General features: G+C 45.0%; 96 protein-coding genes and 2 pseudogenes. 49 read left to right on the plus strand and 49 right to left on the minus strand.

Annotated features, from left to right (window positions below; all coding sequences use genetic code 11):
- Positions 1-39: 39 nt before the first annotated feature.
- The 6 genes from QUB68_RS11460 to QUB68_RS11485 all read right to left on the minus strand — a co-directional run bounded on the left by QUB68_RS11460 (position 40) and on the right by QUB68_RS11485 (position 6,869).
- Positions 40-837, minus strand: coding sequence for a Uma2 family endonuclease (locus tag QUB68_RS11460; RefSeq protein WP_332992345.1), 798 nt, complete (start codon positions 835-837; stop codon positions 40-42).
- 157 nt (positions 838-994) lie between these two features.
- Positions 995-2,095 carry a Rho termination factor (modular protein) gene (locus QUB68_RS11465; protein WP_332992347.1) on the minus strand — a complete coding sequence of 367 codons (1,101 nt, stop codon included), beginning with the start codon at positions 2,093-2,095 and terminating at the stop codon, positions 995-997.
- A 547-nt stretch (positions 2,096-2,642) separates the two neighbouring features.
- Positions 2,643-3,524, minus strand: a complete 882-nt coding sequence (locus tag QUB68_RS11470; protein WP_332992349.1) for a ParB N-terminal domain-containing protein — start codon at positions 3,522-3,524, stop codon at positions 2,643-2,645.
- Between the two features lie 6 nt (positions 3,525-3,530).
- Positions 3,531-4,997, minus strand: coding sequence for an AAA family ATPase (locus QUB68_RS11475; protein ID WP_332992351.1), 1,467 nt, complete (start codon positions 4,995-4,997; stop codon positions 3,531-3,533).
- 289 nt (positions 4,998-5,286) lie between these two features.
- The gene (locus tag QUB68_RS11480) at positions 5,287-6,339 is read right to left on the minus strand and encodes a fatty acid desaturase (protein WP_332992353.1); all 1,053 of its coding nucleotides are present in this window, start codon (positions 6,337-6,339) and stop codon (positions 5,287-5,289) included.
- Positions 6,340-6,581: 242 nt separating this feature from the next.
- The gene (locus tag QUB68_RS11485; protein ID WP_332992355.1) at positions 6,582-6,869 is read right to left on the minus strand and encodes a hypothetical protein; all 288 of its coding nucleotides are present in this window, start codon (positions 6,867-6,869) and stop codon (positions 6,582-6,584) included.
- 120 nt (positions 6,870-6,989) lie between these two features.
- On the opposite strand from QUB68_RS11485, the gene thrC reads away from it, so the two are divergent.
- Both thrC and QUB68_RS11495 read left to right on the plus strand, forming a co-directional pair.
- Positions 6,990-8,114: a threonine synthase gene (thrC, locus tag QUB68_RS11490; RefSeq protein ID WP_442923073.1), complete on the plus strand. Its 1,125-nt coding sequence runs from the start codon at positions 6,990-6,992 to the stop codon at positions 8,112-8,114.
- A gap of 155 nt (positions 8,115-8,269) precedes the next feature.
- Complete coding sequence (locus QUB68_RS11495; RefSeq protein WP_332992357.1) at positions 8,270-8,890, plus strand: Uma2 family endonuclease; 621 nt, start codon at positions 8,270-8,272, stop codon at positions 8,888-8,890.
- Here QUB68_RS11495 and QUB68_RS11500 read toward each other — a convergent pair.
- Entirely contained in the window at positions 8,887-9,522 is a 636-nt protein-coding gene (locus QUB68_RS11500) for a hypothetical protein (RefSeq protein ID WP_332992358.1), read from the minus strand. The two genes, QUB68_RS11495 and QUB68_RS11500, sit on opposite strands and share 4 nt — an antisense overlap.
- Before the next feature lie 256 nt (positions 9,523-9,778).
- Between QUB68_RS11500 and QUB68_RS11505 the strand changes: the two genes are divergently transcribed.
- On the plus strand, positions 9,779-10,816 hold the full coding sequence (locus QUB68_RS11505) for a YihY/virulence factor BrkB family protein (RefSeq protein WP_332992360.1): 1,038 nt from the start codon (positions 9,779-9,781) through the stop codon (positions 10,814-10,816).
- Positions 10,817-11,113: 297 nt separating this feature from the next.
- A complete protein-coding gene (locus tag QUB68_RS11510) occupies positions 11,114-11,776 on the plus strand; it encodes a hypothetical protein (protein ID WP_332992362.1) in 663 nt (220 codons plus the stop codon).
- Between the two features lie 259 nt (positions 11,777-12,035).
- Here the strand turns inward: QUB68_RS11510 and QUB68_RS11515 are convergent, their stop codons facing one another.
- The 3 genes from QUB68_RS11515 to clpB form a co-directional block, all read right to left on the minus strand.
- A complete protein-coding gene (locus tag QUB68_RS11515; RefSeq protein ID WP_332992364.1) occupies positions 12,036-12,728 on the minus strand; it encodes an MAE_28990/MAE_18760 family HEPN-like nuclease in 693 nt (230 codons plus the stop codon).
- Positions 12,729-12,730: 2 nt separating this feature from the next.
- Positions 12,731-13,813 carry a DUF262 domain-containing protein gene (locus QUB68_RS11520; protein WP_332992366.1) on the minus strand — a complete coding sequence of 361 codons (1,083 nt, stop codon included), beginning with the start codon at positions 13,811-13,813 and terminating at the stop codon, positions 12,731-12,733.
- 235 nt (positions 13,814-14,048) lie between these two features.
- Positions 14,049-16,664: an ATP-dependent chaperone ClpB gene (clpB, locus tag QUB68_RS11525; protein ID WP_332992368.1), complete on the minus strand. Its 2,616-nt coding sequence runs from the start codon at positions 16,662-16,664 to the stop codon at positions 14,049-14,051.
- A gap of 292 nt (positions 16,665-16,956) precedes the next feature.
- On the opposite strand from clpB, the gene QUB68_RS11530 reads away from it, so the two are divergent.
- Both QUB68_RS11530 and QUB68_RS11535 read left to right on the plus strand, forming a co-directional pair.
- Positions 16,957-17,109: a type II toxin-antitoxin system RelE family toxin gene (locus tag QUB68_RS11530; RefSeq protein WP_332992370.1), complete on the plus strand. Its 153-nt coding sequence runs from the start codon at positions 16,957-16,959 to the stop codon at positions 17,107-17,109.
- Between the two features lie 19 nt (positions 17,110-17,128).
- Positions 17,129-17,335: a type II toxin-antitoxin system Phd/YefM family antitoxin gene (locus tag QUB68_RS11535; RefSeq protein WP_332992373.1), complete on the plus strand. Its 207-nt coding sequence runs from the start codon at positions 17,129-17,131 to the stop codon at positions 17,333-17,335.
- Positions 17,336-17,468: 133 nt separating this feature from the next.
- Here the strand turns inward: QUB68_RS11535 and QUB68_RS11540 are convergent, their stop codons facing one another.
- Complete coding sequence (locus QUB68_RS11540; protein WP_332992375.1) at positions 17,469-19,184, minus strand: sensor histidine kinase; 1,716 nt, start codon at positions 19,182-19,184, stop codon at positions 17,469-17,471.
- Here QUB68_RS11540 and QUB68_RS11545 point away from each other — a divergent pair.
- The gene (locus QUB68_RS11545) at positions 19,183-19,356 is read left to right on the plus strand and encodes a hypothetical protein (protein WP_332992376.1); all 174 of its coding nucleotides are present in this window, start codon (positions 19,183-19,185) and stop codon (positions 19,354-19,356) included. The genes QUB68_RS11540 and QUB68_RS11545 overlap by 2 nt on opposite strands.
- Positions 19,357-19,671: 315 nt before the next feature.
- On the opposite strand, the gene QUB68_RS11550 is transcribed toward QUB68_RS11545, so the two are convergent.
- From QUB68_RS11550 to polA, 3 genes are all read right to left on the minus strand, one after another.
- The gene (locus tag QUB68_RS11550) at positions 19,672-20,193 is read right to left on the minus strand and encodes a hypothetical protein (protein ID WP_332992378.1); all 522 of its coding nucleotides are present in this window, start codon (positions 20,191-20,193) and stop codon (positions 19,672-19,674) included.
- Positions 20,194-20,422: 229 nt separating this feature from the next.
- Positions 20,423-20,995 (minus strand): thermonuclease family protein, encoded by a 573-nt coding sequence (locus QUB68_RS11555; protein ID WP_332992380.1) that lies wholly within the window; start codon positions 20,993-20,995, stop codon positions 20,423-20,425.
- A gap of 12 nt (positions 20,996-21,007) precedes the next feature.
- Positions 21,008-24,100 (minus strand): DNA polymerase I, encoded by a 3,093-nt coding sequence (gene polA, locus QUB68_RS11560; RefSeq protein ID WP_442923076.1) that lies wholly within the window; start codon positions 24,098-24,100, stop codon positions 21,008-21,010.
- A gap of 220 nt (positions 24,101-24,320) precedes the next feature.
- Here polA and QUB68_RS11565 point away from each other — a divergent pair, with 220 nt between their 5' ends.
- The gene (locus tag QUB68_RS11565) at positions 24,321-25,646 is read left to right on the plus strand and encodes a J domain-containing protein (RefSeq protein ID WP_332992384.1); all 1,326 of its coding nucleotides are present in this window, start codon (positions 24,321-24,323) and stop codon (positions 25,644-25,646) included.
- Positions 25,647-25,893: 247 nt separating this feature from the next.
- On the opposite strand, the gene QUB68_RS11570 is transcribed toward QUB68_RS11565, so the two are convergent.
- From QUB68_RS11570 to QUB68_RS11585, 4 genes are all read right to left on the minus strand, one after another.
- On the minus strand, positions 25,894-27,555 hold the full coding sequence (locus tag QUB68_RS11570; RefSeq protein WP_332992386.1) for a putative bifunctional diguanylate cyclase/phosphodiesterase: 1,662 nt from the start codon (positions 27,553-27,555) through the stop codon (positions 25,894-25,896).
- A complete protein-coding gene (locus QUB68_RS11575; RefSeq protein ID WP_332992388.1) occupies positions 27,527-29,920 on the minus strand; it encodes a PAS domain S-box protein in 2,394 nt (797 codons plus the stop codon). Before QUB68_RS11575 ends, QUB68_RS11570 begins: the two co-directional genes overlap by 29 nt.
- 388 nt (positions 29,921-30,308) lie before the next feature.
- Positions 30,309-30,434, minus strand: a complete 126-nt coding sequence (locus tag QUB68_RS11580; protein WP_332992390.1) for a hypothetical protein — start codon at positions 30,432-30,434, stop codon at positions 30,309-30,311.
- Positions 30,435-30,623: 189 nt separating this feature from the next.
- On the minus strand, positions 30,624-30,818 hold the full coding sequence (locus QUB68_RS11585; RefSeq protein ID WP_332992391.1) for a hypothetical protein: 195 nt from the start codon (positions 30,816-30,818) through the stop codon (positions 30,624-30,626).
- 144 nt (positions 30,819-30,962) lie between these two features.
- Here QUB68_RS11585 and QUB68_RS11590 point away from each other — a divergent pair, with 144 nt between their 5' ends.
- The 4 genes from QUB68_RS11590 (at position 30,963) to QUB68_RS11605 (ending at position 32,479) form a co-directional block, all read left to right on the plus strand.
- Positions 30,963-31,337: a DUF1257 domain-containing protein gene (locus QUB68_RS11590; protein ID WP_332992393.1), complete on the plus strand. Its 375-nt coding sequence runs from the start codon at positions 30,963-30,965 to the stop codon at positions 31,335-31,337.
- Positions 31,338-31,542: 205 nt separating this feature from the next.
- Positions 31,543-31,800, plus strand: coding sequence for a hypothetical protein (locus QUB68_RS11595; protein WP_332992396.1), 258 nt, complete (start codon positions 31,543-31,545; stop codon positions 31,798-31,800).
- Between the two features lie 113 nt (positions 31,801-31,913).
- Positions 31,914-32,180 carry a ribbon-helix-helix domain-containing protein gene (locus QUB68_RS11600; protein ID WP_332992398.1) on the plus strand — a complete coding sequence of 89 codons (267 nt, stop codon included), beginning with the start codon at positions 31,914-31,916 and terminating at the stop codon, positions 32,178-32,180.
- Positions 32,177-32,479 (plus strand): type II toxin-antitoxin system RelE/ParE family toxin, encoded by a 303-nt coding sequence (locus QUB68_RS11605; RefSeq protein ID WP_332992400.1) that lies wholly within the window; start codon positions 32,177-32,179, stop codon positions 32,477-32,479. The genes QUB68_RS11600 and QUB68_RS11605 overlap by 4 nt, the downstream gene beginning before the upstream one ends.
- Before the next feature lie 75 nt (positions 32,480-32,554).
- Here the strand turns inward: QUB68_RS11605 and QUB68_RS29955 are convergent.
- Together QUB68_RS29955 and QUB68_RS11615 are read right to left on the minus strand one after the other, a co-directional pair.
- Positions 32,555-32,759: pseudogene (locus tag QUB68_RS29955) on the minus strand (type II toxin-antitoxin system HicB family antitoxin).
- Between the two features lie 123 nt (positions 32,760-32,882).
- Positions 32,883-33,443 carry a hypothetical protein gene (locus QUB68_RS11615; RefSeq protein WP_332992404.1) on the minus strand — a complete coding sequence of 187 codons (561 nt, stop codon included), beginning with the start codon at positions 33,441-33,443 and terminating at the stop codon, positions 32,883-32,885.
- A gap of 121 nt (positions 33,444-33,564) precedes the next feature.
- On the opposite strand from QUB68_RS11615, the gene QUB68_RS11620 reads away from it, so the two are divergent.
- The 4 genes from QUB68_RS11620 (at position 33,565) to QUB68_RS11635 (ending at position 35,197) form a co-directional block, all read left to right on the plus strand.
- Entirely contained in the window at positions 33,565-33,852 is a 288-nt protein-coding gene (locus QUB68_RS11620; protein ID WP_332992406.1) for a hypothetical protein, read from the plus strand.
- Positions 33,853-33,945: 93 nt separating this feature from the next.
- The gene (locus QUB68_RS11625) at positions 33,946-34,446 is read left to right on the plus strand and encodes a hypothetical protein (protein WP_332992407.1); all 501 of its coding nucleotides are present in this window, start codon (positions 33,946-33,948) and stop codon (positions 34,444-34,446) included.
- Positions 34,447-34,571: 125 nt separating this feature from the next.
- Positions 34,572-34,787: a hypothetical protein gene (locus QUB68_RS11630; protein WP_332975182.1), complete on the plus strand. Its 216-nt coding sequence runs from the start codon at positions 34,572-34,574 to the stop codon at positions 34,785-34,787.
- Positions 34,788-34,792: 5 nt separating this feature from the next.
- Positions 34,793-35,197: a hypothetical protein gene (locus tag QUB68_RS11635; RefSeq protein WP_332992409.1), complete on the plus strand. Its 405-nt coding sequence runs from the start codon at positions 34,793-34,795 to the stop codon at positions 35,195-35,197.
- On the opposite strand, the gene QUB68_RS11640 is transcribed toward QUB68_RS11635, so the two are convergent.
- Positions 35,194-35,445, minus strand: coding sequence for a hypothetical protein (locus QUB68_RS11640; protein ID WP_332992411.1), 252 nt, complete (start codon positions 35,443-35,445; stop codon positions 35,194-35,196). The genes QUB68_RS11635 and QUB68_RS11640 overlap by 4 nt on opposite strands.
- Positions 35,446-35,460: 15 nt before the next feature.
- Between QUB68_RS11640 and QUB68_RS11645 the strand changes: the two genes are divergently transcribed.
- From QUB68_RS11645 to QUB68_RS11665, 5 genes are all read left to right on the plus strand, one after another.
- Positions 35,461-35,601 (plus strand): hypothetical protein, encoded by a 141-nt coding sequence (locus QUB68_RS11645; protein ID WP_332992414.1) that lies wholly within the window; start codon positions 35,461-35,463, stop codon positions 35,599-35,601.
- A 27-nt stretch (positions 35,602-35,628) separates the two neighbouring features.
- Complete coding sequence (locus QUB68_RS11650) at positions 35,629-35,844, plus strand: hypothetical protein (RefSeq protein WP_332975182.1); 216 nt, start codon at positions 35,629-35,631, stop codon at positions 35,842-35,844.
- 5 nt (positions 35,845-35,849) lie between these two features.
- Positions 35,850-36,254, plus strand: a complete 405-nt coding sequence (locus tag QUB68_RS11655; RefSeq protein WP_332992415.1) for a hypothetical protein — start codon at positions 35,850-35,852, stop codon at positions 36,252-36,254.
- Positions 36,255-36,447: 193 nt separating this feature from the next.
- Complete coding sequence (locus tag QUB68_RS11660) at positions 36,448-36,654, plus strand: hypothetical protein (protein ID WP_332992417.1); 207 nt, start codon at positions 36,448-36,450, stop codon at positions 36,652-36,654.
- 31 nt (positions 36,655-36,685) lie between these two features.
- Positions 36,686-37,525, plus strand: a complete 840-nt coding sequence (locus QUB68_RS11665) for an Rpn family recombination-promoting nuclease/putative transposase (RefSeq protein ID WP_332992419.1) — start codon at positions 36,686-36,688, stop codon at positions 37,523-37,525.
- A gap of 7 nt (positions 37,526-37,532) precedes the next feature.
- Here QUB68_RS11665 and QUB68_RS11670 read toward each other — a convergent pair whose 3' ends face one another.
- Together QUB68_RS11670 and ilvA are read right to left on the minus strand one after the other, a co-directional pair.
- Positions 37,533-38,096, minus strand: a complete 564-nt coding sequence (locus QUB68_RS11670; RefSeq protein WP_332992421.1) for a Uma2 family endonuclease — start codon at positions 38,094-38,096, stop codon at positions 37,533-37,535.
- 145 nt (positions 38,097-38,241) lie between these two features.
- Complete coding sequence (gene ilvA, locus QUB68_RS11675; RefSeq protein ID WP_332992660.1) at positions 38,242-39,774, minus strand: threonine ammonia-lyase, biosynthetic; 1,533 nt, start codon at positions 39,772-39,774, stop codon at positions 38,242-38,244.
- A 99-nt stretch (positions 39,775-39,873) separates the two neighbouring features.
- Between ilvA and QUB68_RS11680 the strand changes: the two genes are divergently transcribed.
- Genes QUB68_RS11680 through QUB68_RS11690 form a run of 3 tightly spaced genes read left to right on the plus strand, consistent with a single transcriptional unit; the run spans position 39,874 to position 40,644 of the window.
- A complete protein-coding gene (locus tag QUB68_RS11680) occupies positions 39,874-40,152 on the plus strand; it encodes a BrnT family toxin (RefSeq protein WP_332992423.1) in 279 nt (92 codons plus the stop codon).
- A complete protein-coding gene (locus QUB68_RS11685; RefSeq protein WP_332992424.1) occupies positions 40,133-40,375 on the plus strand; it encodes a hypothetical protein in 243 nt (80 codons plus the stop codon). Before QUB68_RS11680 ends, QUB68_RS11685 begins: the two co-directional genes overlap by 20 nt.
- A gap of 35 nt (positions 40,376-40,410) precedes the next feature.
- On the plus strand, positions 40,411-40,644 hold the full coding sequence (locus QUB68_RS11690; protein WP_332992426.1) for a DUF433 domain-containing protein: 234 nt from the start codon (positions 40,411-40,413) through the stop codon (positions 40,642-40,644).
- 99 nt (positions 40,645-40,743) lie between these two features.
- Here the strand turns inward: QUB68_RS11690 and QUB68_RS11695 are convergent, their stop codons facing one another.
- Both QUB68_RS11695 and QUB68_RS11700 read right to left on the minus strand, forming a co-directional pair.
- On the minus strand, positions 40,744-42,183 hold the full coding sequence (locus QUB68_RS11695; protein WP_332992428.1) for a tetratricopeptide repeat protein: 1,440 nt from the start codon (positions 42,181-42,183) through the stop codon (positions 40,744-40,746).
- Positions 42,180-43,535: an ATP-binding protein gene (locus QUB68_RS11700; protein WP_332992429.1), complete on the minus strand. Its 1,356-nt coding sequence runs from the start codon at positions 43,533-43,535 to the stop codon at positions 42,180-42,182. The genes QUB68_RS11695 and QUB68_RS11700 overlap by 4 nt, the downstream gene beginning before the upstream one ends.
- Positions 43,536-43,591: 56 nt before the next feature.
- Between QUB68_RS11700 and QUB68_RS11705 the strand changes: the two genes are divergently transcribed.
- The gene (locus QUB68_RS11705) at positions 43,592-43,729 is read left to right on the plus strand and encodes a hypothetical protein (protein WP_332992431.1); all 138 of its coding nucleotides are present in this window, start codon (positions 43,592-43,594) and stop codon (positions 43,727-43,729) included.
- A 141-nt stretch (positions 43,730-43,870) separates the two neighbouring features.
- Here the strand turns inward: QUB68_RS11705 and QUB68_RS11710 are convergent, their stop codons facing one another.
- The 6 genes from QUB68_RS11710 to QUB68_RS11735 all read right to left on the minus strand — a co-directional run bounded on the left by QUB68_RS11710 (position 43,871) and on the right by QUB68_RS11735 (position 48,921).
- Positions 43,871-44,440 carry a hypothetical protein gene (locus QUB68_RS11710; RefSeq protein ID WP_332992432.1) on the minus strand — a complete coding sequence of 190 codons (570 nt, stop codon included), beginning with the start codon at positions 44,438-44,440 and terminating at the stop codon, positions 43,871-43,873.
- A 176-nt stretch (positions 44,441-44,616) separates the two neighbouring features.
- Positions 44,617-45,468, minus strand: coding sequence for a bifunctional class I SAM-dependent methyltransferase/HIT family protein (locus QUB68_RS11715; RefSeq protein ID WP_332992433.1), 852 nt, complete (start codon positions 45,466-45,468; stop codon positions 44,617-44,619).
- Positions 45,469-45,597: 129 nt separating this feature from the next.
- A complete protein-coding gene (locus tag QUB68_RS11720; RefSeq protein ID WP_332992435.1) occupies positions 45,598-46,203 on the minus strand; it encodes a hypothetical protein in 606 nt (201 codons plus the stop codon).
- Between the two features lie 95 nt (positions 46,204-46,298).
- Positions 46,299-47,897, minus strand: a complete 1,599-nt coding sequence (locus QUB68_RS11725; RefSeq protein WP_332992437.1) for an Hsp70 family protein — start codon at positions 47,895-47,897, stop codon at positions 46,299-46,301.
- Between the two features lie 20 nt (positions 47,898-47,917).
- The gene (locus QUB68_RS11730; RefSeq protein WP_332992439.1) at positions 47,918-48,697 is read right to left on the minus strand and encodes a nucleotide exchange factor GrpE; all 780 of its coding nucleotides are present in this window, start codon (positions 48,695-48,697) and stop codon (positions 47,918-47,920) included.
- A gap of 11 nt (positions 48,698-48,708) precedes the next feature.
- Entirely contained in the window at positions 48,709-48,921 is a 213-nt protein-coding gene (locus QUB68_RS11735; RefSeq protein ID WP_332992441.1) for a DUF2997 domain-containing protein, read from the minus strand.
- 79 nt (positions 48,922-49,000) lie between these two features.
- Between QUB68_RS11735 and QUB68_RS11740 the strand changes: the two genes are divergently transcribed.
- The gene (locus QUB68_RS11740; protein WP_332992443.1) at positions 49,001-50,026 is read left to right on the plus strand and encodes a threonine aldolase family protein; all 1,026 of its coding nucleotides are present in this window, start codon (positions 49,001-49,003) and stop codon (positions 50,024-50,026) included.
- 276 nt (positions 50,027-50,302) lie between these two features.
- Here the strand turns inward: QUB68_RS11740 and QUB68_RS11745 are convergent, their stop codons facing one another.
- Positions 50,303-50,701, minus strand: coding sequence for a DUF4112 domain-containing protein (locus QUB68_RS11745; RefSeq protein ID WP_332992445.1), 399 nt, complete (start codon positions 50,699-50,701; stop codon positions 50,303-50,305).
- 204 nt (positions 50,702-50,905) lie between these two features.
- Positions 50,906-51,238 (minus strand): winged helix-turn-helix transcriptional regulator, encoded by a 333-nt coding sequence (locus QUB68_RS11750; protein WP_332992447.1) that lies wholly within the window; start codon positions 51,236-51,238, stop codon positions 50,906-50,908.
- Positions 51,239-51,354: 116 nt separating this feature from the next.
- Between QUB68_RS11750 and QUB68_RS11755 the strand changes: the two genes are divergently transcribed.
- A complete protein-coding gene (locus QUB68_RS11755) occupies positions 51,355-52,053 on the plus strand; it encodes a pirin family protein (RefSeq protein ID WP_332992449.1) in 699 nt (232 codons plus the stop codon).
- 327 nt (positions 52,054-52,380) lie between these two features.
- Positions 52,381-52,860 carry a hypothetical protein gene (locus QUB68_RS11760; protein WP_332992451.1) on the plus strand — a complete coding sequence of 160 codons (480 nt, stop codon included), beginning with the start codon at positions 52,381-52,383 and terminating at the stop codon, positions 52,858-52,860.
- 117 nt (positions 52,861-52,977) lie between these two features.
- On the opposite strand, the gene QUB68_RS11765 is transcribed toward QUB68_RS11760, so the two are convergent.
- From QUB68_RS11765 to QUB68_RS11780, 4 genes are all read right to left on the minus strand, one after another.
- On the minus strand, positions 52,978-58,035 hold the full coding sequence (locus QUB68_RS11765; RefSeq protein ID WP_332992453.1) for an nSTAND1 domain-containing NTPase: 5,058 nt from the start codon (positions 58,033-58,035) through the stop codon (positions 52,978-52,980).
- A gap of 148 nt (positions 58,036-58,183) precedes the next feature.
- Positions 58,184-60,295, minus strand: coding sequence for a caspase family protein (locus tag QUB68_RS11770; RefSeq protein ID WP_332992455.1), 2,112 nt, complete (start codon positions 60,293-60,295; stop codon positions 58,184-58,186).
- Between the two features lie 148 nt (positions 60,296-60,443).
- Positions 60,444-61,358: a peptidoglycan-binding protein gene (locus tag QUB68_RS11775; protein WP_332992457.1), complete on the minus strand. Its 915-nt coding sequence runs from the start codon at positions 61,356-61,358 to the stop codon at positions 60,444-60,446.
- 107 nt (positions 61,359-61,465) lie between these two features.
- Positions 61,466-62,317, minus strand: a complete 852-nt coding sequence (locus QUB68_RS11780) for a glycoside hydrolase family protein (RefSeq protein WP_332992459.1) — start codon at positions 62,315-62,317, stop codon at positions 61,466-61,468.
- 889 nt (positions 62,318-63,206) lie between these two features.
- Here QUB68_RS11780 and QUB68_RS11785 point away from each other — a divergent pair.
- The 5 genes and pseudogenes from QUB68_RS11785 to QUB68_RS11805 all read left to right on the plus strand — a co-directional run bounded on the left by QUB68_RS11785 (position 63,207) and on the right by QUB68_RS11805 (position 69,822).
- Positions 63,207-63,413 (plus strand): hypothetical protein, encoded by a 207-nt coding sequence (locus QUB68_RS11785; RefSeq protein WP_332992461.1) that lies wholly within the window; start codon positions 63,207-63,209, stop codon positions 63,411-63,413.
- A gap of 265 nt (positions 63,414-63,678) precedes the next feature.
- Positions 63,679-65,322 (plus strand): trypsin-like peptidase domain-containing protein, encoded by a 1,644-nt coding sequence (locus QUB68_RS11790; RefSeq protein ID WP_332992463.1) that lies wholly within the window; start codon positions 63,679-63,681, stop codon positions 65,320-65,322.
- 108 nt (positions 65,323-65,430) lie between these two features.
- Entirely contained in the window at positions 65,431-66,078 is a 648-nt protein-coding gene (locus QUB68_RS11795) for a Uma2 family endonuclease (RefSeq protein WP_332992464.1), read from the plus strand.
- 722 nt (positions 66,079-66,800) lie between these two features.
- A pseudogene (locus QUB68_RS11800) lies at positions 66,801-67,506 on the plus strand (ABC transporter ATP-binding protein); the annotation flags it as partial.
- A 1,515-nt stretch (positions 67,507-69,021) separates the two neighbouring features.
- Positions 69,022-69,822 (plus strand): ABC transporter permease, encoded by an 801-nt coding sequence (locus QUB68_RS11805; RefSeq protein ID WP_332992465.1) that lies wholly within the window; start codon positions 69,022-69,024, stop codon positions 69,820-69,822.
- Between the two features lie 11 nt (positions 69,823-69,833).
- Here the strand turns inward: QUB68_RS11805 and QUB68_RS11810 are convergent, their stop codons facing one another.
- On the minus strand, positions 69,834-69,977 hold the full coding sequence (locus QUB68_RS11810) for a hypothetical protein (protein WP_332992467.1): 144 nt from the start codon (positions 69,975-69,977) through the stop codon (positions 69,834-69,836).
- 149 nt (positions 69,978-70,126) lie between these two features.
- Between QUB68_RS11810 and QUB68_RS11815 the strand changes: the two genes are divergently transcribed.
- From QUB68_RS11815 to QUB68_RS11845, 7 genes are all read left to right on the plus strand, one after another.
- The gene (locus tag QUB68_RS11815) at positions 70,127-71,032 is read left to right on the plus strand and encodes an Rpn family recombination-promoting nuclease/putative transposase (protein WP_332992470.1); all 906 of its coding nucleotides are present in this window, start codon (positions 70,127-70,129) and stop codon (positions 71,030-71,032) included.
- 44 nt (positions 71,033-71,076) lie between these two features.
- Complete coding sequence (locus QUB68_RS11820; protein ID WP_332992473.1) at positions 71,077-73,185, plus strand: GldG family protein; 2,109 nt, start codon at positions 71,077-71,079, stop codon at positions 73,183-73,185.
- Between the two features lie 229 nt (positions 73,186-73,414).
- A complete protein-coding gene (locus tag QUB68_RS11825) occupies positions 73,415-74,053 on the plus strand; it encodes a DUF4340 domain-containing protein (protein WP_332992475.1) in 639 nt (212 codons plus the stop codon).
- A 255-nt stretch (positions 74,054-74,308) separates the two neighbouring features.
- Entirely contained in the window at positions 74,309-75,439 is a 1,131-nt protein-coding gene (locus QUB68_RS11830; RefSeq protein ID WP_332992476.1) for an ABC transporter ATP-binding protein, read from the plus strand.
- Positions 75,440-75,623: 184 nt separating this feature from the next.
- Positions 75,624-76,754: an ABC transporter substrate-binding protein gene (locus tag QUB68_RS11835; protein ID WP_332992478.1), complete on the plus strand. Its 1,131-nt coding sequence runs from the start codon at positions 75,624-75,626 to the stop codon at positions 76,752-76,754.
- Between the two features lie 152 nt (positions 76,755-76,906).
- Positions 76,907-77,818, plus strand: coding sequence for an ABC transporter permease (locus tag QUB68_RS11840; protein ID WP_332992479.1), 912 nt, complete (start codon positions 76,907-76,909; stop codon positions 77,816-77,818).
- 104 nt (positions 77,819-77,922) lie between these two features.
- Entirely contained in the window at positions 77,923-78,768 is an 846-nt protein-coding gene (locus QUB68_RS11845) for an ABC transporter permease (RefSeq protein WP_332992481.1), read from the plus strand.
- A gap of 264 nt (positions 78,769-79,032) precedes the next feature.
- Here QUB68_RS11845 and QUB68_RS11850 read toward each other — a convergent pair whose 3' ends face one another.
- Together QUB68_RS11850 and QUB68_RS11855 are read right to left on the minus strand one after the other, a co-directional pair.
- Complete coding sequence (locus tag QUB68_RS11850; protein ID WP_332992483.1) at positions 79,033-79,851, minus strand: acyl-CoA desaturase; 819 nt, start codon at positions 79,849-79,851, stop codon at positions 79,033-79,035.
- A gap of 472 nt (positions 79,852-80,323) precedes the next feature.
- The gene (locus QUB68_RS11855) at positions 80,324-81,136 is read right to left on the minus strand and encodes an acyl-CoA desaturase (protein ID WP_332992485.1); all 813 of its coding nucleotides are present in this window, start codon (positions 81,134-81,136) and stop codon (positions 80,324-80,326) included.
- Positions 81,137-81,216: 80 nt separating this feature from the next.
- Here QUB68_RS11855 and QUB68_RS11860 point away from each other — a divergent pair, with 80 nt between their 5' ends.
- A complete protein-coding gene (locus tag QUB68_RS11860; RefSeq protein ID WP_332992487.1) occupies positions 81,217-82,452 on the plus strand; it encodes a methionine gamma-lyase family protein in 1,236 nt (411 codons plus the stop codon).
- Between the two features lie 95 nt (positions 82,453-82,547).
- Here the strand turns inward: QUB68_RS11860 and QUB68_RS11865 are convergent, their stop codons facing one another.
- Both QUB68_RS11865 and devC read right to left on the minus strand, forming a co-directional pair.
- Positions 82,548-83,285 (minus strand): DevA family ABC transporter ATP-binding protein, encoded by a 738-nt coding sequence (locus tag QUB68_RS11865; RefSeq protein ID WP_442923074.1) that lies wholly within the window; start codon positions 83,283-83,285, stop codon positions 82,548-82,550.
- Between the two features lie 151 nt (positions 83,286-83,436).
- Positions 83,437-84,591 carry an ABC transporter permease DevC gene (gene devC, locus QUB68_RS11870; RefSeq protein WP_332992488.1) on the minus strand — a complete coding sequence of 385 codons (1,155 nt, stop codon included), beginning with the start codon at positions 84,589-84,591 and terminating at the stop codon, positions 83,437-83,439.
- Here devC and QUB68_RS11875 point away from each other — a divergent pair.
- Positions 84,581-84,745: a hypothetical protein gene (locus QUB68_RS11875; RefSeq protein ID WP_332992489.1), complete on the plus strand. Its 165-nt coding sequence runs from the start codon at positions 84,581-84,583 to the stop codon at positions 84,743-84,745. The two genes, devC and QUB68_RS11875, sit on opposite strands and share 11 nt — an antisense overlap.
- Before the next feature lie 17 nt (positions 84,746-84,762).
- Here the strand turns inward: QUB68_RS11875 and QUB68_RS11880 are convergent, their stop codons facing one another.
- The 4 genes from QUB68_RS11880 to QUB68_RS11895 all read right to left on the minus strand — a co-directional run bounded on the left by QUB68_RS11880 (position 84,763) and on the right by QUB68_RS11895 (position 87,888).
- Positions 84,763-85,086 (minus strand): DUF2834 domain-containing protein, encoded by a 324-nt coding sequence (locus QUB68_RS11880; protein WP_332992490.1) that lies wholly within the window; start codon positions 85,084-85,086, stop codon positions 84,763-84,765.
- Between the two features lie 61 nt (positions 85,087-85,147).
- Positions 85,148-85,780 carry a Vat family streptogramin A O-acetyltransferase gene (locus tag QUB68_RS11885; RefSeq protein ID WP_332992491.1) on the minus strand — a complete coding sequence of 211 codons (633 nt, stop codon included), beginning with the start codon at positions 85,778-85,780 and terminating at the stop codon, positions 85,148-85,150.
- A gap of 13 nt (positions 85,781-85,793) precedes the next feature.
- Positions 85,794-87,296, minus strand: a complete 1,503-nt coding sequence (locus QUB68_RS11890) for an efflux RND transporter periplasmic adaptor subunit (protein ID WP_332992493.1) — start codon at positions 87,294-87,296, stop codon at positions 85,794-85,796.
- Between the two features lie 7 nt (positions 87,297-87,303).
- Positions 87,304-87,888 carry a TetR/AcrR family transcriptional regulator gene (locus QUB68_RS11895; RefSeq protein ID WP_332992495.1) on the minus strand — a complete coding sequence of 195 codons (585 nt, stop codon included), beginning with the start codon at positions 87,886-87,888 and terminating at the stop codon, positions 87,304-87,306.
- A 323-nt stretch (positions 87,889-88,211) separates the two neighbouring features.
- On the opposite strand from QUB68_RS11895, the gene QUB68_RS11900 reads away from it, so the two are divergent.
- From QUB68_RS11900 to QUB68_RS11915, 4 genes are all read left to right on the plus strand, one after another.
- A complete protein-coding gene (locus QUB68_RS11900; protein WP_332992496.1) occupies positions 88,212-88,691 on the plus strand; it encodes a GNAT family N-acetyltransferase in 480 nt (159 codons plus the stop codon).
- Positions 88,692-88,724: 33 nt separating this feature from the next.
- Positions 88,725-89,096 carry a DUF2237 family protein gene (locus QUB68_RS11905; protein ID WP_332992498.1) on the plus strand — a complete coding sequence of 124 codons (372 nt, stop codon included), beginning with the start codon at positions 88,725-88,727 and terminating at the stop codon, positions 89,094-89,096.
- Positions 89,097-89,234: 138 nt separating this feature from the next.
- Positions 89,235-89,654 (plus strand): XisH family protein, encoded by a 420-nt coding sequence (locus tag QUB68_RS11910; protein WP_332992500.1) that lies wholly within the window; start codon positions 89,235-89,237, stop codon positions 89,652-89,654.
- Entirely contained in the window at positions 89,642-89,977 is a 336-nt protein-coding gene (locus QUB68_RS11915) for a XisI protein (RefSeq protein ID WP_332992502.1), read from the plus strand. The genes QUB68_RS11910 and QUB68_RS11915 overlap by 13 nt, the downstream gene beginning before the upstream one ends.
- Before the next feature lie 183 nt (positions 89,978-90,160).
- Here QUB68_RS11915 and QUB68_RS11920 read toward each other — a convergent pair whose 3' ends face one another.
- Positions 90,161-91,363, minus strand: a complete 1,203-nt coding sequence (locus QUB68_RS11920; RefSeq protein ID WP_332992504.1) for a Coenzyme F420 hydrogenase/dehydrogenase, beta subunit C-terminal domain — start codon at positions 91,361-91,363, stop codon at positions 90,161-90,163.
- Positions 91,364-91,684: 321 nt separating this feature from the next.
- Here QUB68_RS11920 and QUB68_RS11925 point away from each other — a divergent pair, with 321 nt between their 5' ends.
- From QUB68_RS11925 to QUB68_RS11935, 3 genes are all read left to right on the plus strand, one after another.
- A complete protein-coding gene (locus QUB68_RS11925; protein ID WP_332992506.1) occupies positions 91,685-92,245 on the plus strand; it encodes a hypothetical protein in 561 nt (186 codons plus the stop codon).
- A gap of 173 nt (positions 92,246-92,418) precedes the next feature.
- Positions 92,419-92,760 (plus strand): DUF4258 domain-containing protein, encoded by a 342-nt coding sequence (locus QUB68_RS11930; protein ID WP_332992507.1) that lies wholly within the window; start codon positions 92,419-92,421, stop codon positions 92,758-92,760.
- Complete coding sequence (locus QUB68_RS11935) at positions 92,757-92,996, plus strand: YgiT-type zinc finger protein (protein ID WP_332992509.1); 240 nt, start codon at positions 92,757-92,759, stop codon at positions 92,994-92,996. Before QUB68_RS11930 ends, QUB68_RS11935 begins: the two co-directional genes overlap by 4 nt.
- An 81-nt stretch (positions 92,997-93,077) precedes the next feature.
- On the opposite strand, the gene QUB68_RS11940 is transcribed toward QUB68_RS11935, so the two are convergent.
- Together QUB68_RS11940 and rimO are read right to left on the minus strand one after the other, a co-directional pair.
- The gene (locus tag QUB68_RS11940) at positions 93,078-94,550 is read right to left on the minus strand and encodes a DEAD/DEAH box helicase (RefSeq protein WP_332992511.1); all 1,473 of its coding nucleotides are present in this window, start codon (positions 94,548-94,550) and stop codon (positions 93,078-93,080) included.
- A 782-nt stretch (positions 94,551-95,332) separates the two neighbouring features.
- The gene (rimO, locus tag QUB68_RS11945; protein ID WP_332992513.1) at positions 95,333-96,643 is read right to left on the minus strand and encodes a 30S ribosomal protein S12 methylthiotransferase RimO; all 1,311 of its coding nucleotides are present in this window, start codon (positions 96,641-96,643) and stop codon (positions 95,333-95,335) included.
- Positions 96,644-96,973 lie beyond the last annotated feature (330 nt).

The following is a 96,973-nucleotide window of genomic DNA, read 5'->3' on the forward strand; positions in this document are numbered from 1 at the left end:
CACCGGGCAATCAACCGTGTTGTTGGGAGGATGGGGGCGCTAAATTGTCTCGGGATCGATATTTAATTCTCGCAGTTTCGCGGCCAGGCGATCGGCTCTTTGGGTCTCTTGTTCGGCTCGTTGAGCTTCTGCATCAGCTCGCCCTGTCTCCCTTTCTGCAACCTCTTCAGGAGTAGGAACCAGTTCATTTGCTGCCGTAAAAAAACGCAATTGTCCGCTACAAATTCCCAAACTCAAATCAAGCTGTTGACTCCGCAGATAGCCTAATTCATTTGGTGCAATTGGTTGATATTCCCCATCTACCAAATGAAACCCAGCTAATTCTAAAGTTTCTGGATCGAACCAAAAGTAATCCAGAGTGCGGAAAGTATCTTGATAGAGTTGTTTTTTAAAGTTTTTATCTATGTTCGCTGTTTTCGGCGACAGGATTTCAAGAATGATATTCGGGTACTTTCCGTCTTCATCCCAAACTACCCAGCTTTTCCTAGTTTTGCGTTCAGTTCCCAGTACCACAAAAAAGTCTGGGCCTCGGAAGTCTTTCGATTTAAGTTGCTTGGGGCTGTAATAAATAGTGAGGTTGCCAGCAGCATAGAAGTTATTTCTATCTCGCCACAACCATTCTAAACATTTGAACAGCAGCATTATTTGTCGGAGATGCAGTTCTGTTTCCACTTGAGGTTCATCACTATATAAATCGACTGGAGGAACGATAACATTTTCTGGTAGCTCTTGTTCTGGTAGCTCTTGTTCTGATAGCTCTTGCTCTGGTATTTCTTGTTCTGGTATTTCTTGTTCTGGTATTGCTTGGGGAGTAGCTAATTCTGCGGTTGCGGACATGGCTGCTTGGGGAGGAGTAAGAGGTGGTGTGTCTATTTTAGCAACGTTTTCATATGAATGCCCAGGACTATATATTCTGAAAGGGCGATCGCGCTTTTGGTCAAAAAGTGCGATCGAACACCAAACAATTAGTCTTTAAATATTACCACTTATCGATTTATTTGCCGTCAGCTTGTCTGAGAGCCGCCAGAATTTCCGGTCGTTTCATGCGCGCGTAGCCCCGCACTTTCCGGTCTTTGCCCATCGCCTTCAAGCGTCTCAGCGAAAGAGTGTCATAGTCTTCTTCTTGGGGCGGAAACGGTAACTCCAACTGCAACTGCGGTAGCTGAGGTTTCGACTGCGCCTTCGACTGCTTCTGACGCTGAGTTTTCGGCTGCGTCTTCGACTGCTTTTTGGGCTGTGTCTCAGGCTGTATGTCTGAGTGCGTCGCAGCGGCTCCCAGTTGGCGGCGGAGCGTGGCGATTTGATTTTTTAGGTCATTTTCAACATCTGCGATCGCATCGCCCACAAACTGATTAATTATTAGGACTGTGCGCTCTAATTTTATTGACAGCAGTTTTTCCAGTTCATCCAACTGTCTCAACGCACCTTCAAGATTCATCTCAGAAATCACCGCCGATTCCGGAGAACTATCGCTACCAGATTGTTCAACTTTTTTAGCCAATTTATCTACCTTTTCGTGAAATGTTTTTTCAACTTGTTCGATCAGACGCTTAATCTGTTCTATTTGATCGCGCTCAAAGTTCTGCTCAGTTAGAGCTTTTACTTGCTTTTTTAGCAGGTCTTCATTCTTTTTAACAGATTGTTCTATTTGTTTTGTTAGACTCTCTACTTTTTTTTGAAATGAGAGCTCAAATTGTTGCAGTAGAGTCTCAATTTGTGCAGTTTTCTGAGTCGGCTGCGGAGCTAAATGTTCCATTTCTGCTTGAGCCGCAACTACCTCCTCGTCGGTCATTTCAAAAACCCACGCCCACATTTGCTCGATGCCGAGTTCTTTCGCCACAATACACCAATCTGAGCCGCAGACAACTTCGTATTCTTCTTCGTTGCTGTAAGCTTCAGTAGGACGTACAATTAAAGGAATTAAGTTGCTGCCTTGCTCGATGAGACTTCTCCTGAGAGCTTCCCGGCGTTCGCGAGGGATTTCCCCCCCCTGAGTCTCTGGTACCGCAATTTGGGAAGTATAAATCTGACTGTGACTAATTGGCTTAATCCGCAAATATTCTACTATTCGGTTTTGATCTTGCGATCGATCCATCTTGTTACAAGTCCCCTTTTGTCATTAAAATCTGGTTTTTGGGTAATTATGTATATTTGCACTTTACAGCCTGCGTTTTAAGTGCGACAGGACTAACCCAAGAAATCTAATTATAGGGTGCGAGACAAACACCTTACTTACACTCTGCGATCTGGGGGAGATATCGCCCGGTGCTGTACCTGTGCGGCTGGCGGTGCGCACAGGGCCCGGGCGATCCTCTTCGTTGGCGCAGCCCCCGTAGGGGCGGGCTTTAAATCGAGGCGAACGCTAACGGCAAAACTGACTGCAATTCCTACAAAAAATCGACTGTGATGAGTTTAACTGGCTGTGGGACACAAATTATACACTGCTTAACTCATCTTTACTTTTTTTGGCGATCGGGCGATCGTCTTTGAGGGCTTCGCTAACGGGCTGGCGTGTTCAGGTGTGGCGGAAATGGCAAGTTGTGAGTATTTTGACTCCTAGTCAATTACCTTTCACAAATCAGGTTTCAACTCTTGTGGGGCGTTGCTCCGAGCATCGCCCCAAAAAATACAATTTAGAAGACTCACAACTTATGAGTGTTTTGCCAGTAATCAATAATTTTAATCATTGTTTTCTCAGTTAACCCTTTAATACGTTCCACCACATTAGCAAATGAGACAAACGGCCGCACATCTCGCTCTTTGAGTATTAGTTGTATAACGGGAGGCTTCAGCCCAGCATCTTTCAAATTCGCCCCCAGTTGAATTTTATCTTGAGTATTCAGTGCGGCCAACAGCGACATAGGTTGAGAAATTACCTGTTCAACTGATTGTACCGTCTCTACCAAAGTCGGTTTTTCCGATGCAGGCTCTGATTTCAACTCATTAATTCTGCTAGCCAACTGCGCTTCAATTAACAGAGGTAATTGTTGTGAAATTAGATTTTCAAATTCTTGTATTCTCTCCGCTAATACCTGTTTTTCGCGAACGTGTTCAGCTTTCAATTCATTAATTTGAGTTTCTAACCTGGCTTCAATATTTGTCAGCCGCTGCTCTAAACTAGATGATGGTTCGGGAGTTTCACTTTCAACTGAAACCTCAGTTATTGATGGCTCTTTGGGAGTTTCATTTTCACCTATATTCTCAGTGATTGCGGTTTTTCGGAGAATTTCCAGTTGTTCCAGCAGAATTTCTTCATTTTCTGGTTCCAGGATGAATGCTCCGATTGTCTCGCCCTTGAGCGGTTCAATTTCCTTTGCTCTCGCCGCCGCATAGTATTCAAAGTCTCCGTCTACTATTTCGTAAGCATCCATACTGGTACGACGGACAATGATCGGATTAATCAAGCCTCCTGCATCTAAAATCAGTCTAGCTAATTTATCCAAATCGCGATCGGCAAAATTGGAACGCGACACTGCGGATGTAATTCTTTTCACTGCCACCAGTGACGGAGATAATTTTTTCATGAATTTTTACTTACCTATTTTTGCCAAAACTTCTTCAGCTAGCATTTCAAATTCTTGGGATGAGGTGCAATCGGGTTTAAAATCGAGCACCGAAATCGGATCGGCGATTTCCATATTTCCCACGATTTTAAATAGTTCTGCACACTTTGCTAAATCCTCTCTCTCGTAAATTACGCTTTCCATGATTTCCAGGCCGTAGCGCTTGGGAATTGCTTCTCTTCGCTTGGGCAAACTGTACTGTACAAATTTACTATTACTGGATATTTTGCAAGGGAGTATGCCTAAAACTTCTAACGGTTTCTTGCCAATTTGTTTTTTAAATCCATTAACTTTTTTAATAAAATCCTTGACATTAATCAATCCTTGATTGGCAAAAGGCTTTAAGTCAGAAGGAATAATTAAATAATCAGCAGCAATTAAGGCAACTCTGGCGAAAAAATTCAAAGATGGTGGCGTATCAATCAGTACAATATCATACTTGTCTTCTACTTCTGCTAGTTTTTGAATTAAAATCATGCGGCTATAATCTAGTTGATTTAGTTCCGTTTCATAGTACATCAAATCAATATGGGAAGGAATTACATCAATTTCGGGATTGCAGAAGTTAGATTTGCGTGCTACTTCGCTGATGGAGTAAAAATCTTCTGATTGCAAAACTTGCAGGATATTGCAATCTTTCAAATCGTCTTGTTCTTCATCATCAAATTTGACTAAACCAGTCGCAAAAGTTGTATTTGCTTGACTGTCTAAGTCTATGACTAGGACTCTTTTACCTTGCTTGCTCAGGGCTGCGGCTAAATTGACTACAGTTGTAGTTTTGCCAACGCCGCCTTTGTTGTGGTAAACTGCAATGATTTTCATAGTGTTTTGTCTTGTTTGGGGAACGATTAAATCAGGTATTTGTTCCGGTTCTGAGATTTGACTTGGCTCAGGTTTTGCAGTGGCGGGATTGTTTTGTTGTACTGCTATTTCGCTAATTAACTCAGGACTAACTAAATTGATTTTACTATCTTCCAGTTCGAGAGCATCTGGATTGTTTACATATTTTAAACTATCTCTGCCAATTAAAGCGATAATTTCATCAATTCTAGTTTCAATATCTTGTCCGGCGCACTGAAAGACTAGCTGAATATCATCGCTGACTCTTTCGTAAATTCTAATTTCTTTACCGTTAGTTATGACTCCGTAGCGAATGCTTAAACTTGTTAAATAGCGATTGAGTTTTCGCAGATGGCGGTCTAGTTTTTGGTTGGGATGTTTTGCCTCAATGACTACACTCATCGACGAGTCTGTATCGAGCATTAGGGGCATATATTGGATGCGAAATGAGAGGAAGTCTAGGCGAATATTCCCAAAGGCGATTTCTTGGTGCCAAGTGTCGGGGGTATAGCCCAGTTTTGGCAACAAATAACTGACAATGAGTTTGCTTTCTACTTCGCTTTCGTTGCGACAGTTATTGGGATTGAAATTCATGTTTCATTGCGAATTGGGAATGGGAAATGGGGAATGGGTAATTGGTGTCAACAAATATGTCCAATGTAATTTACTGTTTGACTATTAGGCCCGCCGATCCCCCCTAGCCCCCCTTAAAAAGGGGGGGACAGGAAATGCTCTAAGTCCCCCTTTTTAAGGGGGATTTAGGGGGATCGAGACTCCGCTAAAAGCGATAGTTATCAATTATTTTCGCTACGGATTATGATATTGAAAAAACCCGGTTTGTTAAATAAAACCGGGTTTCTCAAGGATTTATCGCGTTTCAAACTTACTTGGTTTGAGCGTGAAATTCCTCTAATGTCTGATAGCCGCCAGCCGGATTGTACAGGTGACAGTTGTCGGCAATCCGCTTCATTAAAGACCAAGAAAACTTGGTTTCGTAGAGATGAGGTTGCCAGTTTTCCTTCAAGCTGCTGTGGGCGAGGCGCAAGTTGTACCAGGGTATAGCTGTTGAAAGGTGGTGGGGAACGTGCACGTTAATGTCGTGGCACAGAAACTCAACCCAGCGGGGATAGTCGCAGTGAACTGTTCCCGATAGTTGAGCTTGGGCTTCGTTCCATTCTTCTGGTGATTTAAATGAAATGTCTGGTGCTGTGTGGTGAACAATGGTGAAGGTGCTCATCCAGAAGTGGTAAACCATCCAGGGCATTAACCAAAATTTGACGAATCCCCAAATGCCTGTGGTGGCAATTAAGGTCGGAAATACGATCGCAGCACCGATTAAAACTACCAAAACCGAAAATCTGACTTGTTCGCGCTGTTGGCCTTCTTTGAAGCGCGACCAAATAAAGTGTACTTTTGCCCAGTGGGCGATCGAGCCAATCCACCACATCGGGCCGAAGATTAAACTATAAGCTATTTGTAATGCTTTGGGCGCGGCAGCGTAGTCGGCTGCTGTCATCGGCTGCCAAGCATTATCTTCACCAATTTTATTGGTATGCTTGTGGTGGTAGTTGTGTCCGTGCCGCCATGCGTGAAACGGAAAAATTAACGGCAGAAATACGAGATGTCCGACTAAATCGTTTACCCAGCGGCGGTTGGCAAATGACCGGTGTCCGCAGTCGTGGCCGATTACAAAAAAACCGGTTAATCCGGTGCCTGTGAAAATCCACATCAAGGGAAGTAGATACCAAGGCGATACTGCTAGGCCAAAATAACCGACAGCAACTAGAAGAACGTTGACGATGACTTTTGTCCAAGCTTTGCGGGGGTTTTTGACAAAAACTTCGCGCGGCAGGGTTTTGAGAATATCTTTGAGGCGCAGGTTGGAGGTGTCACTTGCGGATGTCAAATTTAGTGGTTTTTCGATCGATGCTGTCATAAATTGATTTCGATTCTCCGTGTGCCTTGTGGGTGGCTTAACAAAATTAGCGCAGTAAAATATCAGCTCGTTGCCGGCAATCAGCAGACGAGTTGAGCAGTAGGCAAGCGCGTTTTAGCAAATGCTAGCGATCGCTAGCCGCAGATGAGATGGCTAGCGCTTTTGGTTAAAAAAACACTGCGGTTAACAAAACTTTACTTTTTATACCACAGGGGCGGCACAATTAGCACGAGTTGTCACTGCTAATTGCCGTTGCTGACAGCAGAATTTTGGCCGATCGCAACTTGAGAGCCAGCAACAGAGCGTTGCTGTTTGAGGGTTTGCACTTGCAGGAGCAAGGAGTCGATTTCCGCTTGCAGGTGCAGGAACTTAACTTGCTGATCGGCTTGGTACGGACACTTAACCGAATCTAGTTTTCGGGCAAAACTGGTCGGTAGAGTAGCAGAACTAGCCATTTCGGGATTGCTAGCCGTGACTTGCGGCCGAGAAAGAGTGGATGAATTATTTGACATTAGTAATTGGGTAGACATTTCTACTTACTCACACCATTAAGTTACTTTAACCTGAACCGATCGTATTAAACATCAAATTAACCGATCGAGCTAAAATTAGTGTAAATTCCTTGGCCATTGCCTAAAACCATTGACATCGTGACCCTGATTCTACCTGCTACTCACTCTGCTCCTAACTCCGCAGCCCGCATAGCCTCGCCGAAACACTACGGCTGGCCGGGCTTGATCGAAGCTTATCGCCCCTACCTGCCGGTGACGGAAACCACGCCGGTAGTCACACTCCACGAGGGCAATACTCCCCTGATTCCAGCACCGGCGATCGCCTCTCTCATCGGTAGAGACGTGCGCGTGCTGGTCAAATACGACGGCCTCAACCCCACTGGTAGTTTCAAAGACCGGGGGATGACAATGGCGATTTCCAAGGCGAAGGAAGCTGGTGCCGAGGCAGTAATTTGCGCCAGTACCGGCAATACTTCGGCCTCCGCCGCCGCCTACGCCCGACGTGGGGGGATGCGGGCTTTCGTGTTGATTCCCGAAGGTTACGTGGCTTTGGGTAAGCTGGCGCAAGCCTTGCTTTACGGTGCGGAAGTGATTTCGATTGTCGGCAATTTCGATCGGGCCTTAGAAATTGTCCGCGAAATGGCTGTCAATTATCCGGTGACATTGGTCAACTCGGTGAATCCTTACCGCTTGGAAGGTCAAAAAACCGGCGCTTTTGAAGTCGTTGATGCTTTGGGCGACGCCCCAGACTGGCTGTGCATTCCCGTCGGAAATGCGGGAAATATCACAGCATACTGGATGGGTTTTTGTCAATACCACCAAGTAAACAAATGTTCGCGCCTGCCGCGGATGATGGGATTTCAAGCAGCCGGAGCAGCACCGTTGGTAACGGGCCTACCGGTGGCGCACCCAGAAACCTTGGCGACAGCAATTCGGATCGGCAACCCTGCTAGCTGGAAACAGGCGATCGCCGCCTCCGAAGCCAGCCGCGGTAGTTTTTCTGCTGTCACCGACGAAGAAATTCTCGACGCTTACCGCTTGTTAGCATCCGAGGAAGGCATTTTCTGCGAACCAGCAAGCGCCGCTTCTGTAGCCGGCTTGCTGAAGGTAAAAGACCAAGTTCCTACGGGAGCGACAGTGGTTTGCGTGCTCACCGGTAACGGTTTGAAAGACCCGGATACAGCAATTAATCACAGCAAAAACAACTTTAAACAAGGAATTGCTCCGAGTTTGGATGCAGTAGCTGGCGCGATGGGATTTTAAGCAGAAGGAAGAGGGAAGAAGGAAGAAGGAAGAAGGAAGAAATTTTCTTGTATAACTGAAAAGTCTTTGTGATATTCTCTCTCTTCTCTTCCTCTGCGTCCTCTGCGCCCTCTGCGGTTCATAAAAATCTTATTTAGGATTTAGGAACAAACATCATGGTTCAATCACCTCCAAAACTTCTAACTATTGATGAATTTATTGCTAACTACGGCGATAGCAATAGTTGCGAACTAATCGATGGTGAATTAACCGAAATGGAACCAACAGGGCCGCACGAACAAGTATCCGCGTTTCTCGGACGGAAATTAAATGTAGAAATTGACCGTCTGGATTTACCCTACTTTATTCCCCATCGCTGTCTCATCAAACTATTAGGAACCACAACAGCCTTTCGCCCGGATGTGCTGGTATTAGATCAAACTCGACTGATTAATGAGCCATTGTGGCAACAAGAACCTGTCATTACATCGGGAAACTCGATTAAACTAATCGCTGAAGTCGTGAGTACCAATTGGCAAAACGATTACGCCCGCAAAGTTGAAGATTATGCCTTGCTGGGAATTCCTGAGTATTGGATTGTTGATTATTTGGGCATGGGTGGGAGAGAATATATTGGCAAACCGAAACAGCCCACAATTACAATTTGTACGCTGCGAGAAGATGAATATCAAAGACAGTTGTTTCAAAAGGGCGATCGACTGATTTCGTCAATTTTGCCAGATTTGCAGCTAACCGCACAACTAATCTTCGCAGCAAGTGGCGTTTTCAATGCCTAATTTCCAAACGGTGGTAAATCTAGTAACTGATTTTTAGAAGCTGGAAGCTGGGCAGGATTTCGACCGGTTTGGGCGGGAGTTTGGCGGATTTCGAGCGCAGTTTCGCCGGGATTTGCGGTGCGAGTAGGTACTATTTCTAAAGAATATGCTGGTGCCATTTTGGTAGTAGGAACAGTTTGTGCTTTGGTGAGCAAGTCAACGGCGTCTCCGAGGGCGGTGGTTAAATTTGTGCTAGTCTCGGCGTGACGGGCTTCTTCTTGCTTGAGGGCTTGAGTCAGTTGTTTAATTTGTTCGATCGCGCGATCGCGCTCTTCGAGAACTTCTGCTAACTTAGTTTTAAGTTCGTCAACCGTTTGCAGTTGTGCGACTTCCTGCTGGCGAGCAACTCCAGCACCGTCACCTTCGGGCGCAATCGGGTAGAAATTCTGCAATTCCTCTATCTGCGCTGACAAAGCATCGATGCTTTGCTGAGTTAACTTAGCATCATTCCGGCGCTGCTCGGCTTCAGTATTGTAGAGTTGGCGCCACTGAGCGGCACTTTCACCTGCCTCATCGCGATCGCGCGAAACCTCTGTCAACTGCTGTTGCAGCCGCTTAATTTCATCTAACCACTGTCTGATATCTTGAGACATATTGTTGATTGAATAATTGAATAATTGAATAATTGGTAATTGCGAATGGGTAATAGCTTAATTAATTAACGCTCTTGATTTCCAGTTTGTCGATCGCCCTGCATCCATTTTGCATTTTCTCGTTCCCGTCTCCTGTCAACTAACTATAGCGCTTCTCCATTGAATTCAGTCAAGCGCGAGCGATTACCAATTACCAATTACCAATTACCAATTACCCATTGTCGGACATACATCACTGCTCAAGAGCAAGGACTATATGAACATTTATTACTGGTTGCGCTACGTAATTTTAGCTTTTTTGAAGGCACTTTTGAGGCTGCTGAGAGCTGTCACAAGCAAATTTGGTGATTTTTGGCAGTTTTGCCGGTGTTTAACTTGGAGCACGCTCAAGCAAGTCGCAGTGAAAGCGGGAGAGCAGCGGTTGCCGGGGCTGTCTGCCGAAATGGCCTACAATTCTATGTTGGCGCTGTTTCCGGGGCTGTTGGCTGTCTTGTCGGCGATCGCCCTGTTTGAACCTTTGCAGTCAACACTGTATCAAATCGCCGGTCTGTTGGGGGAAATTATACCCGATGACGTTCGCAATTTAGTTCGCGGCTTAATCAAAGAAATTCTCTTAACTCGCAATAAAGGGCTGTTTTCCGCGAGCTTTTTTGCATCGCTGTGGGCATTTTCTGGCGTCATGAGCGCGGCGATGGCTGCGCTCGATCGCATCCATGAAATCCAGGGCGATCGAACTCGCTCTTTTGTGAAAGCAAAACTTATTTCATTAGGGCTGAGTATCGGTACAATTGTGCTGTTAATTCTAGCATCGGGAGCTGTATTTGTCAGCGACTTAATTGTGCAAGCTATTGCCCGTCAGAGTTGCTTCTTGGAGTCCGTCGCCAATTGCAATTTAAAAGATGTCCAAAATTGCTTGCTACCGGCCGGAAATTGCCCTTTAGAATCGGAACTGTTAGCTGTTTGGCGGCTGTGGCGGTGGCCGAGTTCTTTAGGAATTATATCAGTTGCCTTTGCCTTTGTTTACCGCTACGGGCCGAGCCGCCACCAACGAGAAATTCCGATTTTTTCGGGAGCTGTTTTTGCTGCTATTTTGTGGGCGCTGCTTTCGGCTTTGTTTCGGTTTTATGTTTTGCATTTAAGCAATTTCAGTTGGACTTATGGCACGATCGGCACTTTTATTGTGTTGTTGTTGTGGCTCTATCTTTCTTGTTTGGCGATGCTGCTCGGAGCTCAGTTAAATGTGACTGTGGGAAAGGCAATTAAACAATCTAAAATAATGGGTAATAGGGCATAGGGCATAGGGCATAGGGCATAGGGCAGAAAAATTTTTGGCATTAGTTGGTGGTTATTTATTATTTCATAATAACCCATTCTTCCTTCTTTTATTATTTGCCGGATGCTGGCTTACCTACGGAGTAAAGTGCTGAGGATACCCGCAACAAAAGACAGAAAAATCAGTATCCAAATAACACCACCGGGAAGGAATGTTAAGAGGCCAACGCCTCTGAGAATCCAAACTAATAAAGTTATTCCCAGGACAGTCCAGAAGATGCGGGTTGATAGTCGAAATTGAAATCTCGGAGAATTAGTCATGTTGAATGTAAAAATATTATCTGGATCAATGATAGCTGCTTTGCTGGCGATCGCCAGTCACCTCACCTTAATCTCGACTCCCGGTGCTGCTGTCGCGCCTGTGGGTACAAATAAGCTGGGGGAAATAGCCAATGCTGCTGCAAAACCTTCCTCTGTAAGTGTAGCAATTGGCGATCGCACAATTGGCGAAGCAAAAGTCGGCATTACTTTCGGACAACTCAAGCAGGCTTTGGGTTCCACAGCACAGTTTAAGGTAGAGTCTCCTTTTATGGTAGACTTCGATGCAGTGGCGATTAGTCGATCGGGAAAAGTGCAGTATCGGATTATCTACCCTGCCCGTACAAAGCTGAAAGATACGGATGTCATTGAACTTTTGATGACAGACAATCCTAATTATAAAACACTTCAGGGCGTCGGGCCGGGAATGACTTTGAAACAAGCCGAAGCAATTTACGGCAAAGCTACTTTATCTTATAACGTGGACAATGAATCGAGAGAAAATGTGGTTTTTGCCAAACAACCGACTCGAAAAATTATGTTTGTTCCCAAGGCTGAGGGAAAGCAATTTACTGGGGTTTACGCTGCTGAAAAAGGTGGATTTTATCAGACTAACAAGTATCAGCAGAATGCTGTAATTAAGTCGGTGATGGTGCGGAAGTAGACTGTGACTCATTTCCAGAAACCGGGTTTCTTGCTAGATACCTCGCCACCCAACCAAGATTATCCGAGAAACCCGGTTTCTTAGCCTGTGCGTGATTAAGAGAAACTGGGTTTCTTCCGAGATACCTCGCCACTCAGCGAAGATTATCCGAGAAACCCGGTTTCTTAGCCTTAGCATCATCCCCAGAAACCGGGTTTCTTGCGAGATATCTCGCCACCCAACCTAAATTATCCGAGAAACCCGGTTTCTTAGCCTAAAATTAAGGATTATTTGTAGTTACGTCCAAATACTCTTGATTGTCAAGATAAGTTTTAATATGCTCCAGTATTTGACGTAGATACTCTATGACTTCATTTTTAATCTCTAAAAGTTCCTCAATAGTGTTATCTCGCCCCACTTCCTCAAAAGACTTAACTCCGTGGGCTAAGTCGTTCCTGTTGCTTTTAACAACTACAAGATTTTGCCCATTTTTTGTTCTGGTAAATTCTGTTTTGTATGAAAAACCATATTTTTCTGCTATTTCTTTAATCAACCTAGCATCCACATTCCCTGAAAAGAGTTCTTCGCGATCAAATGTAGCTGTGATGATGTCTGTAGATATTTGGTTGATTTGTAAATTAATTTTATTAGGAGAACAGTTTTTAAGATTTTGAAGAACAATTATTTTAATTTTTGGTTTGAGTTGATCGAAGGAAATTGTTTGATTTGTCAACTCATCAAATATGGCTTCAATGGCATTTCGCATCGTAGATTCTACTAAGTTATACAATAACAAAAAGCCATTGGCTTTTAGAGTTTTTTCCAACTCATAATTCAGACTATGTATTTTATATGTTCCGGCATCATCGGCTATAGATAACTTAGTGGTTTGTTTGATTAAGCCCTCTAAAAAGATGAAGTAATCATCTACCTCTTGGGCGCGTGTATTGAAGTCTAAAAGTACAGTATTCATCTTTAGCCTAGCAGTCGATCGCGGACATATTCAATACGTAAAACTACTTGATTTTTAGAACTGCTAGCATCAGATTTCGTGTAATCCTTAAACTCTTGTGAATTGAGCAATTCTGTTGACTTTGGATCAAGATTGCTGGTTTCTCTCAAAGCAAGAGCAACACCGACAGCTAGAGACTCGAATTTAATCCGAGTTGTTGTTCTCGCGCCATTTTTACCTTGACGAAATCCTTGAGAAAAATATTTTTCTACAAAGTTTAGCATTGACTCAAATTCTGCCCGCATTTTTTCTCGATCGAATTTCGGATCTGCATTTACTTGCTTCAGATAGTCATCAAGGAATATGTTGATCTTACCATTAAACTTCTGATAGTTATTTAATAATCCAAAAAAACGAAACACAAATTCTTGCGGTTCGTGGCTGTGAATAGCAGACTCAGAAAAAGCGCATAATTTGCGGAACTTGTCATTTTTAGATAGTTCCTCAATCAGTTCGAGAAACTGGCCTGGCAGTATGCGTCTGCGCTTTTCCATTTCGTTTAGATCGACGCTACCTGTATTAATACGTTCAAATATATCTCTTCGCACTTCCTCATTTGTACCTTCAGTTAGTAGAATCATCCGAAGTGTAGTGCGGTTGAAGCGCCTCTGACGGGCAAGGGGCAAATCAGCAAACTTAAATCCATTTAAACTCTGTATTTTTTTTAAAGCTGTCAAGGTTAATTCGTTATTGATAAATTTAGTTAGAGTCCGAATGCGTTGCGTACCATCTATGATTTCTAAACGGGATTCATCGTTTTCTTCATCATAGATCTCAGCAACAAAAATAGAAGGTATTGGCAGACCTAAAATTATAGACTCAATAAACTTTGACTGCCTTGCTTCATCCCAAGCCATGTCACTTTGGTAGTCGGGGATGAATAACTCATTGGTATCATCATCCTTTCCTTCCATATATTTGTGAACCAGTGTTTCGACTGGATGCTGTTGGGTATCGTAATTAATTAGCTGCTGCTTGTCGCGGATTTCGGCTTCAGCAGCATCAACCTTTTTGTGTTGCTCGGTAATTTCTAGTTTCGATCGCATATTGTTAAAGAATAATCGGATATTGCCGAGTGAATAGACTTATCGGTACTATGATTGTACCATAAAACTTTGGGATTTATCTCGTAGAAGCGATCGCACTTATCAACAAAAGTGCGATCGCCCGTGTTTAGTTAACTCAAAGCAGCGGGAAAATTACAGTTTATAACAGGCTGGTGAGGGAATTGCCCGATCCCCCAAAAAATAAGGTGCGCATTGCGCACCCTACGCCCGGAATCTATTTAGCAGTCACCAACTGCGCCGGTAGCCGCTTAAACGCCAACCTTTCATTCTCGATATCCACAAAAATGGTATCGCCGTCGGCAAAATCTCCCCGCAAAATTCCCTTCGCCATTTGCGTTTCCAACTCGCGCTGAATTCCCCGCTTCAATGGCCGCGCGCCGTACACCGGATCGTAACCGATTTCTGCTAAGAAGTCGATCGCCGATTCCGACAATTTCAGCGACATTTTGCGATCGGCTAACCGTTTTTCCAAGCGCTTGACTTGCAACAGCACAATTTGCCGCAATTCCGGCTTGCTCAAACCGTGGAAAATAATCGTTTCATCAATCCGGTTCAAGAATTCCGGGCGGAAAGTTCCCCGCATCGCCTCCATCACCAGACTCCGCATTTTTTCGTTATCTCCCGCCACATCTAAAATGTATTGAGAGCCGACATTCGATGTCATAATAATCACAGAATTCTTAAAGTCTACCGTGTGACCTTGAGCGTCGGTAACGCGGCCGTCATCCAGAATTTGCAGCATGATGTTGAAGACATCCGGGTGCGCTTTCTCGATTTCATCGAATAGAATTACCGAATACGGACGGCGGCGCACAGCCTCAGTTAATTGTCCGCCTTCGTCATAGCCGACGTATCCCGGAGGCGCACCAATTAAGCGCGAAACTGCGTGTTTCTCCATGTATTCCGACATATCAATTCGCACGATCGCCTCTTCGGTGTCAAACAGGTATGATGCTAATGCTTTCGCCAACTCGGTTTTACCTACGCCTGTGGGGCCGAGGAAGATAAAACTCGCAACCGGACGGTTGGGATCGGCCAATCCCGCGCGCGATCGCTGAATGGCATCTGCAACCGCCGTCACCGCTTCATCCTGTCCAATTACCCGCTTGTGAAGTTCGTCCTCCAATAGCAGAAGTTTCTGCATTTCCGATTCAACCAACTTGCTAATCGGAATTCCCGTCCACTTGGAAATAATCTCGGCAATGTCAGATTCCGTGACTTCTTCCCGCAGCAAAGTTTTACCTGTGGTTTGAGTTGCTGCTAGTTTATATTCTGCTTCTTGTAGTTGTTTTTGCAATTCGGTTAACTTGCTATATTTCAACTCAGCAGCGCGGTTAAGGTCATATTTTAATTCAGCTTGTTGAATCTCAATGTTAACCTTGTCAATCTGTTCTTTAATGTTTTGAATGCTGCCAATGACACCTTTTTCCGATTGCCACTGGGCATTCAAACCGCTTTGCTGTTCCTTGAGATTTCCCAAGTCTTTTTCCAGTCTTTCCAAACGGTCAATCGATGCAGCATTACTTTCTTTTTGCAGCGACAGTCTTTCCATTTCTAGCTGCAAAACCTTGCGATCGATTTCATCGAGTTCTTCCGGCTTGGAGGTAATCTCCATTTTCAGTTTAGCCGCAGCTTCGTCCATTAAGTCGATCGCTTTATCGGGAAGGAAGCGATCGCTAATATATCGAGTTGACAAAGTAGCCGCCGCCACTAACGCATTGTCAGAAATTTTCACACCGTGGTGAACTTCGTAGCGTTCTTTCAAACCCCGCAGAATCGAAATAGTATCTTCAACTGTCGGTTGATCGACATAAACTTGTTGAAAACGCCGTTCTAAGGCCGCATCTTTTTCGAGATATTTGCGATATTCGTCGAGCGTTGTAGCACCGATACAACGCAATTCGCCCCTCGCTAACATCGGTTTGAGCAAGTTACCGGCATCCATCGATCCTTGAGTTGCACCGGCGCCGACAACCGTGTGAATTTCATCTATAAATAGGATGACTTTGCCGTTGCTGTCCATCACTTCTTTGAGCACCGCTTTCAAGCGTTCTTCAAATTCTCCCCGGAATTTTGCACCTGCAATTAATGCGCCCATATCTAAGCTAATTAATTGTCTGTCTTTGAGAGATTGCGGCACATCTCCGGTGATAATTCGCTGGGCGAGTCCTTCGGCGATCGCAGTTTTGCCTACTCCCGGTTCCCCAATCAGTACGGGGTTGTTCTTGGTGCGGCGGCTGAGAATTTGAATCGTGCGGCGAATTTCGTCATCGCGTCCGATTACTGGATCGAGTTTGCCTTGACGCGCGGCTTCTGTCAAATCTCGGCCGTATTTTTCCAGCGCTTCGTATTTGCCTTCTGGATTTTGATCTGTCACTTTGTTGTTCCCCCGAACTTGGGCGATGATGTCTTTGAGCTTGGCTTCATCTAGTTTAAATTCTTGCAGTAGATTTTTGCCGAAGCGATCGTCCTTAACGTAACCTAGAATCAAATGCTCGATCGATATAAATTCATCACCGTACTCTTTACGATAAGCTTCAGCCCTGTCTAGCAGGGTATCCAGGGAACGGCCGAGATAAACGTTGCCGCCGCTTCCAGTGATTTTCGGCTGGCGGCTGATAAACTCATCAGTGCGATCGCGCAATTTGGCTACAGAAACTGCCGCTTTGTTAAATAAACTGCTCGCAAGTCCCGATTCTTGTTCCAGCAACGCTTTCATCAAATGTTCGCTTTCTAACTGCTGCTGCTGGGCTGCTTTGACAACTTCTGGAGTGCGGGCTAGAGCTTCCCAGGCTTTTTCCGTAAATTGGTTTGGATTATTCGGTTGCATAAATTTTGATTCCCTGAATTGAAGGCGATCTATACTTTAGAGGCAAATCATTGATTGCCCGTATAATGATGATTGTAGAGAGTTAATGGCAGGCGATCGGATCGGTGTTCCGGTATGTGTAGATAGGTATTTCCGTCCTTTGTCGCAGTCCCTCGCAGGCAAAAGGTAAACTGTCGCGCCTAAAAGTTGCACTTTAATGAATTACCAAGTTGAGTTTAAGCCGAAAGCGATCAAAGATTTACAATCTTTGCCAGCGGAGGTACAAAGCCGAATTTTGACTAAAATTTAGTTGATGCAAAATAATTTGACGGGGGATGTGAAACGTTTAACAAACTATACGCCAGAATATCGGCTGCGGGTAGGAGATTACCGAGTTTTATTTGAAATTGAGGAAGATATTTTGGTGATCTACCGCGTCAAACATCGCAAAGATGCTTACACTTAAACGCTTGGAGGAAATATCTATGATTCCATTACATCCTGAGTTTATCACCAAAAACGGCAAAAAAGAATTTGCAGTGATACCTTATGAAGAATTTGTAGCACTGCAAGAATTAATTGCTGATATAGAAGATTTGATTGATTTGAGGGCGGCCAAAGAAGAAGATGCAAATCAGCCTTCTCTGCCTTTAGCAGAAGTAAAGAGAATGTTAGGATTACTCAATGATTAATCCGTAGAATTCTTGCACTCATTCGCCAACTATCTTAAGTAACTGAGCGGACATGATATGACTCCTAACTACTGACAACTGCCAATTGCCAACTGTCAACTGTCAACTGTCAACTGTCAACTATCAACTGTTTTCATGCCTGCATCACCACCCGTTCCGGGAGACTGACAATAAAAGTTGAACCTTTACCGTCCTCGCTTTCGACGCTAATTTCCCCGCCGAGAATTTGACACAAACGCTGGCTAATTGTCAGTCCCAAACCCGTGCCTCCATACTTGCGGGTAGTCGAAGCATCAGCTTGAGTAAAAGGCTTGAATATCTGCTGCAATTGCTCGTCAGTCATCCCAATCCCAGTATCGCTGACTCGAAAAATTAAAAATTGAGAGATGTAGTTTGAACCCGAGTTAAAATCATTATTTTTATTTCTTTTCTTAGGTTTTGGCTTTTCATTCTTCACTTTTTCGATTTCGATCGTAATCACGCCTTTTTCTGTGAATTTAGCAGCGTTGCTGAGCAAATTGAGGAGAATTTGTCGGACTTTCGGTTGGTCGGCGTACATCATGCCAAGTTCGCCTTTTAATTGCAGCGCTAAAGCATTACCCTTTTTCTCTACTAGCGGTTGAGCAGTAGTCATCACTTCTTCAATCATCGTCGCCACGTCGAAGTGTTCCAAATAAAGCGTGACGTGTCCGGCTTCTATTTTGGAAATGTCGAGGATGTCGCTGATCATGTCGAGCAAATGTTTGCCAGCGGTTTGAATTTTTTCTAAGTCGGGGAGAAAGTCTTCGGAACCGGAATCTTGAGCATCTTCTTGCAGCATTTCGCTGTAGTTGATGATGGCGTTGAGGGGGGTGCGGAGTTCGTGGCTCATGTTGGCTAGAAATGCACTTTTCGAGCGGTTGGCAGCTTCGGCTGCTACTTTTGCTTCGTGCAAGTCTTCTGTATATTCCGCTACTCTTTGGATCAGTTCGTTGAGGGAAATTGCTAGCATTCCGACTTCGTCGGAGGTGGTGACGGGTACTTGCAGGTCAAAGTTCGATTCTTCTGTGACTCGCTGAGCGATCAGGGTGGTGGCTTCTAGCGGTCGGGCGATCGCCCCACTGGTGTATACTGCAAGTAAGGCTGCCATACCTGCCGAGATCAGGAGAGAGCAAGCAAGAATTAGAGTTCCGAGTTTTTCTGCTTTCTCGTAGGTTCTAAACGCCTCGTCTGCTTTGTCCCGAAAATTGCCCGCGAGTTTGGCTGAATCCTCCGAAAACTGTTCGAGTTTAAAAGCGTTGCTCCCAGTGGCAAAATTATTCAAGTTCCGCTGGAATACCTGCCGCTGCTGCGGATTCAAACCAGATAACTTCGCATTCCCTAGCAGTTGCTGGACTTGTTGGAAGTAAGCTTCTACTGTTTTGGTGTTGGCTTTGGCGAACTCTTGAATCTGTTGGTAATCTGTTGCAACATCGGAAGAAGTAGTCGGCGACTGGCTTTGCAGTTGTTCTAGCTGTCCGCTCATCTGAGCAACGCGAGTCAGGAATTCCGAGCGTTCGCGATCGAAAATTTGCGGTTTTGTCGTCAGATTCAGCAGCAATAGCTGGTGAATTCTGACTTCCTGGGCGGTATTATTGAGATTAGTCAGGATTTCCGCTTTATCTCGGTCGATCGCCAGTTTTTCTCTAACTTGCTGTTTGTGATAGGATTCTACTCCCCGTCCCGCCACAGCACCCAAAATGGCAATACCGATGACCAAGGCGTATCCGCAGCCAATTTTCTGCCTGATACCCAAGCGGCCCAACAGACTTTTCAACCCTATTTGAGAAGGGTTATGGAGTTGATTTTTCGAGGCTAAGGTTGAAGACATGGGCAATATACTCGTCACCCTGAGAGGCATTATCTATATTCTAATTGATGCCTGCCTGAGGGTAAATAAAGTTCTGGCTTCGGGCCTGATTTCGGTATTTATGGGGTCTTTGCAGGGTTCCACAGCTCGATCGGCTTGGCAGTTTGGGGGAGTTATGGTTAATAAATTATAGCAGATGTTGAAGTCAGAAGCCTTCAGTTGACAGTTGACAGTTGACAGTTGACAGCTCGCCCTGAGCGAAGCCGAAGGGTTGACAGTTGACAGATGAGTGCGACCTGTACCTAAAAGGAAGAGGATTGGAGTAATGAATAGCCTGATTTTAATTTCTCGCCTTTAGGGCTTGGGGCTTTAAACCAATTCTTTGGAGTAAAATTCTGGGTTTCAGCAATGAACATATAAGTAGCGAATTATTAAGCTGCAAGTTGCGAGTTAGATTTGTGATTCAAGGCTCAACTCTACTCGCAACCCACAACTTATCGGTGTTCCTCTACTGGCAAAGTCGAAATTGTGCTATCTCAGCGGGAAGTTTTGAAGCATTAGGTACGCTAGCAGAGGTAGGAACAAAGATTCCCATGCCGAAACTGCAACCCTCTGCCGTTGTGCATTCCCCAGGCTTGGCCGCGATTTGATATTCGCCTTGGGATGGCGGAGTAAAAGAGATTGAAGAAAGTTCGCCGGCTTTTTGACTCGCAGCAATTTGTTGACCGCTGGCATCTGTGAGAGTTAAGTTTAAATCTTTGCAGTTACCGTCGCAAGTAGCTACAAAAACATACTCAGTATCTGGCTGCAACGTGGCTCTAAAAGGAGATGAAACTTGCTTGCGAACAGTGCCTAGCAATGGTAAAAAAACTAATTTTTGACCGTTGCCTTTCCGCTGGTCAACTTCTGTTTTTAAGCGACAAGTCACAGTTTTTTGCTCGTTGGTCAGTTCTTGAGCAATAGCAGTTCCTACGATTGCAGTACCCAGCAGCAGTGCAATCCCGGAGATAGTCAGATGTTTGATATTCATTGATGTCCCCTCAAACTAATTTCTGGGTGATTGCAATAGACCGCTTTTGTCAGAAGTCTATTGATTATCTGGAGCCTATCACATTTGTTGACTTTTCTAAAAAAAGCTCCGATCGAACTGGATCGAACTCATGTCTTGCCGATGATGAATTGTGAACTGCTATATCCTAGACCAACAAATCTCCAAAGGCAAGAGTTCGTTCTTCCTGATTCCCTCTTTCTGATTCCCATCATTTATCGCTCTGCCGAAAATTCCAAGCAGGAACAAACTTAGAATCTCCCCAAACACCGCGGCGATTTTTCTTGGCTTCAGCTTCCGCTTCTTGGACAACAGTTGCACTCGGACAGTTTTTCAAGTAAGGACGGTAAACCATTGCCAATCCTTCGCGCAGCAAAACTTCTTGAGCAAATGTGCCGTTTGGTAAGCGAACTTCGCTAACTTGGCGGCCGTAGCGGTCGGTATCGGTGACGGTCAAAACGACGCGACCGCCCCCTTGTTTGACGAGCTGCTGCATTCTTTGCTCGGCTAAATTGCCCCACTTAAACTGATTTTTATCCGCTGCTTTTTTGCTGTTCTTTTCGGCGTTGGTGTGGGCAATTTCCGGTGCATCGATGCAGGCAAAACGCACTTTTATATCTTTGCCTGCGGCATCGCTGGCAACAAGTGTATCGCCGTCGCTGACTCGTTTCACAGCATAATTATTGGGCGGTAGTTTTTGCGGACAGCCGGAGAGTAGGAACAGCAGAACAACTGCACTCAAGCTGGTGATTTTAGGGGGAAGGGTAATTTTATTTTGGCTCATGTTTATCTCTGATTATTTAGTTTCCATCCAATTTTGCCCCGCGTGGATGTCAACTACCAGCGGTACGCTGAGTGGCAGAGCATTTTCCATCGCCGTTCTAATTTTGGGCTGCAATTCTTCCCATTCATCGGGAGGTACTTCAAAGATTAATTCATCGTGAACTTGCAGTAGCAGCCGCGCCTGATAGTTGGGCAAAATTTTGTGTACCTCAATCATGGCAAGTTTAATGATATCAGCACTGGAGCCTTGAATCGGAGCGTTGGCTGCTGCCCGCAGAGATTGGGCGTCATTTTTAGTCAGGGATTTAAGTAGGCTGGAGTGAATCTCTTCGGGGTTGCTGCCTTTTAAACGGCGGATGCTGTCGTTCTCGAAGTTTAGGTAGCGGCGGCGGCCTAGTATAGTGGAAACATAGCCCAGGGCGATCGCCTCTTTTTTTACTTTCTCCAAAAATTCAAAAACTTTACTGTAACGCTCGTTAAATCGTTCAATAAACTTTTTACCATCTGCCGAAGTTTTGCCCATCGATCGCCCAAACTTAATCGCCCCCATACCATAGATTACCCCAAAATTAATTGTTTTGCCAAACCGTCTTTCATCCGGCGTTATTTCCTCCTTTTCAAACAAAAGTTGAGCCGTCACGGTATGCACATCTCGGTTATTTTGGTAAGCTTCAATTAACACAGGTTCTTGACTCAAATGAGCCAAAATTCGCAATTCAATTTGAGAATAGTCAGCCGACACCATCAGCCAACCAGACTCCGGCAAAAAAGCCTTGCGAATTTGCCGCGAAAACTCGGTGCGGATGGGAATATTTTGTAAATTGGGATTGGAAGAAGAAAGCCTGCCCGTACCAGTTGCAGCTTGGTTGAAATCTGTATGCACTCGCCCGGTATCGGCACGCACCAACTGCGGCAAAGCATCGACATAGGTTGATTTCAATTTGGATAAGGTTCGGTGTTCCAATAAATCGTCTACAATCGGGTGGTCTCCTTGCAATTTATCCAAAACAGCGGCATCTGTAGAGTATCCCGTCTTTGTTTTGCGAGACTTTTTCTGAAATTGTTCGGGGATTTTTTCTAACAAGATTTCGCTGAGCTGTTTCGGCGAACCTAAATTAAACTTTCTCCCCGCTGCTTCATAGGTATTTGCTTCGAGTTGTGCTAATTTTATTTCGAGTTCTTGCGAGAGGGTATTGAGATAAGCTGAATCAATGCGAATCCCGCAGTATTCCATTTCGGCTAAAACTGGTTCGAGGGGCTGTTCTACTTCCCGCAGTAACCCGCCCAAAGTTTTTCCGGGAAAGCTAGCTTCATCAGCTTTATCCAATTCTGCTCTCAGTTTATTTACTAACAAAAATGTGGTGTGAACGTCCATGCCGCAGTAGTCAGCTACTTTGACAATGCTGATATCAGCAATTGTTTTGTTTTTCGGCACTAATTCTTTGTAACTTTCTGCGACGATGCCTAAGTATTTCTTTGACAATTCGCTGAGACTGTGGCTGGTTTCTGGGTTGAGTACGTAACTGGCTAGCATGGTGTCAAACACGACGGCGACGAGTTTGATTCCTTGACAGCGCAGGATCGATCGATCAAATTTAGCATTTTGCAGCGCCTTCGGATAATTTTCGCCTTCCAAAATCGGACGCAAAGCATTTAAAACCGTGGCTTTGTCCAAGTTTGTACCCGTTTTGTGTCCGGTGGGAATGTAAGCAACATCCTCTTCTCCGGTTCCCCAACAGCAGCCAATTCCGACTAATTCAGCGTCTCGCGGTTCGAGTGCGGTGGTTTCGGTATCCCACGCCACGGGCGAAGCTTTGTCGGTGTGGGTTTGCAGCAGTTGGACTAATTCGGTTAACTGTTCGGTTGTTTGAATAATCCGGGGTTTAATTGGCAGTTGGTTTTCCTGCTGGGCTGCTTTGGTTTCTGCTGCACTAAAAAACCACAATTCGTCTGCTTCTGAACTTTCAGAACTTGCAGCGGAAAAATCACTTGAATTATCAGCGTTAGGCAATTCAGAGACTGTAACTTCTCCCTTTTTCCGAACATCCGTTAAATCCGTTACAGAATCCGCTGCCGAACCTTCCCTCCGAACATCCGTTAAATCCGCTGCCGAACTGCCATCCGTGACATCCGTTAAATCCGTTACCGAATCCGTTGCCGAACTTTCTTTTTCCGCGCCGCCAAAACGCTTTTGAATTTGTTTGACTTTGGTTAAAAATGTTTTAAATTCCAATTTTTCCAGCATCGGAATCAAGGCTGCTTCATCAAAACCGATAAGCTGGCAATCTTCTAGGTTGATTTCTAAGGGAACTGATTGAACAATTGTCGCCATGCGCTGAGAATGATAGGCGGCTTCTTTGCCTTCTTCGAGCTTTTTCTTAGTTGCGCCTTTAATCTCGTCGATGGCTGCATAGATGCCGTCGAGGGAATGGTAAGCTTCTAGCAATTGCAGGGCGGTTTTGTCGCCGATGCCTTTGACTCCGGGGATGTTGTCGGATTTGTCGCCGCAGAGGGCTTTGTAATCTATTACTTGTGGGGGCAAAATGCCGAGTTTGGCTTTGACTTCTTCCGGGCCGTATTCTTGGGATTTGCCTTTGCCCGATCGCCTGAGTTCATCTGTGCTTAAATACAAGACGCTGATTTGTTTCTCAGTCTCTACTAATTGAAACAAATCTCGATCGCCCGTGAGGATTTTAACCGCATAACCCGCGGCGCTGGCTTTGTTCGCCAAGGTTCCCAAAACATCGTCGGCTTCGTAGCCGGGAGCGGTGACTGCTGGTAAATTGAGATAGCCCAGGAGTTCTTGCAGATTTTTGAGATCGGGGATAAAATCTTCGGGGGTTTCGGCACGACCGGCTTTGTAGGTTTCGTCTGCTTCGTGGCGAAAAGTGGGCGTGGCGAGGTCAAAGGCGATCGCCATGTACTGGGGATCGTGGGCGGCCATGACTTCCAGCAGCGACTTGAGAAAGCCAAAACAGACGCTGGTGGGAATGCCTGTGCTAGTTCGCAAGCCTCCGTCTCGACTTTTGGAAAAGGCGAAGTAGGAACGGAAGGCCAGGGAGTGGCCGTCAACTAAGATGAAGGTGGGAGCTTGATTTGCCGGCACTGACACAGATTGCACGAAAGTATTTTCTCATTGTACTCAGTTGTTAGTCTGCATCGATCGACCGCAAGGATGACTGGCAGACTTGAGAACGCTTGACGCTCGATCGGCATCGGTCTATTGTGCAGCTTGGCTGAGAATAGTAGAAAATATTAAGTACGATTCACGAAGAGGGATAACTTCGCTCGCGCGTAAATTTACCAACACCTGCCGATCGAAGCCTATGGCTGACATTAATCGATGCTACGAAATCCTCGAAATTGAGCCTGGAGCTTCCTTAGAAGAAATTAAACGCGCTTACAGGGATTTAGCGTTTGTTTGGCATCCCGATCGGTTTGCACACAACGATCGCTTGCAACAAAAAGCCCAACAAAGATTAACAGAAATCAATCAAGCTTACCAGGAGTTGGTGTTGTTTGTGACTCAGCCGGAACTGAAGTCGATCGACCAACAGTTCCAGCAGCAGCCCCCGCCCCCGCCGGACAAGCCGCTGAGAAGGCGTTCGGGAAAATCAGCCGCTAGGCCTGCTTTGGGGCGCAGTCAAACCCGCCCCAAAGCCGCCTCCCCAAAACATCAAACTAAAAGCAACTCCAAAAGCAAGAAACGATTGACAACTCCAAATCGCCAAGCGTGGCTGGGGAAAAAGCAATCTCGGCGCAGCGCTGTCAGGGAAGCGCGCCCATCTCCAAACTATCCAAACTTTACCTCGAACCGGAAAAAAGAGTTTCCCACTCAATACTCGCCAGCGCGACTATCTCAAAACTATTCCAGGTTCCCTTGGGGGCCGCTGACAATCGCCGTGGCGAGTTACGCTTTGACGGGTTGGATTTTGACGGTATCCGCCGCCCCGCTGTGGATGTGGAGTTTAATCTGCGGTGCGGATTGGCTGTGGGCCGCGATTTTGCTGGCGGAGGGCTCGGCAACGCCTAGGGTGTGGCTGGCGGCGTTAGTTTTGGCTGGGGCGGTGGGGGGGTCGATCGCAGGTTTTCAGGCGGGAGGAACGGTAACAGGGGCTGCTTGGGCGCTAGTTGGCGCCCTTTTGGGGGCGATCGCCAGTTCTGCTGCCGAGTCTCGGGCTGTAGCTGGAGTGGTGGCGGCGGCGTTTGTGCTGACAGTGGTGGGATTGATGGCTGGAACTGGTTCTGGGCATTGGGTGAAGGCGTTGGTGGCGGCGGTGTGTTGGGGGATTGTCGGCTTGACGTGCGGGCTGGTGGCGGAACTCGGCGTGAATTCTGGCGGCCCCGTCGGGCTCTGTGGTGCGATCGGGCTGGGGATGGGGGCGTGGGCGGGGGTTTTGGCTGGCGCGGGTTCGGGGGCTTTGGCTGGGGCCTTAGCCATTGCGGGGTCTAAGACTGTTTATGGGGCTTGGGCGGCGATCGGGATTATTGCGGGAGTTGTGGCGCGGATGGTAGCTGGCGAAAGGTCGATCGCCACCGGCCGCGGGCTCTACACATTTATCCTGTTAGTCGCTACTTCCAGTTTCGGGCTGTGGCTGGGCCACTGGTTGATCAAATCTTTTGACTTATTTATTCAAGGAATAAGCGGTTGAAATCGCGTCTATCCACTCGTTACCAGGCTCTGGCTGGTAATGCAGATCCGGAGGCTCTGCCTCCTAATACTGTGCCGAGGAAGAGCCTCTGAATATGGGTTCCAAGGCTCTTCCTCGGAACCAGTTAATCAGTCATCAGTCATTAGTTTAATCCTGTGCCGAGGCAGAGCCTCTGAATATGGGTTCCAAGGCTCTTCCTCGGAACCAGTTAAAATGACCAATTACCAATGACCAATTACCAATTACCCTATAATTTCCAGCACTTATCACTTTTTAGCAGCGCTGCAAACTCAGCGCTTGGCAAAGCCTGACTGAAAAAATAGCCTTGAATTTCATCGCAATCGTGCTTGCACAAAAAAGCAAGTTCCGCCTCATTTTCTACACCCTCAGCAATCACAGTCAGGTTCATGGAGTGTGCCATTTGAATAATCGCTACTGTAATCGCTGCATTTTGGCGATCGTCTGCAATATCGCGAATAAAACTCTTGTCAATTTTGAGCGCATCAAACGCAAAGCGCTTCGGATAACTCAAAGAAGAATATCCCGTGCCAAAATCATCAATTGCGATCCTAATACCCATCTCTCTCCACATCGTAAAAGCTTGAGTTGCTGCCGTTTCATCTTGCAAAATCAGACCTTCCGTCAATTCTAATTCCAGACATTTAGGATCGAGATTAGTTTCTCTCAATATCTGGCTGACTCTCTCCGTCAAATTTTTTTCTTCAAACTGGCGGGCTGACATATTTACCGCTACCCGCAGCGGAGGCAAACCCTCTGTTTGCCAAGCTTTAGTTTGCCTGCAAGCAGTCTCTAACACCCATTCGCCCAGTGGTGCAATCAAGCCCATTTCTTCAGCCATTGGAATAAATTCTCCAGGGGAAACTCTGCCCCTTTTTGGATGATTCCAGCGCACCAAAGCTTCAGCACCAATAATTTTTCCTGTTTTAATTTCAATTTGCGGCTCATAGTAAACTTCAAATTCCGAGCGTTTTAAAGCATTGCGTAGGCAAGTTTCTTGAGTGAATTTATTGATAGAATTATTAGCGGCTTTGGCAGTATAAAACTGATATTTGTTGCCGCCTTTTTCCTGGGAATTGTACATAGCTGTATAAGCATTTTTCAGGAGTTCGTCTCCATCGCTGCTGTCGTCTGGAGACAAAGAAATGCCGATACTTGCCGTGACGTAAACTTCCGAGCCTTTGACAATCATAGCTTGGGCTACAAGATCTAAAATGTTTCGAGCAATCTTGGCAGCATCTTGTTTTTTGGCAACTGGTTCGAGAACAATTGCAAATTCGGCAGCTTCCAAACGAGCCACCATATTAATGTTCTCCTGGCAGTTGCTCAGCCGCTCGGCAACTTTACAAAGTACGAAGTCGCCGATGTCGTGTCCCAAGGTACTATTAATCCGGTTAATTCTATCTAAACTAAGAGTGACAACCGAAATGATTGCTGGCAATTCTTTCTGCTTTTCCAATACCTGATTTAGCTGCTCTCGCAACAGCGAACGATTTGGCAAGTTTGTCAAGCTATCGTACTCATGCCGGTGCAGAGCTAATTGAATAGTTGTGTGCAAGTTTTTTTCCTCAAAGGGTTTGACAATATAGCCGAAGGGTTGGGTCGCATTGACGCGCCGCAGAGTGTTTTCGTCAGCATACGCTGTCAGATAAACTACCGGAATTTGAAATCGCGATCGAATTTCTTCTGCTGCTGTAATGCCGTCAATTTCTCCTTGCAGGTTGACATCCATTAAAACTAAATCCGGTCGAAATTCAGTTACCGATTGAATCGCTTCTTCTCCCGAATAGACAATACCAGTTATTCGATATCCTAGAGATATTAAACTGTCGGAAATGTCTTCGGCAATGATGCCTTCGTCTTCAACTATCAAGATTTTTCTGATTGACATTATTTTGGTCATAAAATGGCAGTTTTGGTTTGGAAAATGTGATCTGAAAAGTAGTGCCAGCAGTTTCTAATAGTTCTATTTTACCCCGAATTTGCTTGACCAAAGACCCCACCAGCCGCAAACCCAATGTTCGGGCATTGCGATAATCTAAATCTTGAGGAAAACCAATGCCGCTGTCGCTCACGGTTAACACGCAAACCTTGTTATTATCTAAAGTAAAATCTATTTTAATCTTACCTTTATTTTGTCCTTTAAAAGCATACTTAAGGGAATTTGTCACCAGTTCGTTTATAATTAATCCGCAAGGGACTGCCGTATCAATATTCAGAGAAAACGGTGCAATATTTGTTTGCAATTTGACGCCTTCGGCATGAATTTCATAAGCTTGTAATAAATTGTAAGCGAGATTTTGGATGTATTCAGCAAAGTCAATGTTTGACAAGTCTTTGGATTGATATAATTGTTCGTGAACCAAGGCCATGGATCTGACTCGGTTTTGACTGTCTTTTAACATTTCACTAACGCGGCTGTCTTGGATGTAGCGGGACTGAAGTTTGAGCAAACTGGAAATAACTTGGAGGTTGTTTTTGACGCGGTGGTGAATTTCTTTGAGGAGAACTTCTTTTTCGGCGAGGGATGCTTTAATCCGATCCTCGTCGTGCTTGCGGTCTGTAATGTCCCGCACTACTGCTTGAATTACTTTTCGGCCGTTAATTTCCATTGCATTTAACAGCACTTCTGCGGCAAATTCTGAACCGTCTAGCCGTTTGTGTACCCAGTCAAAGCGACAGCTACCTGTTTGCATTGCTGCGGATATTCTCTGTGTTGCTAGGCTGCACGAGTCTTGTCCGCTCGGCTGAATTTGCGGGGAAAATTCGCTCGGTTTTTTGCCGTAAAACTGTGCTTTATTGGTGCACCCAAAAATTGCTAAGGTGGCGGGGTTGCAGTCGAAAAATTGTTGTTCGTCGAGCAGCATTACTGCGTCGCTGGTGGCTTCGTAAAGGCTGCGGAATTTGCATTCAGACTCTTGCAAAGACGCAATTAATTTGGTTTTTTGAGCTTCGGCGCGCTTGCGGTCGCTAATATCTATCCCTACGGAAACTGCTGCGGTTCCCTGATTATATTTCTGACATACTATCAAATAATTGCGGACGCAGCCGTTAATTTCTATGTCTATCTCTTGCCAGGTTTGCTGAGATGAACTGTCAAAAAAGTTTCGGATTAGTTGTCCAAAATTCGAGCCTTTGTCGAGAAAGTTGATTTCTTGACCGACAAAGCTTTCGGGAGATTGTTTGAACGAGGTTGCTAAGTGCTGGTTGACTCCAATATACCGCAAATCTGAACTTACCCAAGAAATCAGTCCGGGCACGGCATCCAAGACGGCGCGAAGTTGGTCTGTAGCTTCTTGGAGTGCTTCTTCCGATCGCTTGCGATCGCTAATATCTGTTGCTGTTCCGCACAGGCCTAATATAGCGCCGTTTTCAGCTTGGTTGACGATGCTGTTGAGACGCAGGTGGACGGGTGTACCGTCTTTGCGGATGTGTACTGTTTCGTAAGCAGAATTAGCGGTTTGTGGCTGAATGCTTTTGGCTAAAATTTGCGCAAATATTTCTATTTGTCTGGTTTTTTGTTCGGGATACAAAAATTCGCTGAAGCGGCGGCCAATCATTTCTGGCGGTTCATAACCGTAGATGCGTTTGGCTGCGGAATTGACAAAAGTTAAGAGGCCTTCAATATCGATCGACCAAATCAACTCTTGCGACGTTTCTACGAGGTTGCGGTACTTTTTTTCGCTGTCAGCAAGTGCTGTATTCCAGGCTGCTGTTTGCAGAGTCAGTCTGTCTTCTAGTTCTTGATTTGCCGTTTCCAGAGTTGCGATCGACTTTTTGTACTCGGTAATGTCAGTAGAAACACCGACAGCCCCGACAACTTCGCCGTTGGTATCTCGCAGCGCTGTCGATCGAATTTCGTGTATAAAATGCCCCTCTTGGGCATTCCAAGTGCGATCGTTTCCTGCAAGTACCTGGGCAATATTTTCTAAGATATCTGGCTGGCTGTAAACTGCAAAAATTGAATCCCCGACAGTTGCATCTGGTTTGAGCACAAAATTTTCCAATCCTTTGCCTGCTGCAAGGGTTAACCTGCCGTCTTTGTCGGTTGCCCAGAGAAAACTCGGGGCACAACTTATGGCGGCGTGCAGGGTTTCATTGGCTTGTTGTAGCCGATCGATTTCTGCGTGCAGCCGATCGCGCGTGTTGTTTAATTGTAGCGTTAGTCGATCGGCTATGAGCTGCCAAGTGGCAGCAGTGTCGCACATTTTTCCAGCATTGCAGGAATGATAGATGGATGGGTTGTACTCTGGCATAGTTTTTCTGAGATACAATTTATCTTTAACCCCTACAGATCTTTTAAGCATAAACTTTTTCAGTGAAGTATTACAGTTCGCTGTGATACTCATCCGAGTCCGATGCGCTAGTTAAAAGTTAGTGTAAAGCATTCATAAATTGCGGCTTTTCCGGTTGTGTGGCGACCATTCAGAAGCTGAATAATGCCTGCCGATCGATACTTTTACAGTAAGTATATGTAGTAATGAAAAACGAAGTTACGTAATCATCCGCTGGCACAAGACCTAAAATTGTAAATTTATTATATTGGTTTGCGTAGATTCACGCACCCAGGAATCGGGAATCGGGAATTGGAAATTGGGAATTGGAAATTGAGAATTGGGAATTGAGAACTCTTTAACTCAAAACTCAAAACTCTCCTTGTTGCTTCGACGTTTTTCCCTTGAGTTTTCTGAGTTGTAAATTCCCAATTTTGAGCGTAGTATCTGCTGAACCGCTGGCGATATTTTCACCCCGCCCCAAAACGGATGTCACCCCCCACACTCCTTAGTATAGATGCCAAAATTTCCGATCGCAGTTCCAGCTCCCAAATCGATCTGTAGAGTAAATCTCAGATCTATAGCAGTGGACAGTTGACAGTGGACAGTTGACAGTTGCAGAATCAGGAAATCAAACCGTTTAGGCTATGGGTTAGGAGGCTCTATTCATGAGGTTATTTATGTCCTAACCGCTGTGGCGATTGCTATAAAATCTAAAATATAAATTCGACTGACTGTCGGGACTGATGCCAACTGTCCGAATTTCGGCTTCGTGTCCGATGGATGTGTGCCGCAGTTCACCTTCGTACCAAATTTCTCTCGCACGGTTAAAAGTTTGAGATTCTGCACTGATAGAACTTACGCACTCTTGAGCTAGCAACCCAGTTTCTGTAGCTGCCTCGTTGTCAAGCCCAATATTGATTGTAGAAAGCGGGTTTGTTTGCTGAGGTGTTGCATTGATTGACTGCTGCCATTTGTACTATTATAATCAAATCAGCGTTTCACACAAAAATCCGAAAGTGATATGTCACACTTCACAACGATCAAGGTTCAGATAAAAAACGGCGAACTGCTGCATCAAGTGTTGGAAGAGTTGGGTTATCAAGTAGAGTCCAATGTGCAGGTGCGGGGTTATCAAGGCGACCAAACTAATGCCGAGTACGTGATTCGGCAATCGAACGGTTATGATTTGGGTTTTCGCCGTAACGGAGAGGATTATGAATTGGTGGCGGATTTTTGGGGCGCTCGAATTAACCAGCAGGAATTTGTAAATTCAATTAGTCAGAAATACGCGCACAAAAGTTTGATGGCGGCGGTACAGTCTGAGGGTTTTCATGTGGAAGAAGAGGAGACTTTGGCCGATGGAACGGTGAGGGTTGTAGTTGGTCGATGGGTTTAATAATCGCGCTTGATTAACTCGCAAGCTATTTGGCATTTAAATTGAAGATGGATCGCGGGCATTCTGGCCCGCGCCACAAAAGTTTAATTATTTACTTGCTACGAAACAAGTATTCCGATGCAAACGGAAACGATATGATGAGAAGGTTTGGAGGATTGAGTAATGGGATTTGGTAGGGTATAAACAACTATTACCGCAGGAGTTCATGCTAAGAACTGTTGAAGGTGTTTATCAGAACGGACAAATTGAACTAACGGATGTCCCGTCTGATGTGAGCGATCGCGCGCAGGTGCTCGTTACCTTTCTCGATCCTGGTAAAATCGTTCCTGTAAAGTTGCGCCAGTCGATCGAACAACTGGAAACAATTGCAGGTATCCAGCAAGGTTTTGAAGAGCTCAACGCGGGACTTACTCGCCTTCTGAGTCAGTTTGCACGAGAAATGCAGCAAAAATATGAATTTTAAGGTTGAGATTGTGCCACTGGCTGAATCAGAGGGCGATCGCGCTTATCGGTGCTTGCGATCGCCCTGAAATTGATAAATGGGATAGAATTAGAGCAAACGGGTAAAGAACTAATATGAGTATTACTCTGACGAGCAGCCAAGAGCAATTCATCCAAACTAAGCTAGAAACTGGCAAATATCGATCGGCGCAAGAAGTGCTGGAAGTTGCCTTGCGATTGTTGGATGAATACGATCAGGGCGATCGGGAATGGAGCGAATCTGTACGAGTTAAAATAGATGCTGCTGTCGCCGTCTCCGAACATACTCCACCGATTGATGGCGAAACCTTTATTGTAGGGATTTTGGATCGCTTTCGGCAAGCACGCGAGAGTCAACAATGAAACGCTATCTGATCAACGTTCTCGCCACCCAGGATCTCACTGAAATTGCTGATTATTTCACTACCAATAATATCGAAGCAGGTGAGCGATTTTTTCAAGAGTTTTCGCGTCGCTGCCAACAATTAGTCAACTTCCCTAATTTAGGCAGGACTTATATAGAAATACGTCCTGATTTGCGAGGTTTGGCTTTGGATGGTTACGTCATATTCTACCGAATTTTAGACGATGGCATTGAGATTCTTCGTGTAGTTAGCGGTCGCCGAGATCTGTTATCCATATTTGAAGAACAAGAACCGTGACCCTGAGAAAGCTGACGGCATCATGGGATTTGAAAAATAAGTTTAATGAATTGCTGGTTGTAGGATAAGTGGAGTTCATATCGCAATCTCCATAATTCTGTCTCGCTCATTTGTCTCGATGGATTCAATATCTACACGCTTGGCAACCTTCGATTGCGACCTAGAGGTTTTGCAGCAGTTCCTCGAAGGTATCTCCCTGTGTTGCACAGCCAGGAATAGCAGGAACTTCTGCCCAGTATCCGCCTTCTTCTGCTTCGTGAATAATAATTTTGATTTTCACTTGATTCTCCAATTCGGTTTCTCTTAAGTATGCAAAGCGTCAGAAACCGGGTTTCTTACAAAATTTGGGTTGGGTGGCGAAATATCTCGGAAGAAACCCGGTTTCTGGGAATTATGCACAGACTTACTCCTCGAAATCCACCTGCTTAACCACATCCAAAGGTAGTTCTAGCACCTCTGCAATTTGCTCGTCGCTCAAGCCAAACTGCCGTAATTTACCAATTTTTTCAATATTAGCTTGATTATTGCCATGCAAGTCAGGATTTTCGGGCTGACTTTGATCTGGGGCAGGAGTAGAAGGTTCAGGATTATTGTTGATGCAACCAATACCTATAATATTTCTATTAATTTTGTTTTCATCACCAAAAGTTATAGTTAGATTTATTTGCCGTTCTAAAACAGATTCAAGATTACTTTTCTTAACTTGTTCGCCAAAAATATCAGATAACATTTGCAAAAGCTCGTGACTGACTTTTTTAACGTGCTTGTCGCTATAACCATGAGTTTCTGCAACGTCAGCATACTTTTGATTCTTCAGTATTCCCGCGATAATTCTGCGCTGCAAGTCATTTAGACGTTTGCCTGTCTTGGTGCAGACAGCTTCATCGACAAATTGCACAGTTTGAGGAATGTCCATAGGTGGGATGGTGAGATGGCTGTAGTTACTATAACCAACTTTTACCAACTTTTACCAACTTTTTTGCCTTACATCCCAATTTGAGGAAGATCCAACTTTTTCCAACTTTTTTTCCTTTACATTTTTTTGGCGATCGGTCTAGTATGGATAAAAAGTTAGGAAGTGTTTTATGGGAAAAGATCGAGTTTGGCCAGAAAAATGGCATACTTACTCTGAATTGCCTGGGTATCAAGTTAAGTTTAACGTTGATACATCATCAGGTCTTGTAATAGGCTTTCTTGTAGCACCTGCCAGTGAATCAGATCCAGATGACAACCATGTTCATTATTGGTATAACAACCAATCAAGGCAATCTGGCTACCAAATGAAGAGTGGAGGTAGGCATTTTGCTTCGAGTTTTTCTGATTATGTTATCCAGGATATAGGGCAAAAATTGCCTAATCTATTGATGAAATAAATTGCTATATCTTGTTGTAAATATAAGCTTGATAGTGATTTTTATTCCTAAATATTCCCTCCTAAAAATACATATCCAATGGAGAACTATTAAATGTCAATAAATGACTATGATTGGCAAAAAATTGAGACATTTGATGAAAAAATTAAATCGCAAGAAATGTTGGCACTTGAAGTTTATGAGATCGTTGGAGGCTTTGTTCGGCGTTTTGGAAAAAAAACAAGTGATTATGAAGTAGAATTTCATGATGGGCGAAAGAGAACTGTTGAAAGCCAATATAAGGATGATGTTGTTGATTGTTCATGTAGGTATAGTGAGGGTGATACCTATATTAATAATTCAATAACCATACGTCTAGTACCTAGTGGCAAGGAAGTTTTCTCAGTAATGTTCACCAGCAGGAAATACGCGAGAGACTCTGTCGTTCCACATCGTGATATCCATTGCTTTCGGCTAGGTTCTTGGCTCAATCATATAGAGTCTTTAAGGTTAAAACTTGAACCAATTGAGAAAGCAGAAGAGAAAGCAAAAGAAAAAACAAGGAAGGAAAAGGAAGCAAGGGAGCGAGAACAAAGATTCGGGAGGCTAGACTGAATTACTCAAAAGCCCGATCGCAACTAAAGTGCGATCGCCCCAATTTGTGTCAAACTCCCCTGGAAGTTGCCATTACTGCGTTGACCTGCTACCGTTAACATGAACGCATCGTAGGAAAACAACCGATGACACTAACAGAATTACTCCCTACCATTAGACAACTGTCTGCGATCGACAAACGAGAGTTAATCCGCATTCTCATGGCGGAAGAAGATATCAGTGAGGATATTTTTCCTTTGGAACCTTACAAGATTTACTACCTACCAACCCCCTACGATACCTTTGGTGCTGGTGCAGCTTTGATGCAGGCAATGAATCTGGCTAAACACAACGAAAACTGAGTATTATGCGATTCCAATACTCTACCAATGACCCCTCTCAAGATGAGTTTGACAGCCTACCGCGCATTCCCTTGATTCTGCGCCACAATAACCAGAGAGTCGAAGTTATTGGGTTAGTAGACAGCGGTGCAACCGTGAATGTATTGCCTTACCAAATAGGAATTCAGCTTGGCTTGGTTTGGGATGACAGCAAAGCCATCATTCGACTGGCAGGTAACATTGGTAATCAACCAGCGATGCCAGTATTTTTCATGGCTGAAATAGCGGAGTTTGCTCCGGTAAGATTAGTATTTGCTTGGGCCAAAAGTGACACCGTATCATTGATTCTGGGACAGACAAATTTCTTCTTAGAATTTGATGTTCACTTTTATCGTTCTCGGCTTGAGTTCGATATTGAGCCAAAACGTTAATATCCACCTACTCGCTCATCACTCAGAATCAAAGGCGCATCAAAATCATCAGCGATCGCCAGCGGGAGCCCGCGCAGAGGATAATGCTTTTGTACCGTCAATTGGGCACTCGAAATCTCAGCAGAGTCGATCGGCAAAAAAACCTCCGAGTTCGACAAACGCCTCTGACGCAAAAAACTCAATAGTACCTCAAGCACATCATCTGAGGCTTGCTCAATCTCGTTAATTAGTTCTTCCCGGACAGTCATAATCTGGCATTCTCCTTGCTAGACTTCTTTACCTATTGTATCGAGATGCGATCGTTTTGGGCGATCGCCCTTACGAACAAAACTAAGTGCGATCGCCCCGATCTTTGTCAAACTCCCCTGGAAGTTGCAATTACTGCGTTGACCTGCTACCGTTAACATAGACGCATCGTAGGAAAACAACCGATGACACTAACAGAATTACTCCCTACTATTAGACAACTGTCTGCGATCGACAAACGAGAGTTAATCCGCATTCTAATGGCGGAAGAGGATATCAGTGAGGATATTTTTCCTTTGGAACCTTACAAGATTTATTACCTACCAACCCCCTACGATACTTTTGGTGCTGGTGCAGCTTTGATGCAGGCAATGAATCTGGCTAAACACAACGAAAACTGAGTATTATGCGATTCCAATACTCTACCAATGACCCCTCTCAAGATGAGTTTGACAGCCTACCGCGCATTCCCTTGATTCTGCGCCACAATAACCAGAGAGTCGAAGTTATTGGGTTAGTAGACAGCGGTGCAACCGTGAATGTATTGCCTTACCAAATAGGAATTCAGCTTGGCTTGGTTTGGGATGACAGCAAAGCCATCATTCGACTAGCGGGCAACATTGGTAATCAACCAGGGATGCCAGTATTTTTCATGGCTGAAATAGGCGAGTTTACTCCGGTAAGATTAGTATTTGCTTGGGCCAAAAGTGACACCGTATCATTGATTCTGGGACAGACAAATTTTTTCTTAGAATTTGACGTTCACTTTTATCGTTCTCGGCTTGAGTTCGATATTGAGCCAAAGCGTTAGTCTCTACCATAATTTATTTGCAGTGTAGTATTGAGCTAGAGCGCGATCGCCCTTACGAACAAAACTAAGTACGCGCGAGCGAAGCTATCCCGTTCGCGAAGCGTTCCCGAAGGGTAGGGAATCGCCCGAAACACCAAAACCTGACAACTGGGCAAGCTATAATTAGCAGTATTTCTTATACAAAACGGCGACTATGACTGAATTACTCAAAAGCGCGTTAGCGAAGCCCTCGAAGAGGATCGCCCAATTGAAAACTTTATCAGCAGATGAGCAAGATGCGATCGCTGCTCGTCTCCTCACCGAATTAGAAGATGAACGAGCATGGAAAGCTCAATTTGAAGCTACAACAGATGCTCAGTGGGATAGTCTAGCTGAGATGGTACGTCAAGAAATCGCTTAAATTTTAGCCGTTACTGCACAGGATTTAAATTATGACATTCATCAACCCCAAAACCGACTACGCCTTCAAAAAAATCTTTGGTTCCCTAGATAGCAAAGGCATACTCATCAGCTTCCTCAACGCCATGATTTACGATGGCAATCCTACCATTCAAGACTTAGAAATTATTAATCCTAATTTACCCCCAAAAATCACAGGATTAAAAGATACTTACTTAGATGTGAAAGCCCGACTCGCCGATGATACCCTAGTCATTATTGAAATGCAGGTATTAAATGTAGAGTCTTTCGGAAAGAGAGTTTTGTACAACGCTGCAAAAACCTATGCCTCTCAATTACAGAAAGGACAAGGCTACCGAATGCTGCAACCTGTGATTGCACTGACACTGACTGATTTCGAGATGTTTGAAAATAGCGATCGGCTAATTTCTAGATTTGTTTACAAAGAAGTAAACACTAATCTTACATATCCCGATAACGACCTTGAGTTAGTGTTTATCGAACTTCCGAAATTTACCAAAGAATTGTCACAGCTAGAAACCCTCGCGGACAAATGGATTTATTTCATGAAATATGCTAATACGCTGACACAAATTCCGCAAACAATGGATATTGTTCCAGAGATTCATCAAGCCTTTGACATAGCAAATCAAGTTAATTTAAACCCTGATGAACTGGAAGAACTCGAACAACAAGAAATGTTTATTTACGATCAACAAGGAGTTATAATCAAAGCTGAGCGAGAAGCTCGGAAAGAAGAAAAAATGGCGATCGCACGACAGTTACTCGATCGCCTAGATGACGAAACCATCAGTCAAACAACCGGACTCAGCATCCAAGAAATCAGGAATTTGCGATCGGATAGAATTTAGAGCAAAGTTATCCACCTACTTTCAGCCACCCAAAAACCTGATCTACCGTCAAATCTAACGTTAAAAAACTTGGCATAGGCAGCCGATTTTTTCCAGTCAACTCAACTGGTTCCTGTCCAGGAATAAATACCAAAATAAACCGTTCCTCTGGATCAATTAACCATCCAAGCTGAGTGCCGTATTTCAGACAGTGTAAGATATTACTAATCACCTTAGTTGCTCTCTGATCTGGTGATAGAATTTCCACTGTCCAGTCAGGATGAATTTCAAAAGCATTCGGCACTTCACCATCCGCTTCAAAAGTGATTCTCTCCCAAGCAAACACCGTAGCATCAGGCACAATAGAACGCCCGCCAAAAGTACATCGCAATTCTGGAAAAGCCAGGGCAATTTGTGCCGTTTCCGCAACCTGATTGACAGCATTACAAAACTTGAGTTGCAAGCGAGAATGTTTGCCTTGGGGCATAAGCTTTTGATGAATGCGTCCGTTAATAAATTCACTCGCAGGTTGAGTTTCCGGCAGTTTGAGGAAAGCTTCGAGGCTGAGAGATGTTGGAAGTGCTGTTGTCATCGCTTTGGATTCGGTGTCATTGTCACTCTGCCATAATTTTATCGTTTTTCTGTCACTTCTCGCTTTATGACGAGTTGCAACAGTTTAATTGAGCTTTTCCGCCCCTTAAATTCGATCGCCCTTTCCCACAAACCTACCCCAAAACCTACGCCAAAAACAACTTATAAGCCGGATTCTGACTCTCATCCCCATACTGATAGCCCAGCGTATCCAAAAAAGCCTGCCACTCCTGCATCTCATCCGGCGGCACCTGTATCCCCACCACAATTCGCCCGTAATCAGCCCCATTATTCCGATAGTGAAAAACGCTGATATTCCAATTAGGACTCATCGAACCCACAAACTTCATCAACGCACCCGGACGTTCGGGAAATTCAAAGCGATAAAACAGTTCGTGATTTGCTAGCAGAGAACGGCCACCAACCATATGCCGCAAGTGCAATTTAGTTAATTCATCATCAGTTAAATCCAAAGTTTTAAAGCCACAATCTTCAAAACTTGCCGCAATCTTTACCGCATCAGCGCGGTTTTGAATTTGCACGCCGATAAAAATATGTGCTGCTGTTTCATCCGCAATTCGATAGCTAAATTCAGTCAAATTCCGCTTACCCAAACATTCGCAAAATCTGCGGAGACTTCCCGGCTGTTCGGGAATTGTCACTGCAAAAATTGCTTCCCGACGTTCGCCAAACTCGGCCCTTTCTGCTACAAAACGCAGGCGATCGAAATTCATGTTTGCACCGCAAGCAACCGCAATTAACGTTTGTGCTTCGATTTGTTCCCGTTCCACGTAAGCCTTCGCACCTGCGATCGCCAAAGCGCCAGCTGGTTCTAAGATCGATCGCGTATCCTCAAAAACATCCTTAATCGCCGCACAAACATCATCCGTATCCACCAAAATAATCTCATCCACATACTCCTGACAAAGCCGAAAAGTTTCCTCCCCAACTTCCCGCACCGCAACGCCGTCAGCAAATAAACCCACCTGCGACAACCGCACCCGTTTACCAGCTTTCAGCGATTGATTCATTGCATCAGAGTCGATCGGCTCAACACCAATAATCTTAATTTCCGGGCGCAACCGCTTGATATAAGCTGCAATTCCCGAAATCAATCCGCCGCCACCAATTGCCACAAAAATCGCGTGAATTGGTTTTTGATGTTGCCGCAGAATTTCCATGCCGATCGTACCCTGTCCAGCAATTACGTGCGGGTCATCAAAAGGGTGAATAAAAGTTAAGTTTTTTTCCGCCTCTAATTGGCGCGCAAAGGCGTAGGCATCGTCGTAGGTATCCCCCTGCAAAACCACCTCTCCACCACGGGCTATCACCGCATTTACCTTCACCTGCGGCGTAGTTACGGGCATGACGATAATCGCGCGAGTTCCCAGGTGGCGGGCAGCGAGGGCGACTCCTTGGGCGTGGTTGCCGGCGGAAGCTGCGATGACACCTTGTGCTAGCAAATCCGGCGACAGTTGCGCCATTTTGTTGTACGCGCCCCGCAGTTTGAAGGAAAACACCGACTGCATATCCTCTCGCTTCAGCAGCAGTTTATTGTTGAGCCGCGCTGATAGATTGGGGGCGACTTCTAGGGGTGTTTCTTGGGCAACATCGTAGACGCGGGCGGTGAGGATTTGTACCAGGTAATCGCAAAGCATGGGGTTAGCAGGTTGGTTGATGCCGGATGGTGGGATAATTGTAGTGTATTTGTGTTAGTATTTTGCGGAGAATTGGCGATCCTCTTCGAGGGCTTCGCTAACGGGCGATCGGAAGTTATCATGGAATTTGAATGGGACGAAATCAAAGCAGCTATCAATCTCAACAAGCACGGTGTAAATTTTGAACAAGCAAAAACCGTTTTCTACAATCCACTTGCCGTAATTTTTGATGATGAAAAACATTCACAAGATGAGCGACGTGAAATTATCATTGGTCACTCTCAAAACAATCAGTTGCTGCTAGTCAGCTATACTGAACGTGGAAAAGCAATCCGTATCATTAGTGCCCGTCTAGCCACGAAAAAGGAGCGTGAAGACTATGAAGAAAACGCCTTTTAATGAATCTTCAAACTCGGAAGATGAGCTTTTACCGGAGTACCGCTTGGACTACAAAAAAGCCAAACCCAACCGTTTTGCAAATCGCAGTGGAAAGCAACAAATGACAGTCGTTGTTTTGGATGAGGATGTTGCCCGGATTTTCTCAACACCGGAGGCAGTAAACAAGGTGCTTCGGGCGCTGATTGAAGCGATGCCTCAAGCAAGTAGTGGGGAGACAGTTTAAATTCCTAAAATAATGACTTTCTCTAGGTAAGACTTATGCTAGACAAAGCTGCTTTACTCGAGCGCATTACTCAAACTCCGGGTAAATGTGGAGGCCGTCCCTGTATCCGAGGCATGAGAATTCGAGTTAGTGACATTCTAGAAACTCTAGCGGATAATGTGCCTGCCAGTGAAATTTTGGCAGATTTTCCCGATTTAGAACCTGAAGATATCCAAGCTTGCTTGCTGTTTGCTGCACTCCGAATTGACTTTCCGAGGATTGCTGTATGATTTTCTGGCTAAATGCTCAACTGCCTCCTAGTCTCGCAGAGTGGTTGAGTATTACATTATTGTGTAGATTCACTATGAATAGGCAAGCAGGTTGATATTTTAAACAACTTGTCGGCGCAAAAATTCGATCAGATTATGAAGCCGTTTACTCAAAGTTACTGGACTAACTTTTATTCCATCTTTTGCTAACTGTTTAACTATCTTTAGCAGAGATAAACCTTCGATAAAACGTAAACGAATGATAGTTTGGTCTATTGGTTCTAATGCTTGGATCACCTCTTCTAGGATTTTTAAATCATCATATGGATATTCATAAGTATCAACAAGCTGTTCTATAAAACTCGAATCAATATTTATAATATTGTGTGAATATTTATTTCTGAACATTTTGCGAACAATAATTAATATTTTGTTTCTCGCCCAAACAGGAATATTGATCAAGGTTTTACCTGATTTAATTTCAGTATGTCCCTTTATATATAATTCATTCAATACCTCATTAATATCTGTATCAGTAAGATGGTGTATTTTAAGCATTTGATTGATAAAAGAGTCGGACGATAAAATAAGTTTTTTAAACTCTGAGTCAAATAGAGTTTTCTCGTAATTTGCATTAGCTTCGTCATCTTTCCCTAGCTCTACTAAAGCATCACCTCTGTTATACCAAGCTTCCTGAAAATCGGGTTTAATTGTAATTGCATGATTATAGCTATAAACAGCTTCTTCATGCCTACCTAATTTGTCTAAAGCGTTACCTAGATTATGCCAAGCAATATAATGAGCTGGTTTAAGTTGGATCGCTTGTTTGTAGCTAGAGACTGCTGCTTCATATTCATTAGCTGATGTTAATAAATTACCTTGTTGAATGAATAAGCCAGCTTGAATTTCAGGATTTTCATTGACTTCTTTTATTAAAGATTCAACTTTTATAAGCTTCTGAATATGCTTATTTGGCGTTAATTTACAGCATTCATTATAGCTGCCTTCCCGTAAAATATTGCGTAATTCTATATCCAATTCTTCTGTTTCTCTGGGAAACTTAAACACTCCTGAACCCCAGTCAAAAAAATCGGGTGCACGACGAATGAAGTATTTAATTCCAAAGAGGGGAAGGAGAAAAACAAAGCAAATGTTACTCAAGCGATCGCGAAAAATTTCCCGTCGTTGATTGAGATGACTGAGAATAGGAGGTACTGTATCTAAATTATAATAATCACCATCACCACCATATCCAGGTTTGATATAAGGTTCGAGTGACTTTTCTAGTCCTTTAATGAAGAGAATGTTTAAGTCATTGCGATCGTCCCGATTTGCAACAATGTCATACAGACTATCAATTGGTTTTGTCAATTCTAGAACCGCAATCTTTTTCTCATACAAATCCTCTTGTACTCTACAAATCAACTCATTACCTTCTGCTGGAGAGCATTGCACAAACACAATACCGAAGCCCTTCGTTCGTTTTAGGCATCGGAATAAAGCCCGATAGACTCCCTTTGGGCTAGTGTCGAGTACCTGAGTAGAAGAAAGTTGACTCATGATGGCGATTGCCGAATTTTGGCAACTGTAGTTTGAAACTGCTCGATTTCTTCAATCAGAGGATGAACGTTGTACCAGCGTTTGAGATTGCCCTTATCATCATAATAGCGATATTCCAAGAAACAGCGAGTGAGCAACAGACGCAAACACTGTTCGTTATTGTTTGCGTGCTTTTTGCAATAAACATCAGCCAAAATCTCCCACTGATGTTCTTGAATTGTATTGAGATAGGTTTCCCGCGTTTCTGCAATTGCCCGTTGAACCGCTTCAGACGTAATTGGTAGGTCGTCCGTCCAGTTTACAGCGATTCGGATCATCTGCATCAAATTCCTCGCGTGTCCACCACTCATGATACAAAGCTGGTTCAATGTATCTGGACAGTCGAACACAGCCGGAAGCTCTAAATCTGCCACACTACCATCCATAGTTTGAGTCAGTCTGGGGTCGATCGCCTCTAGCCGCCGACCGATAATTTCCCGCAACTTGGATAGTCCATTTGAGTTGACTGTACCGTCTGGATTCTGCACCACCACCATCGGTAAAATATTGGTCTTTTCGTAGTTATCTTCAAGCTGTGTTGCCCGTCCCGAATATACCATTGCGATCGGAACCGTATAGATTACATGACACGCCAAGCCCCGCAGAATTTCACTCCGATTTAAGTAAATCTCGTCATAATTGCTGGGAGTTGCTTCCTCTTTAGTTTCTGCGATTCTATCCAAATTATCGGCAATCATCACAATGCCGCGACAGGTTGTAGCTAGGGATTTCTGAGCTTCTTTGATGAAGTCATTCAGCGCCTCTACCAAAGACGGAGTATTAGCATTAATTTTCTGTCGAAGTTCGCGTCGCTTATCTGGAGTTGCTCGAAGATTTGCCGTAATTTTGGCAAACTGGGCAATTTGTCCCTCTAAGTTTAAACCTTCAAAAGAAACTTCTGTCAATGCTAAATCTTGAAGAGATTCCCATCGATTTTTCATCCAATCTAGTAAAGGGTTATGGTTTTGTAGCTTTATCGCTTCTACTAAATGCCGAGTGCAAGCAAACAATATGTCCGCATACTCCGCATCCTGGGGTTCAATGTCCTCATCATCTGCTGCAAAGTAAACCACAAAATACTTCTGTTGTTCTAGGTATTCCTTCAATCGCAGAAGTTCTGTGGATTTTCCTACTCCTCGGTGGCCGGAGTAAAGCTGGCAAGTCGGTTTCTTCGATCGCGTAATCTTTCGCCCTAACTCCCGTACTACTTCCCAACCACCACGGACTTCCTGACAATCGACATAAGCCTCTTTCGGCGGAGGCTGAAATGGTTCAAAGGAACTGTAGATTTCAGTTAGCAAATCTAGCGTCACCAGCTACCTCAAGTAAAATTGTTTCACAAGCACCAGTATAATCTACAAGGTATTGAATGAGGATAGAATTTTCGGGATTAGCCGATCGACTTAAATCTCACAAACTAGCGATCGCAAATTATCCCCATAAAAGATCGATCGCCGGTACCGATCGCAAAATCCGATTTTATGGCAAAATGCGATCGTGGGAGTGATGCTCGACCCGAACAGAATTGGCAAGCCCGATATTTACATGACAAAACAGTTGTAAAGTTTAATGCAGGTTCTAAATTTACTGGACGGTGGCTTGCCAATTCAACACTCAGGAAAATTACTTACTGAAAATTTCCCCAAACCTAATCTGGCCGTGCGAAACCCGTTCGAGGGTCAGTAATAAACAAACCCAGAACCAACGAGTCCATCACCGTATCCCAGACAGGAGTCAAATGTTTAGCATCATCAACCCAGTAATCAAAAGTAATCAAACACTGAACATTAGAACCCAATCCGATACAAATTCGCGAATAAGCTTCCCGCTGTTCCGGAGGGTCGATAAACTTAAATTCAGTCCAAACAATCCGAGCAGTTTGCCGCTTCAATTGGATAATATCCCCAGGATCGATCGGATTTCTGGTATCATCTTCAACTATCTTCTGTAATAGCGGCACCAGGGGAAAATCTCCCCAGTTACCCGGGGGTAACAAATTAAACGAAACCTCTAAACAACAATCATCATCCGGCGGTTTCTTATCCGTAAACCGGAACGACTTTGTATCCGGTTCAAAATGCCAATTTTCGGGAACATCAAAGCGGACTGCACCTCTTCCTGCTACAAAGATGCGAGTGCCAGGCTTTGACTTCCAATTGTGGTCTTCTTTGAGCTCTAGGGTTTCCTTGAGCCATTCTTGCTTTTTGCGCTTAGACATAAACAGAACACCAAATTACTGCTAATGTGTAGTTTTAGACTTGGTAAACACATTTTAACTCTATTTTGCTCACGGTTTGCTCAAATATTACAATCCTTACAAAAATTATGAATTCCTCTACGTTATCTGCGCCTCTGCGGTCAAAAAAAACATTTCACAATTTGCTAATTTTTATTTTAACTCTTGGGAATCACATACCTAATTCCGCCTTTATTCCCAGCCGCATCGCCCCTGTAGCGGGGAATAACATGAATAGCAGCATGACTGCGACTTTGACCAGCCTGTTTGTTAATATTGATTCCCACATTAAAACCGTCAGGCTGAAACTCTTTAATTAACATCTCTTGCACCTTGTTAGCCATAAACCAACAAGCCGATTGTTCCCTAAATGGTAGCTCAAAATAATTAGCAACGTGACGCTTGGGGATAATTAAAACATGACCTTTGCTAGCGGGATAACCATCAAACATCGCATAAGCTGTTGCTGATTCAGTTAGTAAAGTTAGGTTTCTGTGCGGATTGCAGAATATGCAGTTATTAGTGGAATTTCTTTGATGGTTGTAATGCACATATTCGTAGATTTCGCAAGACTCATTTAAAAGATAGGACTTAAACGGAAGTTTGACAATGCACTGATATGTAGGTTTTTTGTGGACGTAATGTTCTCGAAAACCTTCTTTTTTGACATCCCTTCTCACTGCAAAATACGCTTTACCTCCCGGTTTCAATAGGTGCGAGACTTCCATGAGGACATTAGCTTGTTCTTCGGGAAACAAGACATTTAAAACATAAAAGCAAATGATTGTATCGAATTTCTGTTCGGGGAATTCTGGGAAATAATAAGAGTCGTAACCCGCAATGTCAAAGCCTTTTTGCTGCAACAGTTTAACATCGCTGCCGAAGCCGCACCCAAAGTCTAAGACTTTCCCTTGCAGCAAGTTTTGAGCTAATAAAGATTTTGCCGGAAATGATAGGTAAATTCTTTCAATTGCCGTCAGGTGGCTGAATTTATTTTGTTGCTTCTTCATGGCGGCATAAACTTGATTTAAATCGAGAATCTTCAGTCCGCGGAGGCGGACTTTGCTTGTGTAGAAGCGATTTCAATCGCCGAATTTATTTTGTTGCTTCTTCATGGCGGCATAATAAATTTCACTTAATTAGTCCTTGCGTAAAGGTTTTGCGATAATTCCGAGAATTTTGTCAACTTCCTTAATATAATAGTCGCTCAAATCGATAAAAACTGTTTGATTTACTAATTTAAGAAATTTCCAAGCATTCCCAGTCGTAACGCAGCCGTAAATCGCCTCAATTTCATCATTTTGCTGTTGGTTGAATAGCTGGGCTCCTAGCATTTCAGCAATGCACTGTCCGAGTCCGCTTTTAATGTTTTCGTTTTTGGCTTCTACTAAGGTGATAACTGGTGTGCGAATTTCATACAAGTCGCTGGATGCGGTGAGGATATAATCGCAATAGCCGTTAAGTCCGCTTTTGGCATCGGCGTTGAATTCTGTACCGGAAAAAAAGCCGATTTGGAAGTTTAAAATGCGCCGCACTTCTAGTAATATGGGAGCAATAATTAATTCCGATCGCGCTTTTGCCGTATTGATCGCGGTGGCAAGGGGGATATATTCTGTTAAAGTTGTTTTGAGATAGTCGCTAGGTGCGATCGCATCTACATCAGCAAACAAGACAGTTTTTTCATCAACGGTGAGGTTAAAAGCCGATCGCACTTTTGAAATCGTAGTAAAATCACTGTATGCCATTTGTGAAATCCTTCTGTATTCTTCAGTCTACGGAGGCGGACTTTGTTTGTCTAGCAGCGATTTCAATCGCCGAATCTTATCTAAAAATTTTACCATTATTGGAGTTTCGCGATCGCCCCTTTAGCCACCAAAACCTCACCAGTCAGCAAATCCCGCACCGTAGCCAACAAAACCCGCCTCTCATCCACCTCAAAACTCACCGAAACCCTATCGATTCCCAACACCCCAGGCGGATTCAAATGTGCCACACAAACCTGCTGGTGGTGGCTTTCCAGAGAGCGAAAATCCGTCTGTTTGTTGAGCAAACTGCTCGTCATTTGCCCTTTTTCATTAAAAATAACCTCCGCTTGCGACACCTCCGCAACTTCCCCAATATCTAACCGAATTTCCCTTTGTCCTTCAATTGCAACTTGCAGCGTCAACTCTTCGGAACTTTGACAAGGATACTTGATTTCCTTGCTAAAAATCGGCGAATAAGCATAAGCTTTAGCATAAGGTTCCCAGAGGCGAATTGCATAGCTGTGCCGCAAATAATCGTCAACACTGACTAATTGTGTCAAGGCTAAAGCACCGTGCGCCACAGCTTCAAAAGGCTTGTCAGTTTTAACTTTTTGCCGCCCGAAATAGGAAACCACTAAATTAGACACAGCCGGAATCAGAGAAGTTCCTCCTACCAGCAAAACCTGTTCAATATCAGCTTTACCGATACCTTTTCCGAGTGCAATACTCAGCACTTCATCTAAAGCTTCCCGCAACTGTTCCAACAACTGCCGGGATTCCAGAATTTCCTCAAGCTTATCTCGGTTTAGCAGCAAATCGTAAGACATAAAATTTTCATCATCAAACCAACTTTCCTTCGCCTCATTAACGTGAGAAACTTGAATTTTTAACTTTTCCGCTATTTCTAATAAATTTTGCCAGCCCACCCCACCAACTTCTGCCCGCGACGAACCAATTTGCCGCAAATAATCTTCGACAATCCAGATGTCAATATCTTCGCCACCGACATAAGCATCGGATTTTGCCAACACTTCGGCACGCATTAAATTTGGGCTTTGAGATTGGCTATTTTTGACTGAGGAAGGAGGCGCAGTGCGCACCAAACTTAAATCTAAAGTCCCGCCGCCAAAATCAACTACTAAAACTAAGGAACCCGGGCGTTTTACGGCATATCCCAGGGCGGCGGCTGTGGATTCATCTATTAGCTGGACTTCCTCAACTCCGAGAGATTCTGCTAAGTCGCGAAACCAATCTAGATATCGCTCAAATGCTCCGACTGGTGCTGTAAAAATTACTTTGTCTGGTTGTATGTTTTGCTGATATAATTGCTTCCAAATAGTTTCAATAAACTGTTCCGCTACTGATTCGGGCGTATAGGTTTCCCCGTCGAGATTGCGGGCTGGCGGCTGAAAGTCGGCTGCTAAATCGCGTTTAAAAGCTTTGAAAAAACGCTCGGGCTGGGATTGTCCTAAACGCTGCGATCGCACTTTTTCTCCCAATACCAACTCCCCCGCATTTTTCACAAATACCAAAGTCGGCACTACAGGTATTTCTCGCACCTCTCCGCTCAAATTATTCGTTTTAAAAATGCGGGACATCTCGCCCAATCTCAAAGTTTCTGGTGTTTGCGTATCTGGATTGAGAATGCAAACAACCGTGTTGCTGGTGCCAAAGTCAATTGCAACTGTAGTCATGTCAATTTTAGATGTTAAATTTAATTTGTCATTCCCGCTGGAAGGGTGCGACTAACTTTAGCAGGAGCAAGAATTTGCTCTCCATCTCGATAGCCGACAAACCGAATATAAACTAACTCTCCTTCTGTTATATCCTCAACATCCGGCTGGTGCAACTGCGGATTGTAAGTCACTTGTTCCCAAGCTGAACCGATTGTTTCAAAATCCCAACTTGACAAGAGATTTTCTAAGGGAGTAAAAAGAGCAGAGAGATTTTTGGCGGGCATATCCGGCTTGGCTTGTGCCATTTTGCGGGCGGCGGGATAGTTGGTTAACAAAGTTTGCAACTGTTCAAAGGTGGCGCGGCGAAAATCGGCAGTGAGTTGAGTTTTTTGCTGCTGCAATTCTTCTCGCAGCCGGAAACACTGCTGCTTCAATTCTTCGATTTCGGTGGGATTACTTGTGATTGTCGCCGATGTGGGCAGCGCGCTTAAAGTGCGATCGAATTCTTGGAAATTCAAATTTAGCACAGTTGCCAGCCGCCGCAGTTGGTCTACCGTGAGTTTTCCCACGTCTCCCTGCCGCACTAGGCGCACTCCGAAGCGACTCAAGCCGGCTTTGTCACCTAAGTCTTGCCAATCAACGATATCTAGTTGATTCATGCGTTCCCGGAGAATTGTATCGTACTTAAAGTCGATCGCATCTCCGGCCTCCGATGCAGCATAAGCGTAGACTAAAATTAGAAAAATGCCCCCGACAGCTAGCGCGATGCTGAAGGCAGGCACTGTTACATCAACCGTGGCATCGAGGAGATAAAACATGGTTAATTTTTCTAAACTTGTTTTAAAGTCTGCGTTTGTTCAACGGTCAAATTTTCTTCCCCTTGATAGTATTCTGGCAGCAAGTCTTGAGATTCTACTTGACCGAGGGCTTTTTCAACTCCGGCGGTAGTTTCGGTGCAACTCGAACCGGTGGCGTTGAGGACGGTTTCGGTAATTTTGCCGTCTTTGCCGATGCGGTATTCTATTTGGCGGTACTCTGCCATAGTTCCTCTTGCTTTAATGTTTTACGGTTAAGTTTTCACTGTTGAGTTATATTATATATTCTGTTTACCGATTATTCAAATGAATTTTTGTAGCGACAATGCAACTGGGGTTTCGCCGGAGATTATGGCAGCGATTGCTGCCGCTAATTGCGGTGCTGCGAACTCTTACGGAGATGATGAATATACGCAGCGTTTGCAAGTTAAATTCTCGGATTTGTTCGAGACATCGGTGACGGTTTTTCCTGTAGCAACTGGTTCTGCTGCTAATGCTCTAGCCCTGGCAGTTATGACTCCTCCTTACGGCGCTGTTTACTGTCACGCCGAATCTCATATTAATCTGGATGAATGCGGCGCACCGGAGTTTTTTACCGGCGGTGCAAAGTTGGTGACAGTAACAGGAAATCATGCTAAAATAAAGGCAGAGACTTTAGGTGAAATAGTCGATCGCGCTGGTGCAGGAGTCGTCCACCACGTACAGCCCGCCGCCGTCAGCATCACACAAGCAACCGAAGCCGGCACACTCTACCATCCAGCCGAAATTTCCCACATTTCGGAGGTTGTGCGCAGCCACAATTTGCACCTGCACATGGACGGAGCTCGCTTTGCCAATGCTGTTGCGAGTTTGGGCTGTCATCCTGCGGATATTACTTGGCGCGCAGGTGTCGATATCCTCTCATTTGGAGCCACAAAAAACGGCGCAATGGCTGCGGAAGCTGTGGTTTTTTTTAATCGAGAATTAGCAAAGACTTTCCCCTTTTACCGCAAGCGCAGCGGGCATCTGTTCTCGAAAATGCGGTTTTTGTCGGCGCAGTTGGAAGCATATATAACGGATGATTTGTGGCTGAAAAATGCGGCTCATGCAAATAATATGGCGGCCAAATTAGCCGCAGGTTTGGCTGGAGTTGAGAAAGTCAAGTTTTGCCATCCCGTCGAAGCTAACGAGATTTTTATGCAGATTCCAGAATCGGTAATTGCAGCGGTTTTAGCTGAGGGATTTCTATTTTATCGCTGGGACAAATGTACTGTCAGACTGGTAACGGCTTTTAATACTAAAGAAGAAGATGTTAATGCTTTCGTGGAAGCTGTTAAACGCTATTCTGTATAAATTTTCGATTGTAAGGGCGGGTTTATTGAATCTTTTCGTGATGATAAATATTTTTGTTAATCCGCCCTTACAGATTTTTATAATTCGGTAGGGGCGGGTTCGCCAACATCTTTAATACCCACAAAAAATTTAGGTAAACCCGCCCCCACACAACCAATAACCCACATCAAGGTTAATTGGTATAAAATACGAAAAATGTAGATTTAAATTTATCGTTGGGTGGGGGCGGGTTTTTGAGATTGTTGGTGGGAGTTGGAGATGTTAGTGAACCCGCCCCTACAGTTTAATGGATTCAGGAATAGGTTCTGCAACTGCGGCTAATTCCGGTTCCTCTGCTTCGAGGTGTGCTTCCAAAAGCGCCAGATTTCTCATGTTTGACTTATAAAAAGCATCGAAGATATCTCCGATTAAAGGCACTGAGCCAACGACTGCTTCTAAACCGATATTGTAAATCATTTTACCTATCGTTTTTGGCGGAATGTTGAATTGAGTTGCTAAGTAAATTAGGTAGGCAGAAAACGCGGTATCTACTATATCCCCAGCACCGGGAACTAAACCGATAATGGGATCTAAACCTATGCGAAATTTAGTGCCGGGGATGCCAATGGCGGTATCCATCAGGCGACTGAGTTTGCGGATGCGGTTGAGGGTGGCAAGACGCTCTATATTGTTCATGTTATTATTATTGGACTAGCTACAAAAAGCGACATCAGTCGGAAGATAGAAAAAGCATCGCCCTGACAGGTTCGTAGTGAGGACTTTAGTCCTCTTCAAACGAGAGAGGACTAAAGTCCTCACTACAAACTTGATAACGGTTATTTTACCAGAAATTATATAATCTGCGATCGCGAATTGGGAAGTAGGTAGACATGAATAAGCTTAACTATAGTTAATATGCTTAATTCCCCATTCGTGCATAGTATCCATAATCGGTTTGAGACTTTCGCCCAAAGGTGTTAGCGAATATTCAACTTTCGGTGGCACTTGTAGGTAAATTTCTCGGTGCACAATCCCGTCTGACTCCATCTCCCGCAATTGCTGCGTCAGCATTTTCTGAGTAATGCCGTTCACAGCTCGTTGCAGCTCGTTAAAACGCTTGACTCCTTGAAATAGCTCCCGCAGAATTAAGACTTTCCAGCGCCCGCCAATCACCTCTAAAGTTCTCTCTACCGGGCAATTTGCTCTCTCAATACTTCCTTCTTTAACTTGCATAGTATCTTTTTGGTAACTACCGCACTTTGAAGTGCGTACTTCCCATCATAACTTGACTTGGTTTAAAGTAGAGATATCTCAGAAACACCCGATAAATTTCACTGAGGATGCAGAAAATGATTACCGTCAGAAAAAGTGCAGCAAGAGGACACGCCGAGCGCGGTTGGCTGGACAGTTACCACACATTTTCGTTTGCGGATTATTACGATCGCGATTATATGAATTTTCGATCTTTGCGGGTAATCAACGAGGATGTCATTAGCCCGGGCAAAGGTTTCGGCACTCACGGGCATAGCGACATGGAAATCATTACCTATGTACTGGAAGGAGCATTAGAACACAAAGACAGTTTGGGAACCGGTGCAGCAATCAAACCCGGTGAAGTGCAGCGGATGAGTGCAGGTACTGGCATCCAGCACAGCGAGTTCAATCACTCGCAAACTGAGCCTGTTCATTTGCTACAAATCTGGCTGTTACCAGATACAAATGGCTTAAATCCGAGTTACGAACAGCGGGATTTTCCTGTAGCAGAAAGGCGGGGAAAACTGCGCTTAGTCGCGGCGCGAGATGCCAGAGATGGTGCGGTGAAAGTGCATCAAGATGTCGATTTGTATGCGGCAGTTTTGGATAAAAAGTCGCGGATTTCTCATGCTTTGCAGCCAAATCGTCATGCTTGGGTGCAAGTTGCTCGCGGTGCTGTTTTGCTCAATGGTTTGACTTTAGAAAAAGGTGACGGTGCGGCGGTTAGCGGCGAGGCTGAGTTGGCGATTGAAGCGGCGGAAGATGCGGAATTTTTGCTGTTCGATTTAGCATGAAATTGTCGTAGAAACTCTTGGAAGTAGGATGCGTCAGTTGGGAGTTGACAGGGGTGTTTAAAAGCAGATAAAATGACGCACCTTACTGCTAGGGGTGCGTCAGTTCTTAAACTCTCAATTAGGCAGCAAAAACTCTCTTCTGACGCACCCTACATACTGACCAGCAGTTTGACGAGCCGACATCGCAATTTTCTAAAGAATAGTTAAGATTTCTGCTCTGTAGCTCTGCCTTGGTTAAGCTATATTTACTGGTTTTCACTCATCAGCTTCGCAGGCAAAGGATAATCAGTAATATTCTAGTTAACTATAGTCTGGAGACAAGTAATCATGGCAGAAATTGAAGTTCTTGTAGAGAGTTTGTGGGAACTTGATGAGGATCAGCTAGAAGCACAGATTGGATCTCGCGCTCAAGCTATTGAGGATGATGCGGCTGGACGTGGGACAATAGGGATAGACCCAGCTTCCCTGGATTCTATTGATGTAGATGTTGCAAGCAAAGGAGCGATCGATCTAAAGCTCCTAGAAGGTGGCCGGCGGCTGTTCGATCGCGTAAACCCCTTAGTTTACGAGCTGATGTGCAAACCCCTCGGAAACGATGCAAACACTCAGAAAATCCTCGATGAAGCGATCGGCCAGAATTACACGAAAGCTGCGGGTATGTTAGCTCCTGCCCTGATCTCTGGACTGGGACTTGCTCCTGCGATTGCTACTCTCCTGGCCACGTTGATTGTCAAAAAGATTGCTAATTATACGGCTACTGGAATTTGTGAAACTTGGCAGCAAAACCTGCCCAAACTCGCAAGCTGAGCCACAGAAATTGTCGGGGAGGGCGATCGCACGGGCTGTTAGAATATTCCAGCAGTCGATCGTGCGATCTTCCCTTAGCTATCCCCTCATCTTTCACTTATAGTGCATCTACCAAAATCAATAGGTCGTTTCCTGACACAGTTTGCGATCGTCTTTACTCACATTAGGATTAGTCTTGAGATAATCCCCTGACCAGCTACAGGCCAACTTCATTAAGTGATTAAGATCGAAATCCCAAAGGGTCAGCGTTTTATCATCACCAGTCGTAGCTAATAATTTTCCATCGGGACTAAAGCGAACAATATAATCAAGAGAATTATTGATTTTATCGTTGCGTCCTCTGAGAGTGGCAATCTCATTACCAGTATCGATATTCCAAAGCTTAACAGTACGGTCTTTACTGGCTGAAGCGAGCAATCGCATTTTAGGATCGGGATGGAAATTCAAGCTGATCGCATAGTCAGTGTGTCCTCTTAAAGTCCTTAAATGAGAGCCATTTCTTGACCAAACTTTTATCGTGTCATCATGACTTGCCGAAGCAAGAATATCTCCGGTAGGGCTAAAGCTAACTTCTTTAACCCAGTCACCATGTCCGATGAGGGTTTTAAGTAATGAGATATGATTGTTCTCAATTTTTCCGAGAACTACTGTACCATTAGATGAAAGATCGGGAGCCCAAGTTCCGATTGCAATCAACTGACTATCGGGACTGAAGTCAAGCTTGGAAACAGCACCATTGTTGGTGTTAAAAATTTGAAGAACTTGTTTCCCATCACCAGTCAATAGTTCGACTTTTCCGTCATCTCTTCCTATACCTATAAGTTGACCATTAGGACTAAACTTAATACTACTCAAAAACTTTAAATTAGCATTAAGCGTGTCTTTAGAGGTATCTAAAATTGTTAAGGAATTTTCCTCCATATTCCAAGATTTCACTATTCCAGATATTTGATCGGCAGAGATGAGGATTTTTCCATTAGGACTAAAATTCAGTTCGCTGGAATCACTGGCTCCTAGATAGAGGGGAAGATTTGGCTTAAGTAAATCAACAACTTCAATCGTACCTAACGGTGTACTGTAGGCAATTAGTTGATTATTCGCGCCAATGTTAGGGCTGAAGCTTACTGCCGCACTACTTGCATTATGAATTCGTGGAAGGCTCTCTTGATTATCACTCCAAAGCTTCAAAGTACCATCGTCTCCTGCCGAGGCAAGTGTTTGCCCATCAGGACTAAAAGTGACATCCCACACGCGGAAACTCTCTGCTTTCAGTGTTTGCAAGAGCGTACCATCAATTTTCCAAATTCTGACAGTATGATCGGTACTTGCTGAAGCAATTTTATCGCCAGAATGGAAGCTGACACTTCTCACGCTTTTGAGATGGCTAGTAGAACTGTTAGGTGCTCTGAAGGTTCGCAAAAATCTTCCGTCTCTCCTCCAAATTTTAATATTTTTATCCTCGCCTACTGAAGCAAGAAGTTTTCCATCCCGACTAAAGCTAACATCTAAAACAATAGAACCATGTTGCAAGCTGGCGATGGGATTTCCTTGGGAAGTCCACAGTTTCACCATGCCATCATCGCCTGCTGAAGCCAGTAATAATCCATCAGGACTGAATTCGACACTTTGCACGTAGGGAAGATGGGCTTTTTCAATTGTTTTGATTAAAATCCCCTCTGAAGTCCACAGTTTTATGCTGCCATCAGCACCTCCTGATGCAATGATTTTTCCATGAGGACTGAAGCTAACACTGGGGACAGTTCCATTGTGTTTTCCCAAAATTTTCAATAAGCTGCCATCACGTTTCCAGAGTTTCACGGTAGAGTCGTCGCCACTGGAGACAAAAGTTTGACCGTCTGGACTGAAACTGACACTTCTGGCGGCTTTGTCATGAGCCTGAATACTTAAATGCAGAGTTCCATCGGATTGCCAAAGCTTAATAGTCCCATCTTTGTAAGCTGTTGCTATGAGATTATCTTTGCTAAATGTCACTGCTCTTGCTTGAGAAGTGACTTGTCCAACAGGATTCTCAAGACGATTTCGCAGTCTAAAATTAGCCCGATCGCGTTTGAGATTGTAAGTAACAGACTGTAGAGCCGTTATGGCTTGTATGCGAGCATCTGAATCAATTTTTTCCTCGTGCTCTCTTACGAGTCGTCCGGCTCGAAGGGCATCTATCGTAGCTTCGGGCTGTTGCTCGGGATTGAGATAGCTTTTTGCCAATAAGCTCAAAGTTGTAATGTCAGCATTAATTGTCCTTTTTTCAGCCGTATTTGCGTTGTTGACAGCCAAAATAGTCACTATCAACAGAGAGATAAATACACCGAATGTAATAGCGAAAGCATTTCGGCGCTTGGTGTATTTTCGTTCAAAACTATCTGTGACAAATTTTGTTTCTGCGGAATTTAGCCATAATTGATTGGATTGCGATTTCCAGAATTTATCTCCACGCATCCCTTTCAAAAAAATCCACCAAGTATCTTTGTAAGCAGAACCACACAACAATTTCATGGCTAGTGGTAAATGGGGATTTTCATCCCAAAGCAGTCCGCGATCGCTTCCTTTTTGACTGCTGCTCGCCCACTGTTGGGCTATGGGATTCAGACTTAGTTGAAGTAAAATATTTGGTAGATATTGTTGTTTCCATTCCAGAATTTTCTGCCATTCTCCCACTAAAGCATCATGGGCAGGCTCTACATAAATCTTTCCTTCGCTATCGACACCATTAGTTAATAATCGTGCGTCGGAAAAGCGTTTGATAACATAATCGATTTTGTCATTTTCGGGTTGTGGATACTTCAGTTCAGACTCGGTAACTCGTCTGCGTGCCACTTCACCTGCGACAGCTACCATTCGCAACATGACATGACTAATGATTGACTTGTATGCTCCATCCTCTTTGACAAGTTCCTCATATTTTTGATCGGCTCGTTTAGCGATCGATCGCGTCACCCCACCCAATTCCTGATAGTCTGCCTGACGGATCGCCCGATCGCTGGAGTCTTCACTCCACCGATCGGCGAGTTTGACGTACAATTCACTCAACGTAAACGAGAGCAACGGCAACGTTCCCGGCATCTGCCCCGCTTCCTCAATTAACCGATCCACCAACTCCGGTGGCTCAAAATACAACGCTTGCATCGCGGCGGGCTGTTCGATCGCCTGTCGCAACTCATCCAACTTCATTGGCAGCACGGGGAATCGGGCATTTTTCCAGTCAGCCGAAAGTGGCGAGGGAAAAAAACGCGGTTCAAAGTTCGATCGCAGCGTCAACACAATATGCAACTGCTGAGGACATTCCCGAATTACCCTTTCGAGCATCTGCAAAAACAGCCGCCAAGGTGGAGGTTCAGCAGTAGGTTTATCAGGTGTTTTGACAGGAGAATTGCTCTGGTGCCGGTCGCGACAACGATTTTCTATTTTACTCTCCTGGCTCATCGTAATCAACTCTTCAAACTGGTCGATTATCAATAGCAACTTGAGCTGAGGATGACTTGAACTCCATTTATGAACAATATTAGCAAGGTGTTGCTCATCATTTTGGAGTAGACCTATCAGAGATTTTGTTTGCTCACGAATTGCCAGACCAAGTTTTGATAAATGCTCTTGTTCTTGGGAATTGCGACATAATTTTTGGAGTTCCTTGAATTTCTTGTTAACCAGCAAAATTTTAGATTCGGGCGCTGCACTGTTCCAAGAATTCGCTAGTTTGACAAGCTCTGTATCCGTCTTTGTCTCGGTTGATTTCTTGCTATCATCTGGGCTGCTTTCATCCTTGGGTTTGAACACCTCATATAGAAAACTTACCTCAGAGAGTCGCTCGATCAGTTCGGGCTGTGCGATCGGCAGAATAGCTTGTGCCAAAGCTGTAAATGGATGCCGCTCGGGACGCATGGGAGCGAGGATGTACCATTGCTGTACGTAGTATATTGGTAGGAATTTTAGAGGAAATTGAGGCAAGGCAGCAAGAATGGCTGCTGTTAAAATGCAAGCTTTAATCAGATTTAATGCAAAAACCTCTGGGTTTGATTCCTGCCTCAAATCAGGAATCAAACCTGCTTTAACTAAACTAGATTTACCGCAACCAGAAGCTCCCAAAACCACCGTGAGAGAGCGATCGGATTGAGAGAGGCGATCCGATAGCTCTTCCACCAACACCTTTCTACCGAAGAAGAAGCGTGAATGCCTTTCTTCAAAAGGTTTCAGCCCGCGATAGGGATTGTTTTCTTCATTGAGGGGCGGTGCAGGTTTCAGATCGGTATTGCGATCAAATCCCGGTTTTGTGAAGACAAACTCTCCTCTGTCATAATCTAGCTTCATGGGATAGATTCCAGGTTTTTGACGATCGCCAGACAACTCGCTGACCCGCTGCTCTAGATACAGATACAGCTCGTGAGCAATAATTACGCCATCCGGCATCACGTCGGCTTTTTTTTCGCCCAATCCTTCCAATAGTGCCAGCGCAAACGGAGAATGCGCTTCCTGCTTCTTATCTGCAACTTCACCGCGCTTATCGTTAGACAACTTAGCCACATCTAACGCTTCTTGATCGTGCGCTGCCGAGGTGATTACCTGCCATGCTGGGTAGCGAATGAAGCGATCGTAATGTTCCCGCCGCATAGTTTCCAGAATCGGAATCATTTTGCGGCTGCCGGCCCAGCGAAACGTTCCAGCAAAGCAGCAGTCCAGAATGACTAACAGATGATGACACTCCAGTTTGCTCAGTGCCTCATACACCTCAGACATAGGTAGAAAAGAGCCTGGGTTCTTCCAGTCTGCATTTTGCGGGACTAGATATCCTTGTGGGCCGTCGTCACTGTTGCAGGGGATGCCGTGACCCGCAAAATAGAAAATCAGGCGATCGTATTTCCCTGGCTTGAGTTGATTGGGAATGGTATCAGTAAGTAGGGTTCGGAGATTATCTAACGTGACTGGTGGATAAGCTTGTAGTAAATCTTTGAAGATTGGATCGTTAGGGCAAGGAGAAAACAAGCGGATGATATTTTCTTCTTTGTAGTCGTAATCTGTCTGGAGCAAATCGGCGATCGCCCTAGCATCGCTGACTGGTGTACTCAGGTTATGGATGCCATCGATATTGTAGAAATCGATCCCGATGACGACTGCCAGATTGCGATCGAAGTTTGTTTGATCGTCGTCCCACCTTGTTATTTTCATCTGCTCAACTCCTGTACGAAAGTTTTAGGTTTTGTAATTAGCTAAATGAACAACCTGGTTTCGCTGAGGATGCTGTCAAAATCTAAAAAGTAGTTTGCTATAATTAGTAACTTTCAACTCTCAGATATTTGACAGCCCCATTCCGCAACTATTCTTTGGTAATAGTAAACGTCACCTGCTTGGTTAGCCACTCAGCATTCGGATCGGATTTAACGCGCATTCGACGAGTTTCGGGCGGATTCTCAACATCAGCACCAATAGTACCTAAGAGCTTGTTGAGAGGATTAATACCTAAACCCCTTGTTTGGGCTTGCCTCTCAAGCTCTTCGTCAAGAGCTCCTCTTTTGCCGAAATTTTCATCAAGGGCAGGCAAGGTTAGCCATTGAAAGTTAGCGATTCCGCGAGTTGCAAACAGCTTCAGAGTTTCTTTAGCTTGTTTGTAGTCCTCACCTTCTGGCACTTCAGGCTCCATAGGGAGGTATATTTCATCTTTGCTGTCTAGGGGAAAGAAAATATTTTCGGTACCTTTGATAGGCATTTGAGAAATAGCCCAAGTTGCATCAAGATCCAGAACGGCAATATTTAAATCTTGAGAAAGGGTATTTTTAATCCGCAAAAATACCTGTTGACCCTGTGTTAGTCTGATGTTACTGGGCTCAGCAAATGGTTGCTTGTTCTCGTCTAGCAATTCTAGTTCGAGATTGTCTGCAAGTTCCGAAGACGGATGATCTAGGGATTGAACAGCCTGATATTTTGCCAAGTGAACTAAGCGCTTGACTGCTGCGACAGCCGCCTCGGGAGCATCAATTTGGAGTGGGTTTCCTAAATTTTTCAAGGGAGTTTCACTAGAAATTTCGTACTCGCCATCTCTGCCAATTGCAACTTGATAGTGAGACTTTTCCTTGTCGCTTGCTTTCACTTCAACCACCCAACCATTCCCAGCCAGAGCTTGCCGAACTTTCTCTAAAGCTTCCTGTTGTTTGTCAACCAACTCGGCTGGTAATTGATACTCCTTATCGCCGGCTTCTTTGTTATCTAACAACAGGACTAAACGCACGAGATCGACGGGTGCAGATACCATGACAGCAGGAGCGCCCGGTTCGATTTTGCTTTCTTGTGCAACCTCAATGCCTCCGTCTTTCGGTTCGACAACTTTAGCAACCGATTTAGAAGCTTGAACCTCTACAATTTCCACAATCGCCAGTTGCTGTTGTTTGTTGGAAAAATCTGTGGCAATTAGTGGGTAGATCGCAAATTGCGTACCCTTACTGAGCCCGTGAGCTAATCCTGCATTCAAGGTGACTTGCTTTTGATTGGCATCTACACTGCTAACTGTCACGCTGTAGTAATGCGGTAAGGTTTCGTTCCCAAATACTGCGCGAGTGCCGTCACCTATTAACATGGGTAACTGTTGGGGAAACTTGCTCTGAATTTGAGCGCAAACGCGATCGTACAGCTTTCTGAAACTCAGTCCTTTAGAACTGGTCGCCAGAGTCTGAATTAGCCAGTAAGTCAGCGCTCCATGTCGCTCCTTACCGTCAAACGCATACTCGTAGGCATACTCATTAGGGCGGCAGGCTGCCAAGAGAAGGTAATTCTTGGCTGGAGGAATCCATGCAATCTCACCATCTCCTCCTTCAGTTAGAGCCTTCCAATTTGCGATCAACTCTTCGTCTTCAGCAACCAAACTTTTCTTTTCTGGTGGTTTTGTATCAGTTCCTCCTCCGCTGCGGATAGCAGCATCACCTCTGGTTTCTCCTCCAGAGTGGCAGCTATCCATAATCAGCGTGACAATCAATTCTTTGTCTGTCATCCGCTTCAACAGCGTCACTAATTCCACATCCAGTAAATAGCGACCTCCATCGCCAATATCCATTGGCACAATACCTTCATCATATTGGTCAGCCCCTTTTACTTCTGGATAGATGGTTGTCGCCTGTCCTCCGTGGCCGGAGTAGTAAACGTATACCTGATCTCCTGATTTCGCTATTTCTGTGATGGCCTTAAACTTTGCCACAATGTTTTCATAAGTTGGTAGCACATCTTTAGTTTCGATGGTTTCAGCGACTTCAGGATTCGGAGAAGTCAGCTTGAAAATTCGTTCGGATGGAAACTTCAGTGTATCTAAGAGGTAGCTTGCTACAAGATTAATGTCGCGCACGCATCCTTTAAGATTTTTGTACAACCGATTAGAATTATACTCATCAATGCCAATTAATAAGGCGTAAATATTCGGTGTTTGCTCAGATTGGTTAGCCATGATATTGCTTCATTACTCCAGCGTATGTGTTAATAACCAGAGTTGTTGCATGAGCAGAGTTCTGAAGCCACAAGTTTCTTCAGAAAGCTCTGCTAATTTAGCAACACATCTTTTAGTTCAAGGTTTGGTTAACTAGCTCGCGAACCAGTTAAGCCATTTTTTCGAGAGTTTTTGGCCCGACAATTCCGTCGGGTTTTAAACCGTTCTTTTGTTGAAAGTCTTTAACCGCTGTCTCTGTCCCCGGCCCGAAAACCCCATCGACAGGCGAAATGTTCAGTGCTTCCTGAAGCTTTTCAACGTCAGAACCTTCCATCAGCGGCCGGCCCATACGTAAAATTCTGGGTTTTTCATCCCACGGTGCCTTAGCAAAACCCATTGCTGGCGATCGATTTAGGGCCTTCTCTGTTTGATCTCCGTAGCCACCATCCTCATCAATCGTTTCCTTCGGATGATTCTTGTTCCAAAGCTTTTGAATAGCCAACATGGCTGTATCGCGAAGGTCTTGAGTGCCTTCACCCACATAATCAAAATGGGGAGGATCGAAAGATCCCAGCCGCCGCCAACCATACTGTTCGAGGAAAGGTTCCCAGCCATCAGGGTCTTCAATATCCAACGCCAACCCACTTTGATGGTTGCTTTGGCCTGGAAGAGCCACCACAGGAAAACCACAATCACTACCCCATCGATACAAAAGAAGTTGTTGCGCGATCGTCCGGTAAGCTGAATTTATGGACATCGTGATGCCTCGCTCCTGAATCGCCTGCTGCAATCCCTGCTTGGCTGAAGGTTGCAGAAACGGAAAAGCTGCATCTTCAAGTTGCACATTCTTCAGATCGTCAAAGCTAACCAGAGCATCTGGAATGATCAGATTCATCTGATGAATCAATTGCTGTGACAACCCGTTAACAATTGAGGTCGAGCAGCCGGGAGCATCCTGAAGCAAGCCATTAAAACTACCTTTCCTTCCTCCCGACGAACGGGCTTCTCCCTCATTGATTTCAATACAAGGCTCAAACTCATAATTTCCTGTTTGATTAGATGTATCAACGGTTGTATCGCTCATCGCATTCTCCCAATTTATAATTAAGTGAAATAAATCGCGATCGAGCTAGTGAAAGTCCTAGCATTTACTGCGGTATCGTCACGCTAATGGCATTAAATTTACTTGCCTTAAACGCCCAATACCATTCGAGTTTCATCACCAACAATCCCATCCGCAGTCAGTTTTTTTTGCTTTTGAAACTCTCTAACTGCTCGATCCGTTCCCTTTCCAAAGATGCCATCAGCTCCATCGGCTCCGATATCAAAACCTGCATCGATCAAAGCTTGTTGCACTTGTCGCACATCCTCACCTTGGATTATTGGCTCGGTAAGTTTGAGAACCCGAACTGTAGGCTTTCCTGAAAATAGAGCTTGCTCAGCCAAGCGCCTGCGTGTCAGCCCTGGCCAGGGTTCGCCATTGACTTTATTCCACACAGGAAACTGATTGGCTGCTCCTTGATAATCTCCGTCGTTCAACAGCTTCAGAAGAGTTGAACCTCCAAAACCTTCTGTTCCTGGGCCCACGTTGAAGCAGAAACAAACCAGCGCAGAAAACTGATTGTCATTAAGCTGAACTTCAACGGCATCCTCAACATAGGATTCAAATTTTTCTAAATCTCCGATCAGCAATTCTTCTGCTTTCATTTGGCTAATGGTCATTTCTGGAAACACATCATCGCCAGTGTGTCCATAACCAATTGTCCAAACTCCACCGCCATCATCATAAGCAGTCAGCTCGCATCCTTCAAACGCAGTCAGAAGCTTAAAGCCTTCTTGATTGATATGCTTTGAACCTCTGCGTTCTGCTACATCAGGCGGTTGTTTGTCGGGAGGATGAATATGATATGTTTTAGCCACGCTGAACTTTAAAGCATCAATTAATGCTTTTACTTGCCCATTAGTCTCCGTGACTTTAATAGCTAGGCCGTCTTGCATTTCGTACACACGACCATCTTTAAATATTTCCAGCCATCTTGACATTTTAGAGTTGCCTGTTTTTAAGGTAGATTTGGTCAAAAGATGCTTCCTGAACCTTAGCTAGCGCCGAGGAAGAGCTAGCCTCTCGAAACCAATTGGAAAGAGTGTATTAATTGATATTTTTTCTGAATTGGTTGCGATAAATTATTTTCACCATTACGGCTATCCCAAGACCGATCCAGAAATTTTCTCTAAACCTTTATATAAATTAATTTATTCTATTAAATTAAATGTTTTTAAACGGTCAAAAAAACTTAAAAGCTTAGCTAAATATGGGTTTAAGCCGATCGCTATCCAAGAAAAATAGAGGTAGGTAATCGCTACTTTTTCGGGTTTTGAGAACGCAGTTGGAGGCATGGGGGCGATCGATCTCTGCCATAGTTATGCTCAATTAAGCTGCGATTGTCGCTGTTATATTTCAATATGCTTGGGATTGCAGAGTGCGATCGGCAAAACGCTGTGAAAAACAGATGCTGAGATTGATTTCGGGTCGCGCAATGACCAAAAAAGCATTAACAATCGCGTATTCTGCTATATTTTCCCTTGGTAAATCCGCTTCAACGCTTTACCTGTCTTGATTTCAGAGGGGGTTTCCCCGCGTGAACTCTGTAGCTTCAGCGTTTTTCGATGCTTGCTTGGCTTGGGCTATTTGTTCTCGGAGATTTTAGTGTGTTAACTCTTGGTAGCAGTTTCTCAAGGCTAGGTATTTTTTGCTCTCAGTTTTGTTAAGTTCCAATACTTGATTATTGCTGCTGGGGATGGCGTTAAGCGGACTGTGAAGAACATGATGCTTAATAATCGCTTACTACTTGGGAAATAAGTAAATAGGAGGAAGTAACTAACTTTTATTTTTGCTATTTTTGCTAAGGGTAAGTGCTGAGGATAAATTTTTATGGAACAAAAGCCGATCGCCAGAAAGCATCTTGTTTTGAGTCTCATCACTGGTATAGCAGTCGGCGCGATCGCCGGCGCACCCATCGGCTGGATAGCTAATGGGTATTATTCCGAGCAGCGTTTGGCTCAAATTCTGATTTGCCGAGAAAAGAATAGAGATAAGCCAGTTGCTATTGTTGAGTCTATTTGCGGTTCCCGATTCTAAGTTTTTCTGCTCGCCCTACGGCTGTATCAAATATTGTGAAGCCGTAGGCTGCGGAGCGTGCTAAGTTGACACAGGCTTTGAATAGCATAGAAACTGACGCACCCGTAGCTGTAAGGTTCGGTCAGTTCTTAAACTTTCAATTATTCACTACAAACTCTAGCTGACACACGCTACTAACTTCGATTCTCATTTTGTGTGAAAATATGCCACCAACCGGAAAATTAATCCGTCCGTTGATATGTTGGTATGTTAAATTGACACAATAATGAACTACAGCAGAACAATTCCGGCTATTTTGAGTGCTGCGATCGGCCTAAGTGCGATCGCCCTCATCCCACTGACATCACCTCAAATCGCCCTAGGATTAACCGCCGACGCCGTTAAAACCGTCGCCAAAGAAATTACCGTGCGCATCCAGGGGCCAAAAGGTGGTTCGGGAGTAATTTTAGAGAAACAAGGCAACACATACTATATTCTCACCAACTGGCACGTGGTGGATAAAGCCGGCGATTACGAAGTTGTAACTCCCGACGGCAAAGCTCACTCTGTATCATATAGCCTCGTGCGGCGAGTGCCGGGGATGGACTTAGCCGTCGTACCCTTCAGCAGCCCTCAAAGCTACCGTCTCGCTCAACTAGCAAATTCCGCCGCAACTCCCGGAAAAAAGGCTTATGTGGCTGGTTGGCCCATATCCGGCGGTTCCCTGAGACAGCCGATTTTCATCGCTACGGAAGGTCAGCTTACCGGCCGCCAGACTCCTTGGAACGGCTATACTTTGGTATACAATAACTTAGTGAGAGCAGGGATGAGCGGCGGGCCAGTGCTCGACGACGCGGGGCGAGTTGTGGCGATTAACGGTATTGTTAGGTTAGAGGACAATTCGGATAAAATCGTGGCGGCGGGGATAGAAATCAATACTTTCATGAAATGGCGATCGACTATTTCGTTACCAGTCCTTCCGCAATCTCCAACAGCCGGAAACCCGAAAACTCCTGTTAATAATCCGCCTCGGAAGCCTGGAAGCGCGATCGCCTTTGCAGCCACAAATACCCTCAAAAGCCCTTCAGAAGTTGTCAGTTCCCTTGCCCTAGCTTCAGCTTATTTTACCACAGGAAACAGCAACGGCACAATCTCAGTTTGGAATTTCCCCAGCGGGCAATTGAAAACTACGCTGCAAGGACACACAGAAGCGGTAAACGCATTGGCCGCCAGTGCCGACGGAAAAGTATTAGCTAGTGGCAGCGATGACAAAACTGTAAAAATTTGGAATTTAGAAACAGGCGCGGTTGTACGCACTTTGAGCGGGCATTCCGGTGCTGTTTCGAGTGTTGCCGTCAGCCCCGACGGTCAGTTTGTTGCCAGCGGCAGTTGGGATAAAACGATTAAGGTTTGGAATGCGAAAACCGGGGAATTGCTGCGAACTTTAACCGGGCATTCTGGCTTAGTGAATGCTGTGGCGATTAGTTCCGATAGCCAAACTTTGGCTAGCGGTAGCAAAGATGGTTCAATTAGGTTGTGGAATTTAGCGACAGGTGCAGCAATTCGCACGATTGGCGGCAAAAACTTGTCTGTTTTGTCCCTAGCTTTTACTCCCGATGACAAAACTTTGACCGCCGGTAACAGCAACAGCACTGTTGGGTTATGGAATGTCGGAAACGGGCAGTTAATTCGGCGTTTGAGTGGACATACCGATGGGGTTTGGTCTGTGGCAATCAGTCGGGATGGGAGTATACTGGTTACTGGGAGTTGGGATAAGAGTGTGAAACTTTGGGATTTGCGATCGGGCGAATTGAGAGGTAGTTTGAGCGGGCATTCTGGCTATGTTACTGCTGTGGCAATTAGCGCAGATGCTAAGACTATTGTGAGTGCGGGTTGGTTGGGGGAAATTAAGATTTGGAAAAGGAGTTAAGATTTTTTAACCGCAGAGGGCGCAGAGGGCGCAGAGGAGGAGAAAGAGAGAGGTTGGCATTCGATTGAGGATTGTTATATAATAGATATTTGGCATCACAAAAAAATTATGAGCGAACTAAAGACAAAATTGCCAACAGATACCTGGGTAGTAGCTAGCTGGGAAGAATTTATCGAGATGGCAGATAACCCGGCTTACAAAAAAGCCAAATGCTACTATCGCAACGGACAAATGAGGATTGAAACCATGTCAGTAGGCCCTACTCATTCACGCGACAATCCAATTACAGTTTTTGCAATTAACTTATTTGGCACTATCAAGGGAATTTCTCTTAATGGTTTGGATAACTGTAGCTACCGGAAAACAGGAGTTCGAGAGTGTCAGCCAGACGTATCTTACTACATTGGAGACAGAGCTAAATTAGCACCTCAAGGAACTTCCATCGCCAGTCTTGACGTTACTCCACCGCCAGATTTAGTCATCGAAGTTGCTGACTCAACTTTGGCTGATGATATTGGTGAAAAACGGTTGCTTTACGAAGAACTAAAAGTCGCCGAATACTGGGTAATAGACGTAAAAAAAATAGAAATTCTTGCCTTTGCAATTATTGCTGATAATGGCAGTCGGCGACTTGTGCAATCCGAAGTTTTGCCGGGATTAACTATTGCTTTACTAGAAGAAGCCTTGCGCCGAAGTCGGACTCAAGACCAAGCACAAGTAGGAAGTTGGCTATTAACTCAATTTCAGCAACCATAATCCCTGCTTTCTTTCTCCTTCTTTCCTCTATCCGTTACATCCGTTACATCCGTTACATAATCCGCTGCCGAACTTCCTTGGAGCCCTTAGCGCCTAAGCGCTTCGCGCAGGCTACGCCAACGCGGTTCGTCAAAAAGTCTACTTCATAAAAGCGTTATTTTGTCAACCCCCACTTGACAATCCCTTAACACTCCGAAACAAAAATATATTTTGAACTACTTGTATAAAAAACAATTAACTACCCGACACAAACCCTAAAAACGGAATATATAGGGTTTCAAGCTGTATTTTATAAATTGACATACGTCGCCAAGATTATCAAATTCATAATACCACGCAAACGACCTTTTTTCGTCAAATAAATGAGAATGAAATCAATAAGGAAGCCTATGAAATATCCAAAATTAGAGTGATTGTTTTAAACTTTAAAACTCAAGCGACATAAATATTAGCTAAACTTATAAATCAACCAAAGCAATCTCAACCTTAGCCGAAGTCGGACGACAGCAGCCCAAAAATCGCCGCCAGTTTCTCTGTACGATCGACAGTTATGATAAATTTGGTTCTTGCCGGACTACACTGGAAAACAAAATCACATTAAAATTTGCGCTATAAATTTGATCGACCTGCACTGCCAGCGAGACTCTGTAACTCCGCACGCAACCCGTGGAGTTAATTTAAAACCTCAAATCTCAAACCTAAAATCGACTGATTTCTGACAAATGATTGAAGTAGACCACTTAAGCAAAAATTACGGTTCGACCGCAGCGATCGCGGACGTGTCTTTTTCGGTCGAATCAGGAGAAATTCTCGGGTTTTTGGGGCCTAACGGTGCCGGCAAAACCACCACCATGCGGATTTTGGCGGGATATTTGCCGGCATCCAGCGGTACTGCCCGCATCGCTGGCCTGGACGTTCACGAAAACTCGATGGGAGTTAGACAGCGCATCGGCTATCTGCCGGAAAACCCGCCGCTGTATCCTGAAATGACTGTGGAAGGGTTTCTGTTTTTTGTGGCGCGGATTAAGCAAGTACCTGCGGGCGATCGCGCGCGACGAGTTACCTCCGCCATCGAACGCTGTGGCCTGGTTGATAAACGCAAAGTTTTAATCCGCAAACTTTCTAAAGGATTTAAGCAACGAGTTGGTATTGCGCAGGCGATCGTCCACGACCCGCCCGTGATTATCCTAGACGAACCAACCGTCGGCCTCGACCCGCGACAAATTATCGAAGTCCGCAATTTAATCAAAAGTCTCGGCGGCCAACACACAATCATCCTTTCGACCCACATTCTGCCGGAAGTCAGCATGACTTGCAACCGCGTCACCATCATCAATCGCGGTCAAATCGTCGCAGCGGGTACTCCCGAAAATTTGATGGGAGAGTTGGCCACAGGTTCGGGTTACGAAGTCGAAGTTGAAGGTGAGGCGGATTTGGTCAACAATCTGCTGTTACCTTGTTTGGAGAATTTGCCGGGAGTTCGATCGATCGAATTGATCCCAAACCAGCAATTTTTAGCCAGTCGCTACCGTCTGCGGGCCTTGTGCGAACCGGAAATAGAACCCGGACGAGAAATCGCCGCAGCTATCATCGCCTCTGGATTCGGACTCTGCGAAATGCGCCGCAATCGGGCTACTCTGGAAGATGTGTTTTTACGGCTGACAGCGGCTGAAAAGAAACCGGAAGAAAGTCTGGTTCACAGCGAACCGGAGGTCGATCGAAATCTGCAAGAAGCGGCAGAAATTCAAGATTCGATCGCGGATACTCATCAATCGGAATCACCGATCATCGCCGACTCTCATCAATCGGAATCGGAACCGATTGTGGAAAATCTGCCAGTTTCGGATAGGCATGAGTCTCTCTATGATTCTCATTCAGCATCCGAACCAGTTGTAGAAACTGTAGAATCCCTCTATGATTCTCATTCAGCATCCGAACCGGTTGTGGAAATCGTAGAGTCGATCGAGTATCACCAACCAGCATCCCACCCCGTTGCAGAAATCGCCGAGTCGATCGAGTATCACCAACCAGAATCCCAGCCCGTTGCAGAAATCGCGGAGTCGATCGAGCATCATCAACCAGAATCCCAGCCCGTTGCAGAAATCGCGGAGTCGATCGAGCATCATCAACCAGAATCCCAGCCCGTTGTAGAATTATCAGAGTCGATCGAGCATCATCAACCAGAATCCCAGCCCGTTGTAGAATTATCAGAGTTGATCGAGCATCATCAACCAGAACCGATTGTCGAAAATCCGGAAGTTGTAGAAACTGTAGAGTCGATCGAGCTTTCTCAACCAAAATCCCAACCAGTTGCACACACACCAGAAGCAATCAGCGATTTAGAACCAGAAATGCAACCAGTGGCAGATTTTCTGGAAATTGTAGAAAGACAACAGTCGATCGAGCTTTCTCCCTCCGAACCGCCTCCGGTTCCAAATTTTCTGCAAATTGCCAAAACAGAAGAGTCGATCGAGCTTTCTCAACCAGAATCCGCACCAGTTGTGGAAATCGTAGAGTCGATCGAACATTCTCAACCAGAATCCGCACCCGTTGCAGAAATCGTAGAGTCGATCGAGCTTTCTCAACCAGAATCCGCACCAGTTGCGGAAATCGTAGAGTCGATCGAGCTTTCTCAACCAGAATCCGCACCCGTTGCAGAAATCGTAGAGTCGATCGAGCATTCTCAACCAGAATCCGCACCAGTTGCGGAAATCGTAGAGTCGATCGAGCTTTCTCAACCAGAATCCCAACCGGTTGCAGAAAATCGGCAACTTAAAAAAAAGCCACAACCGAGTAGCGATTCTCAACCACAACAGCCACCTGTTAGCAGAAAGCGACAAACAGAAAGAAAGCAACAGGATAGCGACGACAGCAAAACACCACCAGCAGGCAACTCAGAATGAACCAATTACCAATTACCAATTACCCATTCCCAATTCCCAAATGTTAGTAATGATTAGTAATATTGTCGCCATTTACCGCAAAGAACTGCAAAGCTATTTTGCCTCGCCATTAGCATATGCAATCGCCGCCGTCTTTTGGCTAATTACCGGCTACTTTTTAATCGCCATTCTCCTCGCCCCCGACGGCTTAATTCTCCAAATCGGCCAGCGAGACCAAGCCGGAATTACCGAACCTCCCATCGACATAGCCTACGAATTTCTGCAACTATTCCTGCGAATCATGGGTTCCCTTTCACTGTTTGTACTACCCGCACTCTCCATGGGACTTTACGCAGAAGAACGCAAACGCGGCACCTTAGAACTATTAGCCACATCCCCCTTAACAAACTGGGCAGTTGCTACGGGCAAACTCCTCGGCGTATTAACATTTTACACCACAATGTTGCTGCCTCTGTTGTTCTGCGAGGCGATCGCCCTAAGTTCCTCAACCCCACCCGTACCCTCCGGCGTCCTACTGCTAGGACACGGCGGCCTAATCTTACTAGCAGCAGCAGTATTGTCCCTCGGAATGTTTATTTCCTCCCTCACAGACAGCACAATTTTATCAGCCATCCTCACCTTCACTCTAGTATTATTTCTGTGGGTGATTGACGCAGCCGCGGTCGGTATCGGCGGCCCCTTCGGAGCAGCCCTAGGACAACTTTCGCTGCTAACACATTACACCAATCTTGTCAAGGGAGTTTTCGATACCAGCAGTTTAATTATGTTTGCCAGTTACATCATTTTAGGAGTATTTCTCACCGCCCAATCCATCGACGCCTTGCGATATCAGCGTTCTTAAACAGCCAAGGTTCAGATTCGGGAGTGGGAGTGAATCAGGGGAGAGTAGAGGAGTGCGAGAGAGGACAAAGAGAGAATTACCAATTCCCAATTCCCAGAAAGAATTGGGTTAAAGCCGGAACCCTTGTAGGGAGAAATTAAAAGCAGACTATTCATTACTCCAATCCTCGGACTTCCAGGTAGAGGTAGCCCTCAACTGTCAACTGTCAACTGTCAACTGTCAACTGTCAACTGTCAACTGTCAACTGTCAACTGTCAACTGAATGAACAATTCCTGTGAATCCTTCTAGAAAGTACCTCAAAAAATGAGATTTATCAATCCCAAAAACCACTTTGCCTTCAAAAAAATATTTGGTTCCACCAACAGCAAAGACATCCTGATTGACTTTTTAAACGCCATCATTTATGAAGCACAGCCAGTCATCGAAGACTTAGAAATAATCGAATCCCAACCAGGACAAAATCAAGCTTTCGGAGTCCAAGATACAGGCCTAGATGTCAAAGCCATAATTAACGGTGACAGAATTGCCCTCGTTGAAATCCAACTGCTCAACGTGCCTTCCTTCGAGAAAAGAGTTTTGTACAACGCTGCCAAAACCTACAGCCTCCAGTTGACAAGAGAAGAACGTTACCAAAGACTAAAAACAGTAATTTCCTTAAAAATTGCCGATTTTGAAATGTTTGAAAATCAGCCGGAATATATGACGCGGTTTGTTTTTCAAGAAAAAGAGCCACAGCTTGACTGTCCCGATACAGAAATAGAATTAGTGTTTGTCGAACTCCCCAAATTCAGCAAAGAATTATCAGCCTTAGAAACAAGCGCCGACCAATGGATTTACTTTCTCAAAAATACCAGCACTCTGGAGGCATTACCAGAAACCCTGAGTGCATTTCCCGAAATTGAGCAAGCTTTGAGAATTGCCAGCGAGGACAACTTCACTCCCGAAGAATTAAAGGAATTGCAAAGCCAAGAACAGTGGATTCAAGACCAGCAGATTGCCCTAGATTTAGCAAAAGAACAGGTGACAAAAACTGCTCAACAGTCATTAATATTGCGTCAAATCGTGCGGCGTTTAGGCACAATAGAACCGGAAACTGAAAATTGTATCCGTCAATTAGACCTACAGCAATTAGAAGACTTGGGAGATGCCATCCTGGATTTCAACCAGCAGTCAGATTTAACAGCATGGTTGGAGTCTCAGGCGATATAGAATAACATTCTCGAACCGAAATTTGGTCACACAATATTTACATTATGAAAATTAGCAAAACAAATTGGAAGTATATTTTTTGGCTGGGCCCCCTTTTCACCGCAGCCGGGTTAACAGCAAGACTTGTATCCGCAGCGTGGGAACCCCTGACAGTCGGTCTAGTTATTGCCGGAATAGTGACGATCGCACTTTGGCTGCTATATTTAACTAACGAACAAGGCTTTTGGGGGCAGCGTTCTACTCAAGCGGGCACCAACGCCCTGATTGCTACCCTCGCCGTCTTTGCAATTCTCGGAGTAATTAACTTCATAGCCTTTCGCTATCCCGTCCGCATCGACTTAACCGAAAGCCAACAATTTACCCTCGCCCCCCAGACTCAACAAATACTGCGGAACCTGCAACAACCCGTCAAAGTTTGGGTATTTGACCCCCTGCAAAATCCCCAAATTAAAGAATTGCTGCAAAGCTACAAACGCGAGGGAGGCGAAAAATTCCAATACGAGTTTGTAGACCCGCAAGCCCAACCGGGAAAAGCCCGGGAATTTAGCATTACCAGCATCGGAGAAGTTTACCTGCAATCCGGCGACAAAAAACAAGTGCTGCAAAAAGGCGGCACTGCTTTTGGTAGTGACCCGAATCAAGGTCTTTCAGAGATCAAACTTACTAATGGCTTAGAAGAAATTCTGAGCACTCGCGTTCCTACAGTTTACTTTTTGCAAGGCAAAGGCGCCCGTCCGCTAAAAGAAGGTCAAGGTGGCATTCAGCAAGCTGAAAAAGCTCTCAAAGACAAATTTTACAACGCCCAAACCCTGAATTTTACCGAACGCAAAGAAGTTCCGGAAGATGCAGATGCTTTAATCGTTGCTGGGCTGGAAAAACCGTTTTCCGATACAGAAATTAAAGCACTAAAAGCTTATCTCGATCGCGGCGGCAGTTTATTCTTAATGGTAGACCCCGGAATTAATACGGGATTGGACAAAATGCTGCAAGAATGGGGCATAAAACTAGACACCCGTTTGGCTATCGATGCTTCGGGTACCGGTCAAAGATTCGGCCTGGGCCCCACGGTTCCCACAGTTAGGCGTTACGGCGAACATCCGATTACTCAAAGTTTTAGCACCGGCACTTCTTTCTTTCCGTTTGCGCGTGCTCTCTCAACCTCGCCAGTAGTAGGGATAGAGGAAAAACCGCTGCTGTGGACGAGTCAGGAAAGTTGGGCGGAAAGCGATTTGACAACTAAGAAATTGGAGTTCGATCCGAAGACCGATCGACAAGGCCCGCTATTATTAGGTGTGGCTTTAGTGCGATCGGGTTCTGACACCACTCCCTTAAACCCCTCACCCTCACCAACACCCGTCACGCCTTCACCCCAAGCATCCCCGAAAGCATCACCGACAACTTCACCATCACCGACAACATCACCATCACCGACAACATCACCATCACCGACAACTTCACCATCACCGACAACTTCACCATCACCGACAACTTCACCATCACCGACAACTTCACCATCACCGACAACTTCGCCGATAACATCGCCATCTCCGACAACATCACCATCACCGACAACTTCGCCGATAACATCGCCATCTCCGACAACATCACCATCACCGACAACTTCACCGACAACATCGCCGACGACTTCGCCATCACCGACGACTTCGCCGACAGCTTCCCCAATTAGCTATTCGGTGATTGTCTCCCAAGAAGCTACGCCTCCAGTGTTACCGACGACTTCACCCACACCAACAGCATCTCCCGAAACTTCGCCCGAAACTTCGCCCACAGCATCTCCCGAAACTTCGCCCACACCAACACCAGCAGCATCTCCCACAGCATCTCCCAGTCCAACCACAACTCCTTCTGCGCCTTCAACTCCTAGAAAAACATCGCGCATGGTAGTAATTGGCACATCTCAATTTGTGACTAACGGTTGGTTCGACCAACAACTCAATAGCGACGTATTTGTCAACTCGGTCAGTTGGTTGAGCAAACCTGACCAGCAAAGCTTTTCTATCAGTCCCAAAAAAGCTACCAACCGCCGCATTAACATGAGTGTCGTCCAAATAGGCTTGCTGGTTTTAGCTTGGCTGATTTGGCCTTTACTCGGACTGGGAATTGGCGGCACTATCTGGTGGAAGAGAAGATAATTGCGAAGGAAGTTCGGCAACGAGCAATGTACGGGATTTAACGGATTTATTTTCTTCTTTCTTGTTTTTCCACCCATTGCCAATTCCCCTAGGGTGCGTCAGAGGAAAAATTATCAGTCTGCGGTCAAAATAGTTAGCCCTGACGCACCCTACAATAACTCTTCCTTCTTCTTTCTTCCTTCTTCCTTCTTCCTTCTTCCTTCTTCCTTCTTCCTTCTTCCTTCTACTTATGAAATTGCAGAAAAATACATTCGTATTGATAGCCGTCGCGCTGAGCATGATTGGGTTTGTTTCTTTGTACGAGATGCAAGTGACTCCGAAACAGGAAGCGGCTAAGGAAGAGAAACAGAAAATTTTTGCTTTTAAGTCCGATCGCGTACAATTCTTTACAGTCAAAACTCCGGAAAAAATCTTGACTTTTGAACGAGTTTATGCTATAAAAGGAGGCAAGTCTAGCTGGGAAATGAAATTGCCAGTGCAAGCACACGCGAGTCAGGCATCGGTGGATTTTTTGCTAGACAGGCTGGCCACAGGAAAGAGCGATCGCACAATTAATATTACAGCCGCTCAACTGCCAGAATTCGGTCTCGACCAACCGCAAGCTACAGTCACAGTCAAGCTGGACAACCAGGAAACTCACCGCCTAGTTTTAGGCAAAACAGACTTTAGCGGCCGCTTCTTGTACGCCCAAGCCAATCCGGCGGAAGCGCCACCTCAAAATTCAGCCGAAAATTTGCCCGTCCTGCTGGTGCCCTTTGACTTTAAAAATGCCGTACAGCGACCTTTGTCTGAGTGGAAAAAAGCAGAAGCACCCAAACCACAGAAGCCGCAAACACCCTCTCCCACGCCAACTCCTGAGAATCAATAGATGGCAGGTCGCTCTGAGATGTTGCACCATTCTCAATAAGCCTTTTATGAACAGGCAAGATGCCTGTTCCACAAAGAGTGAATTTTCTTGTGGAACAGGCATCTTGCCTGTTGCTGAGAATGGTGCGCTCTGAGATAAAATCTAAAGAACAAATCCCAAAACCTCTCAATTTCAACATTCCTCGCCTAAAATACAGAAAAGTCTAAAGTTAAACTGTATTTAAGCAGCGTGCATTAACCCCAGGAAAGGGCGAATATGTTTCAGACAGCACTCAACCAAGGTACGACAGCAACGGATACAGCGCTTGACGTTGAACTCCGCAAGGTCTTTAAGGTATTTAACGGCGAAACCGCAGTTCGCGGAGTTGACCTCAGCATTCGTCAAGGAGAATTTTTTAGCATTCTCGGCCCCTCCGGCTGCGGTAAGACTACCACGCTGCGTTTAATCGCTGGTTTCGAGACTCCCTCGGCGGGCGAATTGATGATTCGCGGCCAGTCGATGACCAACACTCCAGCTTACCGCCGTCCGGTAAATACTGTGTTTCAAAGCTATGCTCTGTTCGGACACATGAATGTCTGGGACAATATCGCTTTTGGATTGCGGATTAAAAAACTGGGGAAAGCGGAAATTGAAGAACGGGTACGGGAAGTTTTGCAGTTGGTGAAAATGGAATCTTTCGCCAACAGGTTTCCTGGTCAAATGTCGGGCGGCCAGCAGCAGCGGGTGGCTTTGGCGAGAGCTCTGGTAAATCGACCGGCGGTTCTACTGCTGGATGAGCCTCTCGGTGCTCTGGATTTGAAGTTGCGGAAGCAGATGCAGTTGGAATTGTCGAATTTGCATCAAGAGTTGGGTTTGACTTTTGTGATGGTGACTCATGACCAAGAAGAGGCGATGAGTCTTTCTGACCGGATTGCGGTAATGCACGAGGGCCGAATTGAGCAAATTGGCTCTCCTGAAGAAATTTATGAGTGCCCCCAGTCGGCTTTTGTGGCGGATTTTATTGGGGATACGAATTTGTTTTCTGGTACGGTGGAGTCGATCGATCGATCGAGTATCACAGTTCGCACATCAGCCAATCTGAAAATAATCGTTCAGCAGTCGGATATGTGGAGTGGTGTCACTGGCGACTCTGTGGTGGTCAGCGTCCGGCCGGAAAAAGTATATTTAAATCTTTACCAGCCGGAAGCGTCGGTCAACTGTTTTGAAGGGCGGCTCAAAAATACTATGTACATGGGCACCCACGTTCATTACGTGGTTGAGTTACCGTCGGGCGATCAAATTACTGTGCGACAACCAAATACCGGCGGCTCTTTCCCAGACCAGAACACGCCGATTTATGCTTACTGGGGGACTACTGATTGTCTGGCTTTGGGCGATCGATCCTAACGGGGGAGAGGGGGAGAGAGGGAGATTGGGAGAGGGGGAGAATGGGAGAGGGGGAGAGGGGGAGAATTCCCAATTCCAATTCCAATTACCAATGCCCAATGCCCAATGCCCAATGCCCAATGCCCAATGCCCAATGCCCAATGCCCCAATCTAAAATCTAAAATCTAAAATCTAAAATCAAACTGTGCCTCCGACAAATCTACCAATTTCCAGGATTTTCCCGGCTAATTCTACACGCCGTCAGTTCCTAAAAAATTCGGCGGCGACAATCTCAGGGTTAGCTCTTTCCAGTTGTGGCTGGCGACTTGCAGATGTACAATCTGCTCCTCCCGTCAAAGGTGCTGCTGACCAACTTTTTATCTATACTTGGGCAGGCTATACCGATAAAGCTTTGCTCGATCGCTTTGCTGAAAAAACAGGCATTCGCGTCATCGCCGACGTGTTTAGCTCCAACGAAGAGATGCTAGCTAGAGTTCAAGCCGGCGGTGGCCGCGCCTACAGCATCATTTACCCGTCTGACTACATGGTGGTTCAGATGACGGAACTGGGGCTGTTGACTCCATTAGACCACTCGATTTTGGGCGGACTCGATCGGCTAAAAAAACAGTTCCAAAACCCTGTCTATGACCCAGGAAACCGCTACAGCGTGCCTTTGAGCTGGGGAACCACAGGCTTGATTTACAACAGCGAACAACTCAAAGAAGCTCCTGAAGATTGGAGCTATTTGTGGCAGCACAAAAAGGAGTTAGCAAGGCGAATGACGCTAGCCAGCGATGTTCGAGAAGTTATGGGTGCTGCGTTGCGGATGCTGGGCTATTCTCTGAATTCTACGAACCCAGAGCAAGTTAAACAAGCTTACGAAAAGTTGGTGGAACTCAAACCTGCGATCGCATCTTTCACAACAGACGCTTGGCGGCCACAAATGCTGACGGGGGATTTGAAGGTAGCTATGTGTTATTCTTCTGATGCTAATGAAGTAATTCCCGACAACGATAAATTGAAATATGTCGTGCCAAAAAGCGGTTCTTCTCTGTGGACTGACACTTTAGTAATTCCTAAAAGTGCTCCCAATCCCGAAGCAGCTTATAAGTGGATTAACTTTATGTTGCAAGCGGATGTCGCTGCTTCTTTAGTCGAACGGTTGAGTTTTTCAACTCCTTCGGAAGATGCTTTTAGTTTGTTGACACCGGAAGTCCGGGAAAACCCAATTCTTTTCCCTTCGGAAGATGTTCTGAAAAATTGCGAAGGTGTGGCTCCAGTAGGCAAATTTATGGAAGTGTACGATAGCTATTGGACTAAGTTAACCAGCGGCTGATCGTCACCTGTAGGGCGGATTTTACGCGCAATCTCTGACTTTTACCCAATTTTTACATCAATCCGCCCCCATAGTCGATCGTCCACTCGATCCATATTATATCCGCGTTAATCTGCGTTATCTGCGGTTAAAAACTCAAAAAAAATTGATTTATGGCTGTTTCCACCAAAGCTCCCCCTCCGATTCCTCCCAATGCTCCCTCGAAGCCTGAAACACTTCCCCCGTGGTCTAAGTGGGCTGGGCCGCTGGCATTGCTCGGCCCTTCTGGCTTGTTTCTGGTTTTATTATTAGTAATACCAACTCTGGTGATTTTTCAGCTTAGTTTGGTGCCAAATATTAAGCCGGGAGATTTGGTGAATCCTTCGGGAATCGCCAACTACCTGCGAGTGTTTGAGCCGCTGAATTTGCAGGTAATGGGTCGATCGCTCTTTTTCGCCACGGGAACGACTATTCTGTGTTTACTGTTGGGATTTCCCGTCGCTTACTGGATAGCCCTCAATGTCTCGCCCAAGTGGCGGAATTTAACGTTGTTGGGCTTTGTGTTGCCGCTGTGGACTTCTTCGCTGTTGCGATCGTATGCTTGGATTACAATACTGCGTCCTACGGGCGTTCTCAACTCGGTCTTAGCCCTTGTAGGCATCCCTCCTCTAGAATTGTTAAATCAAAGTTCCGCCGTTCTCATCGGCATGGCTTACAGCTATTTGCCATATATTGTAACAATTCTCTACGCTTCTTTGGAAAAGCTCGATCGCAGATTACTAGAAGCGTCTCAGGATTTGGGCGCTAATCCGGTAGAAACTTTCTGGCAAGTGACAGTACCGCAGACGATGCCAGGGATTGCGGCGGGTTCTTTGCTAGTATTTATTAGCTGTTTGGGCGATTTTGTCGATCCCGAGTTGCTCGGTGGAGCTTCCAGCATGACGGCGGCTCGTTTAATCTACAATCAGTTTTTGGGGGCGACTCAAAATTGGGGGCTAGGATCGGCTCTGAGTATGGTATTAATTTTTGCAGTGAGTATCGGAATTGCACTTTTACTCAAATATGGCGATCGTAATGCAGTTTAAGTTGGTTGACTGTTGACTGTTGACTGTTGACTGTTGACTGTTGACTGTTCCAATAACCAATAACCAATAACCAATTCCCATTACCTATTACCAATTTCCAAGATATGGAAAATACCGCCGACAATCCACAGGAGGAAATACAACCCGATATGTACTTAAAACCTAAATTTAAGATTTCTTGGCAGGCAATATTCACCGTTTTAATGTTTTTTTATATGTACCTGCCCATCCTGGTACTCACATTTTACAGCTTTAACAAATCGCGTTTTAGCGCCGGCTGGGAAGGATTTACTTTAGATTGGTACGTTAAATTATTTAGCGATACGCGGATTTTAATTGCTCTGAGAAACAGTTTAACAGTGGCTGTTTGTGCAGTTGCTATCTCGGCTGTACTCGGCACTCTCATGGCTGTTGGTTTAGCCCGCTACCGCTTTCCCGGCAAAAGTTTATATCAAGGAGTTTCCTACTTACCAATTATTATTCCAGATATTGCGAGCGCGGTTGCTACTCTGGTATTTTTAGCGGCACTGGCTATTCCTCTGAGTTTGTGGACAATTGTTGCCGCCCACGTTGTATTTTGTTTGGCTTACATTGCTCTAGCTGTTTCTACTAGATTGGCAGATTTAAACCCGTCTTTAGAAGAAGCAGCCTTGGATTTGGGTGCAACGCCTGTTGAAGCTTTTATTCAGGTTTTGTTACCTCAATTAATACCCGGCATTGTTTCTGGTTGTCTGCTGTCTTTTGTCCTCAGCATGGACGATTTTTTGATTGCGAGTTTCACCGCAGGTAGCGGGACTACAACTCTGCCGATGGAAATTTTTAGCCGGATTCGGACTGGGGTGAAACCCGATATTAATGCTCTCAGCGTGCTGTTGATAGTCGGTTCGGGAGGATTGGCGTTTTTAGCAGAATATTTGCGCGGTAGGGGCGATCAAAAACGGGCTAATTAGTTATTAGTCATTAGTCATTAGTCATTAGTCATTAGTTGTAGGGTGCGCAATGCGCACCGGCTAATTAATATTGTATTGTGCGTCTAAAAGCACCGAAAAGTCAATCGCTGGGGGAATGGGTGTCAAATTCAACCGGTGCGCAGTGCACACCCTACAAACTGCGGTTGCTTATTAATCAAAGATTGATGCAAGAAGTCTAATGAAAAACCCGGCATCTTTGAGAAACCGGGTTTTGGAGGTTTTGCTTCCAGGACTAAATTGCTGCTATTTTGCTGCTGGTAATTTCACGTTAGTAGCTAAACCTAATGCTTCCAAGGCTTGAATTGTCACCCAAGTAAAGTCAAATTCCCACCATTTCATACCGTGACGGGCAGAGTATTGATAAGCGTGGTGGTTGTTGTGCCAGCCTTCGCCGTAAGTCAAAACCGCAACCCACCAACAGTTAGTAGAACTATCTTTGGTTTCGTAAGTGCGGTAGCCAAATTTGTGAGTAGCGCTGTTAACAAACCAGGTGCAGTGATATACCAGAATTAAGCGGGCAAAAATTACCCAAACTACAAATGACCAGCCTGCTGCTAAGTAAAGCAACACGCCAAAGACGATTTGCATGGGGAGAAAGTAATTTTGCAAAAATCGGTAAAATGGATCGCTGGCAATGTCTTTTGTGCAGCGGGAAATTTCAGCGTGAGCGGGGCCTTTATACAGCATCCAGCCGATGTGACTCCACCAAAAACCATTCTGGGCGTTGTGAGGGTCGATCGCATTTTGGTCAGAGTGGGTATGGTGTAAACGGTGTAACCCAACCCAATCAATTATTCCTCCTTGACAGGCCAGGGCTCCGCAAAATGCTAGAAAGTATTCTACGAATTTTGGTGTCTGAAAACTGCGGTGGGTGAGCAGGCGATGCCATCCGAGAGTTATTCCCAAACCGCCGGTGATCCAGTGCATGAATACTGTTAAACCAACTGCTGTCCAGTTGAAGTTACTCGGTAGTAATGCGAACAAAGCGCCGATGTGAAGTCCTGCTAAACTAATAACGTGCTTCCAATTGTATTGAAGTTTGTCTTGTGTTGCTATTGTCATTCTTTTTTTGATTTTGATTAGATGCCGAGCTGGATTCACCTATAAAAGTTGGGATTGAGTAGTGAACTTTTTTTGCTGCACACTTGCCCAAACTAATAAAATATGAATGATAGATTTTGGATGATGATTGAAAAAAAATTACCAGAAAAAATTGGTTTAAAGCCTCCACCCTTGTAGGGAGAAATTAAAATCAAACTATTCATTACTCCAATCCTCTTCCTTCTAGGTCAAGTGCTGTCAACTGTCAACTGAATGAAGGTTTTATTTTGAAATTAAAAGTTTTAGCTGCGAAACAAAATTTTTTGTTCCCAAACCAATTATAACTGATTATGGTGTTGGTTGGGTCGATCGCACCCGACGATTCAATCTCAGTTCAACCCAACCAAAACCCGAACGCCAAAACAGCATTAGGCATTGGTTACGAGCCATTAGTCCACAACTGATGACCGACAACCAATGACTAATTGCCGAGCTATTCTGCTGGTAATTTCACTTTGGTTGCCAAACCCAGCGATTCCAGCAGTTGAATTGTCATCCAGGTGATGTCGATTTCCCACCATTGGAGACCGTGGCGAGCGGAGTATTGGAAGGCGTGGTGGTTATTGTGCCAGCCTTCGCCGTAGGTGAGGACAGCAACCCACCAGCAGTTAGTCGAGTCATCGCCTGACTCGTAGGTGCGGTAGCCGAATTTGTGGGTAGCGCTATTAACCAGCCAAGTGCAGTGGAACACCACCACAATCCGCATAAACACTCCCCAAACCACGAAAGACCAGCCGCCTAATAAATAAAGCAACACACCGAAGACAACTTGGATGGGGATAAAATATGCTTGGAGAAACTTGTATACTGGGTCGTCGCCAATGTCTTTTGTAAAGCGGGGGATTTGAACTCTCATCGGCAGATCCGAGATCATCCAACCCATGTGGCTCCACCAGAAGCCTTGATTAGAATCGTGGGGATCTTCTTCGGTGTCGGAATGTATGTGGTGTAACCGGTGCATTCCTACCCAGTCAATGGGCCCACCTTCACAGGACAGAGTGCCACAAATAACTAGAAAATACTCTAGCCATTTCGGTGTTTGAAAACTGCGGTGGGTAACGAGACGGTGAAATCCAAGGGTTATTCCTAAACCACCTGTTACCCAGTGCAGGAATACTGCTAGCCCGACCGCAGACCAGCTAAAATTACCCGGCAGCAAAGCAAATAGAGCGCCGGTGTGCAGAAAGGCCATAAAGCCTACAACAGGCCAATCAGGAGAAGTTTTTTTGGAAGTTGCAATCGTCATGAATATATTATGTTTACAAACTAGGGGCCGCATCTACGCCATAATGAACAGCGCGCACGCAAGTGGTGAGCGAGGTATAGATGAATAGCGTTTCACGGCTACAGGAAGCAGAACAGGCACTCTTTCAGATTTTTTCTGGTATTGACGCGACAGTCAAGCAAAATCTTCAACGAGTCTTAAAAGCTTTTCGCAGCCACCGGGTTGGAGTCCACCATTTTGCAGGTGTTACGGGTTACGGCCACGATGATTTAGGGCGGGAGACTTTGGACGGGGTGTTTGCCGAAGTGGTAGGGGCCGAGGCGGCAGCGGTGCGGGTACAGTTTGTTTCGGGTACTCACGCGATCGCCTGTGCTCTGTTTGGCATCCTACGTCCTGGTGACGAAATGTTGGCAGTTGCTGGTTCTCCCTACGATACTTTAGAAGAAGTGATCGGCTTGCGGGGGCAAGGTCAAGGTTCACTGATTGAATTTGGCATCCTTTACCGTGAGTTGCCTCTAACTCGCGAAGGAACTTTGGATTGGCAGGCATTGAGCTCTGCTATTTCAGCAAAAACTCGCCTGGTTTTTATCCAGCGCTCTTGCGGTTATTCTTGGCGATCGAGTCTGTCTATTTCTGAGATTAAAAAAATCGTCACAATAGTCAAACATCAGAATCCTAACACAATTTGCTTTGTTGATAATTGTTACGGAGAATTTGTTGATGATTGCGAACCTACTGCTGTGGGTGCGGATCTGATGGCTGGTTCTTTGATCAAAAATCCGGGGGGTACGATCGTTCCTACTGGCGGTTACGTCGCCGGCCGGGCCGATTTGGTGGAGGCAGCGACTTGTCGCTTGACGGCACCGGGAATTGGCAGCAGCGGGGGCGCAACTTTTGATTTGAATCGCTTGCTGTTTCAGGGTTTGTTTTTGGCCCCGGGGTTTGTGGGGGAGGCAATGAAGGGAAATCATTTGACGGCTTATGTTTTTTATAAGTTGGGTTATCGGGTGAATCCGATTCCTTTGGCGAGGCGCAGAGATGTGATTCAGGCGATCGAATTCGGTTCTGCTGATAAGTTAGTTGCTTTTTGTCGGGCGGTGCAGCAAAACTCCCCCGTGGGATCGTATTTAGACCCTACTCCAGCTCCGATGCCGGGGTACGAGAGTCAGTTGGTGATGGCTGGCGGTACTTTTATTGATGGGAGTACGTCGGAGTTTTCGGCTGATGGGCCTCTGCGGGAGCCTTACGTGGCTTTTTGTCAAGGGGGGACTCATTGGACTCATGTATCGATCGCCCTGGAAGCTGCGATCGAGGCTGTAGGCCCCGCTAAGCCGTGAACATCTTGCAAAAATAACTAGGACGGGCAAGATGCCTATCCCACAAGAAAAGAAAATATTGTGGGATGGGCCGGAGAGCCCGTCCCAAAATTTGATTAAGGTCGATCAGCTAAATTTGTCACTAAACGCCCGTCTTCCATGTAGATAATGCGATCGGCAATATCGAGAATGCGGTTGTCGTGCGTCACTAGCAAAATCGTACAGCCTTGTTCCTTTGCTAGTTTCTGCATGATTTCCACCACATCTCGCCCGGATTGTTTGTCCAAAGCCGCCGTAGGTTCATCCGCTAAGACTATTTTAGGACGGCTGACTAACGCGCGGGCGATCGCCACCCTTTGTTTTTGTCCTCCCGACAAATTTTCAGGGTAATAATTCACCCGTTCCCCCAAACCCACAGCTTCCAACATCGATATTGACAAAGCATCCATATTCTGATTTAGCATTTCCTTATGTAGTTCCAAAGACATCCGCACATTTTGCTTTGCCGTTAAGAACGTCATCAAGTTATGCGCTTGAAAAATATAACCAATTTGCTTTCTCAGCTTAGTTAACAGACTTTTACTAGCTCCCCGTATTTCCTGCCCCAGAATATTGAGACTCCCTTCTTGAGCCGAACGCAGACCGCCTAACATCGTCAATAAAGTTGTTTTCCCCGAACCAGAGGGCCCCGTCATAATTACTATTTCCCCAGGGTTGATATCGAGATTAATGTCAAATAAAGCCTGTTTTTTGAGAGAGCCTTGACCGAAATAATGGTTAAGATTTTGGACTGAGATTACAGGTTTATTTGAGATGGTTTTGTCAAAGTTTGCGGGAGAGTTTAGGGTTTGCATGGTAATTTTGGGTGATTTTTTTGACCGTTTATTCTTCAGTCTGCCCAGGCCGACTTCGTTTGTGTAGTCGCGGTTTCAACCGCCGAGTATCTTCAGTCTGCCCAGGCCGACTTCGTTTGTGTAGTCGCGGTTTCAACCGCCGAGTTTTGTTCTAGAAAATATCGGCGGGATCTGCCGATCGCAATTTACGCAAAGCCAGCGCCCCAGAACCTGTACACATCACAATCGTCAAACCCAACACAGTAGTCGCTCGATTTGCTGTCATCGCAATTGGCAGTAAAGTTGCAGATTGCGCCAAAGAATACAGCCCGTTAGCCAAAACAATTCCCGGCATAAAACCCAAAACAGCTAATAGTAAAGCTTCCTGAACTAAAACTCCGACTAAATAGTTATCGCTATATCCCATTGCTTTTAAAGTCGCGTACTCAGCCAAGTGATCCGAAACATCCGAATAAAGAATTTGGTAAACAATAATCAAACCAACAATGAATCCGATAATTGTACCAAATCCGAAAATAAAGCCGATCGGAGTAGCATTTCCCCAATAAGCCTTTTCAATTTCCGCAAATTCTGCTAAAGTCAGAACTTTCACATCATCCGGCAAGATAGATTTCAACATTGACTGAACTTTGAGGATATCAGCCCCAGGCTGCAACTGAATTAAACCGACATCAATTTGGTCAGGTTTGCGATCGGGAAATAAATTCATGAATGTAGAATCGCTAGCAATCACATTGCCATCAGCCACAAACGAAGTACCGAGAGTAAAGACTCCTCCCACTTGAATGTTCCGTTTATTTAGTTCAGTTTCGAGAGTAGATTGTTTGTTGAAAATATTGGCAATCTCGCCATATTCAGGTCGAGAAGCTTGGTCAAATAACACATGATTGAACATTTGAATTTTAGCTAGCTTCTGATTGACATCTGGCAGATTAAATGTTGTGCTTCCCGGATCAATGCCAAAAATTAAAATCCCTCGTGTCGTGCGGTTTGTGGGATTTCGCCACTGTCCCATCCCAATATATAATGAACTTACGGACTTGACTCCTGCAACTCCTTGTGCTTGGTAAATTCGCTCTCTGTTGAACTGTTTTACCGCAGCAAAAGTTTCAAATTGAGGATTGATTAAAACTAAATCTGTCTGTAAACTTTGGTGCGGCTTAACGGCTGAGTCGAAGAGTGCATCTTGAAATCCCAGTTGCACAAAAATCAGAATATCTGCAAAGGCAATTCCTGCTATAGCAACAGCAAGGCGGGTTTTTTCTCTAGTTACTTGCAACCAAGCAAGGGGTGTTTTGCGAAACATAAATTTTGGGAATTGGGAATTGGGAATTGGGAATTGGGAATTGGGAATTGGGAATTGGGAATTGGGAATTGGGAATTGGGAATTGGGAGTTGGGAATTGGGAATTGGGAATTGGGAATTGGGATTATTTTTCGTTACCAGCCACAGCCTGGTAACGAAAAATAATCGATGATTATGAAGATGTTTCTTCAATTTTCCGATGTCGCATTAGGAGAAATAAAGGTAAACCCAGGGAAACACCAACCAGTAAGTTACTGGCAACATATATCCACAAATTATTCATTTTTAAACGCGAACCTTCGCTAAATACAAACACCCAAAAAACTAAGGATGACACTATGAGATCCATGCCAAAAAAACTTGAAATTTGATTCGCAAACAATTGTCCGAAAAAAGCATTGATATTCAAGCCTTGTTCTAATAAAAACGGTACAAACTGGGAGTAAGGCAAAACAGTGCCTAAAATACAGAGAATCAAGTACGCAACTTTAATCATTTTCAGACCTCGATTTTGTGGAACATTATTCGTCAATGAAAACATTTCCAAACTAACGCATTTACTCAGTATTACTGAGCGCTTGAATATCAGATCGCATAATTAAGTTAATATTGCGCGAAATCTTGTCAATTTCCCAATCCCACCAGCTAATTTCTAACAGTTGTGCAACCTCAGCATCGGTGAAACGCTGCTTAATTGAACCTGCGGGATTTCCACCAACAACGGTGTAAGCAGGAACATCTTTTACCACAACAGATTTAGCAGCAATGATTGCACCGTCGCCGATTGTGACTCCCGGCATAATCACCGATTCATAACCAATCCAAACATCATTGCCGATGATAGTATCGCCTTTACTTGGCAGTTCGATTAATAGATTCATCGCCGTTTCCCAGCCGTTGCCAAACACAGGAAATGGATAGGCAGAAATGCCGTCGAGTTTGTGATTTGCACCGTTCATGATAAATTTGACGTTGGTGGCGATCGCACAAAATTTACCAATAATTAATTTCTCACTCCCGTAATGGTAAAGTACGTTTCTCTCGAAGTTTTCTGGATCTATTGGATCGTCATAGTATGAGTAATCGCCGACAATAATATTGGGCGATTTAACAAAGTTTTTGATAAAGCAAACCCGGCGCTGGTCTACCATCGGATAAGGTCGGTTTGGATCAGGCCCAAATTCTGCCATTTTCAGAATCTCCCTAATTTTGAATTGCTACTTGTACCTGCAAATTTGTCAATTCTGCAACTTGTTTGCTAGCTTCAGGATTTAGATGAATTTTTACTTCCACAACTCGGCTATCCAAGTTTTCTCCCGGCTGGTTACTAAACACGTTTTGCTTACTAACTTTCAACCCAATTTCTTTAACTGTTCCTGCTAATTCTCCTGAAAATGCTTGGCTGGTAACGGCTGCTTTTTGTCCAACCTTAATTTTGCTGATTTCCGTTTGGTAAACTTCGGCAACGACTACCATTTGCTCAGTTTCTCCCACGTCTGCAATCCCGTCATCGCTGATTTTTTCCCCTGGGCGGGTGTGAATTTTCAGGATTTTTCCGGGGTTGGGAGTGCGGATGTAAGCTTGATTTAATTCGGTTTGGGCGCGTTTAACTTGGGCGATGGCGCTGTTGATTTCGGTTTGCGCTGCTTGGATATCTACGGGCCGAACTTCGCCTATTTTTTCGAGAGTTGCTTGGGCTTCTTTCCCTTGTTCGCTACCACTATTTTTAATGCGATCGAGATTTGCTTCGGCTTCGTTAACTTGCTGGATTGCTGTACTGTTAATTCTGGCAAGATTGGCTTCGGCTTCGTTCAGTTGCTGAATTCCTGTACTGTTAATTCTGGCAAGATTTGCTTCGGCTTCTTCAAGCTGCTGTTTTGCTGTATTGTTAATGCGGCTGAGATTTGCTTCGGCTTCTTTAACTTGCTGGCGACTTGTTTCTAACGTCAGCCGTTTGGTGTCCATTACGGATTTAGAAATTGCGCCTTCTCCAACAAGTTGTTGGTGCCGGAGATATTCGGTTTCAGCATTATTAGACTCGGCTTTTAATTTGTTAATTGCGGCAGTTTGTGCTGCTTTTTCTCCTTGCCACTGTGCAGTTATTCTGCTAATTGTTGCTGTTTGTGCTTTCCTTTCTCCTTGCCATTGTGCGGTTATTCTGCTGATAGTTGCTTGCTGTGCGGTTTTTTCACCTTGCCATTGCGCTTGCAGTCGATCGACAGTTGCTTGTTGCGCCGCTTGATTTCCTTGCAATTCCGCTTCTAGCTTGCCAATTGTGGCAGATTGTGCAGCAAGTTCTCCCGACTTTGCCCCGGCTTTTACCTTTGCTAAATTGGCTTCAGCAACTTTGACTTTTTCTTTGGCTTCCTCTAAAGCAGATTTTAGCCGATCGCCCGCATCCAAAATCGCAATCAACTGCCCTGCTTTCACCCGATCGCCCTCTTTGACTAAAAGTTTCGCCACGCGATCGCCATCCAACGTCTGCGACACCCCCAAACGAATCACTTCCCCCAGCGGTTCCAATCTTCCTAATGCCGTGATTTTCCTGGGCGGCGGCGTTTCTACGGGTAAAGGTTCAGCATTTTTAGCTAAAGATCCAAACTGAGAAATGCCGTAAAAAGTTGTACCGACGCTAATGGCAGCGCCAGCAATTACTAATCCCATCACCAATTTATTTTTAGGCTTGATGAAATATTGAAAATTCATATTCCTCCTATATTTGCGGTTGTTTTTTTTCTAAATAAGCTAGAAGCATTTCTTTTAATAAATTCGATTGTTCAGAAAAAGATATGCTTTCACCTTGATAAAACCTTCTTGCTACCAATCCGTCAATATAGTTGATGATAAATACAGCAACTGCTGGATCGGAAATGCCCAAGTAGCAAAAAACTGCCTCTTTGTAACGCTTTCCTGCTTGCTGGAGTGCCTGATTATTGTCAATCTCTTTGCGTGTTTTGTGCTTACAAAAATCAAATGTTATTAACATATCTTTGAGCATATAATCCTCCTTTGTATAGAGATACTCCATCAGTGTTTCTATTTTTTCTCCTAATGTTGGCGGATTTCCTAACTCAGCCAGTGCTTCTTCTTTTGTATCTTCATAGCTCAAATATTCAATTAACTGCTCGAACAGACTTTCTTTGCTAGAAAAATAGTGGTAAAGCGTACCTGTAGAAACTCCGATTCCCAAGGCAATTTCGCGCATTGTGACTGATGAATAGCCTTTTTCGGCAAAAAGCTCAAAACTTTTATTCAGCAGTTCTTTGCGGTACAATTCGTGGTCAACAATCTTTGGCATAGGTCGATCGATCTTCTGATTTTTGATTCCAGATCCTAGGTTATCGGAGATTTAAGGGCGATCGACCAAATATTCCTATATCGAACATCCGATATAGTATAAATGACTACAAAACGGGCTTTTCGTGGCTGAGCTTGGAAAAATAAGGTATATCGAACAATTGTTATAATTAATGTTGCACAGACTAGCAAAGCTTGTCAAGGGGTGCAGTAAAATTATTTTTAGAGTCGATTTGTCGGGGCGGGTTGAGCCAGAAATCCCAAACACCGCAATCAATCTCCGTCAAAAACCCGCCAATCGTGAGAATCTGCACCTGAATGATTATGAAAATCCGAACCTACGAAATCCGTGACACTGAAAAAATTGTCAAATTGTTCTATGACACCGTGCACGAAGTCAATATCCGCGATTACACAACAGCCCAAGTAGATGCTTGGGCACCAGCAGATACTGATATTCAAAAATGGATGCAAAGTTTAAGCAGTAAGTTTACTTTCGTAGCAGAAGAAGGTGATATAATCGCAGGTTTTGGGGAATTAGAAGCAAACGGTCATATCGATCGCTTTTACTGTCACAAAAACTTTCAAAGACAAGGAATTGGGACACTACTTTTAACACAAATCCAGTCACAAGCCCAAGACTTAGGAATTAACAAGTTATTTACCGAAGCCAGCATTACAGCTCGACCTTTTTTTGAAACCCACGGATTTATGATGATCAGAAAGCAAGAAGTCGAACGGAGAGGACAAAAATTGATCAACTTTGCAATGGAAAAAAATATAAACAAACCACCTTTTGTGTAAAATTAAAACGTAGAGTTGTGTGGAGGAGTTGCGATGGTGACGGAAGCTACAAATGTTCTGGGCGGAAAATTAGAAACTTGCTGCACATCGCCCATGACAGGCTATTATCGGGACGGCAAATGCAATACTGGTGGCGGTGATTTTGGAGCTCACACCGTTTGTGCTCAACTGACAGAAGACTTTTTGAAATACACAAAAAGAATGGGAAACGATTTGAGTACCCCGGTTCCCGAATTTAATTTCCCAGGTTTGAAGCCTGGAGATTGCTGGTGTTTGTGCGCTTCTCGGTGGAAGGAAGCAATGGATGCTGGATGTGCGCCGCGCGTAGTTTTGTCAGCGACTCACGCTTTAACTTTGGAATACGTTTCTTTGGACGAATTGAAGGAACACGCTGCTGATTTGTAGGAATGTGCGATCGGGCTTTGATCGCTGTAGGGTGCGTCAGTTGGCGTTATTTTTTCAACAATCCAGACGTTCTTTACTGACGCACCCTACAAATTTACTCGAATCAGTTAAGATAGGTTTAGAGGTGAGGTATAACCAGTGTCAGCTAAGGATAGATTTCATAATGCTGTGAAGCGAGGTCTTGAAAAATCTGAGTGGGTCATTACTCACGATCCTCTCAGGCTAGAATTTGCCGAGAATGAGAGAGTCGAAATCGATTTGGGAGCAGAACGACTCCTCGCAGCGGAAAAATTAGGAAAAAAAATTGCAGTAGAAGTCAAGAGCTTTTTAAGCGCTTCAGCTCTCTCTGATTTTCATACCGCGCTCGGACAGTTTTTAAATTATCGTTTAGTCTTAGAAAAGATCGAACCCGATCGCACTTTATATTTGGCAGTTCCGCTCGCAACTTACGAATCTTTTTTCAGTCGGGAGTTACCTCAAGCATCGGTTCGACAACACCAAGTCAAGCTTATTGTGTACAACCCAGTTCAGGAGGCAATAGTCAAATGGATCGACTAGAGCATTACCGTCAGTGCGTTCAAAAGCTGCTAATTGAAGACAGCAAAATAGCACCAATTAACGGAGAAATTGAGGTAGAAACAATTTTTGATAAAGAAAACGATCGCTATCTTGTCATTGATTTAGGATGGGACACACACCGCCGCGTTTATAACTGTGTGTTTCATTTGGATATTAAAAATGGCAAAATCTGGATTCAGCGAAATCAAACAGACAGGCAGATTGCTGATGAATTGGTAGAAATGGGAGTACCTAAAGAGGATATTGTACTAGGACTTCAGCCAACTTATGCGCGCGAATATACAGGGTTTGGAGTTGCATAATCTCAACCGCCGACTCGTAGACTTGTAGGGTGCGTCAGCTAGCATTATTTGTTCAATCATCCAACAGCTTCTGACGCTCCGCACCCTACAAGATTTTAACTTATTAATCTTCAGTCCGCGCAGGCGGACTTCGTTTGTATAGTCGCGGTTTCAACCGCCGACTCACTGACACACCCTACAATTTTAAACCTTTGGTAACTTATATTGTCCCACAATCCGCTTAGCATATTCCGGCACATGAGCCTCCAATTTCTCCGGGTAATTCCGCTTCACATACAAATAATTGCGAGTGAAATGAGAATCAATTGAAAAACGGGCATATTCCAAACCCTTCGGCCCAATTCTTTCAATAAACACCCCCATCAATTTCGCCGCCCACATCGGTAAAGTCACGCCTTTTTCGTAAGCCGGAATACTTTGCTGAACAGCTTCTTTCCTATTTCCCTGAGACATCACCGGCTGAGTGTTTAGCTGATCTTTTACCATGTCTAACATCTCTTGCCCGGTATCATTTCGCACCACAATCCACTGCCAGCCAAAAGGTGCGCCCATGTAGCCCACAACTAAATCTGCTAAGGAATTGACATAATCAAAACAGCTCAAACAAGAAGGAGCAAAAACATCTTTCAATTCTTTAGTATTCAATCCAAAAAACGGCACTTTTTCTTCCGAACCATCTTCGTGTTTGAAGTGAACGTTAAAGTCTTGCATAAACTCGTAAGAAACCACCGTTTCAGGGGAGCGGCTAGTCGTGTCTAGGAATTTCTGCAAGCCAGCGCGGCTGACATTATCGACACAGGGTGTTCCCAAAACGTAGAGCTTTTCTAAACCCAGTTGTTTCTCGACTGTACGCAATGCTTGAATTTGACAGCCAACGCCAATTACTAACAGCCGCTTCATCCCGGATTTTTCGATTTGTTCCAATACTGAAAGGTTGGGAGAAAGAGTTGGTTTATTGACTTTTGCCGCGAGAATTTCTTCGCGAGTTTTCGCAATAATCGGCATCGGTTGAAAGCGGTCTTCCTGAGTATTTTGGACGCAAACAACGCCTTCGACAATCCCTTTTTCGAGCATTTCAATGGCAATTGTGCTGACAATTCCCGTCCACTGAGCGCCTTCAATTGGTTCTTTTTTCTTAGCCGCCATCATATTTTGACTAACGCCGAAGTACCAATCGTCGGGATTGTCGAGATTGCGCGATCGCCCGTGAATCTCCTCTTCTAGTTCTGCGATATGCTGAGTTAAGAAAGCGCAAGCTTCCTTGACATAATGGATATAATATGTATCGCACAAACCGCACTCGCTACAAAGTTCTTTAGCGGGGCGGCGGCTGCCCGGTTTTAGGGCTTTAGATTTTTGGTGTTTAGTAGAATCTGTTGCGGTCATCTAAATTGCTAATTTTATCGAGAAACGGCTTTTGTTAGGATATCACACCAATTCCGGCGATCGAGTAGTCGCGCTAATTAAACGTAAAATGGCGTTGGTATTCAGAAACTCCGAATTACGGCGATCGCGGGGGAACAGCCCCGCAGCGAAACCGATTTTCTACGTGTTATATTTTTGGAGATGAATATTTTTCTTCTTTTCGTCCGCTTGGAGTAAGCTTTACCTGTGTTGGAGCGAATTATAATCGCCCGCAATCATTAGTATTTATCCTGATATAGCGGGCGATCGCGCGAATAACTTGACAAATAAAGGTATAAAAAAATGGTAAAGTTGTTTGCGATCACAGCCATCGCTGGCATCACGATCAATATCGCAATTTCAAGCTTAGGATTTGCTGCTTTAGTTCGCCCTGTTGCTGGTATGAATCAAACTGTTGTCGCTTTAGAAAAAATGCTGAACGCGACACAAAAGGCGGTGGCGATCGACTATTCGCGCTTGGGGATTGGCGGCGTGCGGTTGGGGATGTCTGTAGAAGAGGCAAAACGCAAGTTGGGCAAACCGCAGCGCGACGAAACTAAACCTGGCGGTAAGGCGATCGGTGGCCAGATTCGCACGCTAACCTACTCAAAATTGACAGTAGCAGCCTGGGATGGCAAAGTTTATTTAATTTCTACTACCAATCCCAAGTTCGTGACACTTAATAGTGTCAAGGTAGGAGATAAAACTCAAAAAGTGCTTAAAACTTACGGTTACAGTTCTCAATCTGTGCAGGGTGAAGTGACTCGGTTGACGTACAGCAATGACCAAAAGGCTTCTAATTTGAGTTTGGAACTTAAGGGCGATCGCGTGCAAAAGATTATTGTCAGCACGCAGATAAACTAAAATATTACACAACAGTCCAAAAACCCCGTTCACAATTTTGTAGTCAGGAATTCAGTCCTTCTTATTTCTTAGGATTTTCAGCCTTTCGGTGAGTTTACTGGAGGGCTTTTTCCTGAAGTGCGATCGCCCCTGATAAAATAGTATAATATTAGTGTTTTTAATCTCTGTCTTTCGTGAGTGAGTTTGAGCCGACTAATTTAGAGGCAGTACAGGAGCGAATACGCTTTCAAGCCGCTGCGGATGACATTCGCTTGACTCTCCACGCACAGCAAGAGATGCTTGAGGAAAACATTACACTAGATCAAGTAATTCAAGCATTAGTTAGAGGTCAACTGTTAGAAAACTATCCTCAACATCAGCGCGGTGCTTGCTGTTTATTCGGCGGTTTTTCTCAAGATAGTCGTCCCTTGCACATTGTCTGTACTACTGTCCAACCCCTACTAATTATTATCACGGTTTATGAGCCAAAACTGCCCAAATGGATAACTCCCACCACTAGGAGGCAATTAGAATGAAATGCAGTATTCAAGGATGTCCAGGTACTTATGAGGAGCGGGAAATCATTCACGCTGTTCGATACCAAGGTGAAATCGTCGTAATCGATAAAGTTCCCGCAGAGGTTTGTACATTCTGTGGCGATATTCTCCTAAAACCGAAGACTGTTCGACAAATTGAAGAGTTACTCAAAACAAAAATAAAACCTGCACGTTCTGTGCCACTTTATGAGTATTCAGCATCACGTAAAGGCTAGTACGAAACAAATTAACAAATAAGGTGCGCATTGCGCACCCTACCAGTTAGAAAATAAGGCGCGCAATGCGCACCCTACTAATTAGCTGTTCTGAGGAACGGGAGCAGGAACGCTCGAACCCACAGAATTGCTCGGAGCACCCGTCTTAGCCCGCTTCTTGATCAAGATTGGCTTGACGCTGTTTTCTCCACCAATCGGGGGATCTTCTTGTTGAGCGTAATCCGCACCCATCCAAGCCGGACGGCTTTGATCGAAGGCCATTTGCAAAGCAGCAGCGGCGATCGCGTGGGGGTCGTACTCTTCGGACAACTGAGACACCAGAGGTAAGAAAGATGCCATCCGTTCGCCAGCCAAAGCTTCGCGAACTTTACCCTGCATCTTTTCCAACTGACGCGCTTCGATTTGGGCGCGTGTAGGAATGTTTCGTACTGTCAAGCTCGATCGCACGTGGCGTTCAATCAAGCGCAACTTGCGGCGATCAACTGGTTGAATCAGCGTGATCGCAGTTCCTTCGCGACCAGCCCGGCCGGTACGTCCGATCCGGTGAACATAGCTTTCTACGCTATCGGGCAAATCGTAGTTAATAACGTGAGTCAAGTGATCCACGTCCAAACCCCGCGCCGCAATATCAGTCGCCACTACCCAGCGCACTTGACATTGGCGGAACCGATGCAGCAAGCGTTCCCGCTGTGCTTGGTTCAAATTACCGTGATACTCGTCAACGCTGTGACCTGCCGCTTGCAGTTGGCTGGTGAGTTCCGCCGCCGACTGCCGCGTCCGCACAAAAATCAGTGCAGATTCCGGGTCTTCCATTTCTAGAATTGGCTGTAGAGCTCTTGCCTTCGACCAGCCGCGAGGAATCATGTACACGCCTTGGCTGATGCGCTTCGGCGTTGCTTTTGGCTGTTCTACGGTGACGTTGACTGGGTTACGCAAATGGCGCGTTACCAATTTCCGAATGGAAGCTTCCATCGTCGCCGAGAAAAATGCCGTTTGACGATCTTTTGGTGCAGCATCCAAGATTTTTTCCACATCTTGGATAAAGCCCATGCTCAGCATTTCGTCAGCTTCATCCAAAACCAGCCATTTTACCTTGTCTAGTTTCAGGCTGCCGCGGCTCAGCATATCTAATATGCGTCCGGGTGTACCGACAACGATGTGAACGCCGCGCTTCAAACGCTGCATTTGGCGATCGATCGATTGACCGCCGTACACCGTCAGAACTTGCAGAGAGCGACCCACTTTTACCGGGCCCTCGCTGCTGATGCCGCTCAAATCGCGGATGGCTTCAGTTACCTGCATCGCCAATTCGCGAGTCGGTGTCAGCACCAATGCTTGTACCGCAGTTACATCTAAATCAATCCGCTCCAAGATGGGCAACGAGAATGCTGCCGTTTTGCCCGTTCCTGTTTGGGCTTGACCCACAACGTCGCGACCTGCTAACAGGTGCGGAATTGCTTGTACTTGGATGGGAGTAGGTTCTGTAAAGCCGAGTGTTTCCAGATGGAGAACGAGTTCTTCCGAAAGACCCAAGCCTTCAAACAATAAATTCATTAATTCTCCTAATAACGAGTCCTTAGCCTTCTAAGTTGCCCAACTCGGATGCGGATTTCTGCTATAAGGCAGGAACTCATTATGAGTTCTGTACGGTGCTGCGCCTGCGCGCACCTTTTTAAATAGCAATCGAGTATAGGGCAGCTCCGTCGATGGTGACTAATTTACCGATTCGACAGCCGTCTTTGATTTTGTGACATCACCGATACCAACCGCCAGCGATCGGGTTATCGACTTCCAACATTCTTAAAATAGTACATTGGACTTCCTTTGAGGTACTTGCAAGCTTTCTCTCTAGGGCATTTTATAGTGAGGATGATGACCAGCCCCACTGAACTGCACTACATAGTAGTTACAGGTTTGTTAGTTCAGGCGCTATCCCGCAATCCGTCGCCTGCGGGATTCAACAGGGAATTCAGCGACCGTTACCGCCTATCCATCTCAACACTCTTTCGGGATACCGTTGTGGTGTAGGGCGGACGGCGAAGCAATTTCAAATCATCCCCGCTGGTTTCTGGCTTGTTATCATCATAACTCTTTACATTCAGAAACAAAACATTAAATTCGTTAAAATTTTCCGATCGTTCTGTAGAGATAACCGCACCCCGACAGGGCGGGTCGATTGCCAGAGAGGGGGTAAAAAAGTTTACAGCCCCTTTGCTACATATCTTCGCACAATCTTTTACTAATTTTTACTTTTGCTGCACAATCGGCTAATCATTTTTTGGCTGGTGTCCGGTTTTTGTTCGCTGCATCGAAAGCGGCGACAGTTCCAGCAACATTTAGATTTGACCGTAGAGGTCGTAGACATCGGCACTCGTAATTTTCACCGGTACGATCGAACCCAGTCGCGCTTCTCCTGTCACATAGACGAGTCCATCTACTTCTGGGGAAAACCGAGCGGATCTACCAATCAACTCACCTGTCTCTGGCTGTTCTTGTTCTATCAGGACATCAACTACCTGACCGACAGATTCTTGATTCTTCTTCAATGATATAGGTTGTTGTGCCGCCATTACCGAATCGCGCCAAATTTCCATTTTTTCTGCTGGCAGTTGATTTGGCAAGCTGTAGGCTGGGGTTCCTTCTTCGGCGGAAAATGTGAATACTCCGACGTGATCGAATTCGTGGCGCTTGACAAATTCCAGCAAGTGTGCTGCGTGTTCGTCGGTTTCGCCAGGGAAGCCAACTATAAAAGTTGTCCGCATCACGGCGTTGGGAATTGCTGCTTTGAGCCGATCGACTATAGCATCATTAATCCCAGCTTGAAAAGGTCTGTTCATCGCCCGCAGAATTTCCGGGTGCGAGTGTTGCAGAGGTAAATCCAAATACGGCAAAACGTTATGCGTTTCGCAGATTGCCGCCACAACTTGCGGAGTCAAACCTGTAGGATAGGCGTAGTGCATCCGAATCCAGGGTACATCTACTTCACCCAAAGCGCGAAGCAGTTCGGCTAGTTTCGGTTCGCCATAAATATCTTTGCCGTAGTTGGTGGTAATTTGAGAAATTAGGATAATTTCCTTTACCCCTTCGGAGGCTAATTGCTTAGCTTCAGCGACAATAGACTCGATCGTCCGCGATCGTTGATTTCCGCGCAAGTGCGGGATAATGCAAAATGCACAGCGGTAGTCGCAGCCTTCTGCTATCCGCAGATAGGCGACACCTTCAGATGTTGTGCGGTAGCGAGGAGTAGTTTCGTCAGCGATGTAAGTAGGTTCACTAGAGACGAGGGAAACTCGATCGCCCTTTTCGACCCTTTGCATCACATCGACAATTTTATGATAGTCACCAGTGCCGACAATTGCGACGGCTTCCGGCAATTCATCCAGCAATTGCTGCTGAAAATGCTGTGCCATGCAGCCGGTGATGACTACTTTTTTATTAGCTTCTGCCAATTCTACCAAGGTGCGGACTGATTCTTCTCGCGCAGCTTGGATAAAACTGCAAGTATTGACGACGACGTAATCGGCTAATTCTTCATTAGAATCGACTTCATAGCCTGCTTGAGCCAGCAAGCCAATCATGTGTTCGGTATCAATGCGATTTTTTTCGCAGCCGAGGTGGGTAAATGCGATCGTTGGCTTCGTTGCCATGCAGTAATAGTTAGTGTTGCGCTATTTCTAAGAACATTTTATGATATCACACAGGTTGACTATTTGCAAGGTCTTGGTCTTATTGTCTCAGAAACCGGGTTTCTCGGTAGATTTCTCGTAACTGGCGATTAAACTCGTAGAAACCCGGTTTCTCGGTCTCGCGCATTATCTCAGAAACCGGGTTTCTCGGTAGATTTCTCGTAACTGGCGATTAAACTCGTAGAAACCCGGTTTCTCGGCCTCGCGCATTATTTCAGAAACCGGGTTTCTCGGTAGATTTCTCGTAACTGGCGATTAAACTCGTAGAAACCCGGTTTCTCGGCCTCGCGC

The organism is Microcoleus sp. A006_D1, assembly GCF_036702805.1.
Taxonomy (GTDB): Bacteria; Cyanobacteriota; Cyanobacteriia; order Cyanobacteriales; family Microcoleaceae; genus Microcoleus.

Excerpts from the sequence above, each read along its gene's own strand:
- QUB68_RS11460 (WP_332992345.1), bottom strand. The coding sequence starts at position 837 with ATGTCCGCAACCGCAGAATTAGCTACTCCCCAAGCAATACCAGAACAA.
- QUB68_RS11465 (WP_332992347.1), bottom strand. The coding sequence starts at position 2,095 with ATGGATCGATCGCAAGATCAAAACCGAATAGTAGAATATTTGCGGATT.
- QUB68_RS11470 (WP_332992349.1), bottom strand. The coding sequence starts at position 3,524 with ATGAAAAAATTATCTCCGTCACTGGTGGCAGTGAAAAGAATTACATCC.
- QUB68_RS11475 (WP_332992351.1), bottom strand. The coding sequence starts at position 4,997 with ATGAATTTCAATCCCAATAACTGTCGCAACGAAAGCGAAGTAGAAAGC.
- QUB68_RS11480 (WP_332992353.1), bottom strand. The coding sequence starts at position 6,339 with ATGACAGCATCGATCGAAAAACCACTAAATTTGACATCCGCAAGTGAC.
- QUB68_RS11485 (WP_332992355.1), bottom strand. The coding sequence starts at position 6,869 with ATGTCTACCCAATTACTAATGTCAAATAATTCATCCACTCTTTCTCGG.
- QUB68_RS11495 (WP_332992357.1), top strand. The coding sequence starts at position 8,270 with ATGGTTCAATCACCTCCAAAACTTCTAACTATTGATGAATTTATTGCT.
- QUB68_RS11500 (WP_332992358.1), bottom strand. The coding sequence starts at position 9,522 with ATGTCTCAAGATATCAGACAGTGGTTAGATGAAATTAAGCGGCTGCAA.
- QUB68_RS11505 (WP_332992360.1), top strand. The coding sequence starts at position 9,779 with ATGAACATTTATTACTGGTTGCGCTACGTAATTTTAGCTTTTTTGAAG.
- QUB68_RS11510 (WP_332992362.1), top strand. The coding sequence starts at position 11,114 with ATGTTGAATGTAAAAATATTATCTGGATCAATGATAGCTGCTTTGCTG.
- QUB68_RS11515 (WP_332992364.1), bottom strand. The coding sequence starts at position 12,728 with ATGAATACTGTACTTTTAGACTTCAATACACGCGCCCAAGAGGTAGAT.
- QUB68_RS11520 (WP_332992366.1), bottom strand. The coding sequence starts at position 13,813 with ATGCGATCGAAACTAGAAATTACCGAGCAACACAAAAAGGTTGATGCT.
- clpB (WP_332992368.1), bottom strand. The coding sequence starts at position 16,664 with ATGCAACCGAATAATCCAAACCAATTTACGGAAAAAGCCTGGGAAGCT.
- QUB68_RS11530 (WP_332992370.1), top strand. The coding sequence starts at position 16,957 with ATGCAAAATAATTTGACGGGGGATGTGAAACGTTTAACAAACTATACG.
- QUB68_RS11535 (WP_332992373.1), top strand. The coding sequence starts at position 17,129 with ATGATTCCATTACATCCTGAGTTTATCACCAAAAACGGCAAAAAAGAA.
- QUB68_RS11545 (WP_332992376.1), top strand. The coding sequence starts at position 19,183 with ATGGGCAATATACTCGTCACCCTGAGAGGCATTATCTATATTCTAATT.
- QUB68_RS11540 (WP_332992375.1), bottom strand. The coding sequence starts at position 19,184 with ATGTCTTCAACCTTAGCCTCGAAAAATCAACTCCATAACCCTTCTCAA.
- QUB68_RS11550 (WP_332992378.1), bottom strand. The coding sequence starts at position 20,193 with ATGAATATCAAACATCTGACTATCTCCGGGATTGCACTGCTGCTGGGT.
- QUB68_RS11555 (WP_332992380.1), bottom strand. The coding sequence starts at position 20,995 with ATGAGCCAAAATAAAATTACCCTTCCCCCTAAAATCACCAGCTTGAGT.
- QUB68_RS11565 (WP_332992384.1), top strand. The coding sequence starts at position 24,321 with ATGGCTGACATTAATCGATGCTACGAAATCCTCGAAATTGAGCCTGGA.
- QUB68_RS11570 (WP_332992386.1), bottom strand. The coding sequence starts at position 27,555 with ATGTCAATCAGAAAAATCTTGATAGTTGAAGACGAAGGCATCATTGCC.
- QUB68_RS11575 (WP_332992388.1), bottom strand. The coding sequence starts at position 29,920 with ATGCCAGAGTACAACCCATCCATCTATCATTCCTGCAATGCTGGAAAA.
- QUB68_RS11590 (WP_332992393.1), top strand. The coding sequence starts at position 30,963 with ATGTCACACTTCACAACGATCAAGGTTCAGATAAAAAACGGCGAACTG.
- QUB68_RS11595 (WP_332992396.1), top strand. The coding sequence starts at position 31,543 with ATGCTAAGAACTGTTGAAGGTGTTTATCAGAACGGACAAATTGAACTA.
- QUB68_RS11600 (WP_332992398.1), top strand. The coding sequence starts at position 31,914 with ATGAGTATTACTCTGACGAGCAGCCAAGAGCAATTCATCCAAACTAAG.
- QUB68_RS11605 (WP_332992400.1), top strand. The coding sequence starts at position 32,177 with ATGAAACGCTATCTGATCAACGTTCTCGCCACCCAGGATCTCACTGAA.
- QUB68_RS11620 (WP_332992406.1), top strand. The coding sequence starts at position 33,565 with ATGGGAAAAGATCGAGTTTGGCCAGAAAAATGGCATACTTACTCTGAA.
- QUB68_RS11625 (WP_332992407.1), top strand. The coding sequence starts at position 33,946 with ATGTCAATAAATGACTATGATTGGCAAAAAATTGAGACATTTGATGAA.
- QUB68_RS11630 (WP_332975182.1), top strand. The coding sequence starts at position 34,572 with ATGACACTAACAGAATTACTCCCTACCATTAGACAACTGTCTGCGATC.
- QUB68_RS11635 (WP_332992409.1), top strand. The coding sequence starts at position 34,793 with ATGCGATTCCAATACTCTACCAATGACCCCTCTCAAGATGAGTTTGAC.
- QUB68_RS11640 (WP_332992411.1), bottom strand. The coding sequence starts at position 35,445 with ATGACTGTCCGGGAAGAACTAATTAACGAGATTGAGCAAGCCTCAGAT.
- QUB68_RS11650 (WP_332975182.1), top strand. The coding sequence starts at position 35,629 with ATGACACTAACAGAATTACTCCCTACTATTAGACAACTGTCTGCGATC.
- QUB68_RS11655 (WP_332992415.1), top strand. The coding sequence starts at position 35,850 with ATGCGATTCCAATACTCTACCAATGACCCCTCTCAAGATGAGTTTGAC.
- QUB68_RS11660 (WP_332992417.1), top strand. The coding sequence starts at position 36,448 with ATGACTGAATTACTCAAAAGCGCGTTAGCGAAGCCCTCGAAGAGGATC.
- QUB68_RS11665 (WP_332992419.1), top strand. The coding sequence starts at position 36,686 with ATGACATTCATCAACCCCAAAACCGACTACGCCTTCAAAAAAATCTTT.
- QUB68_RS11670 (WP_332992421.1), bottom strand. The coding sequence starts at position 38,096 with ATGACAACAGCACTTCCAACATCTCTCAGCCTCGAAGCTTTCCTCAAA.
- QUB68_RS11680 (WP_332992423.1), top strand. The coding sequence starts at position 39,874 with ATGGAATTTGAATGGGACGAAATCAAAGCAGCTATCAATCTCAACAAG.
- QUB68_RS11685 (WP_332992424.1), top strand. The coding sequence starts at position 40,133 with ATGAAGAAAACGCCTTTTAATGAATCTTCAAACTCGGAAGATGAGCTT.
- QUB68_RS11690 (WP_332992426.1), top strand. The coding sequence starts at position 40,411 with ATGCTAGACAAAGCTGCTTTACTCGAGCGCATTACTCAAACTCCGGGT.
- QUB68_RS11695 (WP_332992428.1), bottom strand. The coding sequence starts at position 42,183 with ATGAGTCAACTTTCTTCTACTCAGGTACTCGACACTAGCCCAAAGGGA.
- QUB68_RS11705 (WP_332992431.1), top strand. The coding sequence starts at position 43,592 with ATGAGGATAGAATTTTCGGGATTAGCCGATCGACTTAAATCTCACAAA.
- QUB68_RS11710 (WP_332992432.1), bottom strand. The coding sequence starts at position 44,440 with ATGTCTAAGCGCAAAAAGCAAGAATGGCTCAAGGAAACCCTAGAGCTC.
- QUB68_RS11715 (WP_332992433.1), bottom strand. The coding sequence starts at position 45,468 with ATGAAGAAGCAACAAAATAAATTCAGCCACCTGACGGCAATTGAAAGA.
- QUB68_RS11720 (WP_332992435.1), bottom strand. The coding sequence starts at position 46,203 with ATGGCATACAGTGATTTTACTACGATTTCAAAAGTGCGATCGGCTTTT.
- QUB68_RS11725 (WP_332992437.1), bottom strand. The coding sequence starts at position 47,897 with ATGACTACAGTTGCAATTGACTTTGGCACCAGCAACACGGTTGTTTGC.
- QUB68_RS11730 (WP_332992439.1), bottom strand. The coding sequence starts at position 48,697 with ATGTTTTATCTCCTCGATGCCACGGTTGATGTAACAGTGCCTGCCTTC.
- QUB68_RS11735 (WP_332992441.1), bottom strand. The coding sequence starts at position 48,921 with ATGGCAGAGTACCGCCAAATAGAATACCGCATCGGCAAAGACGGCAAA.
- QUB68_RS11740 (WP_332992443.1), top strand. The coding sequence starts at position 49,001 with ATGAATTTTTGTAGCGACAATGCAACTGGGGTTTCGCCGGAGATTATG.
- QUB68_RS11745 (WP_332992445.1), bottom strand. The coding sequence starts at position 50,701 with ATGAACAATATAGAGCGTCTTGCCACCCTCAACCGCATCCGCAAACTC.
- QUB68_RS11750 (WP_332992447.1), bottom strand. The coding sequence starts at position 51,238 with ATGCAAGTTAAAGAAGGAAGTATTGAGAGAGCAAATTGCCCGGTAGAG.
- QUB68_RS11755 (WP_332992449.1), top strand. The coding sequence starts at position 51,355 with ATGATTACCGTCAGAAAAAGTGCAGCAAGAGGACACGCCGAGCGCGGT.
- QUB68_RS11760 (WP_332992451.1), top strand. The coding sequence starts at position 52,381 with ATGGCAGAAATTGAAGTTCTTGTAGAGAGTTTGTGGGAACTTGATGAG.
- QUB68_RS11765 (WP_332992453.1), bottom strand. The coding sequence starts at position 58,035 with ATGAAAATAACAAGGTGGGACGACGATCAAACAAACTTCGATCGCAAT.
- QUB68_RS11770 (WP_332992455.1), bottom strand. The coding sequence starts at position 60,295 with ATGGCTAACCAATCTGAGCAAACACCGAATATTTACGCCTTATTAATT.
- QUB68_RS11775 (WP_332992457.1), bottom strand. The coding sequence starts at position 61,358 with ATGAGCGATACAACCGTTGATACATCTAATCAAACAGGAAATTATGAG.
- QUB68_RS11780 (WP_332992459.1), bottom strand. The coding sequence starts at position 62,317 with ATGTCAAGATGGCTGGAAATATTTAAAGATGGTCGTGTGTACGAAATG.
- QUB68_RS11785 (WP_332992461.1), top strand. The coding sequence starts at position 63,207 with ATGGAACAAAAGCCGATCGCCAGAAAGCATCTTGTTTTGAGTCTCATC.
- QUB68_RS11790 (WP_332992463.1), top strand. The coding sequence starts at position 63,679 with ATGAACTACAGCAGAACAATTCCGGCTATTTTGAGTGCTGCGATCGGC.
- QUB68_RS11795 (WP_332992464.1), top strand. The coding sequence starts at position 65,431 with ATGAGCGAACTAAAGACAAAATTGCCAACAGATACCTGGGTAGTAGCT.
- QUB68_RS11805 (WP_332992465.1), top strand. The coding sequence starts at position 69,022 with ATGTTAGTAATGATTAGTAATATTGTCGCCATTTACCGCAAAGAACTG.
- QUB68_RS11810 (WP_332992467.1), bottom strand. The coding sequence starts at position 69,977 with ATGAATAGTCTGCTTTTAATTTCTCCCTACAAGGGTTCCGGCTTTAAC.
- QUB68_RS11815 (WP_332992470.1), top strand. The coding sequence starts at position 70,127 with ATGAGATTTATCAATCCCAAAAACCACTTTGCCTTCAAAAAAATATTT.
- QUB68_RS11820 (WP_332992473.1), top strand. The coding sequence starts at position 71,077 with ATGAAAATTAGCAAAACAAATTGGAAGTATATTTTTTGGCTGGGCCCC.
- QUB68_RS11825 (WP_332992475.1), top strand. The coding sequence starts at position 73,415 with ATGAAATTGCAGAAAAATACATTCGTATTGATAGCCGTCGCGCTGAGC.
- QUB68_RS11830 (WP_332992476.1), top strand. The coding sequence starts at position 74,309 with ATGTTTCAGACAGCACTCAACCAAGGTACGACAGCAACGGATACAGCG.
- QUB68_RS11840 (WP_332992479.1), top strand. The coding sequence starts at position 76,907 with ATGGCTGTTTCCACCAAAGCTCCCCCTCCGATTCCTCCCAATGCTCCC.
- QUB68_RS11845 (WP_332992481.1), top strand. The coding sequence starts at position 77,923 with ATGGAAAATACCGCCGACAATCCACAGGAGGAAATACAACCCGATATG.
- QUB68_RS11850 (WP_332992483.1), bottom strand. The coding sequence starts at position 79,851 with ATGACAATAGCAACACAAGACAAACTTCAATACAATTGGAAGCACGTT.
- QUB68_RS11855 (WP_332992485.1), bottom strand. The coding sequence starts at position 81,136 with ATGACGATTGCAACTTCCAAAAAAACTTCTCCTGATTGGCCTGTTGTA.
- QUB68_RS11860 (WP_332992487.1), top strand. The coding sequence starts at position 81,217 with ATGAATAGCGTTTCACGGCTACAGGAAGCAGAACAGGCACTCTTTCAG.
- QUB68_RS11865 (WP_442923074.1), bottom strand. The coding sequence starts at position 83,285 with ATGCAAACCCTAAACTCTCCCGCAAACTTTGACAAAACCATCTCAAAT.
- devC (WP_332992488.1), bottom strand. The coding sequence starts at position 84,591 with ATGTTTCGCAAAACACCCCTTGCTTGGTTGCAAGTAACTAGAGAAAAA.
- QUB68_RS11880 (WP_332992490.1), bottom strand. The coding sequence starts at position 85,086 with ATGATTAAAGTTGCGTACTTGATTCTCTGTATTTTAGGCACTGTTTTG.
- QUB68_RS11885 (WP_332992491.1), bottom strand. The coding sequence starts at position 85,780 with ATGGCAGAATTTGGGCCTGATCCAAACCGACCTTATCCGATGGTAGAC.
- QUB68_RS11890 (WP_332992493.1), bottom strand. The coding sequence starts at position 87,296 with ATGAATTTTCAATATTTCATCAAGCCTAAAAATAAATTGGTGATGGGA.
- QUB68_RS11895 (WP_332992495.1), bottom strand. The coding sequence starts at position 87,888 with ATGCCAAAGATTGTTGACCACGAATTGTACCGCAAAGAACTGCTGAAT.
- QUB68_RS11900 (WP_332992496.1), top strand. The coding sequence starts at position 88,212 with ATGAAAATCCGAACCTACGAAATCCGTGACACTGAAAAAATTGTCAAA.
- QUB68_RS11905 (WP_332992498.1), top strand. The coding sequence starts at position 88,725 with ATGGTGACGGAAGCTACAAATGTTCTGGGCGGAAAATTAGAAACTTGC.
- QUB68_RS11915 (WP_332992502.1), top strand. The coding sequence starts at position 89,642 with ATGGATCGACTAGAGCATTACCGTCAGTGCGTTCAAAAGCTGCTAATT.
- QUB68_RS11920 (WP_332992504.1), bottom strand. The coding sequence starts at position 91,363 with ATGACCGCAACAGATTCTACTAAACACCAAAAATCTAAAGCCCTAAAA.
- QUB68_RS11925 (WP_332992506.1), top strand. The coding sequence starts at position 91,685 with ATGGTAAAGTTGTTTGCGATCACAGCCATCGCTGGCATCACGATCAAT.
- QUB68_RS11935 (WP_332992509.1), top strand. The coding sequence starts at position 92,757 with ATGAAATGCAGTATTCAAGGATGTCCAGGTACTTATGAGGAGCGGGAA.
- QUB68_RS11940 (WP_332992511.1), bottom strand. The coding sequence starts at position 94,550 with ATGAATTTATTGTTTGAAGGCTTGGGTCTTTCGGAAGAACTCGTTCTC.
- rimO (WP_332992513.1), bottom strand. The coding sequence starts at position 96,643 with ATGGCAACGAAGCCAACGATCGCATTTACCCACCTCGGCTGCGAAAAA.